The organism is Sphingomonas kyeonggiensis (genome assembly GCF_014204495.1).
Classification (GTDB): domain Bacteria; phylum Pseudomonadota; class Alphaproteobacteria; order Sphingomonadales; family Sphingomonadaceae; genus Sphingomonas; species Sphingomonas kyeonggiensis_A.
The window spans coordinates 1-115,343 of record NZ_JACHLN010000001.1; the positions used below are offsets into that span (position 1 = coordinate 1).

The 115,343-nt window shown below is 63.6% G+C and carries 102 protein-coding genes and 3 pseudogenes (1 of these 105 running past the window's edge); 56 read left to right on the forward strand and 49 right to left on the reverse strand.

Annotated features, from left to right (window positions below):
* On the reverse strand, positions 1–1,586 hold a 1,586-nt coding region (locus HNP52_RS00005; protein ID WP_221416058.1), incomplete at its 3' end, for an IPT/TIG domain-containing protein.
* Between the two features lie 457 nt (positions 1,587–2,043).
* On the opposite strand from HNP52_RS00005, the gene HNP52_RS00010 reads away from it, so the two are divergent.
* Positions 2,044–2,832 carry a hypothetical protein gene (locus HNP52_RS00010; RefSeq protein WP_184160700.1) on the forward strand — a complete coding sequence of 263 codons (789 nt, stop codon included), beginning with the start codon at positions 2,044–2,046 and terminating at the stop codon, positions 2,830–2,832.
* 1,118 nt (positions 2,833–3,950) lie between these two features.
* Positions 3,951–6,023, forward strand: a complete 2,073-nt coding sequence (locus tag HNP52_RS00015) for a catalase (RefSeq protein WP_184160702.1) — start codon at positions 3,951–3,953, stop codon at positions 6,021–6,023.
* A gap of 95 nt (positions 6,024–6,118) precedes the next feature.
* On the opposite strand, the gene HNP52_RS00020 is transcribed toward HNP52_RS00015, so the two are convergent.
* The 3 genes from HNP52_RS00020 to HNP52_RS00030 all read right to left on the reverse strand — a co-directional run bounded on the left by HNP52_RS00020 (position 6,119) and on the right by HNP52_RS00030 (position 9,162).
* Entirely contained in the window at positions 6,119–6,628 is a 510-nt protein-coding gene (locus tag HNP52_RS00020) for a hemerythrin domain-containing protein (RefSeq protein ID WP_184160720.1), read from the reverse strand.
* 147 nt (positions 6,629–6,775) lie between these two features.
* Positions 6,776–8,050 carry a sodium:proton antiporter gene (locus HNP52_RS00025; protein ID WP_184160723.1) on the reverse strand — a complete coding sequence of 425 codons (1,275 nt, stop codon included), beginning with the start codon at positions 8,048–8,050 and terminating at the stop codon, positions 6,776–6,778.
* Between the two features lie 20 nt (positions 8,051–8,070).
* The gene (locus HNP52_RS00030) at positions 8,071–9,162 is read right to left on the reverse strand and encodes a PHB depolymerase family esterase (RefSeq protein ID WP_184160726.1); all 1,092 of its coding nucleotides are present in this window, start codon (positions 9,160–9,162) and stop codon (positions 8,071–8,073) included.
* Positions 9,163–9,570: 408 nt separating this feature from the next.
* Between HNP52_RS00030 and HNP52_RS22980 the strand changes: the two genes are divergently transcribed.
* From HNP52_RS22980 to HNP52_RS00050, 5 genes are all read left to right on the forward strand, one after another.
* Entirely contained in the window at positions 9,571–9,699 is a 129-nt protein-coding gene (locus HNP52_RS22980; protein ID WP_260395842.1) for a hypothetical protein, read from the forward strand.
* 40 nt (positions 9,700–9,739) lie between these two features.
* Positions 9,740–10,012, forward strand: coding sequence for a hypothetical protein (locus tag HNP52_RS00035; RefSeq protein ID WP_184160729.1), 273 nt, complete (start codon positions 9,740–9,742; stop codon positions 10,010–10,012).
* 169 nt (positions 10,013–10,181) lie between these two features.
* Positions 10,182–10,388, forward strand: a complete 207-nt coding sequence (locus HNP52_RS00040) for a cold-shock protein (RefSeq protein WP_184160732.1) — start codon at positions 10,182–10,184, stop codon at positions 10,386–10,388.
* A gap of 71 nt (positions 10,389–10,459) precedes the next feature.
* Positions 10,460–11,365, forward strand: coding sequence for a transglutaminase family protein (locus HNP52_RS00045; protein ID WP_184160734.1), 906 nt, complete (start codon positions 10,460–10,462; stop codon positions 11,363–11,365).
* Positions 11,365–11,535, forward strand: coding sequence for a hypothetical protein (locus HNP52_RS00050; RefSeq protein WP_184160736.1), 171 nt, complete (start codon positions 11,365–11,367; stop codon positions 11,533–11,535). The genes HNP52_RS00045 and HNP52_RS00050 overlap by 1 nt, the downstream gene beginning before the upstream one ends.
* 27 nt (positions 11,536–11,562) lie before the next feature.
* Here the strand turns inward: HNP52_RS00050 and HNP52_RS00055 are convergent, their stop codons facing one another.
* Complete coding sequence (locus HNP52_RS00055; protein WP_184160739.1) at positions 11,563–11,817, reverse strand: hypothetical protein; 255 nt, start codon at positions 11,815–11,817, stop codon at positions 11,563–11,565.
* 317 nt (positions 11,818–12,134) lie between these two features.
* Between HNP52_RS00055 and HNP52_RS00060 the strand changes: the two genes are divergently transcribed.
* The 3 genes from HNP52_RS00060 (at position 12,135) to HNP52_RS00070 (ending at position 13,283) form a co-directional block, all read left to right on the forward strand.
* Positions 12,135–12,494 (forward strand): YegP family protein, encoded by a 360-nt coding sequence (locus HNP52_RS00060; RefSeq protein ID WP_184160742.1) that lies wholly within the window; start codon positions 12,135–12,137, stop codon positions 12,492–12,494.
* Positions 12,495–12,695: 201 nt separating this feature from the next.
* A complete protein-coding gene (locus tag HNP52_RS00065) occupies positions 12,696–12,917 on the forward strand; it encodes a hypothetical protein (RefSeq protein ID WP_184160745.1) in 222 nt (73 codons plus the stop codon).
* Between the two features lie 126 nt (positions 12,918–13,043).
* Positions 13,044–13,283 (forward strand): hypothetical protein, encoded by a 240-nt coding sequence (locus tag HNP52_RS00070; RefSeq protein WP_184160748.1) that lies wholly within the window; start codon positions 13,044–13,046, stop codon positions 13,281–13,283.
* Positions 13,284–13,858: 575 nt separating this feature from the next.
* On the opposite strand, the gene HNP52_RS23345 is transcribed toward HNP52_RS00070, so the two are convergent.
* The 3 genes from HNP52_RS23345 to HNP52_RS22985 form a co-directional block, all read right to left on the reverse strand.
* Positions 13,859–14,248, reverse strand: a complete 390-nt coding sequence (locus tag HNP52_RS23345; protein ID WP_409372574.1) for a hypothetical protein — start codon at positions 14,246–14,248, stop codon at positions 13,859–13,861.
* A 610-nt stretch (positions 14,249–14,858) separates the two neighbouring features.
* Entirely contained in the window at positions 14,859–15,128 is a 270-nt protein-coding gene (locus HNP52_RS00080; protein WP_184160751.1) for an usg protein, read from the reverse strand.
* Positions 15,128–15,364, reverse strand: a complete 237-nt coding sequence (locus tag HNP52_RS22985; protein WP_260395844.1) for a hypothetical protein — start codon at positions 15,362–15,364, stop codon at positions 15,128–15,130. The genes HNP52_RS00080 and HNP52_RS22985 overlap by 1 nt, the downstream gene beginning before the upstream one ends.
* Positions 15,365–15,625: 261 nt before the next feature.
* Between HNP52_RS22985 and groES the strand changes: the two genes are divergently transcribed.
* The 3 genes from groES (at position 15,626) to HNP52_RS00095 (ending at position 19,697) form a co-directional block, all read left to right on the forward strand.
* The gene (gene groES / locus HNP52_RS00085; RefSeq protein WP_184160754.1) at positions 15,626–15,940 is read left to right on the forward strand and encodes a co-chaperone GroES; all 315 of its coding nucleotides are present in this window, start codon (positions 15,626–15,628) and stop codon (positions 15,938–15,940) included.
* Positions 15,941–15,994: 54 nt separating this feature from the next.
* Positions 15,995–17,614, forward strand: a complete 1,620-nt coding sequence (groL, locus tag HNP52_RS00090; RefSeq protein WP_184160756.1) for a chaperonin GroEL — start codon at positions 15,995–15,997, stop codon at positions 17,612–17,614.
* 706 nt (positions 17,615–18,320) lie between these two features.
* Entirely contained in the window at positions 18,321–19,697 is a 1,377-nt protein-coding gene (locus tag HNP52_RS00095; protein ID WP_184160759.1) for a deoxyribodipyrimidine photo-lyase, read from the forward strand.
* On the opposite strand, the gene HNP52_RS00100 is transcribed toward HNP52_RS00095, so the two are convergent.
* On the reverse strand, positions 19,694–20,629 hold the full coding sequence (locus tag HNP52_RS00100; protein WP_184160762.1) for an NAD(P)/FAD-dependent oxidoreductase: 936 nt from the start codon (positions 20,627–20,629) through the stop codon (positions 19,694–19,696). The genes HNP52_RS00095 and HNP52_RS00100 overlap by 4 nt on opposite strands.
* A gap of 116 nt (positions 20,630–20,745) precedes the next feature.
* On the opposite strand from HNP52_RS00100, the gene HNP52_RS00105 reads away from it, so the two are divergent.
* The 6 genes and pseudogenes from HNP52_RS00105 (at position 20,746) to HNP52_RS00135 (ending at position 26,326) form a co-directional block, all read left to right on the forward strand.
* The gene (locus HNP52_RS00105; protein WP_184160765.1) at positions 20,746–21,333 is read left to right on the forward strand and encodes a PAS domain-containing protein; all 588 of its coding nucleotides are present in this window, start codon (positions 20,746–20,748) and stop codon (positions 21,331–21,333) included.
* Between the two features lie 111 nt (positions 21,334–21,444).
* Positions 21,445–23,304, forward strand: a complete 1,860-nt coding sequence (gene ispH / locus HNP52_RS22990) for a 4-hydroxy-3-methylbut-2-enyl diphosphate reductase (protein WP_260395845.1) — start codon at positions 21,445–21,447, stop codon at positions 23,302–23,304.
* Positions 23,305–23,344: 40 nt separating this feature from the next.
* A pseudogene (locus tag HNP52_RS00120) lies at positions 23,345–23,455 on the forward strand (NAD(P)-binding protein); the annotation flags it as partial.
* Between the two features lie 623 nt (positions 23,456–24,078).
* Positions 24,079–24,948 (forward strand): NgoMIV family type II restriction endonuclease, encoded by an 870-nt coding sequence (locus tag HNP52_RS00125; protein ID WP_184160768.1) that lies wholly within the window; start codon positions 24,079–24,081, stop codon positions 24,946–24,948.
* Positions 24,949–25,392: a very short patch repair endonuclease gene (locus tag HNP52_RS00130; RefSeq protein ID WP_184160771.1), complete on the forward strand. Its 444-nt coding sequence runs from the start codon at positions 24,949–24,951 to the stop codon at positions 25,390–25,392.
* A complete protein-coding gene (locus HNP52_RS00135) occupies positions 25,367–26,326 on the forward strand; it encodes an HNH endonuclease (protein WP_184160774.1) in 960 nt (319 codons plus the stop codon). The genes HNP52_RS00130 and HNP52_RS00135 overlap by 26 nt, the downstream gene beginning before the upstream one ends.
* On the opposite strand, the gene HNP52_RS00140 is transcribed toward HNP52_RS00135, so the two are convergent.
* The 3 genes from HNP52_RS00140 to HNP52_RS23240 all read right to left on the reverse strand — a co-directional run bounded on the left by HNP52_RS00140 (position 26,323) and on the right by HNP52_RS23240 (position 34,620).
* The gene (locus tag HNP52_RS00140; RefSeq protein WP_184160777.1) at positions 26,323–27,396 is read right to left on the reverse strand and encodes a DNA cytosine methyltransferase; all 1,074 of its coding nucleotides are present in this window, start codon (positions 27,394–27,396) and stop codon (positions 26,323–26,325) included. The genes HNP52_RS00135 and HNP52_RS00140 overlap by 4 nt on opposite strands.
* A gap of 628 nt (positions 27,397–28,024) precedes the next feature.
* Positions 28,025–29,746 carry a nuclease-related domain-containing DEAD/DEAH box helicase gene (locus HNP52_RS00145; protein ID WP_221416059.1) on the reverse strand — a complete coding sequence of 574 codons (1,722 nt, stop codon included), beginning with the start codon at positions 29,744–29,746 and terminating at the stop codon, positions 28,025–28,027.
* 2 nt (positions 29,747–29,748) lie between these two features.
* Complete coding sequence (locus HNP52_RS23240) at positions 29,749–34,620, reverse strand: protein NO VEIN domain-containing protein (RefSeq protein ID WP_221416060.1); 4,872 nt, start codon at positions 34,618–34,620, stop codon at positions 29,749–29,751.
* A gap of 269 nt (positions 34,621–34,889) precedes the next feature.
* Here HNP52_RS23240 and HNP52_RS00155 point away from each other — a divergent pair, with 269 nt between their 5' ends.
* The 3 genes from HNP52_RS00155 to HNP52_RS00165 are packed head-to-tail and all read left to right on the forward strand — an operon-like array spanning position 34,890 to position 37,314.
* Positions 34,890–35,591: a PD-(D/E)XK nuclease family protein gene (locus HNP52_RS00155; protein WP_184160780.1), complete on the forward strand. Its 702-nt coding sequence runs from the start codon at positions 34,890–34,892 to the stop codon at positions 35,589–35,591.
* A 9-nt stretch (positions 35,592–35,600) separates the two neighbouring features.
* A complete protein-coding gene (locus tag HNP52_RS00160; protein WP_184160783.1) occupies positions 35,601–36,215 on the forward strand; it encodes a hypothetical protein in 615 nt (204 codons plus the stop codon).
* 19 nt (positions 36,216–36,234) lie between these two features.
* Positions 36,235–37,314: a restriction endonuclease gene (locus HNP52_RS00165; RefSeq protein WP_184160786.1), complete on the forward strand. Its 1,080-nt coding sequence runs from the start codon at positions 36,235–36,237 to the stop codon at positions 37,312–37,314.
* On the opposite strand, the gene HNP52_RS00170 is transcribed toward HNP52_RS00165, so the two are convergent.
* From HNP52_RS00170 to HNP52_RS00185, 4 genes are read right to left on the reverse strand one after another with little or no spacing between them, the layout of a single operon-like run.
* On the reverse strand, positions 37,311–38,201 hold the full coding sequence (locus HNP52_RS00170; protein ID WP_184160790.1) for a hypothetical protein: 891 nt from the start codon (positions 38,199–38,201) through the stop codon (positions 37,311–37,313). The genes HNP52_RS00165 and HNP52_RS00170 overlap by 4 nt on opposite strands.
* Positions 38,202–38,204: 3 nt before the next feature.
* Positions 38,205–39,407 carry a trypsin-like peptidase domain-containing protein gene (locus HNP52_RS00175; protein ID WP_184160793.1) on the reverse strand — a complete coding sequence of 401 codons (1,203 nt, stop codon included), beginning with the start codon at positions 39,405–39,407 and terminating at the stop codon, positions 38,205–38,207.
* Positions 39,407–40,318 carry a hypothetical protein gene (locus HNP52_RS00180; protein WP_184160796.1) on the reverse strand — a complete coding sequence of 304 codons (912 nt, stop codon included), beginning with the start codon at positions 40,316–40,318 and terminating at the stop codon, positions 39,407–39,409. The genes HNP52_RS00175 and HNP52_RS00180 overlap by 1 nt, the downstream gene beginning before the upstream one ends.
* Positions 40,315–40,959 carry a hypothetical protein gene (locus tag HNP52_RS00185; RefSeq protein ID WP_184160799.1) on the reverse strand — a complete coding sequence of 215 codons (645 nt, stop codon included), beginning with the start codon at positions 40,957–40,959 and terminating at the stop codon, positions 40,315–40,317. The genes HNP52_RS00180 and HNP52_RS00185 overlap by 4 nt, the downstream gene beginning before the upstream one ends.
* Before the next feature lie 204 nt (positions 40,960–41,163).
* Between HNP52_RS00185 and HNP52_RS00190 the strand changes: the two genes are divergently transcribed.
* The 3 genes and pseudogenes from HNP52_RS00190 to HNP52_RS00200 all read left to right on the forward strand — a co-directional run.
* Complete coding sequence (locus HNP52_RS00190) at positions 41,164–41,523, forward strand: hypothetical protein (RefSeq protein ID WP_184160802.1); 360 nt, start codon at positions 41,164–41,166, stop codon at positions 41,521–41,523.
* A gap of 714 nt (positions 41,524–42,237) precedes the next feature.
* Positions 42,238–43,521, forward strand: a complete 1,284-nt coding sequence (locus HNP52_RS00195) for a hypothetical protein (RefSeq protein WP_184160805.1) — start codon at positions 42,238–42,240, stop codon at positions 43,519–43,521.
* A gap of 283 nt (positions 43,522–43,804) precedes the next feature.
* Positions 43,805–44,298: pseudogene (locus HNP52_RS00200) on the forward strand (phytoene desaturase); the annotation flags it as partial.
* 250 nt (positions 44,299–44,548) lie between these two features.
* Here HNP52_RS00200 and HNP52_RS00205 read toward each other — a convergent pair.
* From HNP52_RS00205 to HNP52_RS00220, 4 genes are all read right to left on the reverse strand, one after another.
* Positions 44,549–44,740, reverse strand: coding sequence for a hypothetical protein (locus HNP52_RS00205; RefSeq protein WP_184160808.1), 192 nt, complete (start codon positions 44,738–44,740; stop codon positions 44,549–44,551).
* 286 nt (positions 44,741–45,026) lie between these two features.
* A complete protein-coding gene (locus HNP52_RS00210; RefSeq protein WP_221416061.1) occupies positions 45,027–47,960 on the reverse strand; it encodes a PAS domain-containing protein in 2,934 nt (977 codons plus the stop codon).
* A gap of 204 nt (positions 47,961–48,164) precedes the next feature.
* Positions 48,165–49,871, reverse strand: coding sequence for a histidine kinase famiy protein (locus tag HNP52_RS00215; RefSeq protein WP_311768369.1), 1,707 nt, complete (start codon positions 49,869–49,871; stop codon positions 48,165–48,167).
* Between the two features lie 340 nt (positions 49,872–50,211).
* On the reverse strand, positions 50,212–50,403 hold the full coding sequence (locus tag HNP52_RS00220) for a hypothetical protein (protein WP_184160813.1): 192 nt from the start codon (positions 50,401–50,403) through the stop codon (positions 50,212–50,214).
* A gap of 865 nt (positions 50,404–51,268) precedes the next feature.
* Here HNP52_RS00220 and HNP52_RS00225 point away from each other — a divergent pair.
* A complete protein-coding gene (locus tag HNP52_RS00225; RefSeq protein WP_184160816.1) occupies positions 51,269–51,430 on the forward strand; it encodes a DUF6771 family protein in 162 nt (53 codons plus the stop codon).
* Between the two features lie 45 nt (positions 51,431–51,475).
* Here HNP52_RS00225 and HNP52_RS00230 read toward each other — a convergent pair whose 3' ends face one another.
* The gene (locus HNP52_RS00230) at positions 51,476–51,679 is read right to left on the reverse strand and encodes a hypothetical protein (protein WP_184160819.1); all 204 of its coding nucleotides are present in this window, start codon (positions 51,677–51,679) and stop codon (positions 51,476–51,478) included.
* Positions 51,680–51,821: 142 nt separating this feature from the next.
* A complete protein-coding gene (locus tag HNP52_RS00235; protein ID WP_184160822.1) occupies positions 51,822–52,694 on the reverse strand; it encodes an SDR family NAD(P)-dependent oxidoreductase in 873 nt (290 codons plus the stop codon).
* 44 nt (positions 52,695–52,738) lie between these two features.
* On the opposite strand from HNP52_RS00235, the gene HNP52_RS00240 reads away from it, so the two are divergent.
* A complete protein-coding gene (locus tag HNP52_RS00240; protein ID WP_184160825.1) occupies positions 52,739–53,236 on the forward strand; it encodes a MarR family winged helix-turn-helix transcriptional regulator in 498 nt (165 codons plus the stop codon).
* Between the two features lie 187 nt (positions 53,237–53,423).
* Entirely contained in the window at positions 53,424–53,696 is a 273-nt protein-coding gene (locus HNP52_RS00245; RefSeq protein ID WP_184160828.1) for an alpha/beta fold hydrolase, read from the forward strand.
* A gap of 506 nt (positions 53,697–54,202) precedes the next feature.
* Here the strand turns inward: HNP52_RS00245 and traA are convergent.
* Positions 54,203–57,100 carry a Ti-type conjugative transfer relaxase TraA gene (traA, locus tag HNP52_RS00250; protein WP_184160831.1) on the reverse strand — a complete coding sequence of 966 codons (2,898 nt, stop codon included), beginning with the start codon at positions 57,098–57,100 and terminating at the stop codon, positions 54,203–54,205.
* A gap of 109 nt (positions 57,101–57,209) precedes the next feature.
* Between traA and HNP52_RS00255 the strand changes: the two genes are divergently transcribed.
* The 4 genes from HNP52_RS00255 (at position 57,210) to HNP52_RS23245 (ending at position 59,152) form a co-directional block, all read left to right on the forward strand.
* Entirely contained in the window at positions 57,210–57,602 is a 393-nt protein-coding gene (locus HNP52_RS00255; RefSeq protein WP_409372576.1) for a conjugal transfer protein TraD, read from the forward strand.
* A 13-nt stretch (positions 57,603–57,615) separates the two neighbouring features.
* Positions 57,616–57,828 carry a conjugal transfer protein TraD gene (locus HNP52_RS00260; RefSeq protein ID WP_311768370.1) on the forward strand — a complete coding sequence of 71 codons (213 nt, stop codon included), beginning with the start codon at positions 57,616–57,618 and terminating at the stop codon, positions 57,826–57,828.
* 104 nt (positions 57,829–57,932) lie between these two features.
* Positions 57,933–58,442 carry a MucR family transcriptional regulator gene (locus HNP52_RS00265; RefSeq protein WP_184160837.1) on the forward strand — a complete coding sequence of 170 codons (510 nt, stop codon included), beginning with the start codon at positions 57,933–57,935 and terminating at the stop codon, positions 58,440–58,442.
* A 149-nt stretch (positions 58,443–58,591) separates the two neighbouring features.
* Positions 58,592–59,152 (forward strand): thermonuclease family protein, encoded by a 561-nt coding sequence (locus tag HNP52_RS23245; protein WP_311768371.1) that lies wholly within the window; start codon positions 58,592–58,594, stop codon positions 59,150–59,152.
* A gap of 39 nt (positions 59,153–59,191) precedes the next feature.
* Here HNP52_RS23245 and HNP52_RS00275 read toward each other — a convergent pair whose 3' ends face one another.
* Both HNP52_RS00275 and HNP52_RS00280 read right to left on the reverse strand, forming a co-directional pair.
* Entirely contained in the window at positions 59,192–60,085 is an 894-nt protein-coding gene (locus tag HNP52_RS00275; RefSeq protein ID WP_184160840.1) for a HEPN domain-containing protein, read from the reverse strand.
* Between the two features lie 67 nt (positions 60,086–60,152).
* The gene (locus tag HNP52_RS00280; protein ID WP_184160842.1) at positions 60,153–61,061 is read right to left on the reverse strand and encodes an ArdC family protein; all 909 of its coding nucleotides are present in this window, start codon (positions 61,059–61,061) and stop codon (positions 60,153–60,155) included.
* A 733-nt stretch (positions 61,062–61,794) separates the two neighbouring features.
* Between HNP52_RS00280 and HNP52_RS00285 the strand changes: the two genes are divergently transcribed.
* Positions 61,795–62,004: an AlpA family transcriptional regulator gene (locus tag HNP52_RS00285; protein ID WP_184160845.1), complete on the forward strand. Its 210-nt coding sequence runs from the start codon at positions 61,795–61,797 to the stop codon at positions 62,002–62,004.
* A 606-nt stretch (positions 62,005–62,610) separates the two neighbouring features.
* On the forward strand, positions 62,611–64,410 hold the full coding sequence (locus HNP52_RS00290; RefSeq protein ID WP_184160848.1) for a recombinase family protein: 1,800 nt from the start codon (positions 62,611–62,613) through the stop codon (positions 64,408–64,410).
* 75 nt (positions 64,411–64,485) lie between these two features.
* Here HNP52_RS00290 and HNP52_RS00295 read toward each other — a convergent pair whose 3' ends face one another.
* The 5 genes from HNP52_RS00295 to HNP52_RS00315 all read right to left on the reverse strand — a co-directional run bounded on the left by HNP52_RS00295 (position 64,486) and on the right by HNP52_RS00315 (position 70,005).
* Entirely contained in the window at positions 64,486–65,754 is a 1,269-nt protein-coding gene (locus tag HNP52_RS00295) for an integrase arm-type DNA-binding domain-containing protein (protein WP_184160851.1), read from the reverse strand.
* 448 nt (positions 65,755–66,202) lie between these two features.
* A complete protein-coding gene (locus tag HNP52_RS00300; protein WP_311768372.1) occupies positions 66,203–67,123 on the reverse strand; it encodes a nucleotidyl transferase AbiEii/AbiGii toxin family protein in 921 nt (306 codons plus the stop codon).
* Positions 67,116–67,886 (reverse strand): type IV toxin-antitoxin system AbiEi family antitoxin, encoded by a 771-nt coding sequence (locus HNP52_RS00305; protein WP_184160854.1) that lies wholly within the window; start codon positions 67,884–67,886, stop codon positions 67,116–67,118. Before HNP52_RS00305 ends, HNP52_RS00300 begins: the two co-directional genes overlap by 8 nt.
* Positions 67,887–68,086: 200 nt before the next feature.
* On the reverse strand, positions 68,087–68,953 hold the full coding sequence (locus HNP52_RS00310) for an SIR2 family protein (RefSeq protein ID WP_184160857.1): 867 nt from the start codon (positions 68,951–68,953) through the stop codon (positions 68,087–68,089).
* The gene (locus tag HNP52_RS00315; protein WP_184160860.1) at positions 68,953–70,005 is read right to left on the reverse strand and encodes a DUF262 domain-containing protein; all 1,053 of its coding nucleotides are present in this window, start codon (positions 70,003–70,005) and stop codon (positions 68,953–68,955) included. The genes HNP52_RS00310 and HNP52_RS00315 overlap by 1 nt, the downstream gene beginning before the upstream one ends.
* A 344-nt stretch (positions 70,006–70,349) precedes the next feature.
* Between HNP52_RS00315 and HNP52_RS00320 the strand changes: the two genes are divergently transcribed.
* From HNP52_RS00320 to HNP52_RS00355, 8 genes are read left to right on the forward strand one after another with little or no spacing between them, the layout of a single operon-like run.
* The gene (locus HNP52_RS00320; RefSeq protein WP_184160863.1) at positions 70,350–72,467 is read left to right on the forward strand and encodes a DEAD/DEAH box helicase family protein; all 2,118 of its coding nucleotides are present in this window, start codon (positions 70,350–70,352) and stop codon (positions 72,465–72,467) included.
* A 13-nt stretch (positions 72,468–72,480) separates the two neighbouring features.
* On the forward strand, positions 72,481–72,702 hold the full coding sequence (locus HNP52_RS00325) for a hypothetical protein (protein ID WP_184160866.1): 222 nt from the start codon (positions 72,481–72,483) through the stop codon (positions 72,700–72,702).
* Positions 72,699–74,831, forward strand: a complete 2,133-nt coding sequence (locus HNP52_RS00330; protein ID WP_184160869.1) for an AAA family ATPase — start codon at positions 72,699–72,701, stop codon at positions 74,829–74,831. The genes HNP52_RS00325 and HNP52_RS00330 overlap by 4 nt, the downstream gene beginning before the upstream one ends.
* Entirely contained in the window at positions 74,828–75,280 is a 453-nt protein-coding gene (locus tag HNP52_RS00335) for a hypothetical protein (protein ID WP_184160871.1), read from the forward strand. Before HNP52_RS00330 ends, HNP52_RS00335 begins: the two co-directional genes overlap by 4 nt.
* Positions 75,277–76,443, forward strand: coding sequence for a cysteine desulfurase family protein (locus HNP52_RS00340; RefSeq protein WP_184160874.1), 1,167 nt, complete (start codon positions 75,277–75,279; stop codon positions 76,441–76,443). The genes HNP52_RS00335 and HNP52_RS00340 overlap by 4 nt, the downstream gene beginning before the upstream one ends.
* Positions 76,444–76,452: 9 nt before the next feature.
* Entirely contained in the window at positions 76,453–77,364 is a 912-nt protein-coding gene (locus tag HNP52_RS00345; RefSeq protein WP_184160877.1) for a DUF4007 family protein, read from the forward strand.
* Positions 77,361–80,663: an ATP-binding protein gene (locus HNP52_RS00350; RefSeq protein ID WP_184160880.1), complete on the forward strand. Its 3,303-nt coding sequence runs from the start codon at positions 77,361–77,363 to the stop codon at positions 80,661–80,663. The genes HNP52_RS00345 and HNP52_RS00350 overlap by 4 nt, the downstream gene beginning before the upstream one ends.
* Complete coding sequence (locus HNP52_RS00355) at positions 80,660–81,502, forward strand: phosphoadenosine phosphosulfate reductase family protein (RefSeq protein WP_184160882.1); 843 nt, start codon at positions 80,660–80,662, stop codon at positions 81,500–81,502. The genes HNP52_RS00350 and HNP52_RS00355 overlap by 4 nt, the downstream gene beginning before the upstream one ends.
* Positions 81,503–81,661: 159 nt before the next feature.
* On the opposite strand, the gene rlxS is transcribed toward HNP52_RS00355, so the two are convergent.
* The 6 genes from rlxS to HNP52_RS00385 all read right to left on the reverse strand — a co-directional run bounded on the left by rlxS (position 81,662) and on the right by HNP52_RS00385 (position 86,300).
* Positions 81,662–83,623 carry a relaxase/mobilization nuclease RlxS gene (rlxS, locus tag HNP52_RS00360; RefSeq protein WP_184160885.1) on the reverse strand — a complete coding sequence of 654 codons (1,962 nt, stop codon included), beginning with the start codon at positions 83,621–83,623 and terminating at the stop codon, positions 81,662–81,664.
* Positions 83,624–83,874: 251 nt separating this feature from the next.
* A complete protein-coding gene (locus HNP52_RS00365; RefSeq protein ID WP_260395846.1) occupies positions 83,875–84,234 on the reverse strand; it encodes a hypothetical protein in 360 nt (119 codons plus the stop codon).
* Between the two features lie 232 nt (positions 84,235–84,466).
* A complete protein-coding gene (locus tag HNP52_RS00370; protein ID WP_184160891.1) occupies positions 84,467–85,078 on the reverse strand; it encodes a lytic transglycosylase domain-containing protein in 612 nt (203 codons plus the stop codon).
* Positions 85,066–85,647: a S26 family signal peptidase gene (locus tag HNP52_RS00375; RefSeq protein WP_184160894.1), complete on the reverse strand. Its 582-nt coding sequence runs from the start codon at positions 85,645–85,647 to the stop codon at positions 85,066–85,068. Before HNP52_RS00375 ends, HNP52_RS00370 begins: the two co-directional genes overlap by 13 nt.
* Positions 85,644–85,874: a helix-turn-helix domain-containing protein gene (locus HNP52_RS00380; protein ID WP_184160897.1), complete on the reverse strand. Its 231-nt coding sequence runs from the start codon at positions 85,872–85,874 to the stop codon at positions 85,644–85,646. Before HNP52_RS00380 ends, HNP52_RS00375 begins: the two co-directional genes overlap by 4 nt.
* Before the next feature lie 126 nt (positions 85,875–86,000).
* Complete coding sequence (locus tag HNP52_RS00385; RefSeq protein WP_184160900.1) at positions 86,001–86,300, reverse strand: DUF736 domain-containing protein; 300 nt, start codon at positions 86,298–86,300, stop codon at positions 86,001–86,003.
* 462 nt (positions 86,301–86,762) lie between these two features.
* On the opposite strand from HNP52_RS00385, the gene HNP52_RS00390 reads away from it, so the two are divergent.
* Complete coding sequence (locus HNP52_RS00390; RefSeq protein WP_184160903.1) at positions 86,763–87,035, forward strand: HU family DNA-binding protein; 273 nt, start codon at positions 86,763–86,765, stop codon at positions 87,033–87,035.
* A gap of 110 nt (positions 87,036–87,145) precedes the next feature.
* Here the strand turns inward: HNP52_RS00390 and HNP52_RS00395 are convergent, their stop codons facing one another.
* The 3 genes from HNP52_RS00395 to HNP52_RS00405 all read right to left on the reverse strand — a co-directional run bounded on the left by HNP52_RS00395 (position 87,146) and on the right by HNP52_RS00405 (position 90,361).
* Entirely contained in the window at positions 87,146–88,885 is a 1,740-nt protein-coding gene (locus tag HNP52_RS00395; RefSeq protein ID WP_184160906.1) for a ParB N-terminal domain-containing protein, read from the reverse strand.
* A gap of 85 nt (positions 88,886–88,970) precedes the next feature.
* Positions 88,971–89,399 carry a DUF2958 domain-containing protein gene (locus HNP52_RS00400; protein WP_184160909.1) on the reverse strand — a complete coding sequence of 143 codons (429 nt, stop codon included), beginning with the start codon at positions 89,397–89,399 and terminating at the stop codon, positions 88,971–88,973.
* A complete protein-coding gene (locus HNP52_RS00405) occupies positions 89,396–90,361 on the reverse strand; it encodes a zincin-like metallopeptidase domain-containing protein (RefSeq protein WP_184160912.1) in 966 nt (321 codons plus the stop codon). The genes HNP52_RS00400 and HNP52_RS00405 overlap by 4 nt, the downstream gene beginning before the upstream one ends.
* Before the next feature lie 878 nt (positions 90,362–91,239).
* Here HNP52_RS00405 and HNP52_RS00410 point away from each other — a divergent pair.
* Entirely contained in the window at positions 91,240–91,560 is a 321-nt protein-coding gene (locus HNP52_RS00410; RefSeq protein ID WP_184160915.1) for a hypothetical protein, read from the forward strand.
* A gap of 240 nt (positions 91,561–91,800) precedes the next feature.
* Here the strand turns inward: HNP52_RS00410 and HNP52_RS00415 are convergent, their stop codons facing one another.
* Positions 91,801–93,981: a S9 family peptidase gene (locus HNP52_RS00415; RefSeq protein ID WP_184160918.1), complete on the reverse strand. Its 2,181-nt coding sequence runs from the start codon at positions 93,979–93,981 to the stop codon at positions 91,801–91,803.
* Positions 93,978–96,524 (reverse strand): TonB-dependent siderophore receptor, encoded by a 2,547-nt coding sequence (locus tag HNP52_RS00420; RefSeq protein ID WP_184160921.1) that lies wholly within the window; start codon positions 96,522–96,524, stop codon positions 93,978–93,980. The genes HNP52_RS00415 and HNP52_RS00420 overlap by 4 nt, the downstream gene beginning before the upstream one ends.
* Before the next feature lie 99 nt (positions 96,525–96,623).
* Here HNP52_RS00420 and HNP52_RS23010 point away from each other — a divergent pair, with 99 nt between their 5' ends.
* Positions 96,624–96,752 (forward strand): hypothetical protein, encoded by a 129-nt coding sequence (locus tag HNP52_RS23010; RefSeq protein ID WP_260395847.1) that lies wholly within the window; start codon positions 96,624–96,626, stop codon positions 96,750–96,752.
* Between the two features lie 17 nt (positions 96,753–96,769).
* On the opposite strand, the gene HNP52_RS00425 is transcribed toward HNP52_RS23010, so the two are convergent.
* Positions 96,770–97,063, reverse strand: a complete 294-nt coding sequence (locus HNP52_RS00425) for a hypothetical protein (RefSeq protein ID WP_184160924.1) — start codon at positions 97,061–97,063, stop codon at positions 96,770–96,772.
* A gap of 109 nt (positions 97,064–97,172) precedes the next feature.
* Between HNP52_RS00425 and HNP52_RS00430 the strand changes: the two genes are divergently transcribed.
* A complete protein-coding gene (locus tag HNP52_RS00430) occupies positions 97,173–97,409 on the forward strand; it encodes a helix-turn-helix domain-containing protein (RefSeq protein WP_184160927.1) in 237 nt (78 codons plus the stop codon).
* On the opposite strand, the gene HNP52_RS00435 is transcribed toward HNP52_RS00430, so the two are convergent.
* Genes HNP52_RS00435 through HNP52_RS00455 form a run of 5 tightly spaced genes read right to left on the reverse strand, consistent with a single transcriptional unit; the run spans position 97,406 to position 100,436 of the window.
* Positions 97,406–97,990, reverse strand: a complete 585-nt coding sequence (locus HNP52_RS00435; protein ID WP_184160930.1) for a DNA -binding domain-containing protein — start codon at positions 97,988–97,990, stop codon at positions 97,406–97,408. The genes HNP52_RS00430 and HNP52_RS00435 overlap by 4 nt on opposite strands.
* Positions 97,941–98,126 carry a transcriptional regulator domain-containing protein gene (locus HNP52_RS00440; RefSeq protein ID WP_184160933.1) on the reverse strand — a complete coding sequence of 62 codons (186 nt, stop codon included), beginning with the start codon at positions 98,124–98,126 and terminating at the stop codon, positions 97,941–97,943. Before HNP52_RS00440 ends, HNP52_RS00435 begins: the two co-directional genes overlap by 50 nt.
* A gap of 5 nt (positions 98,127–98,131) precedes the next feature.
* Positions 98,132–98,989: a phytanoyl-CoA dioxygenase family protein gene (locus HNP52_RS00445; RefSeq protein ID WP_184160936.1), complete on the reverse strand. Its 858-nt coding sequence runs from the start codon at positions 98,987–98,989 to the stop codon at positions 98,132–98,134.
* Positions 98,986–99,588 (reverse strand): acyl-homoserine-lactone synthase, encoded by a 603-nt coding sequence (locus HNP52_RS00450; protein WP_184160939.1) that lies wholly within the window; start codon positions 99,586–99,588, stop codon positions 98,986–98,988. Before HNP52_RS00450 ends, HNP52_RS00445 begins: the two co-directional genes overlap by 4 nt.
* A gap of 56 nt (positions 99,589–99,644) precedes the next feature.
* Positions 99,645–100,436 carry a LuxR family transcriptional regulator gene (locus HNP52_RS00455; protein ID WP_184160942.1) on the reverse strand — a complete coding sequence of 264 codons (792 nt, stop codon included), beginning with the start codon at positions 100,434–100,436 and terminating at the stop codon, positions 99,645–99,647.
* 328 nt (positions 100,437–100,764) lie between these two features.
* Here HNP52_RS00455 and HNP52_RS00460 point away from each other — a divergent pair, with 328 nt between their 5' ends.
* Positions 100,765–101,337, forward strand: coding sequence for an RNA polymerase sigma factor (locus HNP52_RS00460; RefSeq protein ID WP_184160945.1), 573 nt, complete (start codon positions 100,765–100,767; stop codon positions 101,335–101,337).
* A complete protein-coding gene (locus HNP52_RS00465; protein ID WP_184160948.1) occupies positions 101,334–102,308 on the forward strand; it encodes a FecR domain-containing protein in 975 nt (324 codons plus the stop codon). Before HNP52_RS00460 ends, HNP52_RS00465 begins: the two co-directional genes overlap by 4 nt.
* Positions 102,309–102,356: 48 nt before the next feature.
* On the opposite strand, the gene HNP52_RS00470 is transcribed toward HNP52_RS00465, so the two are convergent.
* Both HNP52_RS00470 and HNP52_RS00475 read right to left on the reverse strand, forming a co-directional pair.
* Positions 102,357–104,624 carry a hypothetical protein gene (locus tag HNP52_RS00470; RefSeq protein ID WP_184160951.1) on the reverse strand — a complete coding sequence of 756 codons (2,268 nt, stop codon included), beginning with the start codon at positions 104,622–104,624 and terminating at the stop codon, positions 102,357–102,359.
* Positions 104,625–104,731: 107 nt separating this feature from the next.
* The gene (locus HNP52_RS00475; protein WP_184160954.1) at positions 104,732–107,449 is read right to left on the reverse strand and encodes a TonB-dependent receptor; all 2,718 of its coding nucleotides are present in this window, start codon (positions 107,447–107,449) and stop codon (positions 104,732–104,734) included.
* Positions 107,450–107,589: 140 nt separating this feature from the next.
* Here HNP52_RS00475 and HNP52_RS23350 point away from each other — a divergent pair.
* From HNP52_RS23350 to trbL, 8 genes and pseudogenes are all read left to right on the forward strand, one after another.
* Positions 107,590–109,652 (forward strand): annotated as a pseudogene (locus HNP52_RS23350) (conjugal transfer protein TraG).
* Positions 109,653–109,654: 2 nt separating this feature from the next.
* The gene (locus tag HNP52_RS00485) at positions 109,655–110,056 is read left to right on the forward strand and encodes a CopG family transcriptional regulator (RefSeq protein WP_184160957.1); all 402 of its coding nucleotides are present in this window, start codon (positions 109,655–109,657) and stop codon (positions 110,054–110,056) included.
* A 53-nt stretch (positions 110,057–110,109) separates the two neighbouring features.
* The gene (gene trbB / locus HNP52_RS00490) at positions 110,110–111,057 is read left to right on the forward strand and encodes a P-type conjugative transfer ATPase TrbB (RefSeq protein WP_184160959.1); all 948 of its coding nucleotides are present in this window, start codon (positions 110,110–110,112) and stop codon (positions 111,055–111,057) included.
* 24 nt (positions 111,058–111,081) lie between these two features.
* Positions 111,082–111,417 (forward strand): TrbC/VirB2 family protein, encoded by a 336-nt coding sequence (locus tag HNP52_RS00495; protein WP_184164834.1) that lies wholly within the window; start codon positions 111,082–111,084, stop codon positions 111,415–111,417.
* Complete coding sequence (locus HNP52_RS00500) at positions 111,414–111,686, forward strand: VirB3 family type IV secretion system protein (protein ID WP_184160962.1); 273 nt, start codon at positions 111,414–111,416, stop codon at positions 111,684–111,686. Before HNP52_RS00495 ends, HNP52_RS00500 begins: the two co-directional genes overlap by 4 nt.
* The gene (gene trbE, locus HNP52_RS00505) at positions 111,680–114,145 is read left to right on the forward strand and encodes a conjugal transfer protein TrbE (RefSeq protein ID WP_184160965.1); all 2,466 of its coding nucleotides are present in this window, start codon (positions 111,680–111,682) and stop codon (positions 114,143–114,145) included. Before HNP52_RS00500 ends, trbE begins: the two co-directional genes overlap by 7 nt.
* Positions 114,145–114,891, forward strand: coding sequence for a P-type conjugative transfer protein TrbJ (trbJ, locus tag HNP52_RS00510; protein WP_184160968.1), 747 nt, complete (start codon positions 114,145–114,147; stop codon positions 114,889–114,891). The genes trbE and trbJ overlap by 1 nt, the downstream gene beginning before the upstream one ends.
* Positions 114,892–115,033: 142 nt before the next feature.
* Positions 115,034–115,343: the 5' end (the start) of a P-type conjugative transfer protein TrbL gene (gene trbL / locus HNP52_RS00515; RefSeq protein ID WP_184160971.1), read on the forward strand. Its footprint extends 1,001 nt past the window's final position; the window shows 310 of its 1,311 coding nt (coding positions 1–310); it begins with the start codon at positions 115,034–115,036; its stop codon lies off the right edge, out of view.

Here is a 115,343-nt window from a genome sequence, read left to right on the forward strand (position 1 = left end):
TGGTCCGACGCGCTCGTCGCGCTGGTCCCACCCGGCGTGGTCACCGTGATGTCGTACGTCCCCGCCGAATTGGCCGGCGAGGTCGCGGTGATCTGCGTGTTGCTGTTGATCGTGTAGGTCGCGTTGCTCGCGCCGAACCTCACGGCCCCCGTGCCAGGCGCCGCCGAGAAGCCGGTGCCGGTGATCACCACCGTCGCACCGCCCGCAGTCGGGCCTGCCGTCGGCGAGACCGCGGTGACCGTCGGCGCCGCGACATAGGTATACTGGTCGTTCGCGCTGGTCGCGCTGGTGCCGCCCACCGTGGTCACGCGGATGTCCACCGTGCCCGCTGCGCCCGCCGGCGCGTTGGCGATGATCTGCGTCCCGCTCATGACCGTATAGCCCGTAGCCGCGGTGCCACCGAACGTGACGGCCGTCGCGCCGGAGAAGTTGGCTCCGGTGATGGTCACTGCAGTGCCGCCACCCGTCGGGCCGGCGATCGGCGAGACCGAGCTGACCGTCGGTGCCGCGACATAGGTGTACTGGTCCGACGCGCTCGTAGCACTCGTCCCGCCCGGCGTGGTCACCGTGATGTCGTACGTCCCCGCCGAATTGGCCGGAGAGGTCGCGGTGATCTGCGTGTTGCTGTTGATCGTGTAGGTCGCGTTGCTCGCGCCGAACTTCACCGCACCCGTACCCGGCGCCGCCGAGAAACCCGTGCCCGTGATCACCACCGTCGTGCCGCCAGCCGTCGGACCCGCCGTCGGCGAAACCGCCGTCACCGTCGGCGCCGCCACATAGGTATACTGGTCCGCCGAACTGGTCGCGCTGGTGTTGCCGCCGTTCGTCACGGTAATGTCCACCGTCCCCGCTGCCCCCGCCGGTGCCGTCGCAGTGATCTGCGTGCTGCTGTTGACGGTATAGCCCGTCGCGTTGGCCGCGCCGAACTTGACGCCCGCGGCGCCGGTGGTCCCCGTGAAATTGGTGCCGGTGATCGTCACCGCAGTGCCGCCACCCGTCGGGCCCGCGATCGGCGAGACCGAGGTGACGGTCGGCGAGGCCCCCGCACAGGTAACCGCGATGCTGATCGTTCCCGTGCCCGTGGCATCGCGCGCCAGCGAGGTCTGGTAGGCGGACTGGGTTCCGTCGAAGGTCCGCGTGAAGCTCTGGCTGCCCTGATAGTTCGTCGTGCCGAGCGTGGTCCCGTTGACCGAGATGCCGAGGTTGAGCTGGAGGATGCCGGCGGTCACGTTCGTGGTGAGGGTGAAGGTCAGGACTTCGCCGTTCGCGAAATCATAGGGACTGCCCGGATACCAGCGTGCGTTGACGGTATTGCCCGACCAGCCACTGGTATAGATCGCGTTGATCGGCGTACCGCTGTTGAGCTCGCGCCCCGTATAGGTGTCCACGGTGCCGTTGGTGAACTGCGCGGTGTGATTCAGCGCGCCGGCATTGATCGCGTCACACCCCGCCGACGCGGCTGCCGCGGCCGGCGCAAGCACAAGCGCGAACCCCGCCAGGGCAAGCAGCGTTCGCCTCGCGCCGTACAGCAACGCCAGGACCATCAGGATCGGTGCAAGCAGCGCGGCGCCAAAGCGCTCCCGCAAGAAGCCACGCGTTGCTTTCGGGCAATCCTGCCCGTTCCCCGCCGCCAACGCCATCCGATTTCCCCCAAAGACCTGCGAGCACGCAATGCCAGAACAGTCACGCAAACAGGTCGCCAAGTCAGGCCTGCCCTCAAGGCCAGGGATCAAGCCATGCGGCCGAGATCCTTTGGGGACGGCTCAGAGGGAGCAAGATTCATCACAAGAGTCAATATTCAGCCACAAATCATTACAATCCAAACCGAATTTCCTCAACCAGCCCGCTCGCCGCTGTCAGCGCCCTGGAATCCGCCGCAAGCCGCCCGCCGATCCGCGGCCTCGGGAGCGGACGTCGATATCGGAAGCGCGACGACGGTCCTCGATCGGAAGGCGGCATCGCTCCGCACGAGCCGCCTTCCCATTCTCTCGGAACGTGCCGGCGATTGACCCCGCACGGACACGCGACGTACCCCTCAAGGCGATGGCTGAGAATTTGGACCTATCCACCGGCGAAGAACACCGCATCTCGGTCGGTGTCAGTGGCTGGAGCCAAGCGCATAAGGATTCCTTCGCGCATGGGGCGCGACAACTCGACGGCGTAACAGCGGTCCGGAGCGCCGGGGGCTCCACGAGCTTCTATGTCTATTATGACCCGGCCAGCACGACAGGCACCGTGATCCGGCCCCGGCTGCAGGAGCTTGCCCACTCGGTCGGCGCCGTCAGCGCAAAGGCCGACGAGAAACCCGATACGGTGCCTTCCGATGCGGCGCCGACCAACGGCACGCCCCCGACAGCAAGCGGCGACCATATCCCGCTCCCGGAGCCTGAACCGGCCGCGCCGCCCGCAATCGATTCTTCCGCATGGACCGGCATTACCAGCCTCCAGGAACGCGTTGTCGCATTCAAGAACCTGGCGCCGGTTGCACTGGCGGCGGTCGATAGCCTGATCACGGAACTCGAAGAACCCGGCAGCAACGGCGGTCCGCCGCTCGACGAACGCAAGGAGGCGCTGGACGCCCTAAAGGCGCTGCACGAAGCCTTGGGCGCGCTGCTGGCAGCTGCGGAACGGCCCGGTTTCCAATGGGTGGATGGCGAAGGCCTTGTCGCTTCCACCATGCACTTCGCCTTGCGCGCGGGCGAAAAACTCAAAGACGATCCGATGCCGTTCGCGGTGTCCGCCCTGCTTGTGGCGTTGTTTTCGGTGTTCGGCGCGGCCGGCATCGGCGGATGGCTGGGCTCCGCGACCCTGAGAATGCAGAAGAAGAGCTGACCCGAGCGCGGCCGCGCACCGGCGCAAGCGCGTCGGCGCCGAGGACCTGCCGAGGAGGAAACAGCCCGACAACTGGCCACACGTCCCTAGGATATACGCGATTCTTGTATCCGCGCTCCAGGCGCTGCGTCAGGTAGGTTTTCCCGCCCATGTCAGGCGCTTGGTCGATGGCAGGTTATGTACCACCGGCCGCTAGAACTGGAGATCCAACGATTTTATCCCGCCAGGGGTAAATGGTGCCCAGAAGAGAACGCTAAAAAATTAAATAGATACTTGATTAGACTGCTCAATGCACTTGCATAAAGTTAATACAGTACACGGAATATGGCCAAATCAACTTAGCATTGATTTTTGAACCAGAGATTTGACTACCGTTTTCGCCAAATAGTGTCAAGAGATCTTAAGAGGTATTCCCAACGAAGCTATCGTAGATTGCTTGCGGTTGACGGCATTCTTCAGCGCCTGACCCGCCCACACGGGAGTCCACTTTTGCGCCGCTTGCTGACTGGCAGCTTTCAGACGTACAAATGCGAGTAGCCGCCGTTCGTATGTCTCCGATCGACTGGCAGCTTCCGACCAACATACGCCGTTCGTCGGGAGGTGCAGGAAAGTCGGCTTGTGCCAAGACCCGCCGTTCGGCGGACATGAACCTTCCGGTCTGCAACGCGCCTCAATATCGGCCATCCAGCTTACAGCCGGCAAACCAGAAAGCCGCCATTGTTCAGGCGATGCATCGAAGCCCCGCAGCCTTACTCTGGTTCAACTTGTTAGATGCCCCGTCTTTGCGGGTTGCGATTGGTTTCTAGGTCAGCGCGCCCAGGTTGCGCTGTTGGACCAGATACACAGTGCTGAATCATACAAGCTGACGGTTGTGCAGGCCGTCTCGGTGGCTGCGCCAGAGGTCGTTTAACCCACTATCGGCACCTCGCTGCCGCGCTAACGCCAGCAATCTCATGCAACTGCCTAGCCGGCATCCACTCGTGCATACCGACCCGTATCGTCGCACCGTAGCCTGCTCTCCAAGAAAGGAATCGCATTAACCTGCAGCAAGTTCTCCAAATCGACGGACCCTTGGTGTGGCACTGCCGGTTTAACCGCCGACAATCAGGAGCGGACACATGGCGACGAAGACCAAGAAAAGCGGTAGCGGCGGCGAGACGCACCAGATAGCCGCTGACCGCACGGAAGTGCTCACCACCAATCAGGGCATCGCGGTTTCCGATAACCAGAACAGCTTGAGGGCGGGCGCGCGCGGCCCGACGCTGCTGGAAGATTTCGTCCTTCGCGAGAAGATCTTCCACTTCGACCATGAACGTATTCCCGAACGCATCGTCCATGCCCGCGGCACTGGTGCGCATGGCTTCTTCGAAGCGACCGACGACATCTCGGACCTGTCCAGGGCCGCATTGTTCACCAAGGGCGAGAAGACCGAGGTCTTTGTGCGCTTCTCGACCGTGGCCGGTGGCGCGGGATCGGTCGACACGCCCCGCGATGTCCGCGGCTTCGCGGTCAAATTCTACACGCGCGAAGGCAATTGGGATCTGGTCGGCAACAACATCCCGGTCTTCTTCATCCAGGACGCGATCAAGTTTCCCGATCTCATCCATTCGGTGAAGATGGAAGCGGACCGGGCCTACCCGCAGGCCGGCTCGGCTCACGACACCTTCTGGGATTTCGCGTCGCTGATGCCTGAGACGACGCACATGCTGTTCTGGGCGATGTCAGACCGGACCCTGCCGCGCTCGCTCCGGATGATGGAGGGCTTCGGCATCCACACCTTCCTGCTGGTCAACGCTGCCGGCAATGCCAGCTTCGTCAAGTTCCACTGGAAGCCCAAGCTCGGCATCCAGTCGACGATCTGGGACGAGGCGCTCAAGCTCCAGGCCGCCGACAACGACTATCACCGTCGTGACCTGTTCGAAGCAATCGACACGGGCGATTTCCCCGAATGGGAACTCGGCATCCAAGTGTTCGATCAGGCATTCGCCGATGCGCAGCCCTATGACGTTCTGGACCCGACCAAGCTGATCCCCGAGGGCGATGTTCCCGTGCGGATCATCGGGCGGATGGTGCTTGATCGGAACGTCGATAACTTCTTCGCTGAGACCGAACAGGTCGCCTTCTGCCCCGGCAACATCGTGCCCGGCATCGATTTCTCAAACGACCCGCTGCTGCAGGGGCGCCTGTTCAGCTATCTCGACACGCAGAAGTCGCGGCTCGGCACCGCAAATTTCCACCAGATCCCGGTCAATGCGCCGCGGTGCCCGATGGCGAACTTCCAGCGCGATGGCATGATGCAGATGGCGGCGCCCAAGGGGCGCGCCAACTATGAGCCCAACAGCCTTGCGGCCCATGGCGAAGAAGGCGGGCCGCGCGAATGCCCCGCCAGGGGTTTCGCCACCAGCACCGCGCCTACCGGCCCGGACGAGACGGGCGATAAGCTGCGCGTCCGGAGCGAATTGTTCGCCGATCATTACAGCCAGGCGCGGATGTTCCTCGCCTCACAGACCGAAAGCGAGCAGGCGCATATCGCCTCATCCTTCGTGTTCGAACTCTCCAAGGTCGGGCTGCTCGACCAGGTACCGGGCCGGATGGTCGCCAATCTTCGTAATGTCGATGAAGCGTTCGCCAAGCGGGTGGCTGACGGTCTCGGTATCCCGCTGCCGCCCAAGGCCCCAGCCGCGCGGGAACCAGTGGAGATCGCGCCGTCGGATGCGCTGTCGATCCAAAAGAACATGAAGGACACGCTCCAGGGCCGCGCGATCGGCGTGCTGATCGCAGATGGCACCGATGCCGCAGAACTGAGCACGCTCATCGGCGCGATCGAAAAGGCCAAAGCCAAGGCGGTAATCGTCGCACCCAAGGTGGGCGGTGCGATCTTGTCCGACGGCAAAGTGCAGAAGGCCGACGGGCAACTAGCAGGAACGCCATCGCAGATCTTCGACGCAGTGGCGGTGGTGCTTTCGGAAGAAGGTTGCGCGGCACTGATGAACGAAGGTGCGGCAGTCGAATGGGTGATGAACGCCTTCGGTCACCTGAAGGCCATCGGCGCCAGCGACGCGGCAAAGCCGCTGCTCGACAAGGCCGGTATTGAGCCAGACGATGGCATCACCGCCCTGGATGACGGGTTCGTGCCAGCCGCAGCAAAACGCTTCTACGCTCGCGAGCCGGGTCTCAGAACGCTGGCATAACGAAGCGCAGGCGCTGCGATAGAAGCAGGTGGAAATGATACGGGCGGGCAAAGGGTTCGCCCGCCCGTATCACGAGGCGTCTTTGTAGTTTGCGATCAGACCGTGACGTCGGTCATCGTGGTAAGCTCCGGCTTCGGCAGCCCACTCGCCTTATAGGTGGCGAGCAACTCGATCTTGCGGGCGAGCAGTTGCTCGCCCAGCGCGTCCATATCCAGCCCGGCCTTGCGCGCCTGGGCGAACATGCCCTCCATGCGCTGCTCTTCCTCACCGACATGGTGCTCGATCTGCTCGGACAGCACCTTCACCTTGGCATCGTAGAAATCGTCGCTCGGCGCGCCGGCTTCGATCTCGGCAATGAGCACCTTGGCGCCGTCATGCTCGACATAGGCTTCCTTGAGCAGATCTTCCTCGATCTTGCCCTCACAGGCCGGGTAGAAGATTTCCTCCTCGATCTTCGCATGGACGGTCAGCTCCATGCAGATCTGCATCGCGATCTTCTGCTTCTTGCCGTCGCCCGAAGCGCCTTCGAACTGCTCGAACAACGCTTCCACGGTACGGTGATCGGCCTTGAGAAGCGCGATTGCATCTTTCTTGGTGTCAGCCATGTTATTTCTCCTGAGACGAAGATAAAACAGGATGAAAATAATATACGTTCCAAGAAATTTCCTGTTGCGAGTCGTTAGCGTCCCATCGGGACCGCAATGATCTATTTGACTGATCTGGATCATTATTTTTAATTGCAGGTTTCTCGACTAGCCGCATTTCGAACCTGAACCAGCAGTTTTCCTACGCTGCCACCGGTCCATCAGCTGGAGTGACGGGGTCACTGTGATCCCGTGCAGCAGGATCGAGGAGAGCACCACCGCGCCGACCGTCGCCCAAAGGCGGCGCGGATCGGGGAAGTTCGCGTGGTTTAGGGCGAAGGCCAGATAGTAGATCGATCCCATGCCGCGGATGCCGAAGAAGGAAATCACCAGCTTCTCCCGCCAAGGCAATCTCGTCCCCGCCAGGCCGATCATGCCCGCCACCGGCCGCGCGACCAGAAGTACCCCAGCCACGAACAGCAGCATCGCCCAATCAACCGGCGCGAGCAGCCCGCTATAGGTCACGATGCCGCCGAACAGGACCAGCAGCGACATCATCAGCAGCCGCTCAGCCTCTTCGGCGAACCCGTGAAGCCGCTCCTGATAGTCATGGTCCCGGCTCGCGTTGCGCAAGGCGAGCGCCGAGACGAAGACCGCCAGGAAACCGTAACCTCCGAGCATCTCGACCGTCCCATAGGCGAGGAAGGTGGCGGCCAGCGCGACGAAGCCATCGCCAGTGCGGGAGATGTTTGCGCGGTTGGGAAGGTGGAAGGTGAGATAGCCCAGCCCCCGCCCGATCGCATAACCGGCGGCCACGCCGAGCAGGGTCTTCCAGAACAGGTCGCGCGCCAACCAGGCGAGAGCATCTCCCGCGCCGAAGCTTGTCGCGCTCAGGGCGATCGCCAGATAGACGAACGGAAATGCCAGGCCATCATTGAGGCCGGCTTCCGACGTGAGCGCGAAGCGCGCTTCGTCCTCGCCGCCTTCTCCGGGACCATTCACCTGGACGTCGCTCGCCAGCACCGGGTCGGTAGGCGCCAGCACCGCGGCGATCAGGAGCGCGGCGGCAACGCCGAGGCCCAATATTCCCCAGGCGAGACCGGCAACGATCACAATGGTGATCGGCATCGCGATGCCCAGCAATCGCCAGGTCAGCGCCCACCGGCGCAGGCCGATCAGCCTGTCGATCTTGAGACCCGCGCCCATCAGCGAAACGATAACGACCAACTCGCTCAGCCGCTGTACCGTAACCGGAAAAGCAAGCGGATGGACCGCGAAAGGGCGTAGCGCCGGAAGCGCGAACAGCGCCGCGCCGGCGGCCACGCAAAGGATAGGAAGCGACAGCGGCATCTTGCGCAGCAGCATCGGCAGCCAGGCAGTCATCAGCACCAGTGCGCCGACTCCTGCGATCAACTGGATGTAGAGGTCGTGCGGCGGCTGCATAGAAGCTCCTTCCGGCGCGATCAGCGCATCAATCCGGCTGCCCTCAGCGCGTCCTCGATTATCCGCCCAACTCCCGGACCGGTATCTGCCTTATCGGGCTGGCTGTCCTCTATCCTGGCGGCTTCCCGGACCCGAGAAGGCGCGCGTGCGGCCCCGGTCCCGATCAGCCCCCAGAAGCGCGCGATATGGCGCGTGGAGGATATGCCGGCTTCCAGCATATAAGGTCCCGGGACTCCGCAGGCGTCGGAGCCCGAGGTGCTGAGCGGCGTGCCATGCCCGAGCCCGGCAATGCGATATTCCTCGATCACTTCGCGGCCTGCGGTATCCCGCCATAGGCGATGGGTATGGCCTTCGACGGCACCGGTTTCGCAGGGAGACTCTGCAACGCCGTGCAGCCGCCGCCACTGCTCGAGGACGAGCGCGGCATTTGCGGGGCTGACCGTCATGTCGCTGGTGCCGTGCCATATCGAAATACTTGGCCATCGGCCGGTATGGGCGGACGCCGCCGTCACCAGCACTCCCAAGGCGGCCCCGCTCGGACCACCCTGCGCGCGCATGCGGTCCAGGGCCTGCGGGATCGACTCCGCGGTGCCATAGGGCAGGCCGGCGATGATGGCGCCTCCGGCGAAGACCTCCGGATAGGTCGCCAGCATTACCGAGGTCATCGCACCGCCGGCGGAGAGGCCGGTCACGAAGACGCGAGCCGGATCGAGCCGGTATGTCGCGATCATCGCCGCCACCATCTGGCGGATCGACAGCGCCTCGCCAGCGTCGCGTCGCGTGTCGTCTCGATTGAACCAGTTGAAACACAGGTTCGCGTTATTGGCGCGCCGCTGTTCAGGGAAGAGGACCGCAAAACCCTGTTCGTCGGCCAGTTGGGACCAGCCCGAGCCGCGATCATAGGCGGCGGCATCCTGGGTGCAGCCGTGCATCACGACGACCAGCGCTGCATTTTCTCCCAGGCTCGCCGGCACATGGCAAAAGGCTCGCAGTGCGCCGGGGTTGGAACCGAAGTCGCTCAGCTCCGTGAGCCGGCTCGCACCTGTCGGGATGATATTCTGCCCGGCGCGCAATGCATTGAGGTGTTTTATCGTGTCGTTCAGGCGTCGCATGTGGCCTTCTCCTGGCCACGGCGGAAGCCCTGACAATGCAGCAACCGTCCCTGGCCAGGCCAATTGCTGCACCGCACAATATCGGGCCAACTTTGGCCGGGCACAACCCATGCTGGCTGAGAAACTGCGATTTATCGGGGGCGGGGTGGCGTAACCGCCATCGACACCCCACATAACTTGTATCGCACCGCCTGCCACGAGCCTGGTGCGACTGAGAGTTTATGCTCCCGCTCTGAAGCGGAGCTTCCCTATGCAAATCGTCCAGATAACTACGCCGCCCGCTGAGCGGGCGCAGCCAGGCAGCAGCTCGCCTCGGCCAATCCCTTCCGAGACGGCACCGGCACGTCTTCGTCCGCGCTTGTCGGTTCGCTTCACACGCCTCTGAAACCTGCAGGAAAGGAACATCGCATGGCCAAGGGTCAACGCCGCAGCAACAAGGAAGCTCGCAAGCCGAAAAAGGCGGCACCGCCGAAGCTGGCTCCGGTCAGCACGGCACTGAAGGGCACGCCACTGGTGCAGCCTCTCAAGAAAACGTGACTTCACACGCCATTACGCCCTCCTGTCGAAAGATCGATCCATGCAACCGACTGCCATATTCTGCCGCGCGGAAGAGGCGCGCCAGCGCGCCTTGGCCGACAAGGCCACGCTCGAGAACGTTAGGCATATCGCCATTGTGGCAGCTGTTGCCTGGGCGAAGGAGGGCACTGCCGCCGAACACCGCGAGGCCCGCAAGCTGCGCACCCAGGAAATTGCCCGGGCTGGCATGATAAAGGACGAACCGACGTGCGTGGAAGATCGCGGCTTGAGCGAAAATCCGGATCGCGGCCTCTATAATCTCGAAGTTGCATAAATATATATCTGGCGCGAGCATTGTAATGCCCATAACTTCACCCATCTTGGTTTAGCTGACGTCGCTTGCGACGGAAATTGATGCCTTTGGGCAGATCTTCCTTTTCTCGCTTCATGGCTCGGATCGTATTTGCGGCCCGGCACTTCATTTTTCGCGAAAGGAACAGATCATGCCTGTCGGCACCGTTAAATTCTTCAATAGCAGCAAGGGCTATGGCTTCATTTCTCCCGAGGACGGTGGAAATGACAGTTTCGTGCACATCAGCGCCGTCGAACGCGCCGGCATGACGACGCTCCAGCAGAGCCAGCGCCTTTCGTACGAGGTGGAGTCGGATCAGCGCGGAAAGACTTCGGCTGTAAACCTACAGGAAGCCTGATGCCGCGGTGCGGCAGCCCGGAATTCGGTCTGCCGCACACTGCTCGCGCTAGCCAGCAAGGGTAAGCGTGTATGCGCCTGCACATCTCCCACACCACAAGCTACACCTATCGCGACCCCGTCGTGCTGCTGCCGCATCGCATGATGTTGAGCCCGCGAGCCTCTCCGGTCCTCAGCCCCGTCTTCGCCGAGCTTCGCTGCACGCCCGCGGCCGAGTTGGCATGGACGCAGGATGTGTTCGGCAACCTGATCGCCACCGCGTCCTTCTCGCATCTGACCACTCGGCTTGAGATCCGCAGCCTGCTGGTGGTCGAGCAGACCGCAGATGCCTGGCCGGTCTTCAACATCGCACCGCACGCCCACAGCTATCCGTTTCGCTACTCCGAACAGGAAAGAGCCGATCTTGGCACGCTGCTGGTGCCCATCCATCGCGACCCCTATGATCGCCTGGAAGCCTGGGTCCGTGCATTGGTTCGCTCGGAACCTGCCGACACACTGACTCTACTCCAGGACGTGAACATCGCCAGCCGGAACGGCGTCGCCTATGTCGCGCGCGACGCCGAAGGAACGCAGGCCCCCGCGACCACCCTCGATCTCGGATCGGGCTCGTGCCGGGACATCGCGATGCTCTTCATCGAAGCGGTGCGGCATCTGGGCTTCGCTGCGCGCGCGGTGTCCGGCTATGTTTTCGATCCGCCGGCAGACGTCCCCGGCGAACAGGGGCGCCAGCACGACGCAACCCATGCCTGGGCGGAAGTCTATCTCCCCGGCGCCGGATGGATCGCCTTCGATCCGACCAACGGCCGGATGGGGGAGGCCAATCTCGTGCCGATCGCAGTTGGGCGCGATATCGCTCGGATGAGTCCCGTGGAAGGGCATTATCTAGGCCCGGCCGCGGCATTTCTCGGCATGACTGTGGAGGTCATGGTTTCCGCCGACCTCCTGCAAAACACTGCGGGCAACCCAAGAGGTGCATGATGGAACTCAGACTGGTCGCCGCCTACAGCCTGATGCTGGTCATGACCCTGCTGGTCGCAGGTTTCATCGCGTACCGCATCTATCACGGGCATGCCCGTTCCTATCGCCGGCGATTGCGGAAAGAGGCGCGGATCCAGGCGGGGCGCCACCGCGGCGAGCCACACCCTTGATCCGCGCGGTCGATTAGCGCTCCGAGATCACGATGCGGACAACAGAGCTTCGGCACGCATCGCCGCGAGTTGCGCGGTCAACTGCCGCAGGACGCGCGCGCGATGTTGATAGGTGTTGTGCCAGACGCCCATCCGGCCGGCGACATAATCGCGCGAGAAGGAGGCAGACATGTCGCGAAGGCTTGCTTCCAGTGCGTCGGCTTCCAGCTGGAGGGCCGTCGGATCGGTCGAAGGCGTTGGTGTTCGCATATTCGCGTCCGTAATCGGCGGGTAGATGCCCATGGCTTGTCTCCATCACTGAGCGGGAGCGCGAAGCATCTCTCGGTCGCGGCCGGGCTCGTGGCAGTTGGCGCGATCGTCCCGATATGGTGAGCTGCGACCAAATTACCAATGGATGCCGATACCGAGGCTAATATTCTGACGGAAAAGCCTTGGCCTGCAGGCGTGCTCCTCATGCTGCCGGCAAGTATTCCGGTGCGCATGATGGCCAGGCAAGGCGAATGCATGTACAAAGCGCGGATCGTCGACTCATCCGCTTCGCAAGCGCGCGACGCCCGAGAGAAATTCAATTGCTCCCGCTTGCCCACGGGAGAGATCATGTGTCGACCAATTCCACATTCTGCGAACTGAAGCGGCCCCATGCCGCAGTCACTGACCTGCCTGCAGATGTTTCGGAAGCACTTCTCAGCGTCTCCGCCGCAAACGATAGCGGCCGCCCGGAGGCGGACGGACAATGCTGTTTCGAAATCTATCGTGCCGATGAGGTGCGCCTCACTTCCATCCTGTTGTCGGGCGGCGACTGGCGGTGGCAATTCCGCTCTGGATCCGGCGCGCTGCTAGCGACCAGTGCCGGCTATACGAGTGAGCAGGAATGCGCCGCCGCCGTAGTGGCTCTTCGCACCGGCGCCGGCTCCGCTACGATCCTGAGCGGAAAAGGTGCCAGTCTGGGATGTCGCTGATTTGGCGTAATCACGCCGGGGCGCTTGGGGTCATCAGGCCTGTGCATCCGCTCGCACCCACCATGAAGACAGGTCGGTTCCATTCGTCGTTCCCGCGACTTCCTGTTCCGCGAAGCCGACGCGAGCCGGCTTGTTTACAAGCCAACTCGCTTCGCCGTGGGGCCAGGCGAATACGGCCAAGCAGCTTGAAAGGAATCTCCCATGTCCCGCGCGTTGAACATTGATGCCACCGTTGCCGATGTAACGGCGATGTCGGTCAAACATGCCGCCATCATCAGTGCAATCGAACCGCTGCTGCCGCGAGGAACGCGCGTCGTCTTCATGAATGCCAAAGATGCAGCCACTATGGCGCAAGCCTACGGCTCGCGCGTCCTCAGCGGGGCGGTTAAGCGTGCTCCTTGGGCGTCGCGCCGAAACATTTAGCCCAGCCCTATGCATCATTTTATATTATTAGATATGATAATTGTGATATGTTGCGCACATAAAGGGCGACTCGCCGGGCAACCTTGACTTGAGATCATCGTGCTCCGTTTCACGGGAGCGTGCACGATGAGTATGGAATATTACGCGAGGCGATTGAAGCAATCTTTGGCTGCGGCAAAGGCTGCGGCGGAGCCCACTTCCCGAATCGCCCATGAAGGTATGGCAAAGGCCTATCGCGGATTGCTGGACACGGTGGTTGTTCCGCTGGAGCAGACCTGGCGCAAAATCCGCCCTGAAACGCGCGACGATCAACTGCGCAAGGCGCTTGACGATTGGGAAAATGAAGGTGGCGAGAATCGCAAATAGTTCACCCGTTCGGTTTGAATGAATTTGTGTCTCTGCAAGTGTTAGCTTTCTGATCTGAGAAGGATTGTGAGGAGCTTCTGAAAGTCCGGCGCCAATGGTCGTTCGGCTGACACTCTCCCTATTGGCAGCTATTGCGGACTGGCTTCCAGGAGCGGCCAGGCAGCAAACAGCCCAATCTTGCTCATTCTGGCGGCATTGCCGCAGAACCGCGAACCTCCGCTTCAATCGAAACCCGCCAATCACCCGCATGATCACGAATGGCGGGTTTGTCCCAAAGTCAGCCATTCCAGCGGGCGCTCAGAGCGGGCGAGCAAACGGCAGGTTTCAGGATCGGGCAGAGTCACGCTGAACGGCTGAGATTAGGGCGCTTAGCGGTCGCAAGCTGCGCCATGTCGGCCAGAAAATCGCACATACAGTGGTAGGAAAAGTGGTGGGCCGTTCGTGCTGATCCGAAGATTGTTCAAACGATTTCAATTCCTTATGCGGAACTCTCAACTTCCTCCCGCGTTTCCGAACTGGTCGAGCCAGCTCTCTGCGGTTACCAAAGGCGGCATGGGGGTGCTGCCCCATCCCGGTCATTCAGGTTGGGCAAATATGTTCCCGGAAGCTGACACGCATTCATCCAGCTCTACGCAGTGCTCCGATCGACCGGGACTGGAGACGGGCCCCGTCACTACCTTCCAGGATCGGCGGACATGATCGTGGACGAAATGTGGACGAGCTTGTCGGGGTTTTTGACTATGTAGATCACCGCGATTTTGCCATCCCGCGACGATCTCATGGGTGTCGGGCGCCCCTCCTTCGACAGGCTCGGGACAGGGCACTGCCCGCACGATCAGCGGCACCAGCACCCCGCGTGCCCGCACGGAAGGCAGGATGTTGGTGAGGTCAGGCGCCTTCTTCATGCCCCGCATGTTGACCCGCGAGACGCTGAGCTTGGCGATGTCGATATGCTTGAGTTCCATGATGCTTGCTCCTTTCTGAAATCGCACACTGGCCCCGGCGAAGGGGGTGGGCGGCAAGGAGCGAACCGGCAGGCACGCCGCGGCGGGACTAAAGGGCAGCGACGCCCACCCCCTTGGCCGCGGCCGGACCAACAACGCCGGCGCAACGCGCCGACCGCAGATCTTCCGCGCAAAGCGCGCGCCGGAGGCGCCAGCAAACAAGCACTCTCGCGTTCGGATGGCCGGCACGGCGGCGTGCGCGGGCGGGCCGTGCGCCAGCCGTCGCCATGCCCTCCGGCCGAACCGAGTGTGCGACGCGGGAACAAGGAAAGCTGCGAACCCTGGTGGTTCCGCAGGAAGCCGCCAGTGTGCGCTCAATCGAACCGCGTTCATTATCGCCGGCCCCTGCCGACGCTCGCGTTATGCGATCGTCACCGTCTTGGCGATCGAGACCGAAGGGCTCGGTGAAGCGCGGCGCAATAGAGAGCGATCGTGCGCAGCGCGAAACGCCCTACGCCCGCTATTCAGCCTGATCAACCGGATCATCCGCCCGGCGATACCGAGGTCGGGTGCCACGCCAGGATCGAGGCTGGCAACCCGCCCCCCCGCACTCGCCAGCGCAGATTCGGCCTCATCGAATTTTGAACACCCCATCCACGGCGCGCCATTCCGCCGGGCGGAGGAGACGGTCGTGCACGATCCGGACGGAATGGACTGCCGCCCGGATCTCGCGGCGCCAATGATCAAGAAAGTCGAACAGCACGGGAAAGCCCGGTGCCAGATCGTACTGCTGCCAGACGAACAGCTGGAGCAACGAGGGCGCATCGGGACGATGGTAATGGATTTCGGCAGTAGTGAGCCCATAGCCGTCCAGCCGTGCAATGAAGGCGCTGTCGGTCATCAGGGTGCGGTGCCCGCCTTACCGTTCGGGGTATCGAGGATCCCCGGAGGCGATGCGGCCTTATCGAGCCGGATCCTTCTTTTTGCGCCTGGCGCTTTGCGCGGCGCCGGCCCGGCTGGGGCCGCGGGTCGGTCCGAGGCCCAACGCGCCAGGATCGCGCGTTTCACTTCAGGCTCCGGGCTGGGGTGATGCGCTATCTCGAAGGGGTGGAGAAATCGGGAGACGGGTTGCGACATGGTCGTCCTCCTTTCCTGCGGTCGCTCCTTCTCTTGGCCGTCTGGCCAGCGCAAATTTTGGTGTTTAAGCTGCCTTTCGTCAAGAGCCCGAGCCGGCCAAGTATCACAGATCGGGGGATTTAATGCCACGCTCCCGAGCGGCAAAAAAATTCGCGCGCGGGTCTTGAACGGAAAAATCTGGCTTCCCAATTCACCGCCGCTCGTCGCTGCTAGGGAGTGCCGGGCATATTGACATCATGCTTTTGCAACCGGAGGTTATGCATGCATTTCCGCCCCTTGCACGACCGTGTGGTCGTCCGCCGTATCGAAGCCGAGGAGAAGACCTCGGGCGGCATCATCATCCCCGACAACGCCAAGGAAAAGCCGCAGGAAGGCGAGGTCGTCGCCGTCGGCCCAGGCGTGCGCAATGAGAACGGCACGCTTGTCGAACTGGCGGTCAAAGCCGGCGACCGTATCCTGTTCGGCAAATGGTCGGGCACCGAAGTCAAGATCGACGGCGAGGACCTTCTCATCATGAAGGAGAGCGACATCCTCGGCGTGATCGAGACCCAGGCCGAACTCAAGCAGGCGGCATAAGCGCCCGCCTCCCCTCAAACCATCAGGAAGGACACAAGAAAGGAGTTAGCCGATATGGCTGCCAAGGAAGTGAAATTTGCGTCGGACGCGCGTGATCGCATGCTGCGCGGCGTGGATACGCTTGCGAATGCAGTGAAGGTCACGCTGGGCCCCAAGGGCCGCAACGTCGTGATCGAGAAGAGCTTCGGCGCGCCGCGCATCACCAAGGACGGCGTCACAGTCGCCAAGGAGATCGAGCTCGCCGACAAGTTCGAGAATATGGGCGCACAGATGCTGCGCGAGGTCGCCAGCAAGCAGAACGACAAAGCCGGCGACGGCACCACCACCGCAACCGTGCTGGCACAGGCGATCGTCCGGGAGGGCTCCAAGGCCGTCGCTGCGGGCATGAACCCGATGGACGTCAAGCGCGGCATCGACCTGGCGGTGGGCGCCGTGGTCAAGGATCTCGAGGCGCACGCGAGAAAGGTAAGCGCCAATAGCGAGATCGCCCAGGTCGCGACTATATCCGCCAATGGCGATGCCGAAGTCGGCCGTATCCTTGCCGAGGCGATGGAGAAGGTCGGCAACGAAGGCGTGATCACGGTCGAGGAGGCCAAGAGCCTGCAGACTGAGCTCGAGACCGTCGAGGGCATGCAGTTCGACCGCGGCTATCTCTCGCCTTATTTCGTCACCAATGCCGAAAAGCTGAAGGTCGAGCTCGACGACCCCTATATCCTGATCCACGAGAAGAAGCTGGCCAACCTCCAGGCGCTTGTGCCCCTGCTCGAGAAGGTCGTCCAGTCGGGCCGGCCGCTGCTCATCATCGCGGAGGATGTCGAGGGCGAGGCGCTCGCCACGCTCGTCGTCAACAAGCTGCGCGGCGGTCTCAAGGTTGCCGCGGTCAAGGCGCCGGGCTTCGGCGATCGTCGCAAGGCGATGCTTGAGGACATCGCCGTCCTGACGGGCGGCAACCTCGTGAGCGAGGATCTTGGCATCAAGCTCGAGAATGTCACCGTCGGGATGCTCGGCCGCGCCAAGAAGGTGGTGATCGACAAGGACAACACCACGATCATCGACGGCGTCGGCACGAAGGCCGATATCGACGGCCGTGTCGCGCAGATCCGCCAGCAGATCGAGACGACCACCAGCGACTATGACCGCGAGAAGCTCCAGGAGCGGCTCGCCAAGCTCGCCGGAGGCGTCGCGGTGATCCGCGTCGGAGGTGCGACCGAGGTCGAGGTGAAGGAGAAGAAGGATCGGGTCGACGACGCGCTGCATGCGACCCGTGCCGCAGTCGAGGAAGGCATTCTGCCGGGTGGTGGCGTCGCGCTCTTGCGTGCGTTGAAGGCACTCGACAGCCTCAAGGCGGCGAACGACGACCAGCAGTCCGGCATCGACATCGTGCGCCGCGCGCTGCGCGCGCCGGCACGCCAGATCGCCGACAATGCCGGCGAGGATGGTGCCTGGATTGTCGGCAAGCTGCTTGAGAGCGACGACTACAACCAGGGCTTCAACGCTGCGACCGGCACCTATGAGGACCTGGTCAAGGCTGGCGTCATCGATCCGGCCAAGGTGGTACGTACCGCGCTTCAGGATGCGGCGTCGGTTGCTTCGCTCCTGATCACTACCGAGGCACTCGTGGCCGAGCTGCCCAAGGAAGACAAGCCAGCAGCGATGCCGGCGATGGACTATTGAGTGCCTGGGCCCGGCTATCCAGCCGGGCCCTTTTTGGTTGCTTTCGGCAAACGGCCCACAGCACGGTCTCCAGCCGCCCCCTTCAAGTGTGATCGTCAACACAGAGGGGCGAACGCAAAAAGGGCGAAGGGATCCAGGTGCCTCGACTCGCAGGCAAAAGACGCTGAAAAGGCTCAAGGCGGCGGGAAAGCCGGACAGGACGCGAGGGCAAACTACACGTCCTGTCCGGATATAGGGACGGTGGTGACCGGATCCCCATATCTGATGCCGCTTGCTTTCAACGATGTGGGACGAGTGTGGTTCCGGCGCCGTCAAAGCGGGCTGCCATAGCAACCCGACCGCAGATGTGCAGAGCGGAGGTCGATCGAAGGGAGCCTCGCAAGGCGGTTTGTGCCCCTATCATTGCAATGCTTGTGTGCGAGTCCCGGTTTCGAATGCCCAGGCGATTTGACCTGTCATGGCGGCGAGAGCGCAGAGATCGGCTTTCGGACTAAAAGACATATGGGGATACAGGGAATCCGAGGCTTCTTCCGGGTGGACCTATTCTGGCGGCCCACGCGTGCTGGCGCGCCGGCCAAGCCTGCCGTGGGCGTTCTTCCGCACTGCGGCGTAGGCGAAAAGGCCGGACGACCTGTCCTTAAGGGAGGATATCCGCGCCTGGCGGTGCGGGCTAGCTGGATGCCCGACCAACGGAGGCGCTCGTACGGTGTCGATTTCGCTGCTTTGGCTGCGCCAGGATCTCCGTCTAACGGACCAGCCCGCCCTCGCCGCGGCACTGGCAGCTGGGCCGGTCCTGCCCGTCTATGTCCTCGACGAGGATGCGTCCGCCGCCTGGTCGATGGGTGCCGCGCAGCGCTGGTGGTTGCGCCATAGCCTCAAGGCGCTCGACCTGAGCCTGCGCAAGCGCGGTTCGGCACTGATCCTGCGCCGCGGCGATATGGTCCGCAGTCTGGTCACGCTGGCACGCGAAACCGGCGCCGACCAGATCCATGCGATCCGCCATTATGAGCCCCGGCACCGGCTGGCGCAGCAGACGCTCGCACGCGAGGTGGAACTCCACCTGCACGAAGGAAATCACCTCACTCCGCTCGACATGGTGCGCAATGGCAGTGGCGCGCGCTATAGGGTCTTCACACCCTGGTATCGCAAGCTTTCCGAGGCCGTGCAGCCTTTGCCGCCGCTTGCCGCGCCCGACCGGATCGCGACGCCGCCGCTTCTGCCGGCATCTGATGACCTCGAGGCGTGGCAGCTCCTGCCACGCAGTCCGGACTGGTCAACCGGTTTCTCGGACTGGTGCCCTGGCGAAAAAGGCGCCTGGCGGCGCTGGCGCGATTTCGAGCGGCGGCTCGACCGCTATGCGCGCGACCGCGACTATCCCGCGATTGCGGGCACCTCGCGCCTGTCGCCTCATCTCCATTTCGGGGAAATCTCACCGCGTGTGCTCTGGTCAGCGCTGGCGGAGCGAACCGGCTCCGGGCCCGCGACCTTCCGGAGAGAACTCGCGTGGCGCGACCACGGCGCCAACCTTCTCGACCAGATGGCGGACTATCCGGACCGGAACGGGCGGGCGGCGTTCGACAAGCTGCAGTGGCGCGGCGATGCGGCGGCGGACGGCGACTTCTTGGCCTGGGCCGGCGGCAGGACCGGCTATCCGATCGTCGATGCTGGCATGCGCGAGCTGTGGCAGAGTGGATGGATGCACAACCGGGTACGGATGGTCGCGGCCTCCTTCCTCGTGAAGCACCTGCTGATCGACTGGCGCCGTGGAGAACGCTGGTTCTGGGACACGCTGCTCGACGCGGACCTCGGCTCCAATGCGATGAACTGGCAGTATGTCGCCGGGACCGGGGTCGACGCACCCGTCTTCTCGCGCATCATGGCGCCGCATCTCCAGAGTGAGAAGTTCGACATGGCCGCCTATGTCCGGCAATGGGTTCCCGAGCTCGCCTCTCTGCGGGACGCTGAAATCCACGCCTTGCATTTCGATGGAGGCGGCGCCCCGGGCTATCCGGAAAGACTGGTGGGCCATCAGGAAGCCCGTGCGCGCGCCCTTGGTGCATGGCAGGGGCTCGGGACCGACTAGCCGGTCCCGGCAACAAGGCCGGCGAGCAGGGTTCCCGAACGCCACGCGGCCTCGGCCCCCGGCCCGATCAGCCAGTCGCCGCAGGCGCCTAGGCCGAGTCGAGGGTTCCAGAGCGCGCCTTCGCCCGCGGCCCCGGACAAGCCGAAACGCCAGCGATGAATATCGCCGGCAGCGATGTCGAGCGCGCCATTCCCGACCAGACGCGTCAAGGCATCCCGCAGCGCGCGCAGAACCACAGGCGGCGCGTCGTCCAGATGCTGCCGGCTCCAGCCTGGGCAGGCCTGCACCGTCCAGGCCTGTGGCCCGGCCCTTCCCGGCTTGCCTGTTCCGCACGCGGCGAAGCGCACAATATCTGTCTTCGAGAATACAGGCGGGTCGCCGATCTCCTGCCGGAGCGCGAACATCGCGGACCAGCAGGGGGCGGATGGGGTTCCAATCGCCGCGGCTGCCATGCGCATGTCCTGGAGCGCCAGGATCGGCGCGGCCTGCTCGGCGGGCAGCGCGACGATCGCCGTGTCGAACGGACCGATCCGACCGTCTTCCTGCAGCAGATGCCAGCCGGCGGCGTCGCGCGCCATCCCGCGGACGAAGCACCCATGGGTGACACGGAGTTCTTCAGCGATCGCCCTCGGCAAGGCATTCATCGACGGGGTCCCCGTCCAGCTTGCTTCGCCGCCTTCGAGCCAGCGCGCCGCCACACCCCGAGTCGCCCAGCCCTCCAGCCAGCTGCGAAATTCCGGGCTTCCGCCATCCAGAAAGGGCGCGCCATGGTCGAAGCTCGCCGTGCCAGCGCACGTCTCCAGCCGACGCGTGGCAAGCCTGCCCCCGGGGCCGCGCCCCTTGTCGAACAGGGAGACACAAAGCCCCAGAGCCTTGAGCCGGGCGCCACAGGTCAATCCAGCGAGCCCGGCTCCGATGATCGCCACCCGCATCGATCGCCTCCGCCTTACCGCGCCCGGGAACAGCCCTGCCATCGGCACGGAAGCCGTCCAACCTGACCAAAGGGGCAATGCTTGGATTGCACATCCCGACACGCTACGTTTTGGTCATGGTGATCCTGGACATGATCGAGACGAGCGCGACCGCCGCGGTGATCAGCAACCCGCGATTGCCCGACAATCCGATCATCGCGTGCAATGCCGCGTTCCTTGCGCTGACCGGTTATTCGCAGGGGGAGGTCCTCGGGAGGAACTGCCGCTTCCTGAGCGGTCCCGCCACCGAACCGGAACTCAGCGAGACGCTGCGTGCGGGTATCCGCTCGCGCCAGCCAGTCATGGTGGAAATCCTCAATTATCGAAAAGACGGGTCCAGCTTTCGCAATGCGGTGATGGTGGCGCCGATCTTCGACGCCGAAGGCGAGGTCGAATATTTTCTCGGCTCTCAAGTCGCGCTGGCCGATCTCGACGGCGCCGGGCGCGTGCAGCGGGGCCGGGCACGCGAGCGAATTGCGACCCTCAGTCCCAGGCAGCGCGAAATCCTGATGTTGCTCTCGCGCGGCAGGCTGAACAAGCAGATCGCGCACCTGCTCCAGATTAGCGAGCGTACCGTCAAGATGCACCGCGCCGCGCTGCTGGATGCGCTTGGCGTCAACTCGAGTGCGGACGCGATCCGCATAGCCGTCGAAGCTGGCTACTGAGCGACTGCCCCTAAGTACATCTGGCATGCGGATGCGGCGAATCTAGCATCGGCCCGTTCAACACCCCGCAACGCCCTTGCCGGTCGCTGCGGGCCCTTGCCGGGAACCCGCATGACGCACGACAGCGCCGCGCTGCGCCCAGAACCCGCCAGCGGCAAGATCCTTTTGCTGGCCAATCCCCGCGGCTTCTGCGCCGGCGTCCAGCGGGCGATCGCGGCAGTCGAGGACGCGCTGTCCCTGCACGGCGCCCCCGTCTATGTCCGTCGCCATATCGTCCACAATCAGCGCGTCGTCGATCGGCTGAAGGCGCTTGGTGCGATATTCGTGTCCGAGCTGGCCGAGGTTCCGCCCGGCGCCGTCACGATCCTGTCGGCACATGGCGTTCCACAATCTGTTCTGCGCGAGGGGCGTGAACGCGGCCTTCGGACGCTCGATACGACCTGCCCCCTCGTCGCCAGGGTACATGCACATGTGCTCGATCAGTACCATGCCGGCCGCCATGTCCTGCTGATCGGGCATCAGGGTCACCCCGAAATTATCGGTACGCTGGGCCAGGTGCCGCCCGGCGCGATCTCGGTGGTGGGGTCCCCGGCGGACGTGGACGGGTTGCGGCTCGCCGACAATATCGCAGTGGCCTATGCCGTCCAGACGACCTTCGCGGTGCACGAAGCGGCGACCATCATCGCTGCCATCAAGGAGCGCTTCCGGGACGTGTCGGTCCCCCGCGCGACCGATATCTGCTACGCGACCTCCAATCGGCAGGAAGCAATCGAGGGTCTGGCGGCCCGCGCCGGACACGTAATCGTGGTCGGTGATCCGTTGTCCTCGAACGCACGCCGGCTTGTCGACGTATCGCTGGCGGCAGGCTGCCGGGATGCTCAGCTCGTGCCGGATCCCGAATCGCTCGATGGCAGCCGGCTGGCGGGGGTGGATGTCGTCGCCCTCACCGCCGCCGCCTCCGCGCCGGGCGAGGCAGTCGATGCCGTGGTCGATCGCCTTCGCGCTCTGGGTTACATGCCCGAGGAGGTCGCCGGAAGGATCGAGGCGGCCTCGTTCAAGCCGGTCTCGATGACGCCGATCGAGGAAATTTCGCTGGACGCGCGCAGCGATGCGGTTCGGCGCGACGTCGAGCGTTGCCTGGAACGCGTCCTGGTGTCGGCCTCGGCAAGCGCCCCGCCGCGGCTATGCGAGGCGATGCGCTACGCCGTCCTTGGCGGAGGCAAGCGCCTCAGGGCTCTCTTGACGGTCCTTGTCGCCGAGATGCTGGGCGCCGAATACCGGCATGCGATCTGGATCGCCGCGGCGATTGAGTGCCTCCATGCACAGTCGCTGGTCCATGACGATCTGCCCTGTATGGATGATGACGATTTTCGGCGCGGAAAGCCCAGTCTGCACCGAGCGTATGACGAAGCCACTGCGGTCCTCGCGGGGGATGCGCTCCTTGCATTGGCGTTCGAGATGCTGGCGGACGAGCGCGCCCATCCCGACCCGGCAGTGCGAGTGCGTCTGGTCGCGGCGCTCGCAAGGACCATCGGTAAGGATGGGCTAGCGCTCGGCCAGATGATGGATCTCTACCCCGAAGCCGACGCCCCGGTCGCGGAGATCGAGCGGTGCGAGCAGCTCAAGACCGGCAATCTGCTGGGGTTCTGCGTAGAGGGGGCGACACTCATCGCGGGCTGCGAGGGTCCGGATCGCGACCGACTGCTGCGCTTCTCCGAGAAGCTGGGCCTCGCCTTCCAGATCCGGGACGACATCCTCGACCGTGTCGGTTCCGCGGCGGCCATGGGCAAGCGTGTCGGCAAGGACCGTGCCGCCGGCAGGCGCACTGCCATCGAGATTCTGGGGCTGGACGGCGCAAGGCGCCGTTCGGCGTCGCTTGCCCAGTCCTGCCTCGAGGACCTCGAGCAATTCGGTGCCCGGGCCGCCCGGCTCCGCGAGATCACCGGTTTCGCGATCTCGCGCACGAACTGACCCCCCTAGGCAATATGCGTTTCCGACCTGGAATTCTCACATGACTACTGCCCTGATCATCGGAGCTGGCTTTGGCGGGCTCGCGCTTGCACTGCGCCTCCAGAGTGCCGGCATCGCGACCACCGTCGTCGAGGGCCGCGATCGCCCGGGTGAGTTCCATGACTTGCTCCTTTCTGAAATCGCACACCGGCCCCGGCGAAGGGGGTGGGCGGCAAGGAGCGAACCGGCAGTCCCGCCGAGAAAGGCGGGCCGCACCGTCAGGCCGGAACAGAGTGGAGGACCCGGCGCAGCCGGGTTGCGGCACGCCGCGGCGGGACTAAAGGGCAGCGACGCCCACCCCCTTGGCCACGGCCGGCCCCAACAACGCCGGCGCAGAGCGCCGACTTCAGATCTTCAGCGCGAAGCGCCCCCGCGCCGCAGGCGCAGCAAACATGCACTCTCGCGTTCGGACGGCCGGCACGGCGGCGTGCGCGCGCGGGCCGTGCGCCAGCCGTCGCCGTGCCCTCCGACCGAACCGAGTGTGCGACGCGGGAACAGAAAAAGCCGCGAACCCTGGCGGCTCCGTAGGAGTCCGTCAGTGTGCGCTCAATCGAACCGCGTTCCTTATCGTCGGCCCATGCCGACGCTCGCGTTATGCGATCGTCACCGCGTAAGCGGCCGAGACCGCAGGGCTCGGTGGAGCGCAGCGGAATAGAGCGCGATCGTGCGCAGCACGAAACGCACGGGATGAATGATCGGCTCGACTAGTGCGTGCGCGAATGTCAGGGATTGCGGATGAGCAGATTCACGAACGCCCGTAACGCGTACCACGCCGCGCTAAAGTCATCGAAAGTTTATGCGCTCATCGACGGTGAAGACGGCATTGCTGCGTCCAATGCTGATAAGGACAATAAGGCAAGCGTCGCAATTGCCGCCCACTTGGCGGACGCTCTCGGGGTGACGACGGTTTTGAAGAAGCGCTTGGCTGCCCAAACAGTGGGCGCTCGATTCGAAGATCATACGACCGAGTTTCTCCGGAAAACGTTCTTGCACCTGAAAGGCCTTCGCCCCGGACAATGGGACATCGACCGCGTGAGCCCGCGCGGCGGACTCAATATCGCCAGCTATGATCAATATTCTCATCTCCAGGACGTGAATGACGCGGCCGAGGACAACCCCTCGCTTCGAGTGCTCTTGGGCGAAGACTATATCATCGCGTCAGATGTCGTGATCGCCCGGCGCCCCGAGACCGATGAGAAAATCAACGCTGAAGAAGACTTGATCGACGCTTCGGTGGCCGCTCGCACTGCCATGCGCAGCGTGAACACGGACAAGCCCTCGCTGCACGCTTGTGTCTCATGCAAATGGACTATGCGCAGCGATCGAGCCCAGAATTCCCGGTACGAGGCGCTACGCCTCATCCGAAGTCGCAAAGGCAGGGTACCGCACTTGGCCGTGGTTACTGCGGAGCCGCTTCCGTCGCGCCTGGCGTCCATCGCGCTGGGCACAGGAGATATCGACTGCGTTTATCACATTGCCCTGCCGGAACTCATCAATGCGGTCGAGAGTCTCGGACAAAGCGAGGCTGCCTCGCTTTTATCGCTCATGGTCGAGGGCCGTAGATTGAAAGACATCGCGGACCTGCCGCTCGACTTGGCAATCTAGGTGGACCGGATCTCTTCGGAGAAACGCAGTGCCAACATGCGGGCGGTTCGCAACCGTGACACCAAGCCGGAAATCCGCGTCAGGAGCATACTTCATCGCGCGGGCTACCGCTTCAGACTTCACCGACGCGATCTGCCGGGTTCGCCGGACATAGTCCTACCCAGATACGGGACAGCAATTTTCGTTCATGGCTGTTTTTGGCACGGGCACGAGGGATGTCGACGGTCGAAACTTCCCTCGACCCGCACCGACTTTTGGCAAAGCAAGATCGGGCGCAACAAGGAGCGGGATGAAACTGCGAGGGCGGCACTTATTGAACGCGGCTATCGGGTCGTGACTCTCTGGGAATGCGAACTTAACAGTGCAGCTTTCATCTTAGAGCACGTGAATGACGTGACCGGGCGAGGCGAACGATCGGATGGCGAGGCGACCACGGCAGAATGACTCGGAAGCGCTTCGGCAGGGACTGATCGACCTACTCACCAATTTCGAACATCACCTGCGGAACAGCGGGCTACGTGACCAGGTCCGGGCGCTGGTACCCGCGCACAAGCAGCTCCAGGACTTGGGCTCCTCGCTTGTGCCGCACGGCGCGCAACTTTCGGCGCGCGAACGCATCCTCGCCTATCTTCGCGCATTTCCTCGACAAGTGATCGACGGCGACGAGCTCATGATAGTCGCCGGCATCAGTGAATATGCCCGGCGTCTGCGTGAACTAAGGGTGGAGGAAGGCTGGCCGATCCTGTCCGGAATGACGGCTCGGGAACAACGTGAGGCCGACGAGGATGGAGGCAATGCGCTCGACCTTCCACCCGCAATGCGCCCGGATCAATATATGCTGCAGGAGGATCGCCAGGACCGCGACGCGGCGCACCGTTGGAACATGGCAAACCAGATCCGGAAGAGTGATGCGGGCGTGCGGGACAAGCTTCTCCGCTTCTTCCGCGCGAATGTCGGCAAGCCGATTACGTCTGAGGAGCTTCGATACGTTGCGGGCAATGTCAGCGAATGGGCGCGTCGGACCAGGGAACTTCGCACCGAGGACGGTTGGCCGGTAGTCACACGGACAAGCGGAGATCCTTCACTCCCTGTCGGCGTCTATGTCCTCATGCGCGATGAGCAAGCGCCCGCCCATGACCGTCATATTCCGGAAATCGTGCGTCGCGAGGTCATGCGTCGAGACAATTGGTCATGCCGCTGGAAAGGGTGTGGCTGGCCGCACGGTTTCCCCGAAACCGATCACCGGTATCTCGAAGCCCATCATATCAAGCAACACGCGCATGGCGGCGCAAATACCGCCGATAATCTCGTCACATTGTGCAACCTGCACCATGACGAGACTCATCGGACCGGGGTTTTGGATATTGAGCCGCTCTAAGCAGCGGCTCTCATTTTGCCGTCGAGAACCTGGCGCACCACCGAGGCGATCGCACCGGCGAGGGGCGGCGGGACGGCATTACCGATTTGGCGCGCAATTTCGACCTTGGAACCGACGAACTCGAAATCGTCAGGAAAGCCCATGATGCGAGCTGCCTCGCGATGCGTGATAGGACGGTCCTGATCCGGATGCAGGTATCGCCCCTTCTCCGGTTTGAAGAACTCGGTACGAATCGTAACTGAGGGGCGATCCCACCAAAGCCTGCCGAACAGGTCGGTGCCGCCCGAGGTCTTCCGAATCCAACAATCAGGGGTGATCTCAGGCGCATTGCGCTGCAGGTCGAAACGGTTACCGCCCGGCGGAACGGCTTTGTATCGCTTCAGGCTTTTCTCCGTGGGTGTCCGGCCGAAGTGCAGATTAAGCGGTGCTTCCGTCGAACGAATCTCGGTTCCAACCGGCGCGGGAAGGTCGGCGATTACATCGCGCACTGTCCGCCACACCGGGAGATTTGTGATGGAATTGGGTTGGGCATGCGTGGGCAGAGGCGGGAACTGGGGAGCCGCCATGTCACGCTTATATCCGATGATCACCGTACGCTTTCGCGTCTGCGCAGCGCCATAGTCGGCCGCGAGCAGAATTTCCTTCACGGTGTCGAAGCCGAGCTTACGCGCGTGCTTCTCAATCTCCGCACACTCCGGAGATTTCAACAGTTCCGCGACATTCTCGATCACGAACATCGACGCACCGCTGCGCTCAACGACGTCCATAAAGGGCAGCCACAAAGCGCGTCTGCTGTCGCCTGCGCGACGCTTATTCAAGAGGCTGAAGCCTTGGCACGGCGGCCCTCCGATCACAACGTCGGCGGCAGGAATCGGTCGATTCGAAGAGACCCACTCTTCGATATCGCCACAATCTGCATGAGGACCAAAATTTGCCCGGTGCGTTTCAACAGCCGCAGCGTCGAAATCCAGCGACCAAACACTCTCGAAACCGCCGCAGAACCTGCGATCAGTGAAGCCGAGCGTGAGACCGCCTGCGCCAGAAAACAAGTCAATAAGACGGTATGCCAAGCTGCCCTCCGCGCACGCTACCTCTCAAGGGATTTCTCCCCGAACAGCCACGAGTGCCTACATCGCCTTAGCGGGACACGCAATGGTTCTTCATATGTTCCATTCGCATAATTCTCGCCTCCTCCAGATTTAAGAGGCCTGAGTGTCGAACGAAGCGGGCAGACGCAGAGCTCGCTCGCTGCGAGATCCGGCGAGCGGGCATATCAAAAATAGCACGGCAGATTCCCCATCGGCTTGCAGGTGATTCGATCGCTTGTGATGAGCTGCCTAAACAAAGCCCGCCCCTTCCGCCTTGGCGTTAAAGCCGGTCGGTCCATTCAAAGGAGTCCTAAAGTGCCGGGTCGCTGACAGCTCCGTGGGATGCGTCGGCGTGTGCTCAATTGATTCCCGCGTTCCGATTGATCGGCCCGGCTAATCTCACGTCAGCGATCGCCACCGCGACAGCAGCCGAGACTCAAAGAAGGGCGGCTCGGTGGAGCGCAGCGCGGTCGCACGAAGACGCGAGACACCACCTCCGTTCTTAACTCAACGAGTGTAATTGGTTTCAGAATCCGGGGAGCAAATCGCATTTTCATCAGGGATATTGGACACCCTTCGATGACCATCGCCGAGCATGCGATTGCGCGAGTCAGCCGACGCTTGCTTTCACCAGGCGGTCGCAGGTGTCCTTAGTCCCGCAAAGATACAGCAAAGACTTGGCGCGCGACATGCCGACATAAAGGATTTCGCGGTCGATAACCGGGTCGCAGCCGTCCAACCCCCAGAGGATGACAATAGGGCGTTCCAATCCCTTGAAACGCGCCACCGAATCGACGGTAACGGATCCGGGCCTGTAACCTTCAAGTCGGCCCCAATTCGCCTGCTTGGGAATGGTCGTACGCAGCAACGCGCGTTCGCAATCTTGGCGGTCGCGCGCATTGCAGAGAAGAACGCCGATATCGTGGGGAGCAACGCCCTCTTCGGCCACAAGCTTGGTCACGAGGTTAGAAATGGCAGCCGCCTGCCGGGCGCGATCCGGCGAAACAAGAAGTTCAACGGCTTTGCCGGCAATCGCCGGCGCTTCGATGGTGTCACCGCGATAGTAACGATAAGCGGCGGCGTGAATCGGTGCGGTGTTTCGACAATTCCTGTCGAGAAACAGTGGTGCTCCATCGATCGGGATTGCCGCAGAGCGGCGGTAAATATCCTGATTCTCGTCTAGAAAGACATACAGAAGCCCGTCGGCATGGTCCGAAAGCAGGAGCTCGATCGGCATCCAGAATTCGTCACCAAAGTCCTGTCCCTCATCGACGATGATCGCGTCGTAACTGAAGCCGAACAAGTCGACCGCCAACGCAAGTGCGATAGGCTGGTGGTGGTCGTATTCGTTTCCCAGCGGGTAATCGTGTTGCGCCTCCGCGACGAGATCGCGCCCGAATTCGATCCGGGCCCTTTCGATCCAACGACGGCACAATTGATGAAAGGTGGCGACCTCAAGACCCTCGACGTCCGCAGAAAGCTCGCGGAGGTGGTCTGCGAGGCCTCGGTTGTAGCATAGCAGCAAAGTGCTCAGCCCGTGCTCGGCAGAGCGCACCGCCTTTTGTCGTGCGATCAGAGTTTTGCCGGTGCCAGCGCCGCCAGCCACCATGACTCTACGATGGCGGCTTAGCATATCCAAAATGACGGACTGCCGCTCTGTCAGCGTAATGCGCCGCTCTTCTTCTTCTGCCAGGCGCGCGGACAGTAGGGCGCGTGTGGTACCAACTCTTGCGAAGATACGGCGAACTGTCTCTATTCCGCGCGTGCCGATCACTGAAGCACTCGATGCTGTTGTCGGTTCGGCCCAGAAATCATGGAGCCCTTCTACCCAAGCCGAGATCGCAGAAAGTGTGCGGCGGTCGCCTATAATCTGTCGCGGCGCATCCGGCCCCTGCAAGCGGTCTGCGTCGTCGACATCAGGGAAGACGACGCCATGTCCGAGTGTGAACCGGCCGATGCCGAGCTTCTGCCAGAGGGGGCTTTCCTTAAGCTTCTCAAGGATCGCGAACTTGCCCTTCTTGGCCTGCTCGAATGGATTGCCGATGACATGCTCGACGTCATTGCGGTCGGTGGATGTCCAGTTACGCCCCGCATAATCCAATGCGATCCTGCCACCCTTCACCTCCACGATCAGCAGGCCGCGCCGGGGGTGACAGATGAGAAAGTCGACCTCGCCATCCCGAGGGCCCGCACCTCGCGGCTTTGCGATCCAGGCAACCGAGTGAAGCACGAGGTATTCGTCACTCAAACCGGATCGAAGGGCATCGTAGAGACGCCGCTCTCCCGCGGATTCAGCATGCATAGATTCAGGTGGTGGAATGCAGATCGCCATAGTCAGTTCATGAACTCAAGGCTTGAATTATAGGGAATGAGCTTGCGCCCCTCATGACCGAAGTCGACGAGCAGGGTAACGCCGATGCCGCGACGGTTGATCTGTTCGATCGTACCCACGCCCCAGACCGCGTGACGCACTTTGACGCCTACCTCAAGGTTGAGTTCCGCCGCTGCAACGGCTTCCTCGATTGCGCCCTTCCAGCCATGGTCAAACCAGTATTCGATGACTTTCGAGAAGGGGTTGGCAATCGCACTGACGCGGTGGTTCTGCCGATCGCGAGCGAACTCAACGACGTAGAGCCAATATTCCTCGGGGTGGCGTCGGGCCATATCGAACTGGACATGGGAGAGTTTTATGCCGCGTTCCGTCCATTCGCCGTCCAGACCCTTCACTTCAATGAGCCGCCGCGACGCGCCATCGGGCAACGCCGAGACGATGTCGAAACCGGGATTATTATGCGGCTGCTCTACCGGGGTGCGGCCGCACCGCTGCTCATATTTCATCACCGCTTCGATTGCCGCAAGGTCGATCTGCGAGGCGAAGTCGTCGGTGCCATCTCCGGTTTCTCCGGTCGTTCCCTCCCGCGGCGACGCGTTGACATAGGATAGCATTCGCGATCGGCGCTGTTCTCGTTCGGCTCGTGTGGGGCCTCGTCTCGAGCGATATGCTTCGCCGCCTCCCGTGCTTGGCGGCGTTGTATCCGGATTTCCCGGAGCGCTCTCCGTGCCGAAGCTGCCATCGTCGGAGCGGGATGCAAACGGCGTTTCCTCCGTTCTGGTGGCTGCTTCTCCGGCACTTGGCTCGCTACCGGAAGAGGGATCAACAGCTGGCTCTTCGTGGATATGATCCTCAGCGGCGCTATTCCGTTGCGGCTCGGTCTCCTCCTCTGCGTTCCGATCTTCGAGGTCTTCGCCATCATGATCGATCTTGCCGTCATCGGTTGGGGCGTCTTCGCGGGTATCGGCGTCCGGACCGACCGCTCCATCCGGTACCCCGGCCCCCACGTCCCCGGGCTCGCTCTCGTCCTCCTCGCTCGAAGCAACGGAGTCTTCGACGTCATGCAGTTCCTCGGTTTCGGGCAGGTCTTCGTATTCCCCTTGAGGCGCGCGGTAATTGGCGTTGCGAAGCGCGCGCTCTGCTTCCTCCCATGTCGGCAGCGTCGCCACGAAGGCAGCGGTCATGATGACCGGTGGCATATCGATGCCGAAGTACAACTGCTCGAGGGGCGCGAAGAGTGCGCGGAAGGCAGCGGTCCAGTCGATCGGAATACCCGGAGCAGACCGTACGTAGAGGGCACTGGATTCCGGGTCGAAGAATGCCTCCGCCTGGCTGGAGGGCGAGCGCACCGGCGGATCATAGTCGAGTATCTCGACATTAAGCTGGAGACTTCCGGCGCGGCGGACTTCCACACGTGCGAGGATCGACCGCAGCCGGTCGCGGAATTCCGCATTTGGCGCAAGCCAGAGTAGAAGATCGCCGCGCGACTGCAGGCGCTCCGTTGCTTCGGGGTCGGACACGCTGCTTGGAATCTCGGCCAGCGCGAGCTTCGCTATGCTAGACAGGCGCGGTACTCGGAGTTCTTTGAACAGGCGGGCTGCGGCAAGACGCGAAACATGCGGTGGAGCAACCAGACGCTCGTCCAGTGCTCCGGCAAACGGATCCGAAAGAAGATCCGAATCTCGCCAGACCGCTTCGTCCAGCCAGATGCTCTCTCCCAGCATATTCAGCAGGAGCGGGCCCTCTTCGAGGCCGCCGAACAAGTCGCGCGTCTCGCTGTCATCATGTTCGAGCGCGTCGGCAAGCCAGGCGAGGCAACGCTCATGGACAATTGCGTCCTCGTCACCGACCGGTGGATGCGCGGCAATCTCGCCGAGCAGTGCCAGATGGTGGCGAGCAACTGGGGCATCCGTTACGCCCAGCCGCCGGTAGAGCGCTTCGCGCTGTCGCATTCTGACACTCGGTGCATGCCAGTGCCCGCGGAAATGGGTAGGGTCCCAAAATACCTGATCAGACCGCAGATAGCGTTTGAGGTCAGGGTCGTAGATGAACGCCTTGTCCGCAAGTCGGTCGATGCAACCTGCATCGTCGGAATTCAGCCGTTCGCTGAGCATGGCGTACACCACGTCGGAGGCGGCGATGTCGTTTGCCATGCAATGTTCGAGATGGGCGACGACAGCCTCGGTCGGAGGCTCTTCCTTCATGCCCAGAAAGTCGAGGAATTCGGTCAGCGTGCGCCCCGCCTGCGTGCCACCACGCAATGCCGGCAGATCGACGATACGAACCTGCGACGCATAGCCGGCCGCGCGGAAGGGCCGGTACACCAGAGCTGGCGAATAGCGAGTGTTTGCAACGCGCTCGCCGTCCAGCGATGCCGGCAGCCAAGGGATGACTTTCAGACGTTCGAGTACGGCTCGCTCGTCCGATGAGAGCCGATCGAATCGATCGAGAATATGGCGGACGATCGGCTGCGTGCGCGTCGCGATTTCGTCGATGGTGCAGGTCCCGGCGATCTCCTCTATCCGGGCGACGAGATGGCCGACGGAAACTGTCCGGCGCATTCCGAGACGATCCTCGAGAAGATCCTGCAGCCGAGCAGCGTCGCGTCCGGCCGGCATCCAGTCTTCATCGACGAAGAAGTGCGGTTCTGCGCCGAGTTGAGCCTCGATGGCCGCCGTCCAATAATAGCAGTCGCGGGGTCTGGCATATTGCCCGGCCCGCGTGCGGACGAATGCTCGCTCGGCCAATGACAGCAGACCACCCTCGGCATCGAGCTCCGCGCGATGTTCGAGTACCTGAGCGAGCAGCGAGACATATTGTTCCCTGCTCGGATTGCCGCGGAGGATCTCTTCGAGATGGTCGTCGACATATGCCTTGAAGGTGAGAACTTCGACTTGGAGTACATCTCGCGCCAGCGCACGCATGCGCTCGGACATGATCGCGGTATCGATCAGCTCGAAGTGGCCAATTGGATCGACGAAGCCGCCGGGCAGTTGCCCGCGCGAAGGCGTGACGAAGCCCGACTTAGTTCGCAGGATGGGAACGTCGACCAGGCGCTGGCCGCCCGCTTCGACATCGCCGTGCGCAGCGAAGGTGACCAGCAGATCGTAGAAGCGGCGAACCTCTACTTCGCTGACTCCGATCGTCGTCGCGGCCTTTTCCTCATCGGAAAGCGCTGCCCCGATGTCCGATGCAAAGCTGGGGAACCGATAGAGATCGACAGTTTCGGACAGTGTCGGCAACAACAGGAGTTCTTCATGTACGATCGGAACATCCGGCAGAAGCCGGTGAATGTCCGCAGCGGAAATCCCGCTCGGGGGACGCCACAATTCGTTGATCGTCGATGGAGTGTTCGCGACATCGAGCACAAACCGCACAGCCTTCAACCGGTTGATCTGCGCCGGCAGATCCAGTCGTGTCCTGGATTGCTGCAGGACCTCGTCGACCGCCGCCCAGAGCGCCACGAGCGGCGCGCCGTTGCCTTCGACCGGTCGCATGGCCTCAAGCGCGGATATGACGGCCGGCAACCGTAGCGCTGATGCGTCCAACGCAAGGAACATGGTCCAGAAGCTGCGCAGGTCAGGGTGCAGGAGCTTGAGGCCGGTCGATGCAAGTGCGGCCTGCCCCTCGGGACTCATCTGTTCGGGGAGAACACAGTCGCCTGGCCGTGCGAGCCCGCCGTTCACGGTCAGGACGCAATTGGAGGCCTTGGCGACTATGTGAAGTTCGCTCCAGAAGGACTGGAAGGATCGATTCTCGCGAAGGCCATAAGCGGCGTTCGCCAGAGCCCAGAAGCGTGCGTGCCCGAGTAAATCGCGGATTTCTTCGAAATTCTCGGCCAAGGCTCGTGCCGCCGTGTCGAGCAGGAGTTCGTTCCAATAGCGCTCATGCTGCTCGCCGCTGAGCGTGATCATGCGGCGCGTCGGATGAGGGAAGAAGTCTGCGTTGATGTGGAGCGGCAGGCCTGATCCCTGTTCGGTCGGCAGAAAAGCGTAAAGCAGCCCCTCCAGCGGCTCGGCGTGAAGCGGCAACGCGATAGTCACCTCAGGCGATCGATCGAGCTCCGCTAGAGTCGGGAAATCGTCGAAGATCTGGCGCGAGAGAGCGAGGTCGGAAGCGTTGCGGGTGAACAGCTTCCACCGCTCGGTGCGCCCTTCGGGATGAATTTCGAGCGTTACGATCCCGCCGTCGCGCGCGATCGATACCGACTGGACCGGGGCGCCATTCTCGAGGAGCTCGATTGTGTGCAGCCGCCGAAGGAAGAACAGGCCACGGGTCATGACTTCCACGATCGCATCGACCACCAGCGCAACGACGTCCGGCGGCGTTGGAGAGGCATTGAGCGCCGTGCGGGTGTCAGAAGCCATTGCGGCCCAAGCGAGTTCGAATTCGGTGCCGGGGTGAGGCGGGACGATCTTGGTGGCGCCCGCTCCATCGATTGGAATGAGCTGCATCTCGATGCCGATAGAGCGTACGATGGGAGCGTCGGTTATCTGGTATACCGAGACGAAACCGATGCCGAAGCGACCGATCTGCGATGCCACCCGGACCTTGTTTCGGCTCCCCATCCGCGAAATTGCGTGGAAGTTGCAGGCTCGCTTATGACCTTCGGGATCACCGTCTCTTTCCCATGGGCAGCGCGCTTCGGTCAGCCCGCAAGTCGAGAACTCCGCGCTATTGTAGACGAATAGGGCGGTATCGCAGACGTCGAAACGCAATGTTCCCGCGCCGGCGTCGTCGGCATTCTGGATAAGCTCCAGCGCCATCACCCCGAAACCTTGAAGACCAGCCAGGGCCTGCTGAATGTTCCCAAGGAGGTCTGCTTCGTAGTTCAGCCTGATGGGCTGCTGAAACGCTTCGGGCTCAACTTTCACCGTGCATCACTCCCCCGCAAGGACGGCTGGCATCCTCGTCGCCATTTCGATCTTATCGTTTCCCCCTCACGCAGATATCTTACGACACTGGCGCAGATATTCGCTGAATAGCAGCGGCCAATGCACAGCGGTAGGAAACAAACCGCCGGATCCGAGCCAAATCTGCGGCTGGGCATAAACGAAAGGGGCCAAACCGGTGCGACATCGTCGCACAAGCTTGCAGTGGCACGAATGATTGCTAACCCAGCCGCATGGTAGGGGTGGCCTCAATGTCGGCGATGCCGCGGTTCTCGGCAGCAGAGCTTCAGGCTGCGCTGCGCACCTTTGCGCCACTCAAGGCCGGGCTGGCGCGCGATGTATTTCAGCAGCCGTATCCTTTGGGGCGCGTCATTGAGGCGTTTGCTAGCCTGCGGGCACCGCTGGCCCGAGCGAGGCTCCAAGGCGGGATCATCAACCCATGGGTGATCGCGGGGCTTCGGCGAGATGAGGTGCGCGTGGCACAAGCACTTGCCGGCCTTTGGACGCTCGAGCTTGGGGGTGCTGCCTCACGCAGGTTCCTTGCCGGCTGCCTGGCCGCCTGCATCGTGGATATTGATTGGGAGGCTGAGCTTGCTACCGGTTACCGGGTCGCTAGCGAGATCAGTCCATTAGGTGTGCACACCGAGCGAATCGACCTCACCATCGAGACGGCGAGGCATATCGTTGGTATCGAGATGAAGATCGACGCCGCTCTCGGTCCCCGTCAGCTTGAGCGCTATGTCGAGGCGATTTCCGCACGTGCTCGCTGGCAGCACGCGACAGGCCACATCGTGTTGCTCGCGCCGTTTTCGAGCGAGCTTGACCAGGTCTTGCATCTATCCTGGCCGACAGTGGCAGAGGCTGCGTTCTCAAGCGCTGGACGGCAGAGCAGCAAGCAAAGCTTCGCCGAGCAGCTTATCGTCAGCTTTGGCGACTATCTAGGAACCCTCTAGGAGGAGCTCATGACCGACCCAGCTGTGAGCGGCGCAATCGCTCGCCATATCGAGGAGCTCGAAGTTGCGCTCCGCCACGCCACGAATGTCATGGATAGGATGCTCGGCAGGGAGGCCGGGCGCATTATCCAGCGCAAGATGAAGGCATTCGGCTGGGACGGTGAGATCGACGAGGAGCTAGATCCCGTCTGCTGGGTTGCACAAAAGTCGTGGCGCACCGCAGGCGGGACCAATGACGCGTTCGACCTTTACATCAACTTTGAGGGCACTGATTGCAACGACGGACAGCCTCCCGAGACTTGGGTGGGTCAGTTCATGGGCTTTGCCGGGTCCGGCATGCAGCTCGTGCTTGGCAGCAACGCGCTCGGCCGCGCAAAGTGGAAATCTGTGTTGCGCGAGCAAGTCGAGCTTGTCGATCAACTCATGAACTCGGGCTTCCGCTGCGACGCTCGGGAGGGGCGTCTCGCCGTGGCGGTCCAGATTGACAAGGAAGCATTGATCAGCGGTTTTGAGGACGGCGACGTGGCGGAGGCGCTGCTGCCGATCGAGGCCGCTATCGATCGTATCCACGCAGCCGAGCCTATTCTAGACCGCCTGGTTGCGGCGATCCGGGCAAAGATATGACGATGATGGAGGAAATGCCTTGGTAGAGCAGCGCAACCTGTCGTCGCTAGCGTTTAGGCTCGAGCGTTTCACTTTCGATCTCTTCAAGCTTCAAGGGTTCGAGGTCGCGCTGCCCGAGAGCGATCGCGCTTGGGGGCATGATCTCATGGTCGACACAGGCAGGGCGCTCGCAGTCGTGGAGGTCAAGCTCTACAGTTCGAGCACACCAGCCTCGCGCAATATCATCGTGGCGCTGGATTACCTTGAACGAAGCCGGATCGCCAATGGCGCTGCCTTCGGAATCCTCGTCACCAACAGCCGTCTCGCGCCGTCGCAGCGTAGCCGGCTAGAGAGTTTCCCGGCGCTCCGCGTTTACGACATCGACATTCTCGCAGGGCTTGCCCAAGGTCATCCCAGCCTGGCGGCGGAGCTCGAGGAGATAAGCCGGAGCGCGCTAGTCTTCCGAGGCGAGGATCTGCCAATCGCCGAGCCGGTGGATCCCGCAAAAACTCTCGCGGAGCTTATGGAGGGCGATCTGCCTGAGTTGGCAGAGCCGGAGGAATTGCCTGTCGCGCCGCCACCCGAGCCTCCCAAGCGCGGCGCAGATCTCTGCGCGGATATTCACGGTGTTGGCAAGTCGGTGGCGAAGCCGTTCGAGGAGGCTTGCGAGGCGGCTGTCCGCTGGCTGTTCGAAGACGAGCTGATCGCATTTGACGATCAGCATGAATCGCACACCGGACACAATATCTTTGACCTAGTAGCCCGCATCGCCTCGAAGGAAGACTTCTGGCAAGCGCTCATCAGTGATTTCAGGGCACGCTACATCGTCTTCGAGTTCAAGAACTACAGCAAGCCAATTCGCCAGCGCGAGATCTACACTACGGAGAAGTACCTCTATCCGATCGCGATGCGGGGTGCCGCAATCATTGTTTCCCGCCACGGCGCTGATGCCGGGGCCGACGCCGCCATGCGCGGCGCACTTCGGGAAAGCGGCAAACTTATTCTCAGCCTATCAGTGAAGGAGCTCTGCAGCATGCTGCACGCCCGCGATGCAGGCAGCGACCACCTGGCGACGCTCGTCAGCAAGCTCGATGACATGCTTATGGGGCTGGAACGCTAGTTGAGCTGATAGGAGTGAAGCTTCCAGGCCCCGTCCTCGCGAGTGAGAAGGGTCGTCTCCAGAGCCGACGCGCCATTGTCGAGCTTCGCGTTCGCCAGGCTGAGGATCATTTCGACCGGGCCATAGCCCTCCGGGCGCTTCGCCTGGTCGATGATAATCTGATCGATGGGGTCACGAGATACTATGTGGCGGGTCAGACGTCGCAGCTGCCTTATTGTCGCGAGAGGCGAGCCATTCCGAGGCAAGCGAGGAAGATAGTCTTGAATGAAGGTATCAGGTTCGTCGGCGCCTAGATGCCCTATCACCTCGTTGACCGCCCGAAGCGCATCGCGCTTCGCATCGGCAAGATTGGCAACGCTCCAATAGCGCGTTCTCCACGCCACTGTCTGGCCGTCTCCTGTGTCGATCAGATGAGCACCATCGATTGATAGCCTTGCATGGAAGTCGCCCTTAAATATCTGCGGATCGGCCTCGCACCCGATCGGGTGGCAGCCGCTATAGTATCCGTCGAAGGCGAGGCTGGCGTCGGCCAGGATTCGCGGATCGCCCTGCCAGCTCCTTATCCTGAGGAAAACGGAACCTGGCTCGGCCTGGCCGTCGAGCTTGCACTGCATCCCTGCATTATGAACGATGTGGCCCCAAGTCTGATTCATGTAGAGGATGGACAGCGCGCCGGAGCCGGGACGGCGTTCAACAGCGTATTTCCTACGTGTGGTCAGTATGGCGGCGCAGGCTCCATCATTCCAATTCCGTATCTCATCAAGGTCGTTGGACTCCCAGCTCCCGAGATAGGCATCGCCGAGCGTCGCGGTGGGCGCCGCCTGCGCAGCCACCGCGCAAGGCGCGCAGGTCAAAACCACAGCTGCGAATATAAAGACATGCTTCATTGGCTATCTCACGCGCTGGAAGATGAGCTTGAAAGGGCTTGGGCCAAGATAGAAGCTCGCATCGGTGATCTCGCCGGACATCGCGTCGGGCGATACACGAAGGCGCGCGGACCACGAGCCGCCAGCTTGAAGCGCAATCGTTAGCAGCAGGTAGTTCCCGTTGAACTGCGCGGTGCCTCGGCCGGAAAGCATAGGGTTTGCCGTCAGCTCCGCGCTGTACAGATCGAGCCCAAGCGGCTTGAGCTCCAGGATGGCGCCAAGTAGCCCCCAACGTCCCTCAATCTCGACACGGCACGAGACTGGCGCTGTAAAATTTCCGCCGACGATCACGGTGACCCGGTCGGGTTCGCACGGCAACTCGCCGGCTGTAGTAGGCAGGGTTACCTTATAGGAGCCAACGGGTATCAGCATCATCCGGCCGTCGGCCGCCAGGACGGGAGGTCCCGAGGCGGGCTGGAGCGACAGATAGCCGCCCAGATCGTCGGATCGGGTCAGGCGGACGGTTCCGGTCGCGACGGGCGGAGGCACTATCTGAGGCAGCCAGCGCCAGCGCGCCCCTCCAAACTGCGCCTCGAAGCTTTGCCTTATGGTCCCGATCGACAGGACATCGGCCTTAGAGACGCCTTGCTGGCGAATGACGAGGCCAGCGATGCCACCGAGACCAATCACCGGGCCGCCGGAATAACCTCTTTCCACCGGAGCGCCTTCCATGCGCAGCCAGCCGGGGACGCCGAGCGAAGTCAGGCTGCTAGCCGTCAGCGGCATCCGCCATTCGCCAGCGCCGCCTAGGGTCACGACATAGGTGATCAAGGGCAAGGTCTCGAACGCGCCGTAACGCGGCAAGGCGAGATCGACTGGCGCGGGAACGGCGAGAAAGGCTAGATCGAGAGGCGCGTCGGCCCGATACAAGATGTGCGCTGTCGTCCGTATGAGCACTCCGTCGTCTACAAAGAGCGTGACATCGACACGGTCACCATCGTCAAGCCTTCGGATCACATGCGTCGCAGTCGCTATCATCCATTCATCGGCGCTGTAGCCGACAATCAGCCCCTTGCCGCGCTCGTCGGAGTCAATGCCCACCGTTGCGGTCTTGAGCAGATCTGCGCCCAACGAGAGTTGCTCGACCGAAAGGTCAGCCTGACTCGATTGAGCGAGCGCCCGTACCGTCACAAGGCAGAGAAGCGCAGATGCAAGCAGGGTACGCATCATTCCCGCCGCCGTAGAAATGCAGCGGCTGAAGTGCTGATGCTCCAGCACGCCAAGATGGTGGCGAGCAGGCCGCCCAGTATGTCGCGAGCATTTAGATACTCGATCCAACGTGGGCGCAGGTCGCGTTCCAGGCCGGGAACACCCGATGAGACAGCGGTTGCCCTTCCGCTCGCCAGGAGCTCGACTGCGCCAGATGGATCTGCGCCAAGCCGGAGCGAGGCCATCCCACGAAACCCGCCAAGCACCATGGCCTCGTCTCGCTCTAGCGTGATCGAGCGATCGGCGAACGGCAACGAGATCGTTCCGGAGCGAAGCGTCGAGATTTGGAGCGGGGCCCCAGGGAGTGGCGACGCGGTTTCGGTCACGTCCAGCTGCGATGCCTCGTAGAAGCGAAGCACAGCGGGCGTCGCGAAGCAGAGCCGCACGGCGGTAGCTGCTACTGTCAGCAGCGTGGATGTGCTCCATCTGCGTTCATGCTGAGCGACGACTGCGCGGTCGCCTTGAAGGTCGATCTGCAGCGACGCCCCCTCTACATTGATGTCGATGCAGCGTGCGTCAACCGCATCGAAGCTGGCGCGGGCGCCCGGCGGAATCCTTATCGCGGACAGCGAGATCGGCCCAGCAACCTCGACCGGGCCATCCTGGAGGCCATTGAGCGGAGGGATCGCCCGCACCGCTGCCTTTCCAAAGGTTCGCGCGGAGGACAGGGCAACCTGACGATAGGGATCAATGATTCCGGCAGGCCCTGTTGCAATGTTGACGTGCCGCGCAATGAGCGTGGCTCTTATCGGGAAGGAGCCGAGGCGACCGTACCACAGCAGGGAGCCGGCGACTGCTGCGGCGAGCATCAGCCCGGCAAGGCCTAAAGTCCACTTCTCGCGGAGGGCATCGAGGAAGCGTCTGATCATAGGGCGATTACGATCGCCTTGCGAATGGGAGGAAGATCTGTCGATTGGACGCCCGACAGCTGCACGCTGACAGAATCGACATCCGTCCCGACGCTGATGCGCAGAGGGATTACGACACTGGCGGGGAGGCCTGACGATGCGAGATGCACCTCCGTGCCCGCATCCCAGGTACCGCCTCTTCGCCGGAATATCTTGGCATCGAGCGACACCAGGTTCACCGCTGAGCGCAGGCCTACTAAGATCGAGCCGGTCCTGCTGCATTGGGCGGGGTCGGCCACCGCGCATATGGGCGTCACGACCCCTTCGCCGCCCATTGCCGGATAGCCGAGAAAGCCAATGTCGGAGCTACGCAGATAGGTTGTCCGACGTAGCTTGGCATCGGACCAACGCCCCGGCCCGGGCGCATTGATCTTTCCATCGACACGATATGCGACCGAGGCGACCAGCGGTGCGCCAATGAGATGGACAGCCCCTGTCGCATAGGGGGCTCCCAAGCTGACGATACCGGTGCTCGAGCCGCGCACGGGCCCCGTAGTGACCGAGATGATATCGACAGATCCGGATACGTTCTCCGCGTGAAGCCCCTCGCAGAAATCGCCCTCAGGACCGTAACCGCCTTCAATCGCGGGAGAAGCGGCCACCTCGACAGCGCAATGCGTTACGCTACTTTGTGAAGGAACATCCTGATGTAGAAATATAGCCAAAATGGTTGCAAGATATATCAGAATTGATTCGGCAGTTGATATTGGCATAACACGCCCCCAATCTCCTTTGAATACTAGACCAATCGTTGTGACTCGGCAAATATCGTGCTAATAGTACCCCATCGATTACGGGGGCAATCTATGACCAGATCCATTCGTGTCGCCATTATGCTCATGACATTCGCTGCAGTGCCAGCGATCGCCCAGTCACAGGGGCAATATGCAGGGCAGCTACAGCGCGCGCTTGAAAAGTCGGCTAAAAATCAATGCGATGCGGAGATGATGGGCCCCGCCCTGCTCACGGCATGCCAGCAGCAGCTTAGTGGGATGGCCACCATGCTGGCGCAGCTTGGCCCTATTCGTTCCGTGACTTTGTCTGCATCGCAGCAGACGCCGCAAGGGCTGATCGAGACCTACAAGGTTCAATATGATAGCAGGCAGCTGACCGCGGTGATTGGCGGAATGCGCGACGGCAAGTTCGACATCCTGTACTTCCAGTAGGGAGCAGCCGAGCTAGGTCACGGACTATCGCCGGAAAACATGGTTCGGCAATCATCTTGGCCGCTGGCCTGCGGCGACCTGAACCTAGTGCACTGAATTCCTTGTGAAAGTTCAATTGTGTGTGTCGTAGATCGCCATAGTAGCGGAGGATTCGGTAACCTCTCGCGCTCTGCTTTGCGCCGAGATCGCCGATTACGAGATTTTTCAAATTTGATGAGCGTACAGTAACGTTCATCGCGTCGTTCCGCTGAGGCGCCGATTCGAGCACCGATCGTTGTCGCCGTGCAAGGTGCTGGTTTGGCGATCGTTGGTGCCAACGCGGAACTGGGCCCCAATTGCGCAAGGGCTGGGCTTTGATCGCCCGACGCTCATCGAACCGTGGCACGGAGCCCACGATCGACCGCTGCTCCATTCTCGATCTAAATCAAAGATGAACGCTCACTGACCTGAATGCGAGTCCCATATGATTTTCGCCGCCTCCAGTCCGTCGTGATTTCAAGGTTTGCGGCGAGCGGCCCATACCAGGCCTGCCACGGCCGTGATGAGTGACGCTAGGCCAAGCAGAAAGCCATCGCTGAGGATAAGCATCTCGATACTCCTTTCACTGGAGTCGATATATGTTCCCTTAATGTTCCAACATTGCAAGGAGCATCCAAGTAGGTTTCGATTGCCGTCTGCCATTGCCATAGCCCCGTCGGAACGAACGGAGTGCACATGGTCTCGCGCGACAAATTATATGAGCTGGTGTGGGCAGAGCCGATGACAAAGGTCTCAGCGCGCTTCGGCGTATCGGGCAGCTATATGGCGCGGGTCTGCGATATGCTGAACGTACCACGACCGGGCCGCGGCCACTGGACCAAACTCGAGCTTGGCAAAGCAGATCCGGCCCCGCCCTTGCCGGAGGCTGCTGACGGAGACCCTCTGGTATGGCCCAACGACGCAATGTCGGTTCCCAAGCCGCGACCAGCCGTCCGAAAGTCGCGTAGCGTACCGACGGCACCTGACAGATCGATGCCGAAGGTTCATCCGCTTGTCAGCGGCGTCAAAGGCCTGTTTCTCAACAGCCGCCCGATGGGGGAAAACGGCCTTCTTCGGCCGTTCAAGCGCGCCCTCCCGGACGTATCCGCGTCGCCAGAACAGCTCGATCGCGCGTTGTTGCTTGCGAACGCTTTGTACACCGCCTTCGAGGAGGCCGGGCACCGCGTCGCGTTGGCATCTGGATCGAGCTCCCGACGGCCGTCGATCGATGAGCGGGAAGCCAGCGGCAATGGACAACATTACGATCCCTATCCGGCACCGTGGCGGCCTGATCGGCCCACCATCGTCCAGGTGGGTGACGTGAAGGTCGGGCTGGTGGTGCACGAGATGACTGAGAACGTCACCGTACGCTATGTGAACGGCGCGTTTGTCCGGGATACACCGGAGCTCGCCGCACGCATGACGCGCACGCGCCGCGACAATTGGAGCACAACCAAGGATCTCCCATCGGGCCGGCTGCGCGTAATTGCCTATTCTCCCAATGCCTCTGTCGATTGGTCGAAGGGCTGGAAAGAGGGCAAGGGCGAAGCCGCCGGCCTGTCCGTTGACACTATCGTCAAGGCGGTGTCCGGTCAGGCTCGTGCATTGGCCGCCAAAGAGGCGGAAGCGGCGCACCAAGCTGAGGTGCGACGCCAAGCCTGGGCCGAGGAACAGGAACGGTGGCGGCGCGAGGACGATCGGCGGCGCACGGCGAAGTCTTTCGAGGACAGTCGGGTGGCTCTGGCTAACGTCATCGAACAATGGTGTCGGGTCATGGAGATTGAGAGGTTCTTCTCCTCGGCCGAGGATCAAGCATCCCGACTTAGCGGCGATGAGAAGGCGCTCGTGCTCGAGCGGCTCGGGCTCGCTCGCGCGCTCCTCGGAAGCCAAGACCCCCTAGATTTCCTGCGAGGCTGGAAGTCGCCTGCCGAACTCTATCGACCGCAGTATCCCGACGCCTCGGCTACCGACGGTCGATAAGCTTGGTTGTCGAAGCGGATTTCTAGGCGCGCGCACATGAGGTGATCGAAGCTTGTAGCATTCCAACACTCGAACGAACGCCGTCAGATTATAGCAATCAGTGGTGGACATGAAGTATTGTTGGAGATATGAAGATTGAGCTGCGCAATGTAGCAAGCAAGACTGACGAGAACTCAAATCCATACCTGCTGATAATATTGTAGGTAAATTTGGGGGTACATAGAAATATAGTCGGTGATTTCGAATTTCGATATCAATCGCATCTTTCTAAGACCTGCGCTCCCTTCTGGACGACATCTACAATCGCGGACGTGTGCCCGGCGACCCGTCGCTCTATTTGCACCATCCCAGCGCAACGGACGCCTCGCTGGCCCCTCCGGGTTGCTCGACGCTCTACGCTCTCGCGCCAGTTCCGAACCTCGGCAAGGCGGATCCGGTTGGAAGACCTTCGGCACGTCTTATCGGGAAACCGTGCTCGACCGGATCGAGCAAACGCTCATTCCCGATCTGCGGAAACGGATTGCGACTATCTTCCACTACAGCCCGGCGGACTTCGCGACCGATCTCGGCGCCCATCTGGGCAATGCCTTCAGCCTCGAACCATTATTGACGCAGAGCGCCTATTTTCGCGCCCATAATCGCGACGACCATTTCTCGAACCTCTATTTCGTGGGTGCTGGCACGCATCCGGGCGCCGGGATACCGGGAGTCGTAGCCAGCGCCAAGGCGACGGCGTCACTGATACTAGCCGGCTACCGCCAGCGGGTCTCGAGCTGAGAGCCAGCGTCTGGATCGAGCCACGACAGACAGCCCGAGCACTTCTGAGTACCCAGATCGGACCGCCCCCTGACACGACTGGTCCGCACCGATGCAGGCACTGCCGCCTGCATCGGCCCGGTCCGTGCCAAACTGCATTGCCGTTTTGGAGTTCCGGGCCTCAACGCAACTTTCGGAGAGGATATCCGGCAATAGCGCTCGCGATCAGCGTCCGGAAATCAGGAATCAAAACAGCAGCCACTCGGCGGCGTCAGACGACGGCGAGCAGCGCCAGTTTGGCATCGTCGAGCGAGTGGAAGCGGGCCAGGCCGCCGGCGGGCCCCTCAGGATGCATCGAGACGGGAGGCTTTATCCGATGGTTTTCGATCTCCTCTCGCAGTTTCTCCCATTCCACCGATGTCAGCGAAAAAAGAGTCGATCCGTCACCGCCAATCTGTTTCATCGCTACTCCCTGCTAATGTCCCTTCGATCTGCGTGCCGAAAATGATTCACGACATTGAACACTACGGACGGCCGGCACGCCCCTGACCGTCTGCGCCGCGTGTCGCGCTGTCATCCTGACCAGCCATAGGATTAGGTCAAGTGCTCGCAAGCCGCTTGGGCCAGCGGGAAAATACGCCGTGCCCAGTATCGGGTTCGACGCATCTCGACATCAATCGGTCCGCTCTGGCGTTCGCAATCGCGCTACCCCGGTCTGTGTGCGCCAGACGAAGATCAGGATGGCCGCGTCAAAGTCCAAGCCCCGTCAACGCCTCAAGCAACTCCCCCGTGCGAAACGGCTTGGTCAGCCGAGGCAGGTCGGGAGCGATCTCCTCGACATCGGCATAACCTGAGATGATGAGACACGGCAGTCCGGGCCGGATCGCATGGACAGCCCTGGCGAGCTGGGTCCCGTCCATGCCTGGCATGAGATGATCCGTCACGAGCACTCCGAATTCCTGACCGGCCTCAAGCCGGCCTAGGGCTGCCTGGGCCGAATCCGCTTCGACCACGTCGAAGCCGCACTCCTCAAGCATATGCGCGGTGCTGGCTCGCACCGCCTGCTCGTCATCGACGAGCAGGACTTTGCCCCGGGGGCCTTGGCCAGTCGGGAGGCCATTGGAGCCGACGGGCGCTGGAAGCACCCCATCTTCCGCGGCGGGAAGCCAGATCTCTACATTGGTGCCAAGCCCCGGTGCGCTGGAGATGCGAATGCCACCGCCCAGTTGCTGCGCCAGGCCGTGGACCATAGAGAGCCCGAGACCGGTGCCCTTCCCGATGCCCTTGGTCGAAAAGAAGGGTTCAACAGCGCGCGCCAGCGTCTCCGTATCCATGCCGCTCCCGTTGTCGGTCACCGAGATCATCACGTACCGGCCCGGCCGCAATTCACCCTGTTCCTTGTCGCGCACTTCCCGCGCGGCGGCGCTGATGCGGAGCGTGCCGCCGTCGGGCATGGCATCGCGCGCGTTCACGCTCAGGTTCAGCAGCGCCATCTCGACCTGATTATAATCGGCCAGGGCCGCAGGCAGACCGTTCGCTGCCTCGACCAGCACCTGAATCTGCGGACCCGTCGTGCTCGCGACCAGATCCCCCATTCCGGCGACAAGAGCTGCCACGTCGATCGCTGTGGGTTTGAGTGGCTGCCGCCGCGCGAAGGCCAACAGGCGCTGCACCAGGGTACGGGCACGCTCCGCCGACTGAAGCGCGCCTGCCACGAGCCGTTGCTCGCGCTCATTGCCGAGTTGCTTGCGGCTGAGCAAGTCGAGCGAGCCGATAATGGGGGTCAGGAGATTGTTGAAGTCGTGGGCAACGCCACCTGTCAGCTGGCCAAGCGCCTCGACTTTTTGTGCCTGGCGTAGCTGCTCCTCCGCCTGGGCAAGACGACGTTGCTCGGCAATGCGCTCGGTGACGTCGTGCACGATCTGATAGGCGCCGATCTGCCGGCCCGAGCTGTCGCGAAGTGGGTTGAAAGTGATTTCGAAGAAGCGACGCTCGCGATTAGGGTCCCCAAATTCCTCGACCATGGTGAATTCCTCGCCGGCGAATGCCCGGCCCCAGGTCCGCCGCACCTGGTCGCGGTGCTCGGGGAGATCGTCCAGCATATCGAGCATCGAGGCGCCGACACGGGGGCGAATGCCGTAGACCGCCTCAAAGGCTTGGGCGGCCGCGCGATTTACCGCCAGCCAGCGATAATCGAGATCAGCGACGAAGATGATTGCCGTGGTGTTCTCAACCACGTCGGCAAGCAGCTTGCGCTCTGCCAAGCCCTCCGCGACACGCTGTTCCAGCGTTTCGTTCAGCTCGCGCAGGGCGTGCTCGGTCCGTTTGCGCGCGGTTATATCGATGGCAGTGCCGATGATGCGGATACACTTCCCCGCCTCGAACACCCCACGTCCCTTGGCGGCGACCCAGCGGACGATACCGTCCTCCTTGCCGATCGTGCGATACTCGACGTCATATACGGCGCGCCGCTCCGGATCGGCCGCGGCGGCATAGGCGGCGACAGTTGCCTCGAAGTCGTCCGGATGGAGACCCGCGTAGAAATCCTTCATCGAGATCGGGACATCGGCCGAGATGCCGAACATCGCTTTTAGCCGCGGCGGCCAGAACAGGGTTTCGGCGACAATATCGACGTCCCACTGCCCGATCTCAGCGGCATCCAGCGCCAGGCGAAGCTGCTCCTCGCTCGCGCGAAGATTGGCTTCCGCCGCGACCCGCTCGACATGCGCCCAGGATCGGCTCGTCACTTCGCGCATGACTGTCAGCTCGTAGTCGCTCCAGCGGCGCGGCACCTTGTCATGAATGGCCATCAGAGCGGTCAGGCGGCCATTCTTGACCAGCGGCATGCAGACCGTCGCCGCGACGCCGATATCCTGGAAGGTCCTGGCCTCCTCGGGCGCGATCTCGGTGAGGTTGTCGTTGATGACCAGCGGCCTGCCGGCTCCCAGTTCCGACACGGCCAGGCGTCCAAAATCAGCAAGGCTGTAATGGCCAAGGATCGAAGGTGAGCCGTCGGCGTGCCAGTTGCCGCGAATGGTGAAGCCGTCCGAATCGGCGTCCATGTCGGCATAGGCGCAGTTCGTCACCGACAGGTGCGAGGCGACCATTTGGACGGTAACCGAGAGGACCTGCTGCGCGTCATGCAACGGTGTCACTGATTGGCTGAGTTCATCGAGGAAGCGATAAAGCTCTTCGCTGCGCGCAAGCCGCCGCTCGGCGAGAATCCGCTGCGTGATGTCGAACACAAGCGCGAGCATTCCAACCGGTTGACCCAACCGGTTGCGCACGGGGAGATATTCAAGGTCCATCCAGACCTGTTCAGGACGACCATGCCGCCAGAGTTCCAGCTCTTGAGCGTGAAAGCTGAGAGACTCGCCCCGCATCCCGGCATCGAGCACGCGCGCGTTGAACGTGCGCGCCTCCGGCCAGACTTCGAGCAACTTGGCGCCGAGCGCCGCCGGATGCCGGGGCCCGCACACCTCCGCATAGCCATCGTTGTAGAGAAGGATGCCCTCCGGGCCCCAGAGGAGCGCCATGGGCACCGGGGACGCCAAGGCGATCTGGACATGGGCCAGCAGTTCGCTCGGCCAGACTTCGAGGGAGCCAAGCGGCGTGGAGCCCCAATCCATCGAGCGAATGAGGTCGCCGGTATGCCCGCCACCGACGAGGCTGGAAGATGTCACGATTTCGCTATCCCCCTCTGGCCACGGCGACCGCCGATAGCCGATATCTGCTTGATATTACAGCAATCCAGCAGTGGGCCAGCAAGATCTTGCTGCTGCCCAAGAGGCGGATCAGACGCATATGGCTGCGGCCTCGCCCGCGGCGCTGAGAAGCCGCGCTTGATACGAAACGTTCCGCCTGTATCCCCATTCGAGCCGGAGACCTCAGCCTTCCTTGGGACCGAAGCCTTGTTCGGCAGGACGCTCGCCCGTCGAATGGCGGTCGAGCGCCACCCGGATCCGGTCCGCCAGTTCCCGGCGTCGATAGGGCTTTCCGATCACGTCGAGCCGGCTGCCGCGCGGAATGTCGGCGACCAGGTCCTCGTTATAGCCGGTTGTCATCAGGATCGGCGTTTCGGGCCTCAGGGCATGGAATTGCTCGACCAGCTCCAGGCCACTCATCCCGCCCGGCATGACGATATCGGTAAACAGGAGATCAACCTGCCGGTCGCCAAGCAGGGCCAGCGCCTCCTCACCGCTCGATACGACCAGCACGGTATAGCCGAGCGCCTCCAGTTGCTCCTGAGCGAGCGCACGGACATCGTCGCTGTCCTCCACGAGCAGGATCGTCTCGCTGCCGCCGGTGCTGGCCCTGTCGACGCGCGGCGCGGGCGCGGCGATGCTCTCCGTGCCCGCCACGGGGAACAACATGCGGATAGTGGTGCCGCCGCCGAGCTCCGAGTCGATCTCAAGGCGACCTCGCGATTGCTGAACAAAGCCGTGCACCATGGCGAGCCCGAGTCCGGTGCCGCGCTCGCTACCCTTGGTGGTGAAGAATGGCTCGATCGCGCGCTGGCGAACTTCCTCATTCATGCCAACACCCTCGTCGCTGATCGCCAGCACGACATAGTCGCCTTCCGGGAGCTGGTGCGCGGCGGCATTACCGTTGAGCTTCCACAGCTCGGTTGCGATCGTCACCTTGCCGCCCTGGGGCATGGCGTCGCGGGCGTTGATGAGCACGTTGAGGACGGCCATTTCCAGATGCGTCGGATCGATGTCGATCTCGGGCAGTCGACGTTCCAGAGCGGTGACCAGGCGGACCTGCGCGCCCACGGTATTATCGATCAGGTCGCCGAACTCGTGGATCAGGGTGTTGAGGTCGGTACGCCGGGGTTCCAGGCGGGTCTTGCGGGCAAAGGCAAGCAGCTGGCGGGTCAGCCTGGAGCCGCGATCGGCGGCGCGCGCGGCATTGCCGACCAGCCGGTGCTGCCGGTCGGTAAGTTCGTCCCCCTGCAGCATGTCGAGGTTGCCGGCGACGACCTGGAGCAGGTTGTTGAAGTCGTGCGCGAGCCCCGCAGTCAGCTGACCGATCGCCTCCATCTTCTGTGCCTGTCGAAAGGCCTGCTCGGACGAGCGTCGGCGCGTCACGTCGAGCTGGCTGGCGAAGAAATAGATCAGCTGGCCATCGGCATCATAGACGGGTGCCACGAACACCGCGTTCCAGAATGCCGAGCCGTCGCGACGATAGTTGAGGATCTCGATTGAGATCGCTTCCTCGGCGGCGATCGCATCGCGCAACTCTCGGACCGTCTCGCGGTCGGTGTCGGCGCCCTGGAGAAAGCGACAATTGCGCCCGACCACCTCGGCCTCCTCATAGCCGGTCAGGTCGAGAAAGGCCTTGTTCGAGAAGACGATCGGATTGTCGTCCTGTCGGGGGTCGGTCAGGATCATAGGCATGCGCGTCATCTGGAGCGCGGCGAAGAAGACGGTGCCTCGCTGGTCGAGCCCCGGCTCAGCGACCGTTGAGCTCTTCCAGTGATGCTGCCCCTTGTTGCCTGTCGGGCTGTATGACGTGGGGTCCTTGAGATTGCCGGCCGGCTCGCCGGTCGCTTCCTGGGCAGTGTTGGCTTCGCCGTGGTCCTTGTTCGTCACCATGGTCCTCGAAGAAAAGTTCGTAGCAAGAATGTTCCCGGAGCGTTTCGGTTTCCATCCTCTCGCAGATCGGCCGCAATCCCCGGTGCGGCGACCCAATCCCACTTTCTACGTGCTGTGTTATCCGTTCGAACCAAGGCATTGGCGCGCGTGTGATGGTAGCCGGGGCTGTTTGCGTTACTACCACTTCCCCCGGCGCGTGAAGCGCCGCGGCAGCAAACGCATCGCCCAGGAACGCTTCGCGGCCGTTGCGCGACGTCCCTCATCGCGCAATCGTATCCATCGTAATGTCTGCGCGATTTTCACTTCTTCGGCTTGCTGATCCATCCGCTCTTCGCGCTTAGAGGATGGCATGGCCATTCCGAAGCTGCGGTTTGGACTGAGAAGCGATCAGCACCTGCAGCTTACGCTCATAAGCTCGAGCGAACTCAGTATGCACGCGGTAACTGGAAGGATCGCGGGCGTGCTCAGCCTTATCGCGCTCCTCTTCAACCCTGCGGCTGAGATACTCGATATCATCTTCCTTGACCATTTCGCGCTCCATGGCCCCCGAAGCTCGGACCCGATGTAGCACCTGATTTCGGGTCGAGCTGTGATATAGGTTACTTCGCTGCGATTACAGAGCGAGCGCCATTTGATTCCGGGCGACGCTTGCAGAATCTCACCGAAACGCCGATCGAACCCGGTCGCCGCACGCCCGATGTTTCGACCCTGTATTGGTCACGGACTGGCTAGCCTGAACCAACCTCAAATATTCAAGTGGATCCACGTCTGTCCTCTATCGTCCAGACACAGAAACATTCCGCTGGACGAAAAATCTGCGCAGCCTGCTCGGGAAAAGCAGTTCTCGCCCATTGTTACCTGGCTCAATGATTTAGCTCAGGTTCGTGCAAACAGAGCGGGCGCCGAACAGCGACCCAGCCCCTTGCTACTTTCTGAAATCACACACGGCTCCGGCGAGCGGGGTGGGCAGCAAGGAGCGGACCGGCAGTCCCACCGGGAAGGTGGGCCGCACCGACAGGCCGAAACGCAGTAGAGGAACCGGCGCAGCCGGTTGCGGCACGCCCCGGCGGCACTAAAGGCCAGCGACGCCCACCCGCTTGGCCGCGGCCGGACCCAACAACGTCGGCGCATCGCGCCGACCGCAGATCTTCAGCGCGAAGCTCCAACAAACATGCACTCTCACGTTCGGGCGACCGGGGCGGCGTGCGTGCGCCAGCCTCCGCCGTGCTCGCCGACCGACAGATCAATGACGGGATCGCTGGTCATTTTTTTGAACAGAGGCCTGTCCCTTTCGATCTGCCATTCACAACAGGACTGCCGCTGGTCTCGCGGAAGATGGAACTCGGGTCAAAAGTTCTTGTTCATCGGGCTTGTTCACTGCAACAGGCCTCGAAATGAGCGAAGACCTTCAATCTGCGATCGCCGCCATAATCGCGCGTACACCGGAGTGGATACGCCAGGAAATGGCCGCCAAGGATCACGTGACACGCGAACGCGCAGAGGAAGCGCTGGCAGCGATGCTCGCAAATATGTTCAAGGACGCAAGCAAGTCTTAAGCGCTTTTGGCGCGGAGCCTCCTTGGCTCCGCGTCGATTATTCGGTCAGCCGATACCACGCTCCATCAGACGCATCAGACGTGCCGAAAAGGCGCGCGGATCGACCGGCAGCTCACCGTCGGCGATACGGGCTTCATCGAACAGAAGATGCGTCGCGTCGGCGCGGACAGCCTCATCCCCGCCTCCGAGCGCACTGAGCTTCTCGACAAGAGCATGCCGCGGATTGACCTCCAGCACCGGCTTCGCCATCGAGTCCAGACGCCCCGCCGCCCTCTCTCGTCCGACCGGGCTCCCGCCACTTCTCGGGTTGGGGCGGATGGCAACGGATCGAGTTTGAAACTCGGCCCCGCACAGCCCCGGGGACCAGGGCCGCCCCGTTCTCAGCCAGCGGTTACAGCCTGTCGGCAAGGACTTCGCGGGTGATCTCCCAGAGGGCAAGCCGGGCGCCCTCGTCGTCCGCGGGCGGCACGGGCCTGAGCGGCCTTGCTCCCTTCACCGAGAAATAGCCGCCGGTGACGCCTGCGAATTCCGCATCGTCGGCGAGACGCACAATAATGCCCGCACCCCGGCCGGGATCACCGATGCCGAGCCTGGTCAGCACCCGCTCGAGCAGCGGTGCGAAGCTCAGCTCCCGGCCAAGACCGGTCACGTTGAAACCGGGATCCAGGCAGTTCACGGCAACGCCCGTTCCCTCGAGCTGCCTGGCAAGTTCGAGCGAGAACATGATGTCGAGCAGTTTCGAGCGGCCATAGATTTCAGAAGACCCGAGACGGGAGAAATGCCCGGATACGAACATGTCCTGGTCGAGCCTGAGCGTTCCATGGCGCCTGGAGGCCTCCGATGCCGTTGTAACGATACGCGAGGGGGCGGAACGGACCAGCGTCTCACGCAGGATGTCGGTGAGCAGCCAGGGCGCGAGATAATTGACGGCCATCATCTCGTCATGGCCATCGACCGTGGCCCGCGGCGAGAAGGCATGGATACCCGCATTGTTGACCAGCACGTCGATCCGCTCATGGCGCGCGACAAGTGCCTGCCCGACAGTGGTGACGGATGCGAGGTCCGCCAGATCGGCGAAGTGAACATCGATCCGCGCCTGCGGTACACTCGCCTCTATGGCGTTGCGCGTTGCGGCGGCAGCCGGCTCGGAGCGGGCGATCAGCACCAGATGCGCACCTCTGCGTGCCAGTTCAATCGCAGCGAGCCGCCCTATGCCGCTGGTCGCGCCGGTCATGACGATGATGGGTGATGCGCTTCTGGACATGGTACCTCGGGGAATATATTGGATATATATCCATCATATCTCTCATGCAGAAGAAGGAAAGCGCCCTGGTGCCCACGCCGCCATTTTCAGATGCGGGACTGGATACCGTCCCCGCATCGTGGCTCCTGCTCGGCGAGCAGCTCAACGCGCTGCTGAGCGCCTCCCGCGCGGTGACGGCCCGGATGTCGGACAGCTTCGGCGCGGATTTGCAGCCAGCCGCCTTCCACGTCGTCCAATGGTTGCATGCCTTCGGCCCGGCACAGGCAAGTCAGGTTGCTGATGCACTGGCGATGGACCGCAGCGCCACCAGCCGCCTCGTCGGGCAGTTGAGGCAGGCCGGTCTCGTCGAATCCCGTGCCGGCACCGCGGACAGGCGGAGCGTGATCCTTTCCCTGACCGAGGAAGGGTCGCGGCGGATGCAAGCCGCCATCGCCTATAAGGGCGAGGTCTTCCGCCACAGGCTCGAAGGCTGGAGCGAAACCGATATCGGCCACCTCACCGCCCTGCTGCGGCGTTTCAATTCCGATGGGATCAACGGCTGAAGCAGCGGGCTTGCCAAAGCAATGGGGCGAGCGGGAGCCTCGGCAATGCCACAGGCCAGGTCCCTTATCAGGATGGCGCAGAACTCGCCAAAACAAGTTCGAAATCGACAATTCGGGCCCGGCCGCCGTCGCTAGCTGTGGATGCAAGCAAGCCGGCGCCGCCGGCTCCCGCAGGAGTTGATTTCAGATGGTCGATACCCCGCCTTCCGGCCCCACGGTGATCCTGGTTCATGGCGCATGGGCCGATGGATCCAGCTGGCAACGCGTCATTCCCCTCCTCACCGCGAAGGGCATTCCGGTGATCGCCGTACAGAACCCCACCAGCTCGCTCGCTGACGATGTCGCCGCGACCCGTCGCGCACTCAACATGGTGGAAGGGCCAGTGATCCTGGTCGGCCATAGCTGGGGCGGCGCTGTAATCACCGAGGCCAGCAACGACCCCATCCACGACGATAACTGAGTCTTCCGCGGCATCCCGCGCTGCGGCAGCCGTATCGTCGGCGACCCATTGGAAGTTGGTTTCGACATCGAGCCTGTCGCCGGCTTCCTGCAGCGCTTCGCGCTCGCTCTCGCAGCCGGTTCTGGCCAGGATCATAGTGCGCGTGGAAAGACGCATTCCGAGAAACTGTTCCAAGATCGCTTTGGCGACCGTCGATTTGCCGCTAGCAACCGCGCCCGAAAGCGCGACGACGAGTTGCATTTTGCCCTCCCCCTCAGGTGCAGCCCCCGCCGCTCTGAGCCTTTAGAGCCACTTAACCGCAAGTCGCCAACCGGATTTCCGAACTTATTCCCAGGAAAAACATCCAAATCGGATTGGATCACATCAGGTCGATCTATTCTGGACATCCGAGAGCTCGTGCCGGTTTGGCCGGTTGCATTTAAGCGCGCCCGCCGGGCACTTGTCACGGGCATGACCAACTGGCTGCTTTCGGGATCATTTTAGGCCGCAAAGCCGACTTACGGTAGCTAGCGACCAAGGCCCCGGCCCCGTCCAAAGTCGATGCCGTGGTTGAAGGCAAGCTCAGCCCCGAGCCTACGCCCTGAATCGAGGGAGATGCCCAACTCGACCTTCCGCGCAGCGAGAAGAGATTCCAGCTGCGGATCGCGTTCCAGGCTCTTCGCCATTCCTGCCATCTCGTTCTGGGCCGATCTCCGGGCCGCGAAGTCGCCCGTGACATACGCCCGATCGGCCTGACCGCTGAGCTTATTCCAACGCTCGACGAACCGGTCGGCACGCATCGCCGGATCTGCGCGAATCTCGGCTTCAAGCTGCATTGCCCGCATCGCACGCTTGAAGCTGCCGCCCGCCGCCTCGCGCGCGAGCGACGGATCCTTCTTGTACGCGGTTTCGAGGTCGTGCGAGGCGTGCTCACGCAGCGCGTTCAGGTCTTTGCGGGCCTCGCGAATCTCCTGCACCTGGCCGAGGTCCGCGGCGTGTCCCTTGTCGAAGCTCTCGAAGATACTCACCACCGCGCGGGCGTGCCGCACGACGATATTCCTCCGCGCCTGACGCGCTTCGTCCTCAAGCGATCTCGCCAGGTCAACCTGGCGCTCGACCGGCAGGCGCAACCCGTCGAACATGCCGCGCACCTTCTCCGGCACCTTACGGACCAAGTCAGCAACGCGCTCGCGGAAGCTGATGCCCCGGCGATCGGCAAACTGGCGTTCCGGCCCATGCGCATAGTCGCTCGCCATGTCCTTGGCGCGGTCGCGCGACAGCGTGCGGACGAGTCTTCCCTGATCCGCAAATTCGTCTTGGCCATAATGGAGATCAACGCGGTCGCGGTGACGCGACAGCGCGACATAGGCGGAATGACTGTCCATTCCCGGTGTCGCAAGCACATGCGTGCGATCGACGGTCATGCCCTGCGCCTTGTGGATGGTGGCGGCATAGCCGTGATCGATCTGCGCATAGTCCTTGAAGTCGAACGCGACCGAGCGGCCATCGTCGAGCTGCACCGCCATGCACACCGTGCTGGCGCTCTCCACGGTCCCGAGCGTCCCGTTCTTCACGCCAAGGCTACGCTCGTTCTTGAGGAACATGACCCGGTCGCCGGTCGCGAACTCGCGCGAGCCGCGCTCGGTGGAGATGGCGACATCTTCGCCGAGCGCCCCGCCAGCACGCAGCCGATCGCGCGCGGCGCTATTAAGCGCTTGGACCTCGTCGCGCGTGTGCGTGAGGATGATGCGGGAGGCGTCCGGATCGGCCATGCGGTCGCGATCCCAGCGACCGATCAACGCATCGCGAGCCTCGTCCCGCGTCGCGGCGGAACGCACCGCATCACGCTCGTAATATGCCTGGATCGCTTCACCCGTCCGCCCGGTTGCAAGATGTCGCGTTGCATCGCGCTGCCAGTCTTCACGCTGGCGGCGGACCTCGGTGATCTCGACGCTGCCATGCCATTCGGCAACCGAGCGGAATGCGGCACCCGCCTCGATCGCCTGGAGCTGTTCGGGATCGCCGATCAGGACGACCTTGGCGCCGCGCTTCTCGGCCTCCGAGAGAACGCGCTCCATCTGGCGTGAGCCGATCATCCCAGCTTCGTCAATCACAAGCACATGATTCGGGGTCAGCAGGTCGCGGCCCTGTCCCCATTGATGCTCGATCGACGCGATCGTGCGTGACGCGATGCCCGACCCGCTCTCAAGATTCTCGGCCGCGATGCCGGATAGCGCCAAGCCCTGAACCGCATAGCCGGCCCCTTCCCAGGCGTCGCGTGCGACACCCAGCATCGCCGACTTACCGGTGCCCGCGTAGCCGGTGACGATGGCGAGATCCCGAGGGCGCACTATATGATCGAAAGCGGCCTTCTGCTCTCCCCCGAGCACAAGGCCGTTCCTCCCGGCGGCATCGATGGCGCTGTCCATCGTTGTTGCCGGGAGACGATGATCCGACCGGTCCGCGAGGCGTAGGGCGGCGTGCTCCAGCCGCTGCTCGGTATTGATCATCTCCCGGCTGGTGAACCGGTCCTCGCCGCGTCCATCCTTGCCCAGCGCCACCAGGTCTGGCGACGACTGGACCGCGCCCATCGCCCGATCGAACTGTTCCTTGCCGTCGCTGTGCCGGTGGATGAACCGGGCAAGGTCGCGCGTGGTGAATGTTGCCTGCTGGTGCGTGATCGCGTCGAGCGCGATTCCCGGATTGGCGATGATCTTCTCGCCATTGGCGCGGGCGATTTCGAGATGCTCGGCGAGGCGCTCGGACTCCAGGCCCTGAGCGGCCATGCGCGATGCCGCCGGCCCGATCTTGTGCTGAGGCTCCAGGTCGATGCCTTGCGCCTCAAGCGAGCGGTGATCGATCCGCGCGTCGATATCGAGTTCGGCAAGCCGGGCGTTGACGTGCTCGCTCCAGCGCTCGCGCCATTTCTCCAGTAGGTCAGTACGGTTCCAATCACGGTTCTTGCTTCCGAACCCGTCCTCGCCGACCTCGCGCATCGTCAGCATCACGTGCGCGTGCGGTTTGGGCGCGCCGTCGGCGCCGATATCCCAATGGACATTCAGATCGGCGATCATTCCGCGATCGACAAACTCACCTTGCACAAAGTCGCGGGCCAACTCGATGCCCTGTTCCTTGGTCATCTCCCTGGGAATCGCGAACTCGATCTCGCGCGCCAGCTGCGCGTCCTTGCGCAGCTCGGCCGCTTCGACCGCGTTCCAGAGTCGCTCGCGGTCGGAGAGATGCTCGGGGGCGCCCTCCGGCAACATCACCTCGGAGTGGACGACGCCAGCCTTGTTCGAGAAATCGTGGTGCCGATCGAGCCGCTGATCGTAGAGCCGCGAGGCCGAGCGGTACGCTGCCGACGCCAACGCGCTCGACCCGGCAGCGCGCGAGATGACTTTGGCAGAGAAGTGGTAGATCGCCATGACGGCAATCCAATTACACCCAGCAAGCCACGTCGGCACGACGTATAAGCGCGCCCTCGAAAGAATTCATCTTTCTCGGGACTGCGCAATCCCAAGAGATTTCAGGGCGTTGTCGCTGATCGAGAGCAGCGATAACTGGTTCGTCCTTGCCGTACAACGCAAAGGACGATCCATGCGCAAACCCCGGGATTTCGATGTCGAGCTGAAAGCGCTGGCCGACAAGGCCAGGCAGCTTCAGCAGCAAAAGCTTCACCAGCTAGGCGAGCTGGTGACCGTTACCGGTGCGGACACGCTGTCGCCCGAGCATCTGGCCGGCGCGCTGCTCGCTGCGGTCGAGATGAAGGACGCGCCGACGAAGGAGGCATGGCGCAAACGCGGCGCCGCATTCTTTCAGAGCAAGAGCCGCAAGAATGCCGGAGCGAATGCGCAGGAATCAGGTGTCGTTTCGGCACGCGCTGGCGGCGCGGCATCGCCCGCAAGCGCAGATCGCGCGCCGGGATAAGCGAGCCTGGGTCGTGAAACGACGCGAGCGCACGCGGCAGCTGATCGAACTGGGCGGACTGGTTGCAAAAGCGGGCTTGGTCGAACTGACCGATGACGATCGCGCAGTGATCTTCGGTTTGCTGACGAGCGCCGCCGCGACTTTGCAAGGCGAGGATCGCGACCAAGCACTTGTGCTATGGCGCCGGCGCGGAAAGCGCGCATTCGGCAATGAAAGAGATGGTTGACCGGGAGTTGGTTGCATCGCCAATCAATATACGACAGGGACGGCGACCAGGCGTGCAGCTATCAAATCCGATATCGCGCTGCGCCAACTAAGGAAGGGTCGCGAATGTCGGACGAGAACTCCCTGAACGCCGTCGAGCTGGCCGCAGAACTCACGATTGCCTGGCTTGGCAATCAGAACAACCGCGTGAACGCAGAGGATGTGCCTGCATTCCTGCGCACGATGCACGCGACTGTTATCGAACTCGATGGAAAAGCGGCGCCCACAACTGACGCAGTCGATGAAGCCGGCAGTGAGTCCGAATACACGCCAGCTGTCTCGGTACGGAAGTCGCTCGGCTCGAAAGATCACATCATCTCGATGATCGACGGCAAGCCCTACAAGACGCTGCGTCGCCATCTCTCCACCCATGGCCTGACACCGGAAGAGTATCGCGAGCGCTACAACCTTCGCCCGGACTACCCGATGGTCGCCCCGAACTATTCAGAAGCGCGTCGGCAGATGGCGCACAAGATCGGGCTGGGCGCGAAGGGCCGCGCGGCCAAGTCGGGCGCGGCCGCAACGCCGGCCCCGTCTCCGACACGCAAGCCGCGTGCGAAAGCGAGCGCTTCGTAACAAGCATTTGCGCGCCGGGCGCGATACGCCCGGCGCGCAAATCGCATGAAGCTGATCCAAGCTGCGAGATTTCCGAATATGTCCGGCGAACAGGGATCGGTGGGGCGTGCAGCAACGCGATTTTAACGCTGCTGCGCAAGTTTGATTATATGTCTTTCCTCGTCCTCGCCTGCGTCTTGATCGCCGTGGACGGCGACACGCTCCGCTGCGACCAGGAGCTCATTCGCCTGATAGGAATCGATGCGCCGGAGTTGCCAGGGCATTGCCAGGACGGGCGCGATTGCGCTCCTGGTGATCCGCTGGAATCAAAGCGAGCATTGGAAGTTCTATCTCGCGGCCCCGCGTCGATCGATCGCCAAGGCCGTGATGTATATGGCCGAACGCTGGCTCGGGTGCAGGTAAACGGAGTCGATCTGTCATGCGCGCAGCTTGCGGGCGGGCACGCAATCTACCGGGCAGATTGGGATCAGTTCGGTTTGGTCGGCACAGATTGTGGCGTAGCGAAGCCACCCCAGGCCGTTTCTGCTTCGCCGTCGGCTCGGCGCGCTCGACCAGTTTCGGCACCGAAAGCTGTCACCGGATGGAGCTATCGCAATTGCGCGGAGGCTCGTCGTGCGGGCGCGGCCCCGCTGCACCGCGGACAGCCCGGCTATGGTGCGCACATGGACGGGGACGGTGATGGCATCGCCTGCGAGCCATTCAGGAGATAGTGCCGTTCGGCAGGCGGCGGTCCGTGTAGCCCCTGAGCATCAGGCGAGGCGCTCCTCGCATACCGCGCGAACCAGATCGCGCAGCATCGCAACCCGTTCGCCTAGCCAGGTTAGCTCTTCAGCGGTGATCTTGTAGTGCGGCGAGTAGCGCGCGTTCACATATGCTTGGCGCAGCAGTTCGAAGCGCCGTCGGCTGTCCTTGTCGTCGCGGGGCCACGCTTCGATTAGCGACGGCGCGATGTCCTCCGCACGCGACCGCAGGAAGTTCAGCTTGTGCGATTTGGGGCTGTAGAGCGTGAGCACGAGCAGAGTGCAGTGATAAAGGCGCTCGGCAGCTTGGTGAAAGTCAAACGCCGCATCCTTCAAATAGCCCTTTTCGAGATAGAAGAGAGCACCCTCGAGGCGCTGCGTTGCGGCCGGAAACCATTCGTCAAAATAGCCCCGCGCCTCAGCGCGCGCCTCCTCAGGCGGCAAATTCTGAGGCGCTGCAAACCCAAACCCCTCGGCTTCGTAGAGCGCGATGCCTTGCTTGAGGATATCGACAAAGAACGGCCGGCCGCGCTCGAGCTGCTTATTCACGTCGGTGAGGGTGTGGACGATGAAGTTGACCGGTGCGCTCAGTGTCTGCGCGATGGTCACTTCACGCATCAGCCGGTCATCGGCCGCACCCCAATATTCGGTGATATCGGTCAGCCGCTCGTCATTGACGACGACGAGAATGTCGTAATCGGAGTGATAGCCGCCGATCGGATCATCGACCCAGTCGCCGCGCGCATAGGAGCCGAACAACACCAGCTTGAGGATCCGCGCCGCCTTCTTCCTGGGATCGGTGGTGCGCGCGGTGATCTCGGCGAATTCCTCGAAAAGGATGCGCACGACATGGGCCAGCTCGCGCTGCTTGGCCTGTGGCAGATGGTCGAGATCGGTTCGCATAAGACAGCTTCAACCTGTGGCAGGCGCGGACCGGATGGCAAGGCCTATCCGGTCCATAACCCGAGGATCATTGCTGGCGTTGATCCGGTTCGGCTTGGACAAAGCCGAGCAGATAGTCTGCCGCCTTGCTGGCAGCGCTCGCGGCGCGGAAGATTGCCTTTTCGTCCTCGCGCAGCACGGCAAGCCACGCCCCGATATAATCGGAATGCCGCACCGTCGGTGAGATCGACAGCGATGCACAGGTAAAGGCACTCGCCATCTCGGCCACCAGCTCCTCGCGGGCATAGTCGGCACTGCCGAAGCCGCCGCGCTGGTTGCGATCGAGACGGCTCGCATGGCCGGTCCAATGCCCCAGCTCGTGCAGCGCGGTGCGGTACCAGTTGATTGGCGCGGGAAAGGCCGCTTGCGGCGGTACCTGCACATAGTCATGCGGCGGGGAATAATAGGCTTCGCTGCCGCCGATCCGGAAGTCTGCGCCGGTGGCTGCAATCACCGCCTCGGCCAAAGGGATTGTCTCGCGCTCGGTTGCCATCGCAGGAAGCGCCGTCACCTTGTCCGGCAGGCCCTCGCACTGGTCGATGTTGAAGACGGTGAAGCGCTTCAGGAACGCCAGCTGCCGCGCCTCGCGGTCCTCGCTCCGCGCGCGCTCGGCTTCGTCCTTGGGCGTGAAGCGATCGGCATAGCAGATGGTGGTGCCGCGCTCGCCCTTGCGGACATTGCCGCCAAGCGCATTGGCCTGCCGATAGGTCAGCCAGCGCTGCGAGGCATAGCCGCCCTCAATGACGGCTGCCCAGAGGATCAGCACATTGATCCCCGAATAGCGTCGCCCCGTTCCCGCGTTATGCGGCATGGTGCAGCCGCACGCCGCGCTGTCCCAAGGCTGTACCCAGGGCAGCCGCCCCTGCTCCAGCTCGGCAATCACCCGCGCGGTCACCTCGGCATAGAGGCTCTCACGGTTGGTTCTGGTCGTCTCCATCTTCCTGCTCCTCAAACCACCGCAACCGGCGCCGGAATGGCGGGTGGGCGGCAGGAGCGGTCCGACGATCTCGCCGGCAGAGGCGGGATGCACCCGCAGGGCCGAAACAGCGTGGAGGAGCCGGCAACGCCGGGTTGCGGCACGCCGCGGCGGGATCACAGGGCAGCGACGCCCACCCGCCAGATCGAGCCGGAGGCCCAACGCCAGCGCGTCAGCGCTGTCCACAGATCTCAGCGCGAAGCGCTGCCCAGCGCCCCAGGCGCCTATCAAACATGCACCCTCGAATCCGGCCGGCCGTCGCGGCGGCGTGCGCGCGCGACCGTGCGCCAGCCGCCGCCGCGCCTTCCGGCCGGATCGAGTGTGTCACGCGGAAAACAAGAGGCGCTGCGGACCCTGGCGGTTTCGCAGAAGTCCGCCAGCGAACGCTCATCAGACATCGCGTTCCGTTCTGCGCCGGCTCCCGCCGGCCAACATGTCAGCGATCGTCATCCGGATGGACCGAGACGCGCAGCGACTCGGCGCCGCCAAGCGGCGTAGAGCGCGATCGCACCGCAGGGGTGAGACGCCCTGACACACGACCGTCGAAAATCGAGAACTGCCTTTATCTGCGCGCATCCACGCCGACGCTCGCCCACCTACGCGACCGCCGCGAGCACCCCTTGCCCAAGCCGAAAACGCTGCTCACTCAACCCGGGGAGCATCAGTCAGACACAGAAGATGCAAGGTGATACCAATGCAAACCGACACTCCAGACCGCATCCTCCGGATCAAGAGCGTCCTTGAGCGCACCGGCCTCAGCCGCTCGACCCTCTACCGCAAAATGCAGAACGGCACCTTCCCCAAGAACGTCCAGATCAGCACTCGCTGTGCCGGCTGGCGGGAGTCCGCAATCAACGCCTGGCTGCACAACCCGATGTTCTACTCCGTCGAAGCAGGTCAGTAAGCCGCGCCGAATGGGTCCGCACGCGTCCCGGCTTTCCCGGCGACATACGCACCTTCCGTGCAAGCGGCCGTGCCTTGGGAACGGTCATGTCCGCGCTTGGCCAGACCAAAGGATCAGCGTCTTTAGCCGCCGGCAAGGGCGGGGCGGGATCCGCTTTGCCAAGCTCGAGCTTGGTCCAGTGGCCGCGGCCGGGTCGCGGCACGTTCATCGCATCGCAAATGCGAGCCATATAGCTGCCCGAAACACCAAAGCGCGCTGACACCTTGGTCATCGGCTCTGCCCATACCAGCTGATACAGTTCCTCGCGCGAGACCATGTTCACTCGGTTCAAATCTGACGGAGCCTATGGCCGGGGCGCTGCACGATCGAAACCCGCCTCGGCATCGCTTGCAATGTTGGAACATTAAGTGAACATACGTCGACTCCGATGAAAGGAGTACCGACATGCTTATCCTCAGCGATGGCTTTCTGCTTGGCCTAGCATCGCTCGTCACAGCCGTGGCCGGCCTTGTCTGGGCAGCTCGTCGCAAGCCCTGAACGCACGAAGGATTAGGGAGAGGCAATTGTCGTGACATGTGAGACGCTCTGCCAGCTTGGAGGCGCGTCATGGCAGGCTCCGAACCGAAGCCCGTGTTTCGTTGCGCGATTTACACTCGCAAGAGCACCGAGGAGGGGCTCGACCGGGAGGTAAACTCGCTGGAATCGCAGCGGGACACGTGTTCGGCCTATATCCGCAGTCAGAAACACAAAGGCTGGATCGAACTACCGAAGCGCTATGACGATGGAGGCTGGTCGGGCGCGAATCTGGTCCGACCAGCCCTTCAGGACTTGCTGACCGACATCGAGGCCGGCCGCGTCGATGTCGTAGTGATTTACAAGATCGACCGGCTGTCGCGATCTCTTCTGGATTTCGTCCGGCTGATCGACACCCTTGAGCGTTTCAAGGTCTCTTTCGTCAGTATCACCCAGGCCTTCGACACATCCGACAGTATGGGCCGCTTGGTGCTCAATGTCCTGCTGACCTTCGCCCAGTTTGAGCGCGAGCTATTGTCGGATCGCCTGCGCGATCGGTTCGCGACGCTCAAGCGGCGGGGCAAATGGACTGGCGGCAAGACCCCCTTCGGCTATGCCAAGGTCGACAAGAAACTGATCGCGCATGAGGTCGAGGCGGCGATCGTACGCGACATCTATGCGCGCTATCCTGAGGCGGTTTCGGGCAACCAACTTCTGCAGGAGTTGCGTGCTCAGGGCGTTCGCAACAAGACCTCGGTTGCACGGGATGGCAGGATATTGGGCGGGCATCTGTTCGGGCCGGGCTTGTTGCACCGAATACTGACCAACCCGCTCTATCTCGGCTTCATTGAATATAAGGGCGAGTGGTATCCCGGAGAACATCCGGCCCTGGTCACGCGCGAGCAGTGGGACCGCGTCCAAGCTAAACGCGCTCTGCGACACGAATGTCAGATTCCGCGCGGACATAGCGGCGCGCTGCTGAAAGGCCTGCTTTTCGATTCCCATGGCCGGCGAATGCATCCGGACGGACAAATTCGCGAAGGCCGGCGGTGGGACTATTACTCTACCGAGCTGTCCCGTGACGCGCGACGCCAACACCTGAAGGTGATCCGCGTGAACGCGGGAGAGGTGGAAGCACTTGCGGTCACAGCCTTGCGCAGCCTTCTCACCAATCGACCGCGTCTCTCGGAGGCGCTCGCGGAACTTGGCATTCTGGACGCGTCGATCGAGATGGCCCTCAAGTCTGGACCGACGATCTCCCGTTGGCTCGATGGTATGGAACGCGAGCGTCTGGCCGCGGTGCTGAAATGTGTTGTGCGGCGTGCGGAACTGGACCGGGAGAAGGTCCGGTTGCTGATCTCCTGCTTTGAACTTGATCGATTGCTCGCCTGGGATGGCGTGGGATTGCTGCGGCCATCGGTTGAGATACCGGGGCGCGTCATGTCGCGCGTCTACGTCCTGGATGCACCGGCAGCATTGGTACGGGAGACGCGGCGACTGATCCTGCCCATTCCACCACGGACGGCAGACGCCATTGCTCCCGACCCTCGGCTGCTGAAGTTGCTGGAGGAAGCAAGCGCCGCGCGCGAGGCGATCTATGCCAATCGAGACAAGACCGTCGCGGAGGTGGCGCGGGAGATGGGACGTGGCGCATCCTACTTCTCACGGCTGATCCAGCTCAACTATCTGGCACCCGACATAGTGGCCGCCATTATGGACGGTCTCCAGCCGCCGGGTTTCACGCGCCGGACTCTCTTGGAGGCGAGCATGCCGATGGAATGGGACCAGCAGCGCCTGATGTTCGGTTTCCCGGCTTGGCCAACGGAGGGGCTGAGCATGAGTCTCACGGGGCGCAACCATGCGCCGCGAAGTGGCGGCGGCCTTGCGCTGTAGAGTGTAGAATTTGCACAGTAAGGCCGCCGGCCGAGCCAAAGTCACCATCCGCTTCGAACTTGGCTGTTCCCCTTCCTAAGCCTTACGAGACAGTCTTCCGATCGTGCTACGCGCGCTATCGCGGCACGGCACCGGCGCTACTCCCGCATGTTCTCCAGAAGGGCCGTCACGCAGTTCGTCGAGATAGTCGCTCCACCATTGGTGCATGGCGACTCTCTCATTCCAATAGGCGCCGCGGTTATAGGTGCCACGCACCGCGTCCTTGTCCGCATGCGCCAGCGAACGCTCGATTGCATCCGGGCTCCACTTGCCGCTTTCGTTCAGCAGGGTCGAAGCGGTCGTTCGCAGACCATGCGCAGTCACTTCCCCGGCAGCATAGCCCATGCGTCGGAACGCCTGATTTATGGTATTCTCGCTGAGCGGCCGACGAGAGGTGTGAAATGCCGGGAAGATGAAGCCTTCCGGACCAGTCAGTTCGTGAAGCTCTTCGAGCATCGCCTTCACTTGCCGCGATAGCGGAATGGCGTGCGGCCGCCGCATCTTCATCCTGGTGGCAGGTATCCGCCACACGGAATTCTCAAAGTCGATCTCGGGCCACACCGCCTGCCTGATCTCGCCCGGCCGCGCCATCAGATGCGGCGATATCTGCGCCGCAAGCCTGGTGATCCGGTGGCCAGGATAGGCTTCTATCGCCCGCAGCAGTTCCCCGAAGGCTGTCGGATCGAGAATCGCCGCATGGTGCGTGGTCTTGGGAGTGATCAATGCCCCGCGCAGGACTGGAGTCGGATCGTGCTCGGCCCTGCCGGTCGCCACGCCATAGCGAAATACTCGGCCGGCAAAGGATCTGCAGCGACGCGCGGTCTCCAGCTTGCCCTTCGCTTCGAGGCGCTTCAGCGCGGCGAGTACGTCAATCGGCTTCAGATCGGCGATCGGCTGTCCGCAAAGTGGCTGCAACTGCTCCAGCAACCAATCGGCTTTGGAGGTCGTCGAGGTCGCGCGGCCCTCGGCGATCATTTTCTGGATATATTCCCGGGCCACATCGCCGAAGGTATTCGCAGCTTTATAGTGGGCCATGAGCTTGGCGCGCTTGCGTTCGGCGAGCGGATCCACGCCATCGCGCAGCTTCTGCCGCGCCTCCTCGCGCTTCTGCCTCGCCTCCGCCAGAGTGACCTCCGGGTAGCGTCCCAGGGCCAGCCGCTTGTCCTTGCCGAGGTAGCCGTACTTGAAGCGCCAGAGTTTCGAGCCGCTCGGATGCACCTCGATATAGAGGCCGCGCTCGTCTGCTTTCTTGTAGATGCGATCCCGCGGCTGGAGGGCGCGGATTTCCATGTCTTTCAAAGCCATAACCCAAACTCCCGATTCGATCGGTTCTGTTCGGATGGCGCCCATCTTTCAGTCGAAATGGCCCACCGGGCCATCAATTTTCCCGGGCCATATTAGGCCCGGATGGTGGCCCATATGGCCCCTGGGATCGACTGAAACCTGCTAGGATCGTTTCGGACAGAACCTAGCGAAAATGGCAGATTTCTGCCGTTTTCGTCGAGGTTCTGGGATCCTGTGAGACAGGAAAATGGTGCCCAGAAGAGCTTTCTGGAAAAACACCTAAGCGGTTGATTTTGCAGCCAAAATCCGGGCCGGAAAATCGCCGGGACCACCATTAGCACAACCTGATTTTCTGGAAAAGGCTGGACGTAAATGGACGGGGTGGTTCGAGTCCTTCTTACGTCGGGCTGGTTGGGGCTTTGTCCGAAATATGACTACAAATTTCGGACAGGTATGCGGGTGGCAAACCTTATATCAGCGACTTCTCCAGCGCGCTTAGAATCGCCCCGTGGCGCTCCGGACTGGCTTCACGGAATTTGCGGATGTTCATCAGTTTGAACTGCGGCGCGGGCAACTCGGCCAGCGCTGCGATTGGAAAGCGGCTCCAGTCCGGATCGCCGGCCTCGAAGGACAGGAGAAAGGCTCGATCGTCATCGGTGAACGATCCGCGCAGGGCGTTGACCAGGCGATTGAGCGTCGCCTCGTGATCGTCATAGGTGAAAGGTTCGAAGGGCATTCCTTCGAACTGGGACCGGAAGGTCTCGCGCTGATCCTTGCGCGCGGGATCGACGAGTTCGGCAATCGGGCGACCATGGCTGACGAAGCCGGCGATCGCGCCCAGGCGAACCTCGTCCGCTAGGCCTTCCCGGTCGAGCAGACGCCTGACGTCGAACAGGTCGCGGGGATGCTGCCGGTCAAGCGCAGCGCAGATCTTCCCGCCGAACAGCTCGCCGTGTGACACGCATCGCGCCTCCGCAAAGACTTCGAATTGTTCCTGCACCTGATCGGAGCAGGCTAGGTCGCGCACCGGGAACAAGTGACCCCGGAGCGATGGATTGACCTCGATCTTCACCTGCGTGCGGATGCGCTGGCAATTGAGCTTCACCTCCATGCCCTCGCCACCCTGTCGCGCCTGGGTCACGCGGGTCGGCGGCAATCGCCGCTCGATCTCGGCACCGATGCGCGCAAGGGCTTCGCCGATTGCGGCGAGCGATTCCTTGCGGTCATGGTTTGGGAGATAGGTCAGGTCGATATCGACCGACAGGCGCGGCAAGTCCCATTCGAACAAGTTGATGGCAGTGCCGCCCTTCAGCGCGAAGACCGGCTCCGCCATCACCAGCGGCAGGATGTCGAGCAGCAGCCGGACCTGGTCGCGATAGGGTTCAGCCACGATCGACCAGCTCCCTGGGAAGCAGCAGCTGATATTTCGCGACATAGCGGCCGTTCGGCACGAGGCTGCGATCGCCGGTCCCAAGATCGATCCCGTCAAGGTCGAGATGGCGCATCACCGGCAGGTTGGCGCGTTCCGCAAGGTAGAGGAACAGCCTGCGCACCTTGATGGAGGCGCACTGCTCCAGCAGGCTCTGCATGAGTTTGGGCCGTATCGAAGTCATGCTCTCGATGATCATTCCTGCCTCGACGAGGTCGAACTCCTTCGGGGCGAGATGCAGCAGCTCCAGGGCGGCGCGTTCCACGCCGGATGTCTTCAACGCGAAGCCTTCGGGCGCCTGCTGCTCCGTCAGCCCGAGGTCGGGAGGCAGGAGCTTGGTCTGAACATGCCGGACATCATCGCCCCAATGGGTTCTGAACCAGAGGGGCAGCGCGACGTTGAGCGGCGAGAACAGATAAGCCTTGGTGCTGGCGAACCGGACATAATGGCTGTTGCCCGACATCTCGAGCGCGGTCAGCGCCCCTACATGGACTGGCAGCCGCAGCTGGGCCTGCAGGCTGTGCAGGGCGCCCTGCCACGTCACCGTCTCCATCGGTCGCTTGAAGGCGCCACGGCCGAGCGACGTCAGCCAGCGCGATGAGGTGTAGTTCTGAAGATCTTGCGACGTTATTCCGAGGGTCTTGAGATAGGCACTGGTCGCAACGCTGTGCGGCTCCCATGCGTCGAGCATCGACCTCAATTTTTCTGACCGCGATAAGCTCATGGTGTATTTATAGCATAATTTTCAATGAAGCCAAGGCTGACCTCAAAATCCGTGCCTCATCCACACCCATGATATATTACAGACATATATTTCAATGTCCCATGCGCGAGTAACAGATTCCCTTGGGCGCAAAGCGGCCTGATGGCAGTTGGCCGTTATGGCAGGTGGCCCGTAGCACTGCCTTATGGCGCTCCTCCAGGTTATGGTGTCGCAGCCACTTGATGCAGCACTTGGATGAATTCGGTAAGCTCGCGATAGCCGTCTGCCTTGCTGATCGGGATGAGCTGCACCTTGGTGTCCTTGAACCACCGAGTTTCCTCGACGGAAGTGATATCCTCCTGCGCCATCAGTGCAAAGTGATTGGGCCCCGTTGTGGGCGCGAACTCGTCGGCAAGATATCCGAGCAAGAGCTTGATTTCTGGGTCGGCAAGCGAAGCCCCAACGAATACGATGGTGAACATCGAGAACATCGCCGAGAGCAAGCTTTGGTAAGCGCGCTGCCGATATAGAAGCTCGCGATAGTCGACGTCGGTCAAGATAATCCCGTTGCCGGCCTTTGCCGCATCTCCATGAGCCTTCAGGATGAAGAATTCACGCTTGGAGAGGCGCCGCTGGATTTCGCCAGTGTCCCTGAATGTGCAGACCGGCACGCTGTACTGACCGCTCTTGCGATAGGCGAGCTCGATCAGCAGATCGTAATTGGTCGTGATGACAAACTTGAGATTTTTCGCGGCGACGATCGCTTCGTGCAGGCCAGTCGGTTCCGGCTCCGGCTTGACGAACGTCCCCTCGACGAAATCATCGAAGTAGCCGGCAAGATCCTCCTTCAGGCCGCCGGCGATCATCAGGAATTTCGAGGAATCATCGACTAGCCGATTATATTCCGCGACCTTGTCCCCGGAGATGACCCGCCGCCGCTCCGCTTCCTCGATCATCTTGCGGAGAAACCCCGACCAAGTGGGAAGGCCAGCGCCGACGGATGCGCCGGCACCGACCAACAGCGCACAGCGGTTCTCGCGATAGGCCGTAACGAGGTTGTCGGGAATGCGTTTGGAATCGAAGGCCATCAGGCAGTCACTCCGATGTTACGGTGGAACGCCTTGATTGCCTCGGCGCGAAGGCGAACGTTCGCGGCTTGGCCGCCCTGAATCCGGAAGGCGTTGATGTAGTTGTAGAGATGGCGATCGAGCGCCGGGTCTCGGCGTCGCCCTCGGATCAGGACCTCGGGCTTGCTGTTGAATTCCAGGCGTCGCTCGTCGAACACACGGTACGCATCTGCCAGCCTGGCCGGGTCGATGGTCCCGCCGGCGCGCTGCCGCTGCATGATGAGCCAAGCGAGATCGACCACGATCCACTTTTGCGTGAGCCTGAAGTTGAGGGCCTCGTTCACGGCGGCCAGAACATTCAGCGCGTCGCCCACCTCTGCGGCGAGTTCCAAGATCTCGAGCGAGCGATCTGGACCATATTCCGCGATCATCTGCCTGAGGTCGGGTGCCTTGAGATCGGTCCGACCACGATAGGCCGCCATGGCAAATAGCAAGGCGGCATAGTCGGCGCGTTTGTAACGCGAGCCGGAAATGCGCGAGCTGGTGAAAAACTCATGCGTCTCCGCGATGACGTTGATCAGGTGCTGCAGCGGACCGCCCATTGCGTTTCGAAGCTCGGCGGGGTTGAGGGACACGCCCATCTGGAGACGACTGAACAGATTTGAAATCTCGTCGGGCGTGGCCGCGACGATCTCCGCTACCGCGACCTGAAACGCATCGAACCGATCCCGCAGCGTTTTGTGCAGCTCCGAGAAACGGAGGTCATGGACGTTGTGGCCTTCAATTTGGGGAAGCGGATCGGTGTAGCGGAGCGTATATTCTCCTGCTCGGAACGAGAATATTGCGCGCAGGCGCTGCTGGCCATCGACCGCGTCGTGCGTGTGCGCGCCGCCCGCGGGAAGCTGACGCAGATATATCTTTGGGATATCCATTCCGCGCAGGATGGAATCGATGAGCAGAACCTGTCGCGGGTTCTGCCAGGCGGCGCCGCGTTGAAAGCGCGGATTGAGGTTGATCGTCCCCTTCTGGCTGTACAGCTTGGCAATTGTCCAACGGTCTTGCAGGATCCTCATCGCACTCCTCGATCTACGGTTAGTACCGTCGCCCCCGACAGATCCTGCCGACTTCCTGTCCCATACTTCGCTTGCGCTTGAAGCGCAGTCAAACGGTCAGGCACCCTGCGCGTCACGTCGATTATCGATGTTCCCGGAAGCTGCGGCGGGATGCTACCTTTTGACTGCCGCGAAGACCGGCCTGCAGGACTCTTGAAGTGCTGCTCTAGCCGTGAAATGTCTCGGCAGGGGGTTGCACATCCGGTCTGGTGGCGCGACTCGGACAGGTCGACGCCGTCGCGAACACGGCAGTGAATGGAGCCGTGTAGACCGCTATGGGAGTGATTGAGGCGAAGCGGCAGACGTTGAAGGCGCTGGAGACAGCGCCGCCGATGTTCGTGCTGCCACGCGACGACCTTCTTCCCGCTCTGATCCCGGCGATCGGCGCTTCCTCCGTCCTCGACTGCATGATGGGCTTTTTTGCCAGTTCGTCGCTGGCGGAGATCGCCCCGGGCCTGGCAACCTATCTCGCCGCCGGCAACGCACCAGTGCGTCTCCTCGTCAGCCCGATTATCTCGACGGCCGACCAGGCAGCGCTCCGCGACGGCCTCGACCCCGCCATCCTCATCGAACAGCATTTCGAAGGCAGCCTGCCCGACGCCGATGCGCTGTCGCGCCATACGCTTGCCTGCCTTGCCTGGCTCATCCGCGAGCGCCGCCTCGACATGCGGTTCGCGTTCCTCAAGGACGGCCTCTTCCACCCCAAAGTCTGGCTGCTCAACATTGAAGGCCAGCGGCTGACCTTCCACGGATCAAGCAACATGACCGGCGCCGGGCTCGGCCGTAACAAGGAGCAAATGGCGCTCGCGCGGGCGTGGATGGATCCGGTCCAGGCGGCAACCGAACAGCGCCTTCGCGACGAATTCATCGAGCTTTGGGACGGGGACGACGACGACTGTGTCGTCGTCAAGCTCCCGCGGGCGCTCGAGGAACAGCTCCTCAAGACCTATGGTTCGGGCAATCGCCCGACCGAGGCCGAGGCAACCGAGCTCTGGCAGCGCGCCAAACGCCGTGCGGACGCGCCGGTTGAGCCCGCCACCATCAAGGACATCGCTTCTGCGCCGCAGACCGGATTTCGCGTCCCTGATTGGCTCAGCTGGCGCGACGGGCCATTCGCGCATCAGGGGCGCGCAGTCGATGCTTGGCTCGCGGCGGATGGACGCGGCATTCTCGCGATGGCGACCGGCTCGGGCAAGACGCTCACGTCGCTCGTCGCCTGCCACGAGCTCCGTGGTCGAACCGGCCCGCTGCTGATCGTGATCGCCGCGCCCTACGTCCCGCTGATCATGCAATGGTGTGACGAGGCGCGGCTGTTCGGGGTCGAGCCGCGCAACCTCACCGCCGCGGGCGGACCGGCAGCGCGGCGGCGCGAGATTGCCGACGCAGGGCGCAGGCTGGCACTTGGCCTTTCCGACACCGAAGTGCTGGTCGTCAGCCATGACACGCTGACCGATCCTGGCTTGGCCTCGGCGCTGACTCGGCTTTCCGTTCCGCGGGTTCTCATCGCGGATGAAATGCACAATCTCGGCAGCCCGGGGTTTCTCAAGAACCCACCAGACTTTTTCGAGTATCGACTCGGGCTCTCGGCAACCCCGATCCGGCAATACGACCCGGAAGGCACCGACAAGCTGTTCGACTTCTTCGGCCGGCCCTGCTTCGAATTCTCGCTAGAGGACGCGATCGGCGTCTGCCTCGTACCCTACGACTACCACGTCCACCGCGTCTCGCTCGACGAGGAGGAGATGGAGGAGTTCCGCGACCTCTCCGAGAAGATCCGCAAGCTCGGCTGGAAGATCGAAGCGAAGATCGACGACCCGCAGCTCGACGATCTGCTGCGCCGCCGCCGCCTCATCGTCGAGCGCGCGCGTGGCAAGATCGATGCGTTGGCTGCCCTGATCGACCGCGTTCCGAAGCCCGATATTCGCTACGACCTCGTCTATGCGACCGACAAGGGCCCCGGCCAGCTCGACGACGTGAACGAACTGCTGCGGGAGCGCGGCTTGCTGTTCCACCAGCTCACCGCCGAAGAGACGAGCGATCGTGGCGCGGTGGCGCGCATCCTCGATGCCTTCCAACGCGGCGAAATCCAGGTACTCACAGCCAAGCGCGTGCTGGACGAAGGCGTCAATGTTCCCGAAATCAAGCGCGCCTTCATTCTCGCAAGCACGACCGTCGAGCGCCAATGGGTTCAGCGTCGCGGCCGAATTCTTCGGCGCTGCGATGCAATCGGCAAGGACCACGGCGTCATTCACGACTTTGTCGCCATGCCGCCAAATGAGCTTGTGACGGATGCCGATGCACGACAACTTGTGCGCGGAGAGTTGAAGCGGGTCGAGGAGTTCGCGAGACTCGCAAGAAATTACGGGGCGGCGGACGGACCGTTGGCAATGCTTAAGGAAATGCAGGCGATGGTTTACGTCTGAAGGAGGGGGAACGATGGACACGCAGCGCGTCGTTGAGATCATCATGGAAGAAGCGCGAAAGGTCGAGGCGCGCTACCCCACCTATGCGGATGACGTCTGCGAGGTGGTCGCTGAAATCGTGAACATCGAGCGCCAGCACCGCTTCGCCGCCCGCAACGTCAAGCAGGATATCGCCGCCCAGATCAGCACGCTTGGCGCCGACCTCGCGGCCAAGCTCGCGGAGCAGGCGCAATGAAGCTTCTCCGCGCCAAATTCGAGAATTTCCGCCTGCTACGCGATCTCGAAATCGAGTTCTCGACCGACCCCGTCCGCAACCTGACCGTCATCCGCGCCGAGAACGAGACCGGCAAGACCACGATGCTGACAGCGCTGCAATGGGCGCTCTACGGCGACGAGGCGTTGCCGGGCGATCCCAAGACCTACCGCCTCCATCCGATCGACTCCGGGGTCGGCACCGTCCGTACCGTTGTCGAGGTCGACTTCGAAACAGTGCCCGCGCTGCGCAGCAGCCGCGTAGTGTCGACGCTCAAGCGTTACCGAGTCGTCCGCACGGTCACCGAGACCGTTAACGCATCCGGGTGGCGCCGAGGCGAGCCGACGCTGCGGCTCTACGACCTCACCGCCAAGGGTAGCGATCCTCAGGAATATGGCGAGAACCGTGTCCGCACCGAGCTGCCGCCCGAGCTGCGCGAAGTGTTCTTCACCGATGGCGACCGCGCCCTGAGCTTCATCGATGCCGACAGCGTCACCGTGAAGCGCCAACGCGTCGAGAATGCGATCAAGGCACTGCTCGGCCTCTCGATCGTCGAAAGCGCGCAGCGCCACGTCAAACAGGCCGCGGCCGACGTCAACAAAAGGGTCCGCGAATCGGATGCGAGCGGCCGCGCCCGCGAAGCCTCGGCCAGGATCGAAGCACTCGACGCCGAGCTCGCTACGTTGGAGCCGAAGCAGGCCGAGGCGATCGCCAATCGCGCGCGCAGCGAAGAGCAATATGAGCGGCTCGGCAAGCAGATCGAGCAGGCGCTCGCGCAGGGCGACCGCTCCGAACTCGCCACACAGCTCAAGCGGGTCAAGGACAATCGCAAGCGCAGCGACGCGCTCGAGCTGGCCCTGGCCAGGGAGCAAGGCGAGCTGCTCAAATCCAAAGTTCTGGCCAAGCAGCTCCTCGCCGACGCCGTCGCGGTCGCCACCGGGAAGCTGGAGGCGCTGAAGGCGCGCGGCCGAATCCCGAACCAGACGATCCCCGTGCTCAATGAGTGCCTCACCCAGGGCGTCTGCATCTGCAACGAGACCCTGGACGAGACGGACCCCGATGGGAGCCGCCGCCGCCAGCACATCAACGAGATGATCGAGGCGAGCCGCGCCGCCGACGCCATCCAGAAAACCATCACCGAGCTCTATTATGGTGCCCGCGACCTGATGCAGCCGGGCGAGGCCCAAAGCTGGCGCGATCTTTATGCCGATCTTATGGATCGGCGAAACAAGGTGGCGCAGACCATCAAGGACCTAGCCGCCGAAGAAGCGCAGATCGAGGCCAAGATCGCGCTCGTCCCCGACATCGACATCCAGCATCTGCGCGAGCAGAAGAAGATCGCGCGCAAACACGCCGACGATTATGGCGATGCCGCGTCGCGTGCCGCCTTCCGGATCGAGGCGGCGCGCTCCGAGCGCGCCGCTGCCGTCAAGGAACGCGACGATTATCTGAAGGAAGAGACCAAGGGCCAGCGGCTCGCCGCCGAACTGGTCGCTGGCCAAGACGTGCTGCGCGTCTTCGAGCGTGCACTCGACCGGCTGAAGTCCGACGAGCTCGGCCGTGTCAGCGCGCTCATGAACGAGATCTTCCTCGAGATGATCGGCGCCGACACCGAGCAGGGCGCCATCATTCGCCGCGCCGAAATCAGCCAGGATTTCGACATCCTTGTCTATGGCCCGGACGAGCGGCTGCTCAGCCCCGATCGCGACCTCAACGGCGCATCGCGACGCGCCCTTACGCTAGCCTTCATCCTCGCCTTGACCAAGGTTAGCGGCGTGGAAGCGCCCAACATCATCGACACGCCGCTCGGCATGATGAGCGGCTATGTGAAAAGCTCAGTCGTTCGCGTGGCGGCGCGCTACAGCTCGCAGCTGATCCTCTTCCTCACCCGTTCGGAGATTGCCGGCACCGAGGCACTGCTCGCTGAATATGCCGACAAGGTGATCACGCTCACCAATCCGGCCCATTACCCGCGCATGCTGCTCCACGCCCCGACTTCGGACGTGATCCAGGTCGTTCGCTGCGATTGTTCCTATGACGAGAGCTGCACCGTGTGCGCGCGGAAGATGGAAGTCGAGCCCGGCGCGGCCCCACTGGAGGAGGCGGCATGAGCGACAACATCAACACGTCGTTCGCCAGCGTTGAAGTGAACGCGCCGGTGGAATTCCGCGAGTTCTTCCAGCGCTATTCGCAGAGCACGGGCGCGTCGAGCGTCGCGGACCTCGATCGCAAGCCATTCCCGCGCATGGTCGATTTCTGGTTCCTCGCCATCTGCGTCGCGGTGAAGCTCAAGCTCAAGCCGGTCGATCTCGAAGGGCGCGACACCTACAAGGCAATCGAGGGCTCGGCCGTCATCTCGCCCGAATGGCGCGCCGACGCGCTTCGGCTGATCGCGATCAGCGAAAGTGGCGAGACCGACATCGTTCAGGATCCCCGACGCATGATGCGGATTGCTAATGGTCTGGCCTTCGCCGGCATGCCCCGCCTCATCGAAATTCTCGAACAGAGCCCGGATGATGAGATGTTCGGGCTCAGCGACGAGCTCGTCGCAATGCTATGACCGCCATCTATCTCGACGGGCACGCGTCCACGCCGATCGCGCCGGAAGCGCTCGATGCCATGTGCCGCCAGGCCGGCCGGCCTGGCAACCCCCATGCGGCGCACGCGGCGGGCGCCAGCGCGGCGGCCGCGGTCGAGCACGGCCGCAGCCTAGTTGCAGCCCTGATCTGCGCGGAACCGACGGAAATCGTCCTCACCTCAGGCGCGACCGAGGCAAATAATCTCGCGATCCTCGGCTTCGCTCGCGCCCTTCGCCAATCCGGCAGCAAAAAGACCACGATCGTGACGTCCGCGATCGACCATCCGAGCGTGCTCGGTCCCGCGGAGCATCTCAAGCGGGAGGGTTTCCGTCACGTCTCCGTTCCCGTCGGTCGAGACGGTCTGATCGATCGCCATGCCTTCGCGTCTGCCGTCCGCGACGCGGCCGTGGTGAGTATCGGGCTCGCCAATGGCGAGATCGGGACGATTCAGCCCATCGGGGAGCTGACGGAGGTCGCCCATGCGGCCGGCGCCGTCGTGCATTGCGATGCGACCCAAGCCGCGGGCCGAATCCCGGTCGACGCGTTCGCGCTCGACGTGGACGCGCTCAGTCTCTCCTCGCACAAGATGTACGGCCCCCCGGGCATCGGCGCCTTGTTCGTCTCGTCGGCAGCACCGGTTCAACCGGAGCCGTTGTTCGTGGGCGGCGGGCAGGAGCGAGGCAGACGTCCCGGGACGGTTCCCACGATGCTTGTCGCCGGGTTCGGCGCTGCGGCCAGATTGGCGGCGGAGCGCTTGGCGCAAGACGCCGAACATGGTGAGCGTCTGCGCCGGTCCTTCCTCGACGCGCTCGACCGCGCCGCGACGGGGTGGTCCTTGAGCCTGGAGAGCGGATCGCGCCTGCCAGGATCGCTCAATCTTCGTTTCGAGGGCGTCGACGGCGACAGTCTCGTCGATCAACTCGCCGGAACTGTCGACTTCGCCACCGGCTCCGCCTGCGCATCCGGAAAAGTCGAGCCGTCACATGTACTTAGAGCGATCGGCTTAAGTGAAGACGAGGCGCGGTGCGCGATCCGGCTTTACTTCCATCGCTATCTTGACGAGGAGGCCGCAGTTCGCGCCGCAGTGTTGCTCGCGAGCGCCGCGAAACGGTTTCGGCTTGTCGCTGGCGAGGTTGTCCAGTAGCATGCCGCGATGCGGGAACTTATCGAGAACATTGACCTTAAACTAAGCTTCGCGGGCCACGAAACTTTCCCGCTCCGCCTGCTGTGGCTTAAAAAAGCGCACAATGCCGTGGCACACGGCGCGCCCAACCGTCTCTTTGCCGATCCCGATGCCATCGCCCGATTCGGCGTCGGCCGGAACATGGCTCTGTCGATGCGCTTTTGGGCCGACGCCGTCGGCACGATCCACGATGACGGGCAGCGCCTTTTGCCAAGCGAATTTGGCGCGCGCCTCCTCGCCGACGACGGGTGGGATCCTTATCTTGAACAGGCGGCGAGCTTGTGGGCGATCCATGCGCGCCTCGCCGCCGATCCCCGCCGGACTACGACCTTTTTCGCATTCAACGCGCTCAACGTGCCCGACTTCGAAGCCGCTACGCTTCAGAAGCAACTCGAGGAAGTCGCCCGAGCCCGCCCCACCTCCCGCGCCTCGGCCGTGACCATCAAGCGTGACGTGGAAGTGTTCATCCGGAGCTATGTTTCCCGCCGCGACATGGGCGGCGAAGATGCCGCCGAGCCCCTCCTCGCCGAGCTCGGGCTGTTGCGGGAGACGCGCTATGGCGGACATTTTGAATTTGTCCGCGGCCCCAAACCCACCTTGCCGGACGGCGTCTTCGCCTATGCCCTCGAACGCTTCTGGCGTGCGCAGGCCGCAAACGCGCCGGCCATTACCGTGGAGCAAGCCTCCTATGCCGTCGGGTCTCCTGGACGGATCTTCAAGCTTGACGAACACAGCGTCGCGTCCCGGCTGATGGCGATGGAAGCGTTGACCGATGGCGCATGGCGCTGGACCGATACCGCCGGCCTGCGTCAACTGCAGCGCGTCGCATCGGTCGACGATCTAGGCATGCTCGCGACCTGTTATGCGGGGAGCTTGCAGTGAGCCTGCTCAGCGAACGCGTCAGCGTCGACAGCCGCTACCAACGCTCCGCGCGGCTCGATGCTGATGTAGGCGTCGCGTCGATGCTCGCCGGCTATGTCCTCCAGCCAACCGTGGCCGACGCGCTCACCACAATGGCCGCTGCGCTGGAAGGCGGCGGCCGCGCGTTCACATGGACGGGTCCTTATGGCGGCGGCAAGTCAAGCGCCGCGTTACTTCTAGCGGCGCTGATCAGTGACGCTCGCGAACACAGGAAAGCAGCGGAAGCGGTCGTGCCCGCGAGCCTAGCCGCACGGGTCCGCGCAGGTTTCGCAATGGGGGCCAAGCGCTGGCGCATCGTCGCGATCACCGCTAGGCGACGTTCGCTTCGCGAGGAAATCGCCGAGGCCGCCGCCCATACGCTCGGGTGGGAAACGAACGTGGCCGCGGATGCAGCGCGGGATGATGGTGCCTTGCTCAAGGCCCTCGCGGGCTCGGCTGAACGTGGCGGGGTGCTGCTTCTGCTGGACGAGCTTGGCAAGGCGCTCGAATATGCGGCCGCCACCGACGGCGACATCCACTTGCTGCAGGATCTCGGCGAATGGGCGGCGCGTTCTGGTGGCCGCGGCGCGATCGTCGGCATCCTCCACCAGAGCTTTGACCAATATGCTGGCCGCGCCGGACGATCGGCGCGCGACGAATGGGCCAAGGTGCAGGGCCGTTTCATGGACATCGCGTTCGTCACTGCGATCGACGAGACTGTCGCGCTGATCGGCCGCGCACTCACCAGCACCTCCGCCGACGCCGAACCGATGCGCGAAGTCGCCGAACACGTCGCGACGGCTGTCGTCGCGCGTCGCCCAGGCGAACCTGCGGCCCTCGCGCAGGCACTGCTAGATGCCTGGCCGCTCCATCCGGTCTCCACTTTGCTGCTCGGCCCGATCTCGCGCCAGCGTTTCGCGCAGAACGAGCGCAGCGTCTTCGGTTTCCTGAGCTCTTCCGAGCCAGGCGGATTTCAGGAGCATTGCACGCGCCACCATTCGGGCGATGCGCAGGACTGGTACGGCCCCGACAAGCTGTGGGACTATCTTGCCCTCAATTTTGGGGTGGCCCTTTCAGCCGGACCCGATTCCCGCCGCTACGCGCTCGCGCTCGAGGCCATCGACCGCGCCGCAAGCCGCGGCGGCGAGGTCCATGCTCGCGTGACAAAAGTCGCCGCCGTTCTGGAATTTTTCCGCAATGGCAGCGGCCTTGCCGTCGCCGACGAATTCATCACGGAGGGCCTGGGGGATTTGCGGTGCGACACCGTCATGCGTGCGATCGAAGATCTGTGCGAATGGGCGGTGCTGATCCGCCAGCCTCGGCTCGGCGGCTATGCGCTCTTCGCGGGCAGCGACTTCGATCTCGATGAAGCGCTGACCCGCGCCCGCGATCAGGTGGGATCGCTCGGACTCGCCGAATTGCCGGCGCGGGTCGGACTCGGACAGGCCGCTGCCAAGCGCCATTATTTCCGCACCGGTGCGCTGCGCACATTCTCGATCTCCATCGAACTGGTGACGGAGGAGGACGCTGCGGTGGAGGCAGTCCGCGACTCCGTGGTGGCATCCCTTGCGCCTGCCAAGGGTGCCGGTCGCTTGGTGCTACTCGTTTCGGACGGCGCAGTTACGCCGGCCGGCATGAAGCGCTATGCAACCAAGTTGGCGAAGGCGCTCGGGTCGGTCGGCGCGGTTGCCGCGATTGGTGTCACTGGTTCGGTGTATCATTTGCGCGAAGTTGCGGCCGACCTGGCGGCGATCGAACGAATCTCACGCGACAATGCCCAGCTTGAGGGCGACCGGCTCGCCCGCCGCGAAATTGCAGCACGCCGCTCGGCACTGGTGGACGATGCATATCGCGAGGCGATGCGCGCATTCGAATCCGCCAGTTGGCGCCTGAGCGTGGGACCGGCCGCTGCGATCAGCGCGATGCCGCTCAGCCTGGTCGCTTCGTGCCTTGCGGACGCCGCGTTCACCGCGACGCCTGTCATCAACAGCGAGCTCCTGCAACGCGACCGGCCGTCCTCCAATGCAATGGCTGCGCTACGCGACCTAGGTCATGCAATGGCCGAGCGTGCCGACCAGCCGAACCTGGGTATCGAGGGCTATCCCGCTGAACGCGGTCTCTACATGACTCTGATCGAGCCGTTCGGCCTACACAAGGAGCGCGCCGGCCGCTGGCAGTTCTGCGATCCCGATCCGGACCTGCCCGCCGGAACCAGCCTCGCGCCGGCCTGGGCGGTGATGAGCGATGCGCCCGAACTCTCCCTCGCCGAACTGTACGACATTTGGGCTGCACCGCCCTTCGGGCTCAAGCGGGGCGTCATGCCCGTGCTCGCCTTCGCCTTCCTGCTCGCGCGCCGGAGCGAGCGTGCGGTCTATGTGGACGGCATCTTTCAGCCCGAGCCCGACACCGTCCTGTTCGATCGTCTGCTGCAGGATCCGGCGGCGATCCGCGTGCGCCGCATCGATCGCTCCGAAACGGATCTTGCGTTCATGGCGGATCTCGCGCGTGGGCTTGGCGTCGCAGCCAAGAGTTCGTCGCTGCAGATCGCGGCAGCGCTGTTTCAGCGCTTCACCGCGCTTTCGCAGTTTGCCCGGCGGACGGGCGACGTGCCGCCCGGCGTTGCGGCCATCCGCGATGCCGTTCTGCGAGCAAATGACCCCGAAGACCTGCTGTTCGAGACCCTGCCCAAGGTCGCGGCGAAGCGCGCCGACACGGTGCTTGCAGCGCTTGCGGCATCCGAGCAGGCTTATCCCGCTTTGCTCGACAAGCTCGTCGAGACCCTTGCCGCCACCCTTGGCACCGACCGAGAATTCAGCGCGTGCGCGGCTCGGGCCGATGCCGTTGTCGGCATCACTGGGGATCTGCGGTTCGATGCCTTTGCGACGCGCGTGCGCGCGTTCGCCGATGGCGGGACCGGCGACATGGAGGGTCTCGCTAGCCTTCTCATCCACAAGCCGCCACGCAGCTGGACCGATCGCGAACGCGATCAGGCGATGCTCGAACTCGTGCGTTTCGGCCGATCGTTCCGCGAGGCCGAGGCGCTCGCAAGCCTGCACGGCCGGGACAGCGACATGGAGGCGATGGCACTCATCGTCGGCATGCGCGGGAACCCGCGAGTCCTCCGCTTTGAGCTCAACCAGCGCGAGCGCGATGAAGCCGATAAGCTCGCCGACGAACTCCTGTCGCTGCTCAGCCGCCCGGGCTCGTCGAGCCTGTCGATCGCCGCGCTTGCCCGCGCCGCAGATCGCCTCGGCGCGATCGAGGAGCATCAGCCAGCATGATCGAACGCCACATTCTCGGTCTCTCTGGCGGGCGTGACAGCGCCGCGCTCGCTGTCTGGATGCGCGAGAACCGCCCCGAGCTCGAGCTCGAATATTTCTTCACCGATACCGGGAAGGAGTTGCCCGAGGTCTATGATTTTCTCGATCGGCTCGAAGGCTTTCTCGGCCGGCCGATCGAACGGCTCAATCCCGATCGAGATTTCGATTTCTGGCTTCGTGAATATGGCAACTTTCTGCCGTCTCCCCGTACCCGGTGGTGCACCAGACAGCTGAAGCTCCGGCCCCTCGAACATTGGCTGCGCGAGGACCTAGCCGCTGGGCACATCATCCACTCCTATGTGGCGATCCGCGCCGACGAACCGTCGCGCGAGGGCTATCAGGCGACCAGTCCGAACATGCGGGTCCACTTTCCGCTGCGCGAAGCCGGCATCGACCGCCGCGGCGTCATCGAGCTGCTCGAATCGTCGTCGGTCGGCGAGCCTGCATATTATCGCTGGCGCTCACGATCGGGTTGCACGTTCTGCTTCTTTCAGCAGAAGATCGAATGGGTCCGGCTCATGCGCGAGCATCCCGAAGCCTTCGCCGAGGCGATGTCCTACGAGAAGACCGCCCGCGATCATGGCTCACCCTTCACCTGGAGCCAGGGCGAAAGTCTTGAGGAACTCGCATGCAAGGACCGCGTGGCGGCAATCGAGGCAGAGCATCAGCGGCGGCTCGATCGCCATGCCGCCCGCCGCCGCACCAATCCGCTCGCATTAGCGAGTGGTCTCGCGCCCGACGTCGACGAACTCTATGGCCTCGACGAAGCATCCTCCGCCTGCATCGTCTGCCACAAATAGGCTTGGTCTAACTTAGGCTCCGAGCTCTGAGCTGGCCCCAATTCACGGCCACGCTTCGTCGCTACCCCATCCGTATGGCATTTGACGGCGATCCCCGGGGCCATCCTCTCGAGTAAGCCGAGGGGTCGTTCGCGACTTACCTCATGCCCGCCGGATCATTCAACGGGACGGTCCGGTTCGGCCGCGGCCAAATTGCCAGTTGATACCGTCCGTTCGCAGGATGCCTGACGCTGCCTTGCCGATGTTGTGCTCCAGCACGTCGCGCCAAGGAACGAGCGTAAAATCACGCGACCGCTCGACCAGCGCGTGAGAGCCGCTTTCGAGATCGACGCGCCGGACAATCACGCCCTGAACACGCTCTCCGACGTGGGCTGGCTCGAACCGCTTGCCGAGTTCCTCGGCAAGGCGGCTGCCTATGCTTTGCAGCTCGCGCCACCGCAGGGTTTCCATTCCGCCGCTGCGCAACCGAAAACCTTGGCCGTGGCCATCGGCCAGTTGCTGCTCGATGAGCCACTGGCGGCGGACCGCCAATGCGGCCCGTACTTCGCGGCCGAAACCGGCGTCGCGCGCAGCACTGGACAAGCCAGCCTCCAGCTCCCGATCGAGCCAGGTCGGCGCTTCCTTCGCCGCCAGCTCCGCGATTGGGGACGGCGAGAGGATGGAAACGGTCACGGGCCGGTCGCGCTGTTGCCGCTGGGCGAAGGTTTCCGCCCGGACGAGATGGTCCTGCGGAATGGACCAACTACCGTCCGCGTTCCGCTCCGGCCCCGCGCCCGCACGGCGCATCGCTTCGAGCCGCCGGACATGGCTTGCCGCGTAGGCTTCGCTGGCTTGCAGCTCATGGCGCAGATGAAGATCGACCGAGTAAAGCCCGCCGTTGGCACGGGCGACCGCGTCGACCGTGCGGTCCGCAGCAGTTGCTTCCGCCTTGGTCGGCTCGATCCGCACCGTCGCGTTCTCGGGCATTGACGGCGTCGCCTCTCCGCGCCCGATGTCGACATAGTGGACCCGGCCATCAATGCCATCGACCATCATGTAGTGCCGGTCGCGATGCTCGTCGGAGAAGCCCCGCCTGATCAGCCGTCCGATGATGGGTTCGCTGATGTCTGTCGCGACCACTTGCTCGACCCCGGCGCGGTCGAGCCGGCGCGCGGTCAGTTCGCGCTGCATGAGACGGATGATGTCGCCGCGCTCGCCCATGCGACGAAGCGTATTCTCCAACCCTTCGGCGAGCCGGTAACGACCACCGCCGATGTCCTCGGCCAGGTCCATCGCCTTGAGCTTGCGCAGCCGCCCCGCTGCGATCGACCGTTGAAACGGATCGTTGTCGGCCGCCGAGACTTCCCGCTCAGCATCCATCCGCCGCAACAGCCGGCGGTCGATCGCGGTCAGCCGTTCCTGGTCGACATCGTGCCGGAGCCGGGCTTCGATCTCGCGATCGGTCCGCGGCCCAAGGTCGAGCGTCACCAGCTCGGACGCGCGCTCGCGCAGCCCATGCGAAATATACTCGCGCGCGATGACGAGGTTGTCACCCTGGTCATCGACGCCGCGCAGGACGATGTGGGTGTGCGGGCGCTCGGTGTTGAAGTGGTCGACCGCCACCCAGTCGAGCTGGGTGCCGAGGTCCTGCTCGACCTGCGTCATCAGGCGCCGCACATAGGGCTTGAGATCGGGATATTCGGCGCCGTCCTCGGCCGAGACGATGAAGCGGAACTGGTGCCGATCGCCGGCGGTGCGCTTTAGGAATTCGTCACCGTCGGCGCGGTCGGTTTCCGGGCCATAGAGCTCGCCCGGCAAACCCTCGCGCGTCACCCCGTCGCGCTGGATGTAGCGCATGTGCGCGCGGGCGACCTGACCGGCCTTGCCCTGAAGCCGGATCAGGCTCGCCTTCACCACAGCACGGCGACCACGAAAGCCGGCGAGCCGGTCGCGGCTCGAGAGCAGCCGGCCCATGCTCGCGCCGCGACCGATCCGGCTGCCATCGAAGCGCCGCGACCGGACCCCGGTCTTGGTGCCGGCGAGACGGGCCGCGGCGAGGATGCGCCCACCATATTTGACGGCGCGCTTGCCGTCCTTGCCACGCTTACGGCCAAGCTTGGGTGTGAAGTCGTCGTCAGGCATGAAATCGGCCTGAGTCTCGCGATTTCGAGGCGGAAATGGCGGAAAACCGCCGCTTTCTAAAATCGTGTCTCGAAGATGGTGAGAGACAGTCTCGCGAAAAAAGGATGTGCAGACAATGCCTTGGCATGTCTCGATAGAGACTGCCTTTATCTTGTTTCGCCTCCCTTCCTTCCTCCCCACCATCCCGGCTCAAAAAAGGGGGAGAGACGACGCCGTGCTGACGCCGCCTCTCCCCGTGGAATGTATGTGCGTCAGTGCGCATGGAGCATCGCATCCCGCGCCCTGACCAGCGACCTGAACTGGCGGCATCCCATCATCCCGTGTGCCTGGCCATCGCCATCCACGAGCATGGTGGCGCAGAACCACTTGCCGTCGAGCCGCCCGCAGATCGCTATCCGATCGAGTTCGAAATCCTCGTCGTCGGCGCTCTCGTAGGCGCCGATCCAGCGCTCCTCGACCCGCGCATCCCAGCGAAAATCCGCTTCCTCCGCCTCCAGAAACCGATGCGCCAATGCTTCCCCGGCACCGCGTCCGAACTCAAGTTCTAGCCCAGCTTTCAGCGCCGCCAACACGCGATCCGACGCCGTTCCGATGCTCTGATACATGCTCATAATGACCTCCAACGCTATCGTCCTCATCATCGAGAACGGCGTTTGAGGGACGGGTGGCGGAGCGGCTGTCAGGGCCGCGGAGCGAAGCGCAGCGCCGCGAAGCGGACGTGGGGGGAACCGATTTTCGAAGAAAATTGGGGGGCACCCGCGGGCCTTGATAGGCGGTCCGCCAGCCGTCATGCTGGGTCTATCGAGACGAGCTTCCTCCCTCTCGATGACGCGCGACATCGCCTCAATCCCGCTGCGACAGGGTGACGAACAGCGACGATGCCGGGGAAGAAGAACTAGCCTCGGTGGGCCTAAGAGCATCGCGCCGCACCGCGAAGATCGACGGTGACTGCACCGGCTTGGCGGCCACCGCGACGCTCGGCGTCGGCGACGACGGCGCGACGCTGGCGAGATAGCCAATCGTCTCGGCGGGCAGTGCGCGGCGCCCGGCAAGATGCTCGGTATATCGGCCGGGACCGGCATTGTAGGCTGCGAACAGGCCCGGATAGCCGAAGCGGTCGTACATCAGCCGCAGGTAGAGGGTGCCGGCGAGGATGTTGTCGCGCGGATCGTCGGGATTGCTGCCCAGCCCCAACCGCGTGCGCATGTCCGCCCAGGTCGCCGGCATCAATTGCATGAGGCCCATTGCGCCCGCCGACGAGCGGATTGACCGGCCATTGTGATGCGTGCGGCCCCGGCTCTCGGCGTGAATGACCCGCTCGATCCATGCCGTCGGCAGGCCGAAGCGGTCCGATGCCTCGACGATATAGGGGCGCCAATCGGCGACCGATTGCGCGCCAGCGGGCGTGGCGAAAGCGAGCGCCGCAGCCGCCAGAAGTGCCTTTAGCGCGCCCATAGCAGCCGCGCCTTGCCGATGATGTCGGCGCCCTCGGTCACCCCGAAATAGCGCCCGTCGAACGATGCGGGCGCGTCCATGAGGAGGAAGAGCTGACGCCCGCGCAGCCGGACGCAGCCCGACCACATCGGCATTGGGCGACCGGCCCCGTCGGCGACGCGGCGCCCGGTCATCCACCGTCCGTTGACGAAGATTTCCTGGCCGAGCGCGCAGACCTCGTCGCCCGCGAAGGCCGCGACGCGCTTCACCAGTGGCACGTTCATGGGCAAGTAGCGGCGGGTCGCGGCCAGTCGTCGATAGGGCTCGGGCACCCGCGCGATCACCATGTCGCCGGGGCTCGCCGACGCGCCTGGTGACACCGAGTAGAGGCCGATCGGCGCGCTCGCCGACGCGTTCCAGACGAGGCGAGGCGCGGGCGGGAGCGCCGCCGATCCCAGCACGATGATGCTGCCGATCGCCACCACCGCAGTCCGTCGCGCGAGGCTCCTGCGCCGTCGTTTCGCGGCGCGCAGCGCGTCGCCCCAGGCGAGCAGCGGGGCATCGGAGGTGCCGGTCGGACGGCGGCTCACCGGCCCGACTCCCGCGCGCCGCTGTCGCGGCTCCAGCTGTCGAGGTCGTCGATATGATATTGGACGAACCGGCAATGGCGGCGGAACGCCGGCCCCTTGCCGTCGCGCCGCAGCCGCTTGAGCGACTTGCTCGAGATCTTGAGATAGGCTGCCGCCTGGTCGGTGGTGAGGAAGGGCGAGCCGCGCTTGGCGCGGCCCGCGCGATCGATATCGCTGTCGTCTTGCATGGTGGTCTTGGGTCCGATTCCCGGCGGCGGCGAAGGTGCCGGCGCGTCCTCGAACCTTGCCGCCCGGACCCGGCAGCGGGAGTGTCGAACCGATCTGTCGGGTTCGACACTCCCGGGTGCCGGCGGTCAGCGCGACCAGATCAGCTTCCACTCGGCACCGTCGCCCTGGACGAGCTGCGCGTAGATCGGCGACGGCAGCGAAGGGTCGTCGAGCTTGAGGCTCAGATATTCGGCGCCGGTTTCGCGCGCGGCCTTGGTCCAGCCCGCGCCGATCTCCACGGCGCCGGCGAAGACGCGGTGGTCGGGGGCCTTGTCATTGTCGCGTGTCGTGGAGCGAATGGTCGCCTTGACGTTGAGCGTCAGGGTCCGGATCGAGCCCGAGAGGATGCCGGATTCGTCGCGGGTGAAGGTGCCAATCTGTGCCATGATAAGTCTCCTTGTCGTCGCGAGACCGCCCATTGCGGCCTCGACAGGCGGACTTCGGCGGCAGCAGGTCCGGCTCCGCACCCGTGAGGGCCGCAGCGCAGCGGAGGACGCGAAGGCACGGGCTTTCTTGGTGCGCGAGGAGGGCGCGGAACGCGCCCGGGGAAGAAAGTTCGTGACCGCGTTGCGGCGCCGGACGGCCTGCCGCAGGACGCCGTGTCGAGAGAGGCCGAAGGCGGATTCGCCCACGCCAAGGTCGATCTCGGATGCACGGAAATTGGGAATCAGCCGCGAATTTCGAGGCTCATCGCCTCTCGGTCAGATCGCTGCGCAGCGTCCCGCGCGCGATGGCTCGATGAAAAGCGGGCATGCGCGTTACCCGAATCCGCGCGCCGGCTGTCTCGGTCGAAGTCGGCCCCGCTGTCCCTTGCGCGGGGCCGGCAGCATATTCGGGGACTCAGCCGCATGACCATGAACGACATCGCCGACGCGCTCGCCGTGACCAGGAACATCAGCAAGGCGGAGGCGCGGGCGATGGTCGTCGATGTGCTGGACGCGATCGCGGCGGGTGCCGCCAAGGGCGAGGTCGCGCTCGCCGGGTTCGGGAAATTCAGCGTGTCGCGCCGCTCGGCACGGCCGGGCCGCCATCCGCGGACGGGCGAGCGGATCGTGGTCGGACCGACCTGCCGCATCGGATTCAAGGCGGCTAAGGCGTTCAAGGACCGCGTCGCCCGCTGAACAAAATTGCCGCGCGCCGAGCCGGTCAGGCGAGGCGCGCGGCGCGAATTTTCCAGCCCCGGCGAGGGGCCGGGTGGCGCGGGCGGTAGCTCCACCGCCTGCGCCATTGCTCAGGCCGCGAGCTTGTCCGGCTCGCGTTCCGGCTCGGCCCGCATGGCGCGCGCGGCGGCAGCGACGCTCCCGACGCCGCCCCGCGCCGTGTAGGCGGCGGGCGGAAAGCGCATCCAGCGCGGCACCCAGCGCTCCACTTTCGCGCGCCCGTTGGCGCCGTCGATGTGATCGCGAGCGATCTTCTTGATCGTCTTGGCCTTCTCGCCTTCGTTCGCCTTGGCGACCACCTCGCCCGCGATCTCGCCGAGCAGCGCCTGCGCCACCTCGCGGTCGCGGACCAGCTCGAACAGGCAGGCGTCGGCCTGCCACCAGTCGGCCATGTCGATGCCGAGATGGCCGCCGACGGCATCGACGGCGGCGCTCCCGACCGCCAATGTCTCGCCCATCGCGACCGCGACGATGTCGAGCACGACGCCATCGGGAAGCTCCAGCAGCCGGTGGAACAGCTGGCACAGGCCATGGTCGTCGCCATTGCCGCCGGTGACGGTCGGCTCCTCCTCCGAGAGTCCGAGCACGGCCAGCACGGCGCGGCGATGCTCGTCGAACCGCGTCTCGCCACGGCTGGTTTTGACGCTCTCGCGCACATCGTCGTTGCGGGTCGATTGCGCATCGCGCCGCACGGTCCACAGCGGCGAGCCGATGATCGCGTGCGCGACCATCAAGCGCAGCGCAACGCCTGAATGGCTGCACAGCGCCGCCCGGACGGCGGCATGGCGATGCAGGTCGACATAGGTTTGGCAAGCGCCGGTGATCTCGGGCCGCGTTGGCTTCGCCCCACTTTCGACCGGCTCGCCGCGCGCGACGCGGCGGGCCTCGGCACGGGTCAGATAGCCTTCGTGGAAGACGACTTCGCCGTTGGCGCGGACATCGACATAGACGCGCCCGCCCTTGCGCTTCGCCGCCTTCTCATATTCCCAGCTATCGAAACGCTCGGACGCGGGCACGATCACGACATCGCTCCATCCGGCCTCGAGATAGGCTTCGCGGCGTTCCTCGATGGCCGCGTTCTGCGCGGTCCAGAAGGCGTCGGCGTCGGCGAAGTAGCGGTCGTCGCCGAACAAGTCGGCGACCAGTGCGCCCTTGTATCCGTCGATGTCGAACAACGCATGGGCCGCACTGATCGACTGTCCGCCGAGTAGCCACGCCTTGAGTTGGTGCCCGGTCGGGACATAGGCGTTGGGATCGTCGAGCAATGCCAGCCAGCTACGCTGCTGGGCCTTGCTCGCCATGGTCAGATGGCGAACGGTGGCGCGGTCGATTTTCTCCTGCCGATAGAGGTCGCGGACGCGCGGCATGAGATTGCCGAGCGCCAGCACGCGGCGGATCATCAATTCGGGAAGCCCGAAGGTCTCCGAAATGTCTGCCACCTCGCGCCCCTCCTTGACCAGCCGGGTGAAGGTTTCCCACTGAGTCACTTCGTCGGGGTCGAGCCGCGCGAGGTTCTCGATCATCGACGCCTCGATGGCGGCGGCGTCGTCGCCGTCTTCGAGAATGGCGCAGGGCAGCGGCCCATGGTCGATGCCTTCGGCGCGGACCAGAGCGTCGGCGGTCCAGCGACGCGCGCCCGCGACGATGCCCGACCGGCCATCGGCATCGGCGGGCTTGACGATCAGCGGCTGGATGATGCCGCGCTTGCGCACCGTCGCGATGATGTCGGAGACGTCGGGAAGCTTCTTGCCGTAGCGCATGTTGGTCTTGTCGATGAACATCTTGTCGGAATCGATGAAGTCGAGTTTCATCACACATACTCCTTGTGAGTGCCGCTCCCGTTCGTCTTGCCAGAAGGCGGGAGCGGCTTTCGGTCGGCGGCAAACGGCCGCCGCGTCAGCCGTCCCCGAGGTCCGAGGGCGGAAGCTGGTCGAGGGCATCGCCCTGCGCGACGCGGCGCAGCAGGGTTTCGGCCCAGAGGATCGACCCGGCGCGGCGGCTCCACGCCGCCCAGATCGACAGGCGATGTCGGCTTTCGAACCCGAGGTCGCGTTCGATTCCGAGCCCGAACGGCAGCCGGACACCCGCGATCTCGGACAGGCTGAACGACCCGAGTTCGGGGCAGCCGAAGCCGAGGTCGGCGAGGCCGAACAAGGTGTCGCCGTCCTCGGCCAGCTCGGTCGCGAGCCATGTCGCGGTGCCCAGCGGATTGAACAGCTTGAGGACCGGCACCGGGTCGAAGCATTTGCCCATCGTCTCGGCGGCGCGGCGGTTGATGTCGTTCGCGCGCAGCGCGAAGCGAAGCTCGGGCGGCAGCAGGATCATGCCGCGATCCTTTCCGCCACTTGCGCCGCGCTCGCTTCGCGATGGCGCGCGAGCAGCCAGTCGGCGGCCTTGCTGGCGGCGCTCGCCGCGCGGAAGATCGCCCGATTGTCCTCGCGCAGGACGGCCAGCCAGCTGCCGAGATAGTCGGCATGGCGGACGGTCGGGACGATGCCGAGCGCGGCGCAGAGGAAGGCGGAGCCGAGTTCGGCGACCAGTTCCTCGCGGGCGTAGCCGGGCGAGCCGAAGGCGTTGGCGAGGTCGCGCCCAAGCCGCTTGGCATGGCCGGTGGCGTGGGTCAGCTCGTGAAGGCAGGTCCGGTAATAGTTGACCTGATCGAAGAAGGCGGGCTGCGGCGGCACCTGCACGAAGTCGAGCGAGGGCACATAGAAAGCCTTGTCGCCGCCGATCCGAAACTCGACGCCCGACGCGGCGATCACCTCCTCGGCGACAGGCACGATCTCGCGCTCGGGCAAGGGGGCCGGGTCAAGCGCGAGGCCGGGACGCAGCCCCTCGCATTGCGCGATGTTGAACACCGTGAACCGTTTCAGGAACGGCACCGCCTTGGCCTCGCCGCCCTCGCGCGCGGCGCGGACCTTCTCGGCCTCGGGCGTGAAGCGGTCGGCATAGACCACGGTCTGGCCACGCTCGCCCTTGATGACACAGCCACCCGCCTCGCGCGCCTGCCGGAAGGTGAGCCAGCTCTGCGAGGGATAGCCATGGGCGATCACCGCGCCCCACAGCAGCAGGACATTGACGCCGGAGTAGCTGCGGCCGGTCAGCGCGTTGCGCGGGAGCGACGGCCCGACGCAGGCGGCACTTCCCCAAGGCTGGACCCAAGGGACACGCCCCGCCTCAAGCTCGGCGATGATGCGGGCGGTCACCTCGTCATAAAGATTGCCGCGGGGTTCGGCGCAGTCGCCGGCAGCCTCGCCACGGGCGCGACGCTTCGGGGATCGGGACACGATAGCCTCCTCACCCGCCCAAAAAGCCCCATGGCCTCCCCCGAGAGGCGGGGGTGGGCGGCGAGACGCGACCGGAGGAGGCCCGGCTCCAGCGGCGTGCGCACCCGCAGGGGCGCAATGCAATGAAGCACTCCGCGAAGCGGAGTTGCGCGCGCCGCGACGGGCCTCAGGCGGAAGCGCCGGCCACACCCGCCGACGAGGGAAGGCCCACAAACAACGCCGCCGCGTCGTCAGGACGCGGCGACCACGGACGCGCCAGTCGATCGTCACCGTGAGGCCGAGACCCCGCACGGGGGCTCGGGGCCGCGCAGCGGCCTAGAGCGCGGTCGCGGGCGGCGGAGCCGCGATGCCCCGCGCCGCCAGGCGCGAGACAAGACGCACCCTTGCGTGCGGCCGGCCAGCGCGGCGGCGTGCGCGCGCGGTGCTTCGGGCCGGTCATGCCCCCGGCATGACCTGAACAGCGTGGGACGCTGTTCACCCGAGCACTGCGCCAGCCGCCGTCGCGCCACGGCCGCGCAAGCGTGCAGACGCGGGCCAAACAGACGCGCGACCCCTGGCGGCGGCGCAGCGCCGCCAGAGTGCGCACCGCAGATTCCGCGTTCGACCAGGCATCGCCGCCGACCCGCGAGGCGCACGCAACCCGCGTTACCAATATTCCCGCCAGGACTGTCGCACGAGGACCAGTGCCATCACGCACGTTGTTCGAGCATCATGACCGCAGGATCGATCCCAGGGCGAATTACCATCTCGGCGCGACTTAGCGCCGGCGGTCGCCCGTGCCTTCGCGAGCGCGCCGCCGCCCTTTAGCAGCCGCCGGACATAAGAGGTCCGGCTCCCGCGTCCGGTCATCCGGGCGCCCGCTCGCCAGGACTTTCCCGATGACGAACACAGACAGCCGCCCGGCACGCCCGGGTCGGTCCCGAACAAACCCTCGCCCGATCAAGACGCCGCGCGGCGATCTCGTGCTGCTCGAGGTCGCGGCGGATGATTGCCCGCAAGTGCTGCTCCGCGTGCTCGGCCTTGTCTCACGCGACGGGTCGATCCCGGTCACGATCAAGGCGTCGCGGATCGACGCCGGGATCGCGATCGCAATCGAGCTGGATGGTGCGTCGTCGGTCGCGGGCGAGCGCATTGCGGCCAGGGTCGCCGGGACTCCGACCGTTCGCGAGGTCCGCCTGGCAGGCCGGCGGATCGCCTGACCCGCAGCGGGCGGCATTCACTTCGACGCGACTTAGCGCCGCCGCCCTCTAGCAGCCGCCGGGCATATAAGTCCGGCTCGCGCGTCCGGTCATCCGGGCGCCGCGCTCGCCATAACCTTCCCAATCACTCCGACGTTGAGGTCGCCAGCGGCGATCGATAGGCCGGAAAGAGCGGAGACATCTGGAGACGACAACGATCAGGAAACCGTCGCAATCGAACTGCCGACGTGATCAGAGACTTCATTGCGACGGCGCAAGAGGCGGCTTCTCAGGCATCATCTGACGACGAAGCCATTCGGCCGTGCCCAGTTGCACCATCCCGCGGGTCTCAGGGTTTAGGGGATCATGGCCGCCATCGGGAGCCCAAATGAACTCGACATCCTTGTCCAAGGCCTTGAGGCCGGCGAACCATTCCCAGTTGAACAGGAGGCTACCCGGCATAAGTCCAACCAGACGTACCGGCGCGCGTACCTTCGCCAGGTTGAAGCTGGGATTTGTTGCGACCCATTTTTCGGGGCTCTGAAAGGCGGAACCGCCGTTCATCGTCTCGAACGTTCTTTGCAGCAGGTCGATCCGTCCGCCGGCGGATGCTGCATACTGGAAATACCCAGCATCCATGCCGTCGATTATGGCAGCAGCACGATAATTGGTTGCACCGTTCGTCAACGCGTAGCGCACATGATAGCCGGTGCGACTGTAGCCAATGATCCCTACGTTGCTCGGGTCGATGATGTGCCGGCGCGACAGGTCGACGACCAAGGCATCGAAGGCCGCACTTGCGTACCTGCCCTCTGCTTCGGTGGTGTCCAACGCGGATGGTAGTTCGTCTACCTGGGCAACGACAAACCCTTGGGCAGCCAACAGCCGGGCGGTGAATATATTCTCGGCCGCGCCCGAAAGCGTGAAGCGCTGAGGATTCCATCCATGGGTCTGAATGATCAGCGGGTAGCGAGTGCCGGGACGGAATCCCGGTGGGTAGAATAGGCCCCCTTGCATCCGCGCACCGTTGCCGACATCCCAATGGATGTTTTCAACATGATCCATCCTTACGCAGTCGAGATACCCATTCGGATCGAGCAAAATCGCAGTTCGTTGTTGCGCTGCCGAAGCGACCAGAATCGGGCGCTGCTCCTGCCCCTGCGCCAAACGAATGGTGCGGCCGGCTAGGCTGCCGACCGCGGCTTCATCCGCTTGCAACCAACGTTTCTGCGATCGTCTGAAGCGAACACCGGTATCCGGAGACCGTGCGCTCCAATCCCACGGCGGCAGCCGTGCTAGGGTGAGGTCGTCAGAACCCATACCAGCAACCAGCCGCCAGTTTCCGCGGGCGATGACTTTAAGATACGGAAGCTCGATGCCAACTTCCACGGCAACGGGTTCGCTCAGGTCTTGCGGGTCTGGAGCCTGCCCGCCAGGCAGAGGCATCATTGTGCCGGCAACCACAACGGCTCGTCCATCTTGTACCCATTGATATGAGCCAGGCGGTGCGAATGTTGGCGCATTCAATAGCGGCGATGCGGCGCCGCTTTCCAGATCGACCTTGTCGAACCTTTGGAAGATCATGCCGCCCTGGCGCGCTGCCTGCGCTATTTGTGGGTTCGTATACCCCAGCCAGTCGCGCGGGATCTCCGACAACGACACGCGCACCAGTCCGATCGCCCCATTGGGCGATACGGAAAGGTCGAACCCTGCCGGAGTGCCGCCTAACCCTCTTACGAGGCGCGGCGGCTTGTCTTCGTCCTTGACCCACACCTCGAGTGGCTGGCTTGTCCCAGGCGCTCCTTCGTCGGTGGCTCTATCGGAAAAAAGTTCGGCCAGGCTCGGACCGTTTACGAGCATTCCCGACAGACGCTCTCGAGCGCTCAGCAAGGGCTTGGCCGTTGGCCGGGCGACATACAATAGTCGCTTCCCATCAGCTGAGGCCGCGAAAGCGACAACACGGGTAGGGCTGGACGCCAGAATGCGCTCTTCACGGGTGAGTGTATCGAGTTCAACGACGGATGAGGCATTCTCGTCGCTCGCGAGGTATAGAATGTGCTTGCTATCTGCAGACCACACCACACTGGAAATGCCCGGCACCCTTGAAGTGACTCGAGATTTGAGCGGACTCGGCCTTTGCCAAAGACCATCGGAACTTTTCCGGCCGACCCAAAGGGTGAATCGGACACCCTTTGCCGCAGCGTCTCCCTGATAGGTTACAAGCGAGTATGACTGCCCGTCGGGAGAATAGCGGACTGGGTTTTCCTTGAAGTTGTCCGACGCATATTCCCCGAAAACGGTGAAGCGCAGCTGATCTTCGAAGGTGATGCTTCTCCTCGGGCATTTGGAGGGCTGCGCCCACGCTGGCGGAATTGCGGCCGTGATGCCGATCGCTGCGTAAATGAGCCACGACGTCCTGATATGGCGGATGCCAGCGCTCACCATGATTTCGTGATGCGAAAAGAAATGAAGCGCCCTCGCGCCGAGGCGTTCACTGGGTCGTATCCCAGATTATACACGATCGTAGAAGCGGGATATCGGACGCTTGGAGGGTTCCGATCGAAGAGGTTCTCTACAACGGCGCCGAGCTTGAGCCCATGTAATGGGCCGCTATCACTTCCGAACGTGTAGGCGACCTGCGCATCGACCGTGACATAGCTGGAAACCGGTTCACTTGGCGAGACCAGCTCATTTCGATACGGGCCGGTGTAATTTACATTCCCTCCAAGCTCAAACTCACGGCTGCTCCAGGTTGCCCCTGCGCGCGCGCGCCACTTGGGTGGATTGTAGACGGTCCCGAGCAAGGTCGACTTGGGACCGCCTGGGGCCGACCGAAAGTCCAGATTCATCAATCTAGTCGCTGATGCAAAGAGGCTGATCTGGTGCGATTCCGACGAATGCGTATAAGAGGCGGACAAGTCCAAACCGTCCGTGAAGGTGGCGGCGACATTTTGTAGCCGGTAGTCGAAAATCGCCTCGACGTCCTGCTGGCCGATATCGAACGGGTTTACGAACGGCCCCGCATAGATCGCTGCCACCTCCGCTGGCGAAGGCGAGAAATCAATGAATGGACCCAGGGTCGCGAGCTGGGAGTAGACGTCGAGCAGGCTACCGACAACCGGGGGGCGAGCGATGCGGTCTCGATAACGGATAGAAAAGTAGGTTCCTGAGAACCTGAAGCCGTTCAGCACAACCGGCTTAAGGTCGAAGCCAACGGTGAACGACTTGGACCGCTCAGGCCGCAGGCCGGGATTTCCCGGCGCCGACGGGAAAATGGTGTTCGTAATCCCGTTCGGGTCTGCTGCGTTGGGCAGCGGGAAAACGAAGTATTCCTGGGCATCATCCGCGAGCTGACCTAGCGGCGGTGCCCTGAATGCCTCGGAATAGCTGGATCTGAGCTCGAAACCTGTGATGGGCTCCCAATGAATCCCAAGCTTCGGGCTGAAATCTGATCCAGCTCCTTCGTATTTGTCGTAGCGCCCCGCCAAGGAAATTTCGAGACGGCGAACTATGGGGAGCGTATTATCCTCGCCCACGAGTGGAATAAAGGCCTCCCCATAGAATCCCAGGACGGTGCGTTTCAAATCGCCATCGATGTTGCGAAAGCGTTCACTACGAACCGTTGCCCCGGCAGCGAGCTTTAGATCGCCACCTGGCAGGTTGGCCAGCGAACCATCCAACGAAATATTCCCGGAGAGTATTTCGCCGCGGTTGCTGACGACCGTCGTGAGTCCCGTGGATGATGTAGTTCGATTTTCATCGTTGCGAGCGAACTCGAGGCTGGCCTTCGTGCTCCAGGTTGCGCCGAGGCTCAATTCCGCCCCAAACGTTCCGCCGTAAACCTCTGACGATCCGACGTCTTCGCTCTGCACCAGTAAGAATGAGTCCTGACGATATTTCCGCTTGCTATAGTAGCCATCCAGAGTGAGCGCGACCGGGCCAACCGCTTGGTGAGCAAAGAGATAAAGGCTGTCGCGATTCTGCTGAGGGCCAATCTGGAATTTACCGGGCTGGGCCGGAATGAAGTCTCTTTGACTAGTAAGGATTGGGCTCTGCTCGTAATGCTCATAAGAGCCCAGAATGCCGCCATCTGTCCAAACGGTGCCCGCGAGTTGGCTCAGTGACCATTCTTCGCCGCCGCCGTCCCTGCTGAAGCCGTATCGTGCAGAGGACTCCGCGCCTTCGAAATTTCGCCGTAGTCGAAAGTTCACAACTCCCGCGACAGCGTCTGCGCCGTAAACAGCCGACGCACCATCCGCGAGAACATCTACTCGCTCGACCACGGCCAACGGGATCAAGGAAATATCGGTTGACGAACCATCGGCTCCGGATGGAGCCAAGCGATGACCGTTTACCAGAACAAGCGTCGAGCCTGCTCCTTGGCCGTGCAGGTTGATCGATGTTCCACGCGTGTTGTTGCCCGTGATGCCGGTATCGCCGGTGTTCGCGAATATCGTGGACTCGTCGATGGTCGCAGCATTCTCCGGGAGTTTCTTTAGAAACTGGCCTATCGTGGCTACGCCCGAGCGTGTGATCTCCTCCCTGGTGTAGGTAGTGAGTGGCGAACCGGCCGGTACGACACCCCGAATGTTTGAGCCGGTGACGACAATCTCCTGCCCGTCGCCGTTTTGTGCGTCATCCTCCCCATTTGATGCCGCCTGATTAGCGGCGACGGATGCGTTTCCCGACGATTTCACAATCGCCACCAGATTGCCATCGGCGCGCGTGGTGAAACCGCTGTCGGCGAGCAGATTGGCCAGAGCTGCCTCGGCGGACAGTTGTCCGCGGGCACCCGGAGAACGGGCTGAGCGGACCTCATCGGCGCGATAAACGATTTGCCGTCCGGACTGGCGGACGTAGGCGTCGAGCGCCGACTTCAGAGATCCGGCTGGGATGTTGTACTCGCGCGTCTGCGCCGCCGCGGGCGTGGCAAGCGCCACGATACAAGTGCCGGTTGCCAGTGCCGCCGCGAGTGTCCGGATCATGTTGCCCCCATTTCCGGGCAGATTATCCGCCCCATTGGGAGTGAGCGACAATCCGGTGGCGGCTTTTGGTAACGCTACTGACTTGAAATCTTCACGCTGGTGCCCTCGCGTCCGATCGCAATCGAGCTGGACGGCACGTCGTCGGTCGCGGGCGAGCGCATCGCGGCGAGGGTCGCCGGGAGTCCGACCGTTCGCGAGGTCCGCCTGGCAGGCCGGCCGATCGACTGACCCGCGGCGCGTCGTCGCTATCGCCGCCGATGCGACGCCGCGCGGGCTTGTTCGCCGAAGGCGGCGATCGCAATGCGCAGTCCGGCACCGGTGATCCATCGCGCCCGCGCGAGATGACTGTCCCAGCAGGCCTGGGCGCGGCTTGCATCCGTCACCGGATCGATGCCGAGGATTTCGAGCGCGCCGTCCTGCCAGGGGATGCCGTCCTTCTCGGCGTCGAGCAGCTCGGCATAGGTGAGCAGATGCCGCCGATCATAGTCGAAGACGGTTTCGCCCGACGGCGCGAGAGTATCGAGAGGATCCGAAGACATTGCCCTCGCTTTGCGTAATAGCCGACCGGCGGCCACGCATCCTATACATCAAGTTGGTGTAAGAGACAGCGGAAGTCACGGTCTCACATCAATTTGATGTGAGGGACTGGTGGCGCGAGGCATCCACGATAGTCGCTATCGCTGGGTGATCGAGCAACTGATCGAAGCCCGCAAGCAACAGGCGCTGACACAGCAGGCCGTGGCGGAGAAGCTCGGCAAGCCGCAGCAATATGTCTCGCGCTACGAGACCGGCGAGCGTCGGCTCGACATCTTCGAGTTCATCGACGTGGCGACGGCCTTGGCGATCGACGCGCTCGCGCTGGTCGCCAACGCACCCAAATCCTAGATTCGCTCCGCCAGGACGCCGCGCGGACCTGCCCGGATCAGCGCGGCGGCGAGCGGGATCATCCTGCGCACGCGCGATTTCAGATGCTCGCCGTCTCCGGGCCAGTCGCCGCCGTAAATGCCGAGGCCGATCGCCCGCTGGCTGGCGCCCGAGGCGATCGCGTCGCCGACCCGGAGCGCTTCCACCAATCTGCCGAACCGCCTCCCCAAACCAGATGGAAGCGCTCGACCATGCAGGAAGGCATCGAGGCGGCGGGCCGAGTCTAGCTGGGCTTCGAGGATGCGACCATAGTCGATCAGCGCCGCGACCCGGCGCGGACCGTCGTCGAGCGCGCCAGAAAGTCCCTCCAGCTGCAATGTTCCGCCCGGAAGGTCGAGCAGCACATGCCGTCGATCCGCGACCCGAATCCCGCGGTGCCCTATCCGTGCGAGATCGAGCGCCGGACCCGACCGCGCCGACACCACCGCCAGCAGGCGCGGGTTCGCGGCCGCTGTCCAGATGGGCACGGCATGGGCACAGTCGAGCGTGGGATCAGCCGGGAAAGTGCAGCCCCCACCGCGCGGCGAAATGAGCACCGGCATCGTCGCCCCGCACAGCGCTGAAATAGGAGCGATAGGCCGGATCGCGCCGCAGCAATTCCCAGGCGAGCGCTGGCCGCCCGCCGGCGAGCACGGCCGCGTAGGTAACCGTGTCCCGCCAGTCGGGAAGCCCGGACATCGGCATCAGTCCCGCCGATCCGCGAGAAAGGCGGCGGCCTGCGCTTCCTGGTCGGGACGCAGCGCGTCGATCGCGCCGAGATATTCGGGAACCGACTCCCCAAGCAGGATCGACGGGCATTGCCCTTCGACATTGCCGAGATTCGGCCGGTGCTGCGCATAACCGACCAGCGCCGCCAGCTCGGGCGAGAAGTGCCGCGCGATCGCCGGCGGATATACCAGCCATTGCAGCTCGAAGGGCTTCAGCCAGCCGAGGCAATAGCTGACGATCACGCCGCGGCGCGGCGCGCCCGATAGGTTGCCGCCACCGCCATGCAGGGTCGAGCCGAGAAACAGCAGCGCATCGCCCGGCGCCAGCCCGGGGACGACCGCGTCGTCCTCGGGCAGCTCGGCGACGTCCTGGTCGACATGGCTGCCGGGCCACAGCCGCGTCCCGCCATTTGACCGCGTGAACGGGTCGATCGGCCACATCACGTTGACGAGATATTCCATGCTGCCCTTGGGGCCGGCCCACATGTCCTGGTCGCGATGGGGCAGTTGCGCTGGCGCGCCGGGGTGGATCTCGACGGCCTGCGTGAGGTTGAGCGCGATCCGCTCGCACCAGGGCAGCAGCATGCGTTCGACGATCGCCAGCACCGGGGGGTGGCGAACCAGCGCCTCGGCATGGGACGACCGGCGCAGCAGCGCGCCGAAACGCCGGGTGCGATGCCCATAGAAGACGCCCCGGCACATCGGGGTCAGAGCGAAGGATGGGGCGAGGTCGGCGGCCAGCGCGCCGATCGCGGCGGGATCGAGTGCGCCGCGTAGCACGCACAGGCCGTCTCGCGAGAGATCGCCTGCGGCGATGTCGACGGCCACGCTCATGCCGCCAGCTCCAGCGGGCCGACATAGGTGCTGGTCCAGGCGAGCCGCTCGCGGATGTCGGATGTGACCTCGATGCGGAACGCGCCGATCGGGCCGCCGGCGATGCGGACGGCGGGGCCGAGCGGCTCGGCGCGCCAGCCCATGGCCAGCACCTCGCGCCGGAAGCCCTCGGGGATGACGCCGGTGATGTGCTCGATCCCCCGCGCGAGCGCGAAGTCGGCCATCGCCGAGATCAGTTCGCTTCGCAGCTCCTTCCTTCGGGCGGCGCCGTGGCGGCTCGGCAGGCAGAGGCGCGTGCTCTCCCACGTCGTCGTTCCGGCCGGAACGCCCGCGACGCAGAGGTGCGGAAAGACCTCTCCCAACAGGTGCGGCCGCCAGCTCGGCAGCATGCGCAGCGACGCCTCGTGCCGCCCGCCATCGTCGATCGCGACGATATAGACGGCGTCGGCGGTGTCGAACTGGTCGACCTCGAAGCGGCCGTCGACGACGGGGACGTCCCAGTCGAAGAAGTCGACGAACTGCGCCTTGCGGTCGGCGAACATGGTTTCGAGCGCCGCCTGGTGCGCGCTCCTGGGGTAGTTCTCGATGGTGAGGATCATGTGCTGCTCCCGTGGCTTGATGCGCCGCGAGAGGAAGCAGCTTTGGACCGTCAGCTTTAGCGCCCGGAATCCACGGTCCTTGACGGCCGCAATTCGTCCGTCGCGATCTCGCCGGCGAGGATCGCCGCGGCCAGCAATTCGGTGCGGTCGCTCGCCCCGAACAGGCGACGCGCATCGCGCATGTAGCTCTCGACGGTGCGGACGGTCAGGCCGAGGCGATGGGCGATGAGCTTGTCCTTCAGGCCCTGTCCGGCGAGCAGGATGCAGTCGCGGTGGCGCGGCTCGAGCCTCGGCAGCGGACCGCGCTGCGCCGGGCCGGCAAACCGGCGGGCCTGCTGGAAGGCGAAGGTGCCGAACGTCTGTGCGGGTCCGAGCAGCATTTCGGCGCTACGGACGCGCTTCAAGCCGGCAAAGGTGCAGGACCCGAAGCAGGCGCCGAGCCTGGCACAGGGGACGGTGATCCCCTCGTTCAGTCCCTCGCGCCGGCCGAGCTCCAGGGCAAGTCGGTCATGGCGATCCAGCTCGATGATGGCGGGCAGGTTCGACCACAGGAACGCGGCCTCGGCGAACAGGCAGCCGCGCATGACCGGATCGCGGCGATAGCGGCCTTCGGCGATGATGCGGCGGGTGGCCCCGTCCGCATAGTCGCGCAGGTCGACCGTCCCGGGCTTCGGCGAACGCAGGTCCTCGTGCGTCAGGATCGCGAAGTAGCGGCAACCCAGATCGTCCGCGAACGCGCGCGTCACCGCGCGAAGCTGGGCGCGATCCTCGGTGTCGCGGATCGCGCGGACGATGTCGTCCAGCAGATTGAGCGCGCACTCGTTCCATAGCCGGGCTCTTCCAGCCATGTGCAGACCTCCTGCCGCGGCATGCCGCGAGCCCGGGCCCCCTTCGCCGGTCGGTTGATCATCCTGCCCCGTTCGCGACTATGACAAGGCGGGGCGCGGAAATGGGTAACGTGCCGATCGATCCGTTCCGGCGCGAAACCCTCCCCGGCGGCGCGTTACCCAAATGCAAGCGCCGCCGGTCTAACCGGGCAGTCGCCTGGCCCATCCCCAAGGATCGAACAGGGCCGGCGAAAAAATGCGTGGGTAGCCAAATTTCGCGTTACCAATTGTCCCGGTGCGGACTGTCATGCCCACTTCGGACAATTGCAGCGAGGTTCACCCCGCCTGAATGATCGACGATGACGAGCTCAATGCCTGGTTCGTGCGGGAGGTGCTTCCTCTCGAGCGGGCGTTGACGTCCTACATCCGTCGCAACTGGAGGGTGCCCGAAGACGTGGCTGAACTGAGGCAGGACATTTACGAGCATTCGCTGATCGGCGCGCGCCGCGCGCTGCCGCTCAATGCGCGCGCCTATGTCTATACGGTCGCGCGCAATCACCTGATCAACAATGCCAAGCGGGCGCGGATCGTCCCGATCGATACGATGGCCGACCTCGATGCCGTTCACCACGACATCGACATGTTCGAGGCCGAGCGGGCGCTTACCGCGCGCGACGAGCTGCGCCTCGCGAAGGAAGGGATCGACAAGCTGCCGCCCAAGTGCCGCGAGATCATCCTGCTGCAGAAGGTCGACGGGATGACCGACCGCGAGGCGGCGGCGTCGCTGGGCGTCTCGGTCGAGACCGTCCGGCGCCAGATCAAGCTCGGGATGAAGGCGCTGTTCGACCATATGGCGGGCGGCTCGGGCAGGATCGTGCGTAAGCGCTATCCACGTCGCGCGGATCGTGAGGTGCTGCCATGAGGCGCCAGGAAGCGATCGAGGACCGGGCGCTCGACTGGCTGATCCGCCGCAACGCGCCGGACTGGACCGAGGACGAGCAGGTCGATCTCGATGCCTGGCTCGAGGAGTCCATGGCGCACAAGGCGGCCTTCTGGCGCGCTGACCATCTCTGGCAGCAGGCGGATCGCATCCGCTCGCTGGGGATCGACCACGACGACCGGGTCGACGGTCGCGAGCCCCGCCGCAAATGGTGGCCGGCGGCGATCGCAGCCAGCCTAGTTGCGGCCGTCGGCATCGGCGGATTGTCGGTCGCTCCCAAATTCTTCGATCAACCCGCGCTGCAGGTGCAGCAGGCCCGCTTCGATACGCCGATCGGCGGGCGTCGCGTGGTGCCTCTGGTCGACGGCAGTAAGGTCGAGCTGAACACGCAGACGGTGCTGCGCACGGCCGTCGGCAAGAGCAAGCGCGAGGTCTGGCTGGACTCCGGCGAAGCCTTCTTCGAGGTCGCGCACCACGACGGCGAGCCGTTCGTGGTCCATGCCGGCCGCCAGACGATCACCGTGCTCGGAACGAAATTCTCCGTCCGCCGCGACAAGGATCGCGTGACGGTCAATGTGCTGGAGGGCCGCGTCCGAGTGGACGATGGCGAAGGCACGATGGCGCATGCCGCGATCATCACGGCCGGCGATACCGCGATCTCGCGGGGGACATCGACGCTGATCGCCGCCAGGTCCGAGGAACGGGTCGCGGATGCGCTTGCCTGGCGCGACGGCATGCTGAGCTTCGACCAGGCGCCGCTCACCGACGTCGTCGCCGAGTTCAACCGCTACAACCGCACCAGGCTTGTCGTCACCGATGCCGCTGCCGGACAGATTCCGATCGGCGGCTCGTTCCAGGCGTCGAGCGTGGACTCCTTCACGCGCCTGTTGCGCGACGCCTACGGCCTGAGGATTGAACGCGACGACGACAGCGTGAAGATTTCAAGTCAGTAGCGTTACCAAGCCGATCGTGCGGAGTAGTTAATCACAGAGCAAACAGCTCTATCTTGGTCTTGCCGACCATTCCAGACGGGGTGGTCGAGGTTGGGACCTTAACGTCTCAAGTTCACCGCGCATATGCCGCCAACTCGCTGCTGTAGAGCCGACCTCCGGTGGCGCGTCTTTCAACCAAAATAGCCACCAGTCTAGCGCGCGGCGCTGGACGTCGAGCACTTGCGAAGGGTTTTGCAGGTTGTGAGCACCCCGATCGAAGCGGGGCGCCAAGTATAGCTCGACGGGAATGTTCAGGTAGCGCAACCTGCTATACGTTTCCCACGGTCCTCCGATAACGTTGGCGACGTTTGAAATACTTCCAGTCACCATACGGAGAAGCGGCGTCCTGACCCGTTCGGCAGCAAATGTAGGGGAATTCTCGAGCCACGCCTTCCAGCCAGTTCCGAACGGTTTATCGCCGACGAGATCCTCGCCATGAGCATAGCTCCAATTCGACAGCGCAGCGTCCAAGTAGCCACCGGTGATGTTGTCACTGACGATCGCGGCCGCCCACGGGAAATCCGAATAGGAGAGCGCGTATTCGACCTGCCAACCGCGATTGCTGAACCCAATAAGGCCGACCCGATCTGCCTGGACGATGCCGCGTGCTATCAGCTCTCGAGCAGCTCCTTCATAACCTCGAACATAACTTTGAGCCTGTGAGAGCCGCTTTACCCCGTCCATTGACCGAGGAGTGACCGGTCGACCGCCTTCGAGCACCATTATTCCGCGTCCAGCCAAAGTCTGCGCTATGAATGGCTGGTTTCCCGGCCCTAGGCCGGGATCGTCCTTTCCGTAAATATCAAAGGTTTCAAGGGAGAGGTCTGCGGCGTTGGTCTGGATAACGAGCGGGTATCGGCGCGCCGGGTCAAAGCCCACGGGATAGAATAGCTTGCCTCGCCACGCGCGTCCCTCGGCATCCGACCATGTGATTGCCTCGACCCGTCCCAAGCACTGTGAGGAGACGAGAGCCTGATTTGTCTGAAACAAGAGTCTCGAACGCCCGCCGTTTAGCTTGAGATATAAGCCGGGCGGATGATTGAGGTCCTGGACGAAGGCTAGCGCTCCATCGTCGCCTTCAGCGCTGGAATTGGGTGCTGAAGCTTCACTTGTTCTGATCCATCCGCCAACGGCATCACGTCCAAAGACGATGCGGCGATTTTGAATTGACAGCTCGATACGGTCTTCAGAGACCCACCGCTTCGCCGAAAGCTTCTGGCGCTCGTCATTGGTTAACTCCAACTCAATCGTCGAGCCCGTGGCCACGTCAACGACGGCCACGGCCCGGCCAGCCATTCCAGCGGGACTTTGAATCTCGAGTGGGAGGAATGTCCTGTCGACCAAGACATGGTGGTTGTCTGGCGACCAAGCAGGAGGCAAGGCGGACGAGACATTGTTGAACGGGGCTTCAATGAGGGGTCGTCCAGACCCGTCGCGCAAATCGATTACATACTGCTGCATCAGCAATCGCGCATTTAGCGCGTCAGGATTTCGGCTATTTTCCTCAACCTGGCTTTGGATTGTAGGCGAGTCATAGGCCGACCAGGCAAACGGAATCGAGCTGGGATTTGCCTCGACGATCGCCCAACGCCCATCGTGTGAAAAGCTGGGCGGGGTGATGGCACCGATGCGCGTGGCACCCGCACCGGTCAGCGAGACTTTCTTCGCTGGCTGCCCCGGCTTAGCAACATACCAATCTTCGTTTCCCCAATCGATCGAAAGTCGGCTTTGGTTGGCAGAGCCGTAGAGCAGCCCCAGCGCATCGCTAGGTTCCAGGACCATGCCCTGTTGGTTGGTATTAGCTCTATCCAGAATCGTCGGCCGCTTGGCACGGAATACGATTTCCCCTGCAGGACCGACACCAAAAAACGTTGCGTCGCCTTCGCTGCGCGTAAGTTTCGTCAGTGCTCCGTCAATCACATCCAATTTGAATATCTGACGGTTTTCGCTTTCATCTTGCCAAAAAAAGGCGACCGATGACTCGTCGAGCCAGCGCAATGCGTTTGGCGGAAAACCAAAAGTGAGGCCCGCCAAATTGCCTCGGCCATTGACGTCCGGTCCCCATCCGCGTGTGAATAGCGACTTGATTAAGCGCGGTTTGAGCCGTGTCGTGTCTCGCAAGCTTCCAGCAAAGATTTCGACGACGACACCATCACGTTGCACGTCGCCCCGCACCAAACCGAATGCATACAATTCACCGGAGCGAGAATAGGCAATCCCTCCGTTTTCCTCCGCGGCGAGAATGCGCGCAGTTTCAAACGCCTTTTCCAAGGTCAACCCACAACTGTCTCCCGCAGCTAGAGCAGGAGCGGTCAATAATAGTGCACAGCAGCTGACAAGATAGAACCTATGAGCGCGGCGCCGAAAGATCACGCCAGTTGGGATCACCATGTCTTTCGCAACTCCAATGAGAAGGTGCGACCGATTGGGCTGGCGTTGGTCGGATCATAACTGACCGGGTAAAGGGAGGCGAATGGCGTCACGAATGGCGCGCGCTGATTCAGGATATTGGACACGGCGAAGGAAACCTGGAAACCCTTGCCGAAGCGGTCTGAAGTGACCTCGGACAGGTCTATGCCCGCTCGAAGATCGACGGTCGTCCAGGAGCCAATCTTCGGCTCCGTTGTCAGCTGCGAGTTTGTATAGCTGTCGACGTAGTTGACGGCGCCGCTCAGATTCCACCACGCACCGTGCCAACTCGCCTGAGTTCGAAGGCGAAAATCTACCGGATTTCCAAACGTATCAACCAGATCAGTGGACGTTCCAACGACATAGGAAGTGTCAATCCCCAAGATGAAGCTGGCGTCGACGTCGAGGCTAAACGGCCCGTTGGAATAGCTCGCGGCGAAATCGATTCCTGACTGTTTGACCAGCTGCGCGTTCTGGATCCGGCCGTCCACAATGTATCTTACACCGGTCGCTCCAGTTGCGCCTGGCGTCAGATCGAAGACGTTCACACCATTTGCACGCGCAGCGTTTAAGTAAGCCACGGCGGCCGCGTCGTTCGACAGGTCGGAAACGAGTGCGCCAAAAGCTGCTCGCTGCGTTAGCACACCGACCCCGACGGATGGGATCACAATCCGATCACGGTATCGAACATTATAGTAGGAGGCCGAAAATTTCGCACCGCTGATCCATTCAGGCGAATAGTCGACACCGAGCGAGATCGTCCGCGCCCGTTCAGGCCGAAGCTGATCGTTTCCGCCGGTGAGAAGATAGAACGGCACCAAACCGGTACCAGAAGGTGCGGTGGCGCGATCAATGAGGAGGTTTGCACTTACATCGCTGTTGAACAGTTCCGACGGAGAAGGTGCGCGGAAGGCCTCGCTGTATGCGCCTCGGATGTTCAGGCCATCAACCGGCGCCCAACGGACGCCGATGCGTGGACTCGTGACAGAACCGAAGTCCGAGTAGTCATCAATTCGCGCAGCCGCTGAGATGTCGAACGCTCGAATAAATGAAATTCCGTCGTCTTCGTTGACGAGTGGGACGTAAACCTCTGCAAAACTAGAATAAACCTTTCGGTCTGTTCCTCGGTCAATATTCGGACTCGTCAGGCCAATTGCCCGAGCCAGCTGATGAAAATGTTCGCCTCGATAAGAACCGCCGATCGCGATCGACACGTCCTTCGTTCCCCAGCTGAACAGATTTCCACGCAGCGTCAGATCGGCTGTATCCTGGTTGAGTCGCGTAAACTGATCGCCGTTCCGGGGGGCGGCATTGAGGTTTGTCTGGACGGTGTAATTCGACAGGTGCTGCTGGCTGTGCTGGGCATAAGGTTCAAGCGTCCACGAGCCGCCAAGCTTGATTGTCAGTCCTCCTCCATAGGTTAGGAGTTCGGATGTAGGGCTATTTTCGGTTTTTCTTCCAGCCAAAGTGGTGAGCGTTCGAAACAGATCTTTGTGCGAATAGAAGACATTGCCGCGAAACCGAACACCGGCAAGAAGGTCTTGCCTTATCGTAACCGATCCTCCGTAGCTCTCGGTTTTCGGCAGCAAATCTGTGGGGAGGCGGACGCCGGAAGCCTCCCTCCTGTCTTCTGCATAGAGAGGGGACTGCCACTGGTATTGGCCCGATACGGTGACATTGCCCGTTGCCCAGTTTGCCCCTACGAGTTGCGACCCGAGGAACTCACTCCGCCCGCCGCCTTCAGCGAAACCGGTTCTCAGCCTAGTTTCGGCCCCGGAGTAGTCGGATTTCAGGACGAAGTTCACGACGCCAGCAACAGCGTCAGCTCCATATATCGCCGATGAGCCATCTGCGAGGACGTCGATGCGCTCGATCAAGGCTAGCGGGAGTTGGGAGATATCGACGGCCTGCCCAAACCCGGAGGCGGCAAGCCGGTGGCCATTTACCAAGGTCAATGTTGACAGATTTCCGAGACCACGAAGATTTATCGCGGAACCGTATGTAAAGTTCGTCGCGACAGACGCACCTGTCCCGAAAATCCCATCCTCGCTGAACCCTTCTTGGCCCCCGCCAAAATTTTGCGGAATTGAATCGACCACTTCCTCCGCAGTGGCATACCCCGTGTCATCTAGGTACCTCGTTCCAAGTGAGCGAACGGCCTGGGTTTGATTGACGACCCCGCGGATATTGGTGCCGGTGACGATGATCTCCTGCGACGCGCTATCGCCCTCCTCCGCTGATGTTGTCACCGACTTGGCGGTGTCGCCGTTTCCCGCTTTCACGATCGCAACCAGATTGCCGTCGACCCGCGTGGTGAAGCCGCTGCCGGCGAGCAACTCGGTCAGAGCTGCCTCCGCGGACAGCGGTCCTCGGGCACCTGGGGAACGGGCGGAGCGGACCTCGTCGGCGCGATAGACGACTTGGCGTCCTGACTGGCGCACGTAGGCGTCGAGCGCTGATTTCAGCGATCCGGCCGGGATATTATACTCGCGCGTCTGCGCTGCTGCGGGCGTGGCAAGCGCCACGATACAAGTGCTGGTTGCCAGTGCCGCTGCGAGTGTCCGGATCATGTTGCCCCCATTCCCGGGCAGATTATCCGCCCCAATGGCCCACAGCGACAATCGAAGCGCGGCTTTGGGTAACGCTGCGATCGTGGCGACTTCGTTTTTCGTCGACGGCTGGCCAAGCCGCATCCACCCATCGGAGTGGACAATTCGGCAGACCCCAAGAAGGCGCCTCCGGTCCCCAGCGGGTCACTGCCGCCGATCGCAGGCTTTTGAGACCTTGGGACCGAGCCCGCAGACACTGACGTCGGCACGCGGGCGGAGCCCGCATGACACCGACCAAGCTTCTCATCGGCCAGATCCTCGTGGTGCTCGCGATCATCGTCGCAAGCATCTGGACGGCGACGCAGTGGGCCGCGGCGAAACTCGCCTACCAGCCGGAACTCGGGTCGCCCTGGTTCGTCGCCTTCGGCCAGCCAGTCTACCACCCCTGGTCGATCTTCCCATGGTGGTTCTCGTTCGATGCCTATGCCCCGATCATTTTCGACGAGGCCGGCGCGATCGCCGCGACCGGCGGCTTCATCGGCTGCGCTGCCGCGATCTTCGGGTCGCTCTGGCGCGCCCGGCAGTCGCACAATGTAACCACCTACGGCTCCGCGCGCTGGGCGACCAATCGCGACATCGCCGCCGCCAGGCTGTTTGATGATCGCGGCGTCGCCCTGGGCCGGCTCGGCACGCGCGACCTCCGCCACGACGGCCCCGACCATGTCATGGCGTTCGCGCCGACCCGCTCGGGCAAGGGCGTCGGCCTGGTCTTGCCGACGCTGCTCAGCTGGACCGGCTCGACGGTCGTCCACGACATCAAGGGCGAAAACTGGCAGCTGACCGCCGGCTGGCGCGCGCGCTTCTCGCACTGCCTGTTGTTCAACCCGACCGACACCCGCTCGGCCCGCTACAATCCGCTGCTCGAAGTGCGGCGCGGGGTGAACGAAGTCCGCGACGTTCAGAACATCGCCGACATTCTGGTCGATCCGGAAGGAGCGCTGGAGCGTCGAAACCACTGGGAAAAAACCAGCCACTCGCTGCTGGTCGGCGCAATCCTTCATGTTCTCTACGCCGAGGAAGAGAAGACGCTCGCCCGTGTCGCGACCTTCCTGTCCGACCCGCAGCGCTCGTTCGCCGCGACCCTGCGCCGGATGATGGCGACCAACCATCTCGGTACCGAGGACGCGCCGCAGGTTCACCCGGTCGTCGCGTCGGCCGCCCGCGAGCTGCTCAACAAGAGCGAGAATGAGCGTTCGGGCGTGCTGTCGACCGCGATGTCGTTCCTCGGCCTCTACCGCGATCCGACCGTGGCGGCGGTCACCGCGGCGTCCGACTGGCGCATTGCCGATTTGGTCGAGGCGGCCCACCCCGTATCGCTTTACCTCGTCGTGCCGCCGTCCGACATCAGCCGCACCAAGCCGCTGATCCGCCTCATCCTCAACCAGATCGGCCGACGCCTGACCGAGGAGCTTCCCAGCATCGCCGGTCCGCGTCCGGTGGCAGCGTGAGGCGTCCGATGTCCGCGCCGCGCCACCGCCTGCTGATGATGCTGGACGAGTTTCCGGCGCTGGGGCGGCTGGACTTCTTCGAGACGAGCCTCGCCTTCCTCGCCGGCTATGGGGTGCGCGCCTTCCTGATCGCGCAGAGCCTCAACCAGATCGAGAAGGCTTATGGCGAGCATAACGCCATCCTCGACAACTGCCATGTCCGCATCGCCTTCGCGACCAACGACGAACGGACGGCGAAGCGGATTTCGGACGCACTTGGCACCGCCACCGAGCAGCGGGCGATGCGCAACTATGCTGGCCACCGGCTCGCGCCCTGGCTCGCACATGTCATGGTCAGCCGGCAGGAGACCGCGCGGGCGCTGCTGACCCCTGGCGAAGTGATGCAGCTCGCGCCGACTGACGAGCTGGTGCTGATCTCGGGGCATCCACCGATCCGCGCGAAGAAGCTGCGCTACTACGAGGATCACCGATACACCGAGCGCGTGCTCCCCGCGCCGACGCTGAATGGTGCCGGCTATCGCGATCTTCCTGCCGCCCGCCCCGACGACTGGGCCGGACAGGTCCGCAGCGCCGATATGCGCCTAGCCAACAGCAACGACACCGATGAGGGCGCCGATGCCGGCGGCCTCGAGCAGGCCCGCCATCCCGCGCATGAGATCGAGCCCGCCGTTGTGGTGGAGCCCGAGATCGCAGACCCACTCGGCCTCGGCGAGGACGATGGCGATCAGGCCGCCTCCGCCCAAGCAATGGACCGGGTGCAGGCGCTCGGCACCGCGCGCACCGTCTATGGCCTCGATGCCGCCTCCGGGCGGCCCGACGATCTGCAGCTGGGGTTCTGACCATGGAGAAGGTCCGCCACCAGCTCTTCCTGCCCAAGCCGCTCTCCGACCGGCTGGAAACGCTCGCCGCCAGGCCCGGCGCCAGCAAGTCGGCGATCCTCGTCGATGCGGTCACGGCCTGGCTCAATCGCCGCGGCGCCTCGGAGCTCGAGGATCGGTTCGCGATCCGGCTCGACCGGCTGACCCAGGCGATCGGCCGGGTCGACCGCGACGCCTATGTCATCCTCGAGACGCTGGCGCTGTTCATCCGCTTCGAACTCGCGATCCAGACGCCGCTCGCCGAAAACGACCAGGCCGGCCGCGCGCTCGGCGCCAAGCGGTTCGAAGCCTTCGTCACGCAGGTCGGCCGGCAGGTCTCGACCGGGCGGCGGACGCTCGCCGCCATGCCGGGGGAAAGCGAATGAGCGCTGGCCTAGCTCCCGCAGGGCAAACAACGTCCGCCGAACGCCGTCGGCGCATGCTGATCACGGCGCTCGGGTCCGACATCGCCTCGGCCATGCGCGACCCGCTGGTCATCGAGATCATGGTCAATCCCGACGGCGCGCTGCGGCTCGACCGGCTCGGGGAAGGCCGCACCGATACCGAGGTTCGGATCGAGCCGGAGCAGGTCGAGCGGATCATCCGGCTGGTGGCGAGCCATGCCCGCGCCGAGGTCCATGCCGAGCATCCGATCATTTCGGCCGAGCTGCCGCCGCATATCGAAGGCCGAGCGGGAGAGCGCTTCGAAGGCGTGCTCCCGCCGGTGTCGTCGGCGCCCTGCTTCTCGATCCGCAAGCCGGCGCAAAAGCTGCACACGCTCGATGACTATGTCACCGACGGGCTGATGACGGAGGTCCAGGCCGACGCGCTGCGCGCCGCGGTCACCCAGCGCTACAATATCCTCGTCGCCGGCGGCACCAGCTCGGGCAAGACGACGCTCGCCAATGCGCTGCTCGCCGAAATGGCATGGGTCGATTCCCGCGTCATCCTGATCGAGGACACGCGCGAGCTGCAATGCCCGCTGCCCGACACGGTCGCGCTCCGCACCCGACCGCCGCATGTCTCGATGACCGAGCTTGTCCGTTCGACGATGCGCCTGCGCCCCGATCGCATCGTCGTCGGGGAGGTTCGCGGCCCCGAGGCGCTCGACATGCTCAAGGCCTGGAACACCGGCCATCCCGGCGGAATCGCGACCGTCCACGCCAACAGCGCGATAGCCGCGCTCTATCGGATCGAGCAACTCGTCCAGGAGGCGGTGGTCACGGTGCCGCGCCAGCTGATCGCCGAAGCCATCGACATCGTCGTGTTCATCTCCGGGCGCGGCATCGACCGCCGCGTCTCGACGATAGCGCGCGTCGCCAGCCTCGACCCCGACACCGGCGCCTACGCGCTCGCCGATCTCACCCCCAAGCCCAAGGAGACCTGACCAATGCGCACCATCGCGCCTTCAATGAACACGGCCCGCGCATCCGAGCTTTGGCGGCTTGCCGCCGTCGGCTTGGTTCTGGGCCTGATCCTTGCCTTCGCGACCTCCGCCCATGCCGCCGGCTCGGGCATGCCTTGGGAGGAGCCGCTGCAGCAGGTTCTCGAATCCGTGCAGGGGCCGGTCGCCAAGATCGTTGCGGTGATCATCATCATCGTGACCGGCCTGACCCTCGCCTTCGGCGAGACCGCGGGCGGCTTCCGGCGCCTGATCCAGATTGTATTCGGCCTGTCGATCGCCTTCGCCGCGTCGAGCTTCTTCCTGTCCTTCTTCAGCTTCGGCGGCGGAGCGCTGATCGCATGATCGCGAGCGGCGGCCATATCGAAGGCTTCGAGGTGCCGATCCACGGCTCGCTCGGGTCGCCCCTCCTGCTCGGCGGCGCGCCGCGGGGGCTCGCGATCGTCAACGGCACGCTCGCCGCAGCGGTCGGCCTCGGGCTCCAGCAATGGCTGGCCGGGGTGTTGCTCTGGGCGGTCGGCCACAGCGTCGCGGTGATGGCAGCGCGGCGCGACCCGAGCTTCGCGCCGGTCCTGCTCCGCCACATCCGCCAGAAGGGATATTTCGCATGCTGAGCTTGCGGGAATACCGCCCCACCGCCGAACGGCTGGCGGATCATCTGCCTTGGGCGGCCTTGGTCGCTCCCGGTGTCGTCCTCAATAAGGATGGCAGCTTCCTGCGGGTGCTGGCGTTCCGCGGTCCCGACCTCGAGTCCGCGACCGAGGCCGAGCTGGTCGCGGCCTGTGCCCGGGCGAACAATGCGCTCAAGCGCTTCGGCAGCGGCTGGGCGCTGTTCTTCGACGCCGAGCGGCGCGAGGCGCACAGCTATCCCGACAGCGACTTTCCCGATGCAGCGAGCTGGCTGGTTGACGGCGAACGCCGCGCGGCGTTCGAGGCCGAAGGCACGCATTTCGAGAGCCGCTATCACCTGACCCTGACCTGGCTGCCGCCGGCGGACGCGACCGATCGCGCCGGGCGCTCGCTGGTGGAACGGCCCAATGGCGACAGGGAGCGGGACTGGCGCGGCGCGCTGGAAAGCTTTGTCGCGGAGACCGACCGCGTGCTCGACCTGCTCGCAGGGTTCATGGCCGATGTCCGCCCGCTCGACGACGGCGAGATACTGACCTTCCTCCACGGCACGATCTCGGATCGTCGCCATGCGGTGGCCGCGCCCGAGACGCCGATGTACCTCGACGGCATCCTCGCCGACACGCCGCTCGTCGGCGGCCTGGAACCCCGGCTCGGCGAGCTGCATGTCCGCACGCTGACCATCCTCGGCTTTCCGAGCCTCAGCCGCCCGGGCATCCTGGATGCGCTCAACCACCAGGATTTCGGCTATCGCTGGGTCACGCGCTTCATCGCGCTCGACAAGACCCTTGCGACCAAGACGCTTACATCGCTGCGCCGCCAGTGGTTCAACAAGCGCAAGTCGGTCACCGCGCTGCTGCGCGAGGTGCTCTACAACCAGCCGGCGCAGCTGCTCGACAGCGATGCCGACAACAAGGTGGTCGATGCCGACCAAGCGCTCCAGGTGCTCGGTGGCGACCATGTCGCCTTCGGCTATCTGACCACGACGATCACGGTCACCGACCGGAGCCGGGCCGCGGTCGAGGACAAGGTCCGCGCGGTCGAGCGGATCGTCAACGGCCTCGGTTTCACCTGCGTCCGCGAGAGTGTGAACGCGGTGGAGGCGTGGCTCTCGTCGCTGCCCGGCCATGTCTATGCCAATGTCCGGCAGCCGCTCGTTCACACGCTCAATCTCGCCCACCTGATGCCGCTTTCGTCGGTGTGGGCGGGGCCGGTCCGGAACGCGCATCTCGACGGGCCGCCGCTGCTCGTCGCGAAGACCGCCGGCTCGACGCCGTTCCGGCTCTCCACCCATGTCGGCGACGTCGGCCACATGATAGTGGTCGGCCCGACCGGCGCGGGCAAGTCGGTGCTGCTGAGCCTGATCGCGCTCCAGTTCCGCCGTTACCGGCAAGCCCAGGTCTATATCTTCGACAAGGGCAATTCCGCGCGTGGCGCCGTGCTGGCGATGGGCGGCGCGCACCACGCCCTCGGCTCGGCGGAAGCGGACGGCGAGACGCTGGCCTTCCAGCCGCTCGCCGGCATCGACGATGCCGCCGAGCGGAGCTGGGCGGCGGAATGGATCGCGGCGCTGCTGGCGCATGAGAATGTGCCGGTCACGCCGGAAGTGAAGGACGCGGTCTGGACCGCTCTCGGCAGTCTCGCTTCCGCGCCCCGCGAGGAGCGGACCATGACCGGGCTCGCGCTACTGCTCCAGTCGAACGCGCTGCGCGTCGCGCTCCAGCCCTATACACTCGAAGGGCCGCACGGCCGGCTGCTCGATGCGGCCGAACAGCATCTGGCGCTGGCCGACGTCCAGTGCTTCGAGACCGAGGCGCTGATGGGCCAGGCCGGGGCGGTCGCGCCGGTGCTGACCTATCTCTTCCATCGGCTCGAGGAGCGGTTCACGGGCAAGCCGACCCTGCTCATCCTCGACGAAGCCTGGATCTTCCTCGACCATCCGCTGTTCGCCGCGCGCATCCGCGAGTGGCTGAAGGTCCTGCGCAAGAAGAACGTCGCGGTGCTGTTCGCGACGCAGAGCCTCGCCGACATCGCCGGGTCCGCGATCGCGCCCGCGATCATCGAAAGCTGTCCGCAGCGCATTCTGCTGCCCAACGATCGCGCGATCGAGCCGCAGGGCCATGACATCTATGCGCGCTTCGGTCTCAACGACCGCCAGATCGAGCTGATCGCGAGGGCCACGCCCAAGCGGCACTATTACCTCCAGTCCGCGCGCGGCAACCGGCTGTTCGAGCTTGGCCTCGGACCCGTCGCGCTGGCGCTGTGCGGATCGTCCGACCCGGCGGCGCAGGCGCGGATTGACGCCGTCCTCGCCGGACACGGCGCCGGCCAGTTCGCCGAAGCCTTCCTGCGCGACGCCGGCCTCGACTGGGCGGCCGACCTCGCCGCCGATTTCACCGCACCCGACCGTCCCCTTTCCCAAGCCCCCCACGAAGGAGAACAATGATGCGTATTCCCACTCGAAAGCACCTTATCGCCGCAGCTCTCGGCCTCGGTGCGTGCGGCTCGCTCGCCATGGGCGTAATGATGTCCGCAACGCCCGCGCAGGCTCAGCTGACCGTGTTCGATCCGAGCAACTATGCGCAGAACATCCTGACCGCCGCGCGGACCCTCCAGCAGGTCAACCAGCAGATCCAGCAGCTGCAGAACGAGGCGCAGATGCTGGTCGACATGGGCAAGAACTTGCGCACCATCGACTTCCCGCAGCTCGACGCGCTCAAGCAGAAGCTCGCCGAGATCGACCGGTTGATGGGCCGTGCACAGGCGATCGACTTCCGCGTCGACCAGCTCGACGACAAGTTCCAGGCGCTGTTCCCGCAGGACTTCTCGTCTGCGCTGCGGACTGATGCCCGGGTGCGGGATGCGCGCGCGCGCCTCGATGCCAGCATGGGCGCGTTCCGCCAGACGATGACGGTGCAGGCGCAAGTCGTCGAGAATATCCGGTCCGACACCGAGGCGCTCGCCGACATCGTCGCGCGGAGCCAGGGCGCCGAAGGCTCGCTCCAGGCCCAGCAGGCGACCAACCAGCTTCTCGCGCTCACCGCCAAGCAGCAGTTTCAGCTCCAGCACATGATGGCCGCGCAGTTCCGCAGCGAGGCGGTCGAACAGGCGCGCCGGGCGACGCAGGCCGCCGAGGCGCGTGCAGCGACCAAGAAGTTCCTCGGTTCCGGATCGGCCTACACGCCCCGATAGCCCCCCGGGGGCCGACAGGCCCGGTCCGGCAACCAGCGATCGGTGGCGCCCCTCTCGCCATCGGTCGCCGTCGCGGGGCGCGGCTCAGCTCCCCCAGCCGCGTCCCGCGACATCCCTCAACGCCAGCAGGAAGGCAGTCCCTTTGAGCGACCTCAACGTCATCGACCGCTTCCTGCAGGCGTTCATCACCTACATCGACAGCGGCTTCGGGTTGCTCGGTCCGGACGTCGGCTTCCTGACCGCGACGCTGATCGGGATCGACATCACGCTGGCCGGCCTATTCTGGGCGATGGGCGGCGAGGACAACGTCATCGGCCGGTTCCTCAAGAAGATCCTCTATGTCGGCGCGTTCGCCTTCATCCTGAACAGCTTCTCGACGCTGGCCGACATCATCTTCCGCTCGTTCGCGCAAGCCGGGCTGACCGCGGGCGGCGGCGTGCTCACGGCCGACG

Bases quoted from the DNA above. Each gene is read 5' to 3' on its own strand.
- HNP52_RS00010 (WP_184160700.1), top strand. From the start codon at position 2,044: ATGGCTGAGAATTTGGACCTATCCACCGGCGAAGAACACCGCATCTCG.
- HNP52_RS00015 (WP_184160702.1), top strand. From the start codon at position 3,951: ATGGCGACGAAGACCAAGAAAAGCGGTAGCGGCGGCGAGACGCACCAG.
- HNP52_RS00020 (WP_184160720.1), bottom strand. From the start codon at position 6,628: ATGGCTGACACCAAGAAAGATGCAATCGCGCTTCTCAAGGCCGATCAC.
- HNP52_RS00025 (WP_184160723.1), bottom strand. From the start codon at position 8,050: ATGCAGCCGCCGCACGACCTCTACATCCAGTTGATCGCAGGAGTCGGC.
- HNP52_RS00030 (WP_184160726.1), bottom strand. From the start codon at position 9,162: ATGCGACGCCTGAACGACACGATAAAACACCTCAATGCATTGCGCGCC.
- HNP52_RS22980 (WP_260395842.1), top strand. From the start codon at position 9,571: ATGGCCAAGGGTCAACGCCGCAGCAACAAGGAAGCTCGCAAGCCGAAA.
- HNP52_RS00035 (WP_184160729.1), top strand. From the start codon at position 9,740: ATGCAACCGACTGCCATATTCTGCCGCGCGGAAGAGGCGCGCCAGCGC.
- HNP52_RS00040 (WP_184160732.1), top strand. From the start codon at position 10,182: ATGCCTGTCGGCACCGTTAAATTCTTCAATAGCAGCAAGGGCTATGGC.
- HNP52_RS00045 (WP_184160734.1), top strand. From the start codon at position 10,460: ATGCGCCTGCACATCTCCCACACCACAAGCTACACCTATCGCGACCCC.
- HNP52_RS00050 (WP_184160736.1), top strand. From the start codon at position 11,365: ATGGAACTCAGACTGGTCGCCGCCTACAGCCTGATGCTGGTCATGACC.
- HNP52_RS00055 (WP_184160739.1), bottom strand. From the start codon at position 11,817: ATGGGCATCTACCCGCCGATTACGGACGCGAATATGCGAACACCAACG.
- HNP52_RS00065 (WP_184160745.1), top strand. From the start codon at position 12,696: ATGTCCCGCGCGTTGAACATTGATGCCACCGTTGCCGATGTAACGGCG.
- HNP52_RS00070 (WP_184160748.1), top strand. From the start codon at position 13,044: ATGAGTATGGAATATTACGCGAGGCGATTGAAGCAATCTTTGGCTGCG.
- HNP52_RS23345 (WP_409372574.1), bottom strand. From the start codon at position 14,248: ATGGAACTCAAGCATATCGACATCGCCAAGCTCAGCGTCTCGCGGGTC.
- HNP52_RS00080 (WP_184160751.1), bottom strand. From the start codon at position 15,128: ATGACCGACAGCGCCTTCATTGCACGGCTGGACGGCTATGGGCTCACT.
- HNP52_RS22985 (WP_260395844.1), bottom strand. From the start codon at position 15,364: ATGTCGCAACCCGTCTCCCGATTTCTCCACCCCTTCGAGATAGCGCAT.
- groES (WP_184160754.1), top strand. From the start codon at position 15,626: ATGCATTTCCGCCCCTTGCACGACCGTGTGGTCGTCCGCCGTATCGAA.
- groL (WP_184160756.1), top strand. From the start codon at position 15,995: ATGGCTGCCAAGGAAGTGAAATTTGCGTCGGACGCGCGTGATCGCATG.
- HNP52_RS00100 (WP_184160762.1), bottom strand. From the start codon at position 20,629: ATGCGGGTGGCGATCATCGGAGCCGGGCTCGCTGGATTGACCTGTGGC.
- HNP52_RS00105 (WP_184160765.1), top strand. From the start codon at position 20,746: ATGGTGATCCTGGACATGATCGAGACGAGCGCGACCGCCGCGGTGATC.
- ispH (WP_260395845.1), top strand. From the start codon at position 21,445: ATGACGCACGACAGCGCCGCGCTGCGCCCAGAACCCGCCAGCGGCAAG.
- HNP52_RS00125 (WP_184160768.1), top strand. From the start codon at position 24,079: ATGAGCAGATTCACGAACGCCCGTAACGCGTACCACGCCGCGCTAAAG.
- HNP52_RS00135 (WP_184160774.1), top strand. From the start codon at position 25,367: ATGGCGAGGCGACCACGGCAGAATGACTCGGAAGCGCTTCGGCAGGGA.
- HNP52_RS00145 (WP_221416059.1), bottom strand. From the start codon at position 29,746: ATGGCGATCTGCATTCCACCACCTGAATCTATGCATGCTGAATCCGCG.
- HNP52_RS00155 (WP_184160780.1), top strand. From the start codon at position 34,890: ATGTCGGCGATGCCGCGGTTCTCGGCAGCAGAGCTTCAGGCTGCGCTG.
- HNP52_RS00160 (WP_184160783.1), top strand. From the start codon at position 35,601: ATGACCGACCCAGCTGTGAGCGGCGCAATCGCTCGCCATATCGAGGAG.
- HNP52_RS00170 (WP_184160790.1), bottom strand. From the start codon at position 38,201: ATGAAGCATGTCTTTATATTCGCAGCTGTGGTTTTGACCTGCGCGCCT.
- HNP52_RS00175 (WP_184160793.1), bottom strand. From the start codon at position 39,407: ATGCGTACCCTGCTTGCATCTGCGCTTCTCTGCCTTGTGACGGTACGG.
- HNP52_RS00180 (WP_184160796.1), bottom strand. From the start codon at position 40,318: ATGATCAGACGCTTCCTCGATGCCCTCCGCGAGAAGTGGACTTTAGGC.
- HNP52_RS00190 (WP_184160802.1), top strand. From the start codon at position 41,164: ATGACCAGATCCATTCGTGTCGCCATTATGCTCATGACATTCGCTGCA.
- HNP52_RS00195 (WP_184160805.1), top strand. From the start codon at position 42,238: ATGGTCTCGCGCGACAAATTATATGAGCTGGTGTGGGCAGAGCCGATG.
- HNP52_RS00205 (WP_184160808.1), bottom strand. From the start codon at position 44,740: ATGAAACAGATTGGCGGTGACGGATCGACTCTTTTTTCGCTGACATCG.
- HNP52_RS00220 (WP_184160813.1), bottom strand. From the start codon at position 50,403: ATGGTCAAGGAAGATGATATCGAGTATCTCAGCCGCAGGGTTGAAGAG.
- HNP52_RS00225 (WP_184160816.1), top strand. From the start codon at position 51,269: ATGAGCGAAGACCTTCAATCTGCGATCGCCGCCATAATCGCGCGTACA.
- HNP52_RS00230 (WP_184160819.1), bottom strand. From the start codon at position 51,679: ATGGCGAAGCCGGTGCTGGAGGTCAATCCGCGGCATGCTCTTGTCGAG.
- HNP52_RS00235 (WP_184160822.1), bottom strand. From the start codon at position 52,694: ATGTCCAGAAGCGCATCACCCATCATCGTCATGACCGGCGCGACCAGC.
- HNP52_RS00240 (WP_184160825.1), top strand. From the start codon at position 52,739: ATGCAGAAGAAGGAAAGCGCCCTGGTGCCCACGCCGCCATTTTCAGAT.
- HNP52_RS00245 (WP_184160828.1), top strand. From the start codon at position 53,424: ATGGTCGATACCCCGCCTTCCGGCCCCACGGTGATCCTGGTTCATGGC.
- traA (WP_184160831.1), bottom strand. From the start codon at position 57,100: ATGGCGATCTACCACTTCTCTGCCAAAGTCATCTCGCGCGCTGCCGGG.
- HNP52_RS00265 (WP_184160837.1), top strand. From the start codon at position 57,933: ATGTCGGACGAGAACTCCCTGAACGCCGTCGAGCTGGCCGCAGAACTC.
- HNP52_RS23245 (WP_311768371.1), top strand. From the start codon at position 58,592: ATGTCTTTCCTCGTCCTCGCCTGCGTCTTGATCGCCGTGGACGGCGAC.
- HNP52_RS00275 (WP_184160840.1), bottom strand. From the start codon at position 60,085: ATGCGAACCGATCTCGACCATCTGCCACAGGCCAAGCAGCGCGAGCTG.
- HNP52_RS00280 (WP_184160842.1), bottom strand. From the start codon at position 61,061: ATGGAGACGACCAGAACCAACCGTGAGAGCCTCTATGCCGAGGTGACC.
- HNP52_RS00285 (WP_184160845.1), top strand. From the start codon at position 61,795: ATGCAAACCGACACTCCAGACCGCATCCTCCGGATCAAGAGCGTCCTT.
- HNP52_RS00290 (WP_184160848.1), top strand. From the start codon at position 62,611: ATGGCAGGCTCCGAACCGAAGCCCGTGTTTCGTTGCGCGATTTACACT.
- HNP52_RS00295 (WP_184160851.1), bottom strand. From the start codon at position 65,754: ATGGCTTTGAAAGACATGGAAATCCGCGCCCTCCAGCCGCGGGATCGC.
- HNP52_RS00305 (WP_184160854.1), bottom strand. From the start codon at position 67,886: ATGAGCTTATCGCGGTCAGAAAAATTGAGGTCGATGCTCGACGCATGG.
- HNP52_RS00310 (WP_184160857.1), bottom strand. From the start codon at position 68,953: ATGGCCTTCGATTCCAAACGCATTCCCGACAACCTCGTTACGGCCTAT.
- HNP52_RS00315 (WP_184160860.1), bottom strand. From the start codon at position 70,005: ATGAGGATCCTGCAAGACCGTTGGACAATTGCCAAGCTGTACAGCCAG.
- HNP52_RS00325 (WP_184160866.1), top strand. From the start codon at position 72,481: ATGGACACGCAGCGCGTCGTTGAGATCATCATGGAAGAAGCGCGAAAG.
- HNP52_RS00330 (WP_184160869.1), top strand. From the start codon at position 72,699: ATGAAGCTTCTCCGCGCCAAATTCGAGAATTTCCGCCTGCTACGCGAT.
- HNP52_RS00335 (WP_184160871.1), top strand. From the start codon at position 74,828: ATGAGCGACAACATCAACACGTCGTTCGCCAGCGTTGAAGTGAACGCG.
- HNP52_RS00340 (WP_184160874.1), top strand. From the start codon at position 75,277: ATGACCGCCATCTATCTCGACGGGCACGCGTCCACGCCGATCGCGCCG.
- HNP52_RS00345 (WP_184160877.1), top strand. From the start codon at position 76,453: ATGCGGGAACTTATCGAGAACATTGACCTTAAACTAAGCTTCGCGGGC.
- HNP52_RS00355 (WP_184160882.1), top strand. From the start codon at position 80,660: ATGATCGAACGCCACATTCTCGGTCTCTCTGGCGGGCGTGACAGCGCC.
- rlxS (WP_184160885.1), bottom strand. From the start codon at position 83,623: ATGCCTGACGACGACTTCACACCCAAGCTTGGCCGTAAGCGTGGCAAG.
- HNP52_RS00365 (WP_260395846.1), bottom strand. From the start codon at position 84,234: ATGAGCATGTATCAGAGCATCGGAACGGCGTCGGATCGCGTGTTGGCG.
- HNP52_RS00370 (WP_184160891.1), bottom strand. From the start codon at position 85,078: ATGGGCGCGCTAAAGGCACTTCTGGCGGCTGCGGCGCTCGCTTTCGCC.
- HNP52_RS00380 (WP_184160897.1), bottom strand. From the start codon at position 85,874: ATGCAAGACGACAGCGATATCGATCGCGCGGGCCGCGCCAAGCGCGGC.
- HNP52_RS00385 (WP_184160900.1), bottom strand. From the start codon at position 86,300: ATGGCACAGATTGGCACCTTCACCCGCGACGAATCCGGCATCCTCTCG.
- HNP52_RS00390 (WP_184160903.1), top strand. From the start codon at position 86,763: ATGACCATGAACGACATCGCCGACGCGCTCGCCGTGACCAGGAACATC.
- HNP52_RS00395 (WP_184160906.1), bottom strand. From the start codon at position 88,885: ATGAAACTCGACTTCATCGATTCCGACAAGATGTTCATCGACAAGACC.
- HNP52_RS00400 (WP_184160909.1), bottom strand. From the start codon at position 89,399: ATGATCCTGCTGCCGCCCGAGCTTCGCTTCGCGCTGCGCGCGAACGAC.
- HNP52_RS00410 (WP_184160915.1), top strand. From the start codon at position 91,240: ATGACGAACACAGACAGCCGCCCGGCACGCCCGGGTCGGTCCCGAACA.
- HNP52_RS00420 (WP_184160921.1), bottom strand. From the start codon at position 96,524: ATGATCCGGACACTCGCGGCGGCACTGGCAACCGGCACTTGTATCGTG.
- HNP52_RS00425 (WP_184160924.1), bottom strand. From the start codon at position 97,063: ATGTCTTCGGATCCTCTCGATACTCTCGCGCCGTCGGGCGAAACCGTC.
- HNP52_RS00435 (WP_184160930.1), bottom strand. From the start codon at position 97,990: ATGCCGGTGCTCATTTCGCCGCGCGGTGGGGGCTGCACTTTCCCGGCT.
- HNP52_RS00440 (WP_184160933.1), bottom strand. From the start codon at position 98,126: ATGTCCGGGCTTCCCGACTGGCGGGACACGGTTACCTACGCGGCCGTG.
- HNP52_RS00445 (WP_184160936.1), bottom strand. From the start codon at position 98,989: ATGAGCGTGGCCGTCGACATCGCCGCAGGCGATCTCTCGCGAGACGGC.
- HNP52_RS00450 (WP_184160939.1), bottom strand. From the start codon at position 99,588: ATGATCCTCACCATCGAGAACTACCCCAGGAGCGCGCACCAGGCGGCG.
- HNP52_RS00455 (WP_184160942.1), bottom strand. From the start codon at position 100,436: ATGGCTGGAAGAGCCCGGCTATGGAACGAGTGCGCGCTCAATCTGCTG.
- HNP52_RS00460 (WP_184160945.1), top strand. From the start codon at position 100,765: ATGATCGACGATGACGAGCTCAATGCCTGGTTCGTGCGGGAGGTGCTT.
- HNP52_RS00465 (WP_184160948.1), top strand. From the start codon at position 101,334: ATGAGGCGCCAGGAAGCGATCGAGGACCGGGCGCTCGACTGGCTGATC.
- HNP52_RS00475 (WP_184160954.1), bottom strand. From the start codon at position 107,449: ATGCGGCTTGGCCAGCCGTCGACGAAAAACGAAGTCGCCACGATCGCA.
- HNP52_RS00485 (WP_184160957.1), top strand. From the start codon at position 109,655: ATGGAGAAGGTCCGCCACCAGCTCTTCCTGCCCAAGCCGCTCTCCGAC.
- trbB (WP_184160959.1), top strand. From the start codon at position 110,110: ATGCTGATCACGGCGCTCGGGTCCGACATCGCCTCGGCCATGCGCGAC.
- HNP52_RS00495 (WP_184164834.1), top strand. From the start codon at position 111,082: ATGAACACGGCCCGCGCATCCGAGCTTTGGCGGCTTGCCGCCGTCGGC.
- HNP52_RS00500 (WP_184160962.1), top strand. From the start codon at position 111,414: ATGATCGCGAGCGGCGGCCATATCGAAGGCTTCGAGGTGCCGATCCAC.
- trbE (WP_184160965.1), top strand. From the start codon at position 111,680: ATGCTGAGCTTGCGGGAATACCGCCCCACCGCCGAACGGCTGGCGGAT.
- trbJ (WP_184160968.1), top strand. From the start codon at position 114,145: ATGCGTATTCCCACTCGAAAGCACCTTATCGCCGCAGCTCTCGGCCTC.